79 protein-coding genes, 4 tRNA genes and 2 pseudogenes (2 of these 85 cut by a window edge) are annotated in these 115,343 nt (G+C 62.8%); 37 read left to right on the top strand and 48 right to left on the bottom strand.

Annotation, left to right across the window (positions count from 1 at the left end):
• The 3 genes in view from dgoD to SLW75_RS00655 are tightly spaced (at most 54 nt apart) and all read right to left on the bottom strand, a layout consistent with a single transcriptional unit that may run on beyond the window.
• Window positions 1-909 carry the 5' portion of a galactonate dehydratase gene (gene dgoD / locus SLW75_RS00665; RefSeq protein WP_065986272.1) on the bottom strand. Its footprint begins 240 nt before the window's first position, so only the first 909 of its 1,149 coding nucleotides appear in the window; it begins with the start codon at window positions 907-909; the stop codon falls past the left edge of the window.
• Between the two features lie 54 nt (window positions 910-963).
• The gene (locus SLW75_RS00660) at window positions 964-1,599 is read right to left on the bottom strand and encodes a 2-dehydro-3-deoxy-6-phosphogalactonate aldolase (protein ID WP_065986271.1); all 636 of its coding nucleotides are present in this window, start codon (window positions 1,597-1,599) and stop codon (window positions 964-966) included.
• A 1-nt stretch (window position 1,600) separates the two neighbouring features.
• Entirely contained in the window at window positions 1,601-2,617 is a 1,017-nt protein-coding gene (locus tag SLW75_RS00655) for a 2-dehydro-3-deoxygalactonokinase (RefSeq protein ID WP_410933238.1), read from the bottom strand.
• Window positions 2,618-3,008: 391 nt separating this feature from the next.
• On the opposite strand from SLW75_RS00655, the gene SLW75_RS00650 reads away from it, so the two are divergent.
• Window positions 3,009-4,148, top strand: a complete 1,140-nt coding sequence (locus tag SLW75_RS00650) for an acyltransferase family protein (protein WP_410933237.1) — start codon at window positions 3,009-3,011, stop codon at window positions 4,146-4,148.
• Between the two features lie 348 nt (window positions 4,149-4,496).
• Here the strand turns inward: SLW75_RS00650 and asd are convergent, their stop codons facing one another.
• The 4 genes from asd to leuC all read right to left on the bottom strand — a co-directional run bounded on the left by asd (window position 4,497) and on the right by leuC (window position 8,995).
• Window positions 4,497-5,609, bottom strand: a complete 1,113-nt coding sequence (gene asd / locus SLW75_RS00645) for an aspartate-semialdehyde dehydrogenase (protein WP_065986059.1) — start codon at window positions 5,607-5,609, stop codon at window positions 4,497-4,499.
• A gap of 81 nt (window positions 5,610-5,690) precedes the next feature.
• Window positions 5,691-6,773, bottom strand: coding sequence for a 3-isopropylmalate dehydrogenase (leuB, locus tag SLW75_RS00640; RefSeq protein ID WP_065986058.1), 1,083 nt, complete (start codon window positions 6,771-6,773; stop codon window positions 5,691-5,693).
• A 148-nt stretch (window positions 6,774-6,921) separates the two neighbouring features.
• The gene (gene leuD, locus SLW75_RS00635) at window positions 6,922-7,560 is read right to left on the bottom strand and encodes a 3-isopropylmalate dehydratase small subunit (protein WP_065986057.1); all 639 of its coding nucleotides are present in this window, start codon (window positions 7,558-7,560) and stop codon (window positions 6,922-6,924) included.
• A 10-nt stretch (window positions 7,561-7,570) separates the two neighbouring features.
• The gene (leuC, locus tag SLW75_RS00630; RefSeq protein WP_410933236.1) at window positions 7,571-8,995 is read right to left on the bottom strand and encodes a 3-isopropylmalate dehydratase large subunit; all 1,425 of its coding nucleotides are present in this window, start codon (window positions 8,993-8,995) and stop codon (window positions 7,571-7,573) included.
• Between the two features lie 155 nt (window positions 8,996-9,150).
• Between leuC and SLW75_RS00625 the strand changes: the two genes are divergently transcribed.
• A complete protein-coding gene (locus SLW75_RS00625) occupies window positions 9,151-10,047 on the top strand; it encodes a LysR family transcriptional regulator (RefSeq protein ID WP_192134175.1) in 897 nt (298 codons plus the stop codon).
• 51 nt (window positions 10,048-10,098) lie between these two features.
• On the opposite strand, the gene SLW75_RS00620 is transcribed toward SLW75_RS00625, so the two are convergent.
• The 9 genes from SLW75_RS00620 to gltX form a co-directional block, all read right to left on the bottom strand.
• Window positions 10,099-10,542 carry an Hsp20 family protein gene (locus SLW75_RS00620; RefSeq protein WP_410929422.1) on the bottom strand — a complete coding sequence of 148 codons (444 nt, stop codon included), beginning with the start codon at window positions 10,540-10,542 and terminating at the stop codon, window positions 10,099-10,101.
• 114 nt (window positions 10,543-10,656) lie between these two features.
• The gene (locus SLW75_RS00615; protein ID WP_065986053.1) at window positions 10,657-11,616 is read right to left on the bottom strand and encodes a tRNA dihydrouridine synthase; all 960 of its coding nucleotides are present in this window, start codon (window positions 11,614-11,616) and stop codon (window positions 10,657-10,659) included.
• Between the two features lie 76 nt (window positions 11,617-11,692).
• The gene (locus tag SLW75_RS00610; protein WP_410933235.1) at window positions 11,693-12,133 is read right to left on the bottom strand and encodes an acyl-CoA thioesterase; all 441 of its coding nucleotides are present in this window, start codon (window positions 12,131-12,133) and stop codon (window positions 11,693-11,695) included.
• A 317-nt stretch (window positions 12,134-12,450) separates the two neighbouring features.
• Window positions 12,451-12,990 carry a TetR/AcrR family transcriptional regulator gene (locus SLW75_RS00605; protein WP_065986051.1) on the bottom strand — a complete coding sequence of 180 codons (540 nt, stop codon included), beginning with the start codon at window positions 12,988-12,990 and terminating at the stop codon, window positions 12,451-12,453.
• A gap of 197 nt (window positions 12,991-13,187) precedes the next feature.
• Window positions 13,188-13,263 (bottom strand) — tRNA-Glu (locus SLW75_RS00600).
• Between the two features lie 53 nt (window positions 13,264-13,316).
• A tRNA-Ala gene (locus tag SLW75_RS00595) sits at window positions 13,317-13,392 on the bottom strand.
• A 51-nt stretch (window positions 13,393-13,443) separates the two neighbouring features.
• Window positions 13,444-13,519, bottom strand: a tRNA-Glu gene (locus SLW75_RS00590).
• Between the two features lie 83 nt (window positions 13,520-13,602).
• Window positions 13,603-13,678, bottom strand: a tRNA-Ala gene (locus tag SLW75_RS00585).
• Between the two features lie 217 nt (window positions 13,679-13,895).
• The gene (gene gltX, locus SLW75_RS00580; RefSeq protein ID WP_410933234.1) at window positions 13,896-15,377 is read right to left on the bottom strand and encodes a glutamate--tRNA ligase; all 1,482 of its coding nucleotides are present in this window, start codon (window positions 15,375-15,377) and stop codon (window positions 13,896-13,898) included.
• A 257-nt stretch (window positions 15,378-15,634) separates the two neighbouring features.
• On the opposite strand from gltX, the gene SLW75_RS00575 reads away from it, so the two are divergent.
• Both SLW75_RS00575 and SLW75_RS00570 read left to right on the top strand, forming a co-directional pair.
• Entirely contained in the window at window positions 15,635-16,690 is a 1,056-nt protein-coding gene (locus tag SLW75_RS00575; protein ID WP_410933233.1) for an HlyD family secretion protein, read from the top strand.
• A 49-nt stretch (window positions 16,691-16,739) separates the two neighbouring features.
• Window positions 16,740-18,230, top strand: a complete 1,491-nt coding sequence (locus tag SLW75_RS00570; RefSeq protein ID WP_410933777.1) for an MDR family MFS transporter — start codon at window positions 16,740-16,742, stop codon at window positions 18,228-18,230.
• A 126-nt stretch (window positions 18,231-18,356) separates the two neighbouring features.
• Here SLW75_RS00570 and uvrB read toward each other — a convergent pair whose 3' ends face one another.
• A complete protein-coding gene (gene uvrB, locus SLW75_RS00565; RefSeq protein WP_065986047.1) occupies window positions 18,357-20,372 on the bottom strand; it encodes an excinuclease ABC subunit UvrB in 2,016 nt (671 codons plus the stop codon).
• Window positions 20,373-20,705: 333 nt separating this feature from the next.
• Between uvrB and SLW75_RS00560 the strand changes: the two genes are divergently transcribed.
• The gene (locus tag SLW75_RS00560) at window positions 20,706-21,902 is read left to right on the top strand and encodes an amino acid aminotransferase (RefSeq protein ID WP_369319394.1); all 1,197 of its coding nucleotides are present in this window, start codon (window positions 20,706-20,708) and stop codon (window positions 21,900-21,902) included.
• Between the two features lie 698 nt (window positions 21,903-22,600).
• Here the strand turns inward: SLW75_RS00560 and SLW75_RS00555 are convergent.
• Window positions 22,601-23,563, bottom strand: a complete 963-nt coding sequence (locus SLW75_RS00555) for an isopenicillin N synthase family dioxygenase (RefSeq protein WP_410933232.1) — start codon at window positions 23,561-23,563, stop codon at window positions 22,601-22,603.
• A 307-nt stretch (window positions 23,564-23,870) separates the two neighbouring features.
• On the opposite strand from SLW75_RS00555, the gene SLW75_RS00550 reads away from it, so the two are divergent.
• The 9 genes from SLW75_RS00550 to SLW75_RS00510 all read left to right on the top strand — a co-directional run bounded on the left by SLW75_RS00550 (window position 23,871) and on the right by SLW75_RS00510 (window position 32,546).
• Window positions 23,871-25,262 (top strand): FAD-binding oxidoreductase, encoded by a 1,392-nt coding sequence (locus SLW75_RS00550; protein ID WP_410933231.1) that lies wholly within the window; start codon window positions 23,871-23,873, stop codon window positions 25,260-25,262.
• 134 nt (window positions 25,263-25,396) lie between these two features.
• Window positions 25,397-26,248 carry a transporter substrate-binding domain-containing protein gene (locus SLW75_RS00545; protein WP_410933230.1) on the top strand — a complete coding sequence of 284 codons (852 nt, stop codon included), beginning with the start codon at window positions 25,397-25,399 and terminating at the stop codon, window positions 26,246-26,248.
• A 212-nt stretch (window positions 26,249-26,460) separates the two neighbouring features.
• A complete protein-coding gene (locus tag SLW75_RS00540) occupies window positions 26,461-27,120 on the top strand; it encodes an amino acid ABC transporter permease (protein ID WP_410933229.1) in 660 nt (219 codons plus the stop codon).
• Entirely contained in the window at window positions 27,117-27,788 is a 672-nt protein-coding gene (locus SLW75_RS00535) for an amino acid ABC transporter permease (protein WP_410933228.1), read from the top strand. The genes SLW75_RS00540 and SLW75_RS00535 overlap by 4 nt, the downstream gene beginning before the upstream one ends.
• 86 nt (window positions 27,789-27,874) lie before the next feature.
• Complete coding sequence (locus tag SLW75_RS00530; protein ID WP_410933776.1) at window positions 27,875-28,687, top strand: amino acid ABC transporter ATP-binding protein; 813 nt, start codon at window positions 27,875-27,877, stop codon at window positions 28,685-28,687.
• A gap of 44 nt (window positions 28,688-28,731) precedes the next feature.
• Complete coding sequence (gene hutC, locus SLW75_RS00525) at window positions 28,732-29,472, top strand: histidine utilization repressor (protein ID WP_410933227.1); 741 nt, start codon at window positions 28,732-28,734, stop codon at window positions 29,470-29,472.
• 93 nt (window positions 29,473-29,565) lie between these two features.
• Window positions 29,566-29,850, top strand: a complete 285-nt coding sequence (locus SLW75_RS00520; RefSeq protein WP_410933226.1) for a hypothetical protein — start codon at window positions 29,566-29,568, stop codon at window positions 29,848-29,850.
• 395 nt (window positions 29,851-30,245) lie between these two features.
• On the top strand, window positions 30,246-31,571 hold the full coding sequence (locus tag SLW75_RS00515; RefSeq protein WP_410933775.1) for an MFS transporter: 1,326 nt from the start codon (window positions 30,246-30,248) through the stop codon (window positions 31,569-31,571).
• Window positions 31,572-31,712: 141 nt separating this feature from the next.
• Window positions 31,713-32,546, top strand: coding sequence for an oxidoreductase (locus tag SLW75_RS00510; RefSeq protein ID WP_410933225.1), 834 nt, complete (start codon window positions 31,713-31,715; stop codon window positions 32,544-32,546).
• A gap of 296 nt (window positions 32,547-32,842) precedes the next feature.
• On the opposite strand, the gene SLW75_RS00505 is transcribed toward SLW75_RS00510, so the two are convergent.
• The gene (locus SLW75_RS00505) at window positions 32,843-33,604 is read right to left on the bottom strand and encodes a FadR/GntR family transcriptional regulator (RefSeq protein WP_410933224.1); all 762 of its coding nucleotides are present in this window, start codon (window positions 33,602-33,604) and stop codon (window positions 32,843-32,845) included.
• Between the two features lie 247 nt (window positions 33,605-33,851).
• Here SLW75_RS00505 and SLW75_RS00500 point away from each other — a divergent pair, with 247 nt between their 5' ends.
• From SLW75_RS00500 to SLW75_RS00470, 7 genes are all read left to right on the top strand, one after another.
• A complete protein-coding gene (locus tag SLW75_RS00500) occupies window positions 33,852-34,592 on the top strand; it encodes an SDR family oxidoreductase (protein ID WP_065986099.1) in 741 nt (246 codons plus the stop codon).
• Window positions 34,593-34,658: 66 nt separating this feature from the next.
• On the top strand, window positions 34,659-35,504 hold the full coding sequence (locus tag SLW75_RS00495) for a fumarylacetoacetate hydrolase family protein (RefSeq protein WP_410933223.1): 846 nt from the start codon (window positions 34,659-34,661) through the stop codon (window positions 35,502-35,504).
• Window positions 35,505-35,695: 191 nt separating this feature from the next.
• Window positions 35,696-36,973, top strand: coding sequence for an L-fuconate dehydratase (locus SLW75_RS00490; RefSeq protein ID WP_410933222.1), 1,278 nt, complete (start codon window positions 35,696-35,698; stop codon window positions 36,971-36,973).
• A gap of 51 nt (window positions 36,974-37,024) precedes the next feature.
• On the top strand, window positions 37,025-37,918 hold the full coding sequence (locus tag SLW75_RS00485; protein ID WP_410933221.1) for an amidohydrolase family protein: 894 nt from the start codon (window positions 37,025-37,027) through the stop codon (window positions 37,916-37,918).
• Entirely contained in the window at window positions 37,915-38,691 is a 777-nt protein-coding gene (locus SLW75_RS00480; RefSeq protein ID WP_410933220.1) for an SDR family oxidoreductase, read from the top strand. Before SLW75_RS00485 ends, SLW75_RS00480 begins: the two co-directional genes overlap by 4 nt.
• Before the next feature lie 10 nt (window positions 38,692-38,701).
• Complete coding sequence (locus SLW75_RS00475; protein WP_410933219.1) at window positions 38,702-39,079, top strand: L-rhamnose mutarotase; 378 nt, start codon at window positions 38,702-38,704, stop codon at window positions 39,077-39,079.
• 160 nt (window positions 39,080-39,239) lie between these two features.
• On the top strand, window positions 39,240-40,472 hold the full coding sequence (locus SLW75_RS00470; protein WP_410933218.1) for a sugar MFS transporter: 1,233 nt from the start codon (window positions 39,240-39,242) through the stop codon (window positions 40,470-40,472).
• Window positions 40,473-40,849: 377 nt separating this feature from the next.
• Here SLW75_RS00470 and SLW75_RS00465 read toward each other — a convergent pair whose 3' ends face one another.
• The 19 genes and pseudogenes from SLW75_RS00465 to SLW75_RS00375 all read right to left on the bottom strand — a co-directional run bounded on the left by SLW75_RS00465 (window position 40,850) and on the right by SLW75_RS00375 (window position 87,755).
• A complete protein-coding gene (locus SLW75_RS00465) occupies window positions 40,850-42,211 on the bottom strand; it encodes a cytochrome c (RefSeq protein WP_410933217.1) in 1,362 nt (453 codons plus the stop codon).
• Window positions 42,212-42,223: 12 nt separating this feature from the next.
• A complete protein-coding gene (locus tag SLW75_RS00460; RefSeq protein WP_065986091.1) occupies window positions 42,224-43,999 on the bottom strand; it encodes a GMC family oxidoreductase in 1,776 nt (591 codons plus the stop codon).
• A 2-nt stretch (window positions 44,000-44,001) separates the two neighbouring features.
• Window positions 44,002-44,763: a gluconate 2-dehydrogenase subunit 3 family protein gene (locus SLW75_RS00455; protein ID WP_410933216.1), complete on the bottom strand. Its 762-nt coding sequence runs from the start codon at window positions 44,761-44,763 to the stop codon at window positions 44,002-44,004.
• 194 nt (window positions 44,764-44,957) lie between these two features.
• Window positions 44,958-45,452 (bottom strand): annotated as a pseudogene (locus SLW75_RS00450) (methyl-accepting chemotaxis protein); the annotation flags it as partial.
• Window positions 45,453-45,815: 363 nt separating this feature from the next.
• Window positions 45,816-46,640 (bottom strand): annotated as a pseudogene (locus SLW75_RS00445) (cache domain-containing protein); the annotation flags it as partial.
• Window positions 46,641-46,791: 151 nt separating this feature from the next.
• Complete coding sequence (gene fhuF / locus SLW75_RS00440; RefSeq protein WP_410933215.1) at window positions 46,792-47,538, bottom strand: siderophore-iron reductase FhuF; 747 nt, start codon at window positions 47,536-47,538, stop codon at window positions 46,792-46,794.
• A 42-nt stretch (window positions 47,539-47,580) separates the two neighbouring features.
• Complete coding sequence (locus tag SLW75_RS00435; RefSeq protein ID WP_410933214.1) at window positions 47,581-48,414, bottom strand: N(5)-hydroxyornithine transformylase PvdF; 834 nt, start codon at window positions 48,412-48,414, stop codon at window positions 47,581-47,583.
• Between the two features lie 11 nt (window positions 48,415-48,425).
• Entirely contained in the window at window positions 48,426-49,418 is a 993-nt protein-coding gene (locus tag SLW75_RS00430; RefSeq protein WP_410929410.1) for a TauD/TfdA family dioxygenase, read from the bottom strand.
• Between the two features lie 37 nt (window positions 49,419-49,455).
• The gene (locus SLW75_RS00425) at window positions 49,456-49,656 is read right to left on the bottom strand and encodes an MbtH family protein (RefSeq protein ID WP_065986085.1); all 201 of its coding nucleotides are present in this window, start codon (window positions 49,654-49,656) and stop codon (window positions 49,456-49,458) included.
• 1,035 nt (window positions 49,657-50,691) lie between these two features.
• A complete protein-coding gene (locus SLW75_RS00420) occupies window positions 50,692-52,890 on the bottom strand; it encodes a TonB-dependent siderophore receptor (protein ID WP_410933213.1) in 2,199 nt (732 codons plus the stop codon).
• 176 nt (window positions 52,891-53,066) lie between these two features.
• On the bottom strand, window positions 53,067-54,497 hold the full coding sequence (locus SLW75_RS00415; RefSeq protein ID WP_410933212.1) for an aspartate aminotransferase family protein: 1,431 nt from the start codon (window positions 54,495-54,497) through the stop codon (window positions 53,067-53,069).
• On the bottom strand, window positions 54,490-70,686 hold the full coding sequence (locus SLW75_RS00410) for a non-ribosomal peptide synthase/polyketide synthase (protein ID WP_410933211.1): 16,197 nt from the start codon (window positions 70,684-70,686) through the stop codon (window positions 54,490-54,492). The genes SLW75_RS00415 and SLW75_RS00410 overlap by 8 nt, the downstream gene beginning before the upstream one ends.
• Window positions 70,686-80,420 carry an amino acid adenylation domain-containing protein gene (locus tag SLW75_RS00405; RefSeq protein ID WP_410933210.1) on the bottom strand — a complete coding sequence of 3,245 codons (9,735 nt, stop codon included), beginning with the start codon at window positions 80,418-80,420 and terminating at the stop codon, window positions 70,686-70,688. The genes SLW75_RS00410 and SLW75_RS00405 overlap by 1 nt, the downstream gene beginning before the upstream one ends.
• A 129-nt stretch (window positions 80,421-80,549) precedes the next feature.
• Complete coding sequence (locus tag SLW75_RS00400; RefSeq protein WP_410933209.1) at window positions 80,550-81,896, bottom strand: lysine N(6)-hydroxylase/L-ornithine N(5)-oxygenase family protein; 1,347 nt, start codon at window positions 81,894-81,896, stop codon at window positions 80,550-80,552.
• Window positions 81,897-82,060: 164 nt separating this feature from the next.
• Window positions 82,061-83,755: a multidrug ABC transporter permease/ATP-binding protein gene (locus SLW75_RS00395; RefSeq protein WP_410933208.1), complete on the bottom strand. Its 1,695-nt coding sequence runs from the start codon at window positions 83,753-83,755 to the stop codon at window positions 82,061-82,063.
• Window positions 83,756-83,800: 45 nt separating this feature from the next.
• A complete protein-coding gene (locus tag SLW75_RS00390; protein ID WP_410933207.1) occupies window positions 83,801-84,352 on the bottom strand; it encodes a sigma-70 family RNA polymerase sigma factor in 552 nt (183 codons plus the stop codon).
• A 147-nt stretch (window positions 84,353-84,499) separates the two neighbouring features.
• Window positions 84,500-85,078: a GDP-mannose pyrophosphatase NudK gene (gene nudK, locus SLW75_RS00385; protein ID WP_065989657.1), complete on the bottom strand. Its 579-nt coding sequence runs from the start codon at window positions 85,076-85,078 to the stop codon at window positions 84,500-84,502.
• Window positions 85,079-85,574: 496 nt separating this feature from the next.
• Window positions 85,575-86,501, bottom strand: coding sequence for a Gfo/Idh/MocA family protein (locus SLW75_RS00380; RefSeq protein WP_410933206.1), 927 nt, complete (start codon window positions 86,499-86,501; stop codon window positions 85,575-85,577).
• A 66-nt stretch (window positions 86,502-86,567) separates the two neighbouring features.
• Window positions 86,568-87,755, bottom strand: coding sequence for a XylR family transcriptional regulator (locus SLW75_RS00375; protein ID WP_410933205.1), 1,188 nt, complete (start codon window positions 87,753-87,755; stop codon window positions 86,568-86,570).
• Window positions 87,756-87,943: 188 nt separating this feature from the next.
• Here SLW75_RS00375 and xylA point away from each other — a divergent pair, with 188 nt between their 5' ends.
• The 4 genes from xylA (at window position 87,944) to SLW75_RS00355 (ending at window position 93,500) form a co-directional block, all read left to right on the top strand.
• The gene (xylA, locus tag SLW75_RS00370) at window positions 87,944-89,260 is read left to right on the top strand and encodes a xylose isomerase (RefSeq protein ID WP_410933204.1); all 1,317 of its coding nucleotides are present in this window, start codon (window positions 87,944-87,946) and stop codon (window positions 89,258-89,260) included.
• A 300-nt stretch (window positions 89,261-89,560) separates the two neighbouring features.
• The gene (xylF, locus tag SLW75_RS00365) at window positions 89,561-90,562 is read left to right on the top strand and encodes a D-xylose ABC transporter substrate-binding protein (RefSeq protein ID WP_065989643.1); all 1,002 of its coding nucleotides are present in this window, start codon (window positions 89,561-89,563) and stop codon (window positions 90,560-90,562) included.
• A 218-nt stretch (window positions 90,563-90,780) separates the two neighbouring features.
• Window positions 90,781-92,367 carry a D-xylose ABC transporter ATP-binding protein gene (xylG, locus tag SLW75_RS00360; protein WP_410933203.1) on the top strand — a complete coding sequence of 529 codons (1,587 nt, stop codon included), beginning with the start codon at window positions 90,781-90,783 and terminating at the stop codon, window positions 92,365-92,367.
• Window positions 92,364-93,500: a sugar ABC transporter permease gene (locus tag SLW75_RS00355; RefSeq protein ID WP_065989639.1), complete on the top strand. Its 1,137-nt coding sequence runs from the start codon at window positions 92,364-92,366 to the stop codon at window positions 93,498-93,500. The genes xylG and SLW75_RS00355 overlap by 4 nt, the downstream gene beginning before the upstream one ends.
• A gap of 273 nt (window positions 93,501-93,773) precedes the next feature.
• On the opposite strand, the gene dusA is transcribed toward SLW75_RS00355, so the two are convergent.
• Window positions 93,774-94,784, bottom strand: a complete 1,011-nt coding sequence (dusA, locus tag SLW75_RS00350) for a tRNA dihydrouridine(20/20a) synthase DusA (RefSeq protein ID WP_065989637.1) — start codon at window positions 94,782-94,784, stop codon at window positions 93,774-93,776.
• Window positions 94,785-95,236: 452 nt separating this feature from the next.
• On the opposite strand from dusA, the gene SLW75_RS00345 reads away from it, so the two are divergent.
• The 7 genes from SLW75_RS00345 to tal all read left to right on the top strand — a co-directional run bounded on the left by SLW75_RS00345 (window position 95,237) and on the right by tal (window position 100,195).
• Complete coding sequence (locus SLW75_RS00345) at window positions 95,237-95,680, top strand: CsgE family curli-type amyloid fiber assembly protein (RefSeq protein ID WP_192134234.1); 444 nt, start codon at window positions 95,237-95,239, stop codon at window positions 95,678-95,680.
• Window positions 95,677-96,123: a curli assembly protein CsgF gene (locus tag SLW75_RS00340; RefSeq protein WP_410933202.1), complete on the top strand. Its 447-nt coding sequence runs from the start codon at window positions 95,677-95,679 to the stop codon at window positions 96,121-96,123. The genes SLW75_RS00345 and SLW75_RS00340 overlap by 4 nt, the downstream gene beginning before the upstream one ends.
• Window positions 96,124-96,183: 60 nt before the next feature.
• On the top strand, window positions 96,184-97,167 hold the full coding sequence (locus SLW75_RS00335) for a hypothetical protein (RefSeq protein WP_065989631.1): 984 nt from the start codon (window positions 96,184-96,186) through the stop codon (window positions 97,165-97,167).
• Between the two features lie 52 nt (window positions 97,168-97,219).
• Window positions 97,220-98,122: a CsgG/HfaB family protein gene (locus tag SLW75_RS00330; RefSeq protein ID WP_065989627.1), complete on the top strand. Its 903-nt coding sequence runs from the start codon at window positions 97,220-97,222 to the stop codon at window positions 98,120-98,122.
• The gene (locus SLW75_RS00325; RefSeq protein WP_410933201.1) at window positions 98,106-98,615 is read left to right on the top strand and encodes a curlin-associated protein; all 510 of its coding nucleotides are present in this window, start codon (window positions 98,106-98,108) and stop codon (window positions 98,613-98,615) included. Before SLW75_RS00330 ends, SLW75_RS00325 begins: the two co-directional genes overlap by 17 nt.
• Before the next feature lie 5 nt (window positions 98,616-98,620).
• Window positions 98,621-98,929, top strand: coding sequence for a curli-like amyloid fiber formation chaperone CsgH (gene csgH / locus SLW75_RS00320; RefSeq protein WP_065989708.1), 309 nt, complete (start codon window positions 98,621-98,623; stop codon window positions 98,927-98,929).
• 339 nt (window positions 98,930-99,268) lie between these two features.
• Complete coding sequence (tal, locus tag SLW75_RS00315; protein WP_065989621.1) at window positions 99,269-100,195, top strand: transaldolase; 927 nt, start codon at window positions 99,269-99,271, stop codon at window positions 100,193-100,195.
• Window positions 100,196-100,273: 78 nt separating this feature from the next.
• On the opposite strand, the gene rssC is transcribed toward tal, so the two are convergent.
• Complete coding sequence (gene rssC, locus SLW75_RS00310) at window positions 100,274-100,756, bottom strand: anti-sigma factor antagonist RssC (RefSeq protein WP_037009276.1); 483 nt, start codon at window positions 100,754-100,756, stop codon at window positions 100,274-100,276.
• Window positions 100,756-101,937: a two-component system response regulator RssB gene (rssB, locus tag SLW75_RS00305; RefSeq protein ID WP_065989620.1), complete on the bottom strand. Its 1,182-nt coding sequence runs from the start codon at window positions 101,935-101,937 to the stop codon at window positions 100,756-100,758. The genes rssC and rssB overlap by 1 nt, the downstream gene beginning before the upstream one ends.
• Window positions 101,938-102,202: 265 nt before the next feature.
• On the opposite strand from rssB, the gene SLW75_RS00300 reads away from it, so the two are divergent.
• Entirely contained in the window at window positions 102,203-102,502 is a 300-nt protein-coding gene (locus SLW75_RS00300; RefSeq protein ID WP_065989616.1) for a PilZ domain-containing protein, read from the top strand.
• A 98-nt stretch (window positions 102,503-102,600) separates the two neighbouring features.
• Here SLW75_RS00300 and SLW75_RS00295 read toward each other — a convergent pair whose 3' ends face one another.
• Window positions 102,601-103,302: a VacJ family lipoprotein gene (locus SLW75_RS00295; RefSeq protein ID WP_192134241.1), complete on the bottom strand. Its 702-nt coding sequence runs from the start codon at window positions 103,300-103,302 to the stop codon at window positions 102,601-102,603.
• A 201-nt stretch (window positions 103,303-103,503) separates the two neighbouring features.
• On the opposite strand from SLW75_RS00295, the gene SLW75_RS00290 reads away from it, so the two are divergent.
• The gene (locus SLW75_RS00290) at window positions 103,504-104,139 is read left to right on the top strand and encodes a phosphatase (protein WP_065989614.1); all 636 of its coding nucleotides are present in this window, start codon (window positions 103,504-103,506) and stop codon (window positions 104,137-104,139) included.
• Between the two features lie 110 nt (window positions 104,140-104,249).
• On the top strand, window positions 104,250-104,513 hold the full coding sequence (locus SLW75_RS00285) for a DUF4404 family protein (protein ID WP_410933200.1): 264 nt from the start codon (window positions 104,250-104,252) through the stop codon (window positions 104,511-104,513).
• Window positions 104,514-104,606: 93 nt separating this feature from the next.
• Here the strand turns inward: SLW75_RS00285 and queF are convergent, their stop codons facing one another.
• The 4 genes from queF to SLW75_RS00265 form a co-directional block, all read right to left on the bottom strand.
• Window positions 104,607-105,437, bottom strand: a complete 831-nt coding sequence (gene queF / locus SLW75_RS00280) for an NADPH-dependent 7-cyano-7-deazaguanine reductase QueF (RefSeq protein WP_065989609.1) — start codon at window positions 105,435-105,437, stop codon at window positions 104,607-104,609.
• A 200-nt stretch (window positions 105,438-105,637) separates the two neighbouring features.
• Window positions 105,638-106,882: a lipoprotein-releasing ABC transporter permease subunit gene (locus SLW75_RS00275; RefSeq protein WP_065989608.1), complete on the bottom strand. Its 1,245-nt coding sequence runs from the start codon at window positions 106,880-106,882 to the stop codon at window positions 105,638-105,640.
• A 68-nt stretch (window positions 106,883-106,950) separates the two neighbouring features.
• On the bottom strand, window positions 106,951-107,634 hold the full coding sequence (gene lolD / locus SLW75_RS00270) for a lipoprotein-releasing ABC transporter ATP-binding protein LolD (RefSeq protein WP_167355799.1): 684 nt from the start codon (window positions 107,632-107,634) through the stop codon (window positions 106,951-106,953).
• Window positions 107,635-107,641: 7 nt separating this feature from the next.
• On the bottom strand, window positions 107,642-108,892 hold the full coding sequence (locus tag SLW75_RS00265) for a lipoprotein-releasing ABC transporter permease subunit (RefSeq protein WP_065989603.1): 1,251 nt from the start codon (window positions 108,890-108,892) through the stop codon (window positions 107,642-107,644).
• A 148-nt stretch (window positions 108,893-109,040) separates the two neighbouring features.
• Between SLW75_RS00265 and SLW75_RS00260 the strand changes: the two genes are divergently transcribed.
• The gene (locus SLW75_RS00260) at window positions 109,041-109,634 is read left to right on the top strand and encodes a PilZ domain-containing protein (RefSeq protein WP_410933199.1); all 594 of its coding nucleotides are present in this window, start codon (window positions 109,041-109,043) and stop codon (window positions 109,632-109,634) included.
• Window positions 109,635-109,679: 45 nt separating this feature from the next.
• A complete protein-coding gene (locus tag SLW75_RS00255) occupies window positions 109,680-110,402 on the top strand; it encodes a glycerophosphodiester phosphodiesterase (RefSeq protein WP_065989601.1) in 723 nt (240 codons plus the stop codon).
• A gap of 42 nt (window positions 110,403-110,444) precedes the next feature.
• On the opposite strand, the gene sthA is transcribed toward SLW75_RS00255, so the two are convergent.
• Both sthA and SLW75_RS00245 read right to left on the bottom strand, forming a co-directional pair.
• Window positions 110,445-111,839, bottom strand: coding sequence for a Si-specific NAD(P)(+) transhydrogenase (gene sthA / locus SLW75_RS00250; protein ID WP_065989599.1), 1,395 nt, complete (start codon window positions 111,837-111,839; stop codon window positions 110,445-110,447).
• Window positions 111,840-112,125: 286 nt separating this feature from the next.
• Window positions 112,126-115,343, bottom strand: the 3' portion of a protein-coding gene (locus SLW75_RS00245) for a dermonecrotic toxin domain-containing protein (protein WP_410933198.1). The gene runs 1,369 nt beyond the window's last position; only the last 3,218 of its 4,587 coding nucleotides appear in the window; its start codon lies beyond the right edge, outside the window; it ends in the stop codon at window positions 112,126-112,128.

The raw sequence follows: 115,343 nt of genomic DNA, 5'->3' as shown, positions 1-115,343 counted from the left end.
GCAAACGGCGTCCAGTTGCAGGCACGCGGCCAGCGCGATCGGGCCCAGGGGGCAATGCAGCGCCAGCGCCACGTCATAGGCTTCGGCCATGTTGGCGATCTTGCGGGTTTCGGTGATGCCGCCCGCGTGGGAAGCATCCGGCTGGATGATGTCGACATAGCCTTCGCTTAACACGCGCTTGAAATCCCAGCGGGAGAACAAACGCTCGCCCAGGGCAATCGGCGTGCTGGTCAACGGCGCCAGTTCCTTCAGCGCTTCGTAGTTCTCGCTGAGCACCGGCTCTTCGATGAACATCAGCTTGTACGGGTCCAGCTCTTTCATCAGCACCTTGGCCATCGGCTTGTGCACACGACCGTGGAAGTCGACGCCGATGCCGACATTGGGGCCCACTGCATCGCGCACGGCGGCGACGTTGGCCAGGGCCAGATCAACCTTGTCGAAGGTGTCGAGGAACTGCAGCTCCTCGGTGCCGTTCATTTTCACCGCAGTGAACCCACGCTCCACCGCTTCTTTTGCCGCACGCGCGGTGTCCGCCGGACGGTCGCCGCCGATCCACGAGTACACCCGAATCTTGTCGCGCACCTGGCCGCCAAGCAGGTCGCTGACCGACACGCCCAGCGCCTTGCCCTTGATGTCCCACAGCGCCTGATCGATGCCCGCCAGCGCGCTCATGTGGATGGCGCCGCCCCGGTAGAAGCCGCCGCGATACAGCACGGTCCAGATGTCTTCGATGTTGCGGGGGTCTTTGCCGATCAAATAGTCGGACAGTTCCTCAACCGCTGCAGCCACGGTGTGGGCGCGGCCCTCGACCACAGGCTCCCCCCAACCGGTGACGCCCTGGTCGGTTTCGACTTTCAGGAAGCACCAGCGCGGCGGAACGATGTACGTCGTGAGTTTGGTGATTTTCATGTCTTGTCTCTCTTATTCAAAAACACATGCTCGATGGCGCAACGAGCGGGTGGGTCACTGGTTGTTTGCTGGCTTGTGCTGGTTCCAGGCGTCCACGTAGGCCTTGGCGCTCTTGGCAACGTCCTCGGCGCTCATGCCCGGCTTGAACAGCCCCGAACCCAGGCCGAAACCGGAAACACCGGCATCGAGGAACACTTTCATGTTGTCCGGGGTGATGCCACCGACCGGAATCAGCGCCGTGCCGGCCGGCAACACCGCCAGCCAGGCCTTGACCACCGCCGGGCCCATTTGCTCGGCAGGGAACATCTTCAGCACGTCGGCGCCTTCGGCCAGCGCGGCGAAGGCTTCGGTCGGCGTCGCCACGCCCGGAGAAAGGAACAGGCCTTCGGCTTTTGCCGCGCGCAGCACCTTCGGATCGCTGTGGGGCATGACGATGACCTGGCCGCCGGCTTCCTTGACCTGGCGCACTTGCTCCGGCGTCAGCACCGTGCCCGCCCCGATCAGGCAATCGGCCGGCAGGCTCTGACGCAGCAAGCGGATGCTGTCGTACGGCTGCGGGGAATTGAGCGGCACTTCGATGACGCGGAAACCGGCGGTGTACAGGACATCACCGATGGCCGGCGCTTCTTCGGGGCGCAGGCCGCGCAGAATTGCGACCAGACCGTTTTGCACGAGGGCTTGCTTGAGCATGTCAGTTCTCTACATGAAGGGGCCGGGCAGCGGCCGAAGAGGAGGATTGAATCAGACCGGCCTGCACCGCCACCTGCCAGAGGCCACGTTCGGTGGCCTGCTCGGCCAGGGTCACTTGGGCGAAACCGTTGGCATCGAGGGCGCGCTGGTAGCGGGCGATCAGGGCGTCGCTGCCGATCAGGATCACGGCAGGCAACTGCGCGTCGGTCAGGCGCAACAGTTGGGCGAGCGCGACGATTTCATGGCCGACCAACAGGCCGGACAAGTAATCGGATTGCGCGGTGCCGGACAACACACCCGTCAAACCGAGGGTGCGGCAACTGAAGATGGTCGACAGCGGACCCGCCGCGCCATTGGCCGACCGCGACACCGCCACGCCTCGGTCAAACGCTTCGGCGTCGAAGCTGTCGCTGCGCTGCATCGTGCGGCCAAGAATGGTGTGGCTGGACAGCGCGGCGTAGACCTCGCCGGTCATGAAGGTGTCGAAATGCTCGATCCGGCCGTCCACCGCCCTCACCCACTTCGAGTGGCTGCCGGGCAGGCCGATCAACAGGGGCTTTGCGGTTTCGCTGGCGGGCAGCGAGTCAAGAATGCCCAGGACTTGGGTTTCTTCGCCGCGCATCACGTTGGGCAGATCGGAGCGCTGCAGGATGCCGGGAATGATGTGAACGTCGACGCCGCGCACGCTGCGCGCCGTGACCAACGCAGAGCTAAGCGCTGCGACGCTGGCGGGCGTCTGCTGATAGACCGCCTCGCGCCAGCCCTGAGCACTGCCGACCATCCCGCAGGCGATCACCGGCAGCGTCGGTTCGGCGTCGAGCCAGTCGCCGCAGGCTTCGTCGAAAGCGAGTTCGAATCCGTCGGAAACCTGCTGCCCGCCGATCAAGCGAGGCGTCGATGGCAACTGCATGATGCCCGCGCTGAGCGAACGTTGTTCCAGTACCCGGCCGTGTTCGCCGAGTCGATATGCGCGAAGGGAGGTCGTCCCCCAATCGAGCGCGATCAATTGCGCCTGCATGGCTTCACCTGATTGTTATTAATGAGTGAATGCGGAGCGGACTATAAACCGGTTGCGCCGGAAATCTCAATATATAACGAGTTATCCCATATATAGGGATTCTCCCGTCTTGGGTGGTCAGATCTTGATGAATGCCTGTTCCGAAGGAGGTTGCGGTTCGGGCATACTGCTGCCCCTCTGGCAAAACTTTCACGAAACCAGTGTTAGCTTCTGCCTCCAGCCTGCGGTGCGCCACCTTCTGTTTTTCACACTGCTTGCGCCACTCATCAGCCCCAGCGCCGAAGGTGGTAACTTTCCTGCTCGCCCAGCCTTACGTTCTCTGCCCTGCACGCCTGCCGGCGCCTGTTCGCGTGCCCGCGCGCTTAACTCATCTGAAACAAGGACCCTCAAGATGAAGCGATTCCTCGTGCTCGACAGCCTGCGCGGTCTCTGCGCCCTGACGCTGATTGTTCATCACTCGCACATCGAGCGAAGCATCACGGAGTTGTCGTTTTTCCGTAACGCCAGTCAGTTCGCCGGCCTGTTCTTCGCCCTGAGCGGGTTTCTGATTTACCGGCGCTACGTTGGCACGCTGAACACCCCGCGGCAGTTGGGCGACTTCATGATTGCCCGCGCCGGGCGGGTCATGCCGCTGCATATCGCGGTGCTGGTGTTCTTCATCGGTTTCGAGTGTTTGAAACTGGTGCTGGAGCGCTACGGGCTGTTGTTGAACTTCCCGGCGTTCAGTGGTGACCGGGCGCCTGGGGAAATCCTTCCAAACCTTTTGCTGATTCAAGCCTGGTGGCCGGGCTTTAATGCGCTGTCGTTCAACTATCCGTCGTGGTGGGTCAGCGTCGCGTTTTACCTGTGGCTGATCTTCGGGCTGGTCTGCTACGCGCTGCCGGGGATGGCGCGGGCGATTTTCACGCTGCTGGGGGGGTTGGCGTTTGTCGGGTTGTTCGCGGATTCCGTCCTGCTGACGCGCTATGTGTTGTGGGGCGCGGCCTGTTTCTTTGCGGGCACGGTGACGTATCGGCTGTACGCGAGGCTGCGGAATTTCGCGCCGGGGGTGGTGCTGGGCAGTGTGCTTGAGGTGGGGGTTTTGGCGACTATCGGCTGGCTGATGGTGGACGGCCAAGCCCCGATGACGATTGAGCTGGCGCTGCTGTTTTGCCTGGCGATTCTGGTGTTCGCCTGGGAGGCTGGTGCGGTGTCGCGGCTGTTGCAGGTGCGGGTGTTTCCGGCGCTGGGCCGGTTGTGGCTGTCGATTTACCTGACCCATGCGGCGGTGATTTTCGTCGTCGCGACGGGATTGACGGTGGCTGCGAAGTTCGGCGGTTATCCGCTGTTGGTGGACAAACCGGGGGAGATTCCGGGGTCGCTGGTGCGGTATCTGAGTACGGGCAGTGCGCTGAACGACAACCTGTTGATGTTGCTGGTGGTGGTGGCGGTTGTGGTGGTTTCGATGTTGGTTCATCGCTTCATCGAGGTGCCGGGTATGCGGTTTGCTGCAGTCTTGAGATCAGGATCAAGATCAAGGGCGTCGGCCTAACGGCCTCGGGTTTCGCCTTCGGCGAGTTATTTTTGAAAAGCACCAAAAGTAACCAAAAGTGCTTGCTCTCGGTTGGGCCCGACTTCGTCGGGTTCCCTCACTCCGACGACGCTCCGTGGGCCCGGAGTGAGGGGATTCCGACGAAGGAGGAACCAAGGCAGGAGAAAGCACCCTTGGTTACTTGGGGATGGTGCGACTTTCGACTTTTCCAAGTAACTCGCCGAAGGCGAAACGTCTGCCCTTAGGCAGACGCGCTTGATCCTGGCGTACTAACTCACGCCGCAGATCCGGGGACAGATTAATTTACGGTGAAGCTATGTAAATAAATCAGTCCCCTACGAACAGTGATTACCGCTCGAGCAGAATACGAAGCATCCGACGCAACGGCTCCGCCGCGCCCCACAACAACTGGTCGCCCACGGTAAACGCGCCCAGATACTGCGAACCCATATTCAACTTACGCAAACGCCCCACCGGAATATTCAACGTCCCGGTCACCGACGTCGGGCTCAGCTCCTGAATGCTCGCTTCGCGATTATTCGGCACCAGCTTCACCCACGGATTGTGCTGACTGATCATCCCCTCGATGTCAGCGATCGGCACATCCTTGTTCAGCTTGATAGTCAGCGCCTGACTGTGGCAACGCATCGCACCGATGCGCACGCAAATACCATCGACCGGAATCGGGCTCTTGAAACGACCCAGAATCTTGTTCGTCTCCGCCTGCCCTTTCCACTCCTCGCGGCTCTGACCGTTCGGCAGCTCCTTGTCGATCCACGGGATCAGACTGCCCGCCAGCGGCACCCCGAAATTCTCGGTCGGGAAACCCTCGCCGCGCATCGCGTCAGCCACTTTGCGATCGATGTCCAGAATCGCGCTGGCAGGGTTCGCCAGCTCATCGGCCACCGACGCATTGATCGCACCCATCTGCTTGATCAACTCACGCATGTTCTGCGCACCGGCGCCGGAAGCGGCCTGATACGTCATGACGTTCATCCACTCCACCAGACCGGCCTCGAACAGCCCGCCCAGGCCCATCAGCATCAGGCTGACGGTGCAGTTGCCGCCGATGTAATTCTTGGTGCCGGCATCCAGCTGCTGGTCGATGACCTTGCGGTTGACCGGATCAAGGATGATCACCGCATCGTCCTGCATGCGCAGGGACGACGCTGCGTCGATCCAGTAACCCTGCCAGCCCGCTTCACGCAACTTGGGGAAGACTTCGTTGGTGTAGTCGCCGCCCTGGCAGGTCAGCACCACGTCCAGGGTCTTGAGCTCGTCGATGCTGTAGGCATCTTTCAGCGGCGCGACGTCCTTGCCCACCGACGGGCCTTGGCCGCCGACGTTGGAGGTGGTGAAAAAAACCGGCTCAATGAGATCGAAATCCTGCTCTTCCAGCATGCGCTGCATGAGCACGGAACCGACCATCCCGCGCCAACCGACCAGACCTACACGTTTCATCGCAACTACACCTTAATTAAAAGTGGGGCCCCGACCGCAGAGAGCCACTGGGCTCAACCTGACAGTCGTGGGCCCGAGATATTACAGATTGCGCAGCGCGGCGACTACGGCGTCGCCCATTTCCTGCGTACCGATCCGGGCATTGCCCTCAGACCAGATGTCGCCGGTGCGCAAGCCCTGATCCAGCACCAGGCTCACGGCTTTCTCGATGGCGTCGGCAGCGGTGTGCTCGTTGAAGCTGTAACGCAGCATCATCGACACCGACAGAATCGTCGCCAGCGGGTTGGCCACGCCTTTGCCGGCGATGTCCGGGGCCGAACCGTGGCAAGGCTCGTACATGCCCTTGTTGTTCGAATCCAGCGACGCCGACGGCAGCATGCCGATGGAACCGGTGAGCATCGACGCTTCGTCGGAGAGGATGTCGCCGAACATGTTGTCGGTGACGATCACGTCGAACTGCTTCGGTGCGCGGACCAGCTGCATGGCAGCGTTGTCGACGTACATGTGGCTGAGCTCGACGTCCGGGTAATCTTTGGCCACCTGCTCGACGATCTCACGCCACAACTGGCTGGACGCAAGCACATTGGCCTTGTCCACCGAGCAGAGCTTCTTGCCGCGCACACGGGCCATGTCGAAGCCGACGCGGGCGATGCGGCGGATCTCGCTTTCGCTGTAGGGCAACGTATCGTAGGACTGACGCTCGCCGTTTTCCAGCTCGCGGGTGCCACGCGGTGCGCCGAAGTAGATACCGCCGGTCAACTCACGGACGATGAGGATGTCCAGGCCGGCGACGATTTCAGGCTTCAGACTGGACGCATCGGCCAGTTGCGGATACAGAATCGCCGGACGCAGGTTGGCGAACAGGCCCAGTTGCGAGCGGATCTTCAGCAGGCCGCGCTCCGGACGGATGTCGCGGTCGATGGCGTCCCATTTCGGGCCGCCCACGGCGCCGAGCAGCACGGCATCAACGGCGCGAGCGCGCTCAAGGGTCTCATCTGCCAGCGGCACGCCGTGCTTATCGATGGCCGCGCCGCCGATAACGTCGTGGCTCAGTTCGAAACCCAGCTGATATTTCTCGCTGGTCAGTTCCAGCACCTTGACCGCCTCGGCCATGATCTCCGGACCGATACCATCACCTGGGAGAATCAGAATCTGCTTGCTCATAAAACCCTCGTTTCAGAATACGTGTCGAGCCGGTGATCGGTGCCGACTCGGGAGCGGCAAGCTCCAAGCGGTGAGCTGCAAGAATCAGCAGTCACACCGCGGTCAACTTGCCGCTTGCAGCTTGAAGCTTGAAGCTAATAACTGCCCATCAGCGAAACAGCCACGGCTGCGAAGCGCGATGCTTGCTCTCGAACGCGGCAATCGCCTCGCCGTCCATCAGGGTCAGGCCGATATCGTCCAGGCCGTTGAGCAGGCAGTGCTTGCGGAAGGCGTCGATTTCAAAGTGGTAGACCTTGCCATCTTCACGGGTCACGGTCTGGGCTTGCAGGTCCACGTTCAACTGGTAGCCCGGCGTCGCCTCGACCACTTTGAACAGCTCATCGACTTCGCTTTCGCTCAGGATGATCGGCAGCAGGCCGTTCTTGAAGCTGTTGTTGAAGAAGATGTCAGCGTAGCTCGGCGCAATGATGCTGCGAAAACCGTACTCTTCCAGCGCCCATGGGGCGTGCTCACGGCTCGAGCCGCAGCCGAAGTTTTCCCGGGCCAGCAGGACGCTGGCGCCCTGGTAACGCTCGGCGTTGAGCACGAAATCCGGGTTCAGCGGACGCTTGCTGTTGTCCTGGTACGGCTGACCCACATCAAGGTAGCGCCACTCGTCAAACAGGTTCGGGCCAAAGCCGGTCCGGCGGATCGACTTGAGGAACTGCTTGGGGATGATCTGATCGGTGTCGACGTTGGCGCGATCCAGCGGAGCGACCAGACCGGTGTGTTGGGTAAAAGGCTTCATACGGGGCTCCTTATGCCTGGCTCATGGTGCGAACGTCGACGAAACGGCCGTTGACCGCAGCCGCTGCTGCCATCGCCGGGCTGACCAGGTGAGTACGCCCACCGGCGCCCTGACGGCCTTCGAAGTTGCGGTTGGAGGTGGATGCGCAGTGCTCGCCGCTCTCCAGGCGGTCCGGGTTCATCGCCAGGCACATCGAGCAGCCCGGCTCACGCCATTCGAAACCGGCTTCGATGAAGACCTTGTCCAGCCCTTCCCGCTCGGCCTGTTCTTTCACCAGACCCGAACCCGGCACAACGATTGCCTGCTTGATGGTCGACGCCACTTTGCGGCCTTTGGCGATGTCCGCTGCGGCGCGCAGGTCCTCGATCCGCGAGTTGGTGCACGAACCGATGAACACGCGATCCAGCTGAATGTCGGTGATCGCCTGATTGGCTTTCAGGCCCATGTACTTCAAGGCGCGCTCGATCGAGCCACGCTTGACCAGATCGGCTTCCTGCGCCGGATCGGGCACATGCTGATCCACGGCCACGACCATTTCCGGCGACGTACCCCAGCTGACTTGCGGCTTGATCAGGGTCGCGTCGAGCTCAACCACGGTGTCGAACACCGCGTCGTCGTCGGACACCAGGTCTTTCCAGGCCTCGACGGCTGCGTCCCACTGCTCGGCAGTCGGTGCGAAAGGACGACCCTTCACGTAGGCAATGGTCTTTTCATCGGTCGCCACCAGCCCGACACGGGCGCCGGCTTCGATGGACATGTTGCAGATGGTCATGCGGCCTTCGACGGACAGGTCGCGAATGGCGCTGCCGGCGAATTCGATGGCATGGCCGTTGCCGCCGGCGGTGCCGATCTTGCCGATGATGGCGAGGACGATGTCCTTGGCCGTGACGCCGAACGGCAGCTTGCCTTCGACCTTCACTTGCATGTTCTTCATTTTCTTCGCGACCAAACACTGAGTCGCGAGGACGTGCTCGACCTCGGAAGTGCCGATGCCGTGGGCCAGCGCGCCGAATGCGCCGTGGGTGGACGTGTGCGAGTCGCCGCAGACCACGGTCATGCCCGGCAAGGTCGCGCCCTGCTCCGGACCGATCACGTGAACGATGCCCTGACGGATGTCGTTCATCTTGAATTCGGTGATGCCGTACTCGTCGCAGTTGTCATCCAGGGTCTTGACCTGCAAGCGCGACACTTGATCGACGATGGCGTCGACGCCGTCCTTGCGGTCGGGGGTGGTCGGCACGTTATGGTCGACGGTGGCGACGTTGGCGTCGATGCGCCATGGGGTGCGTCCGGCCAGGCGCAAGCCTTCGAAAGCCTGAGGCGACGTCACTTCGTGGATGATGTGACGGTCGATGTAGAGCAGCGCAGAGCCATCGTCGCGCTGCTTGACCAAATGCGAATCCCAGAGCTTGTCGTAGAGCGTTTTGCCGGCCATCAGACGGTTCCTCATCAGCGTATTTCTATGCCCCGGCCGCCGATGTCGAGATGACACCGTAAAGACCCTTGGCTTGTGGGGGTGATGCTATGGAATATGCTTAAATAACTCAAATTCATATTTTTCATGCTTTGCATAACCAACAGGAATCCGAGATGGATCTGGCTAATCTCAATGCCTTCATTGCCATCGCCGAGATGGGCAGCTTCTCGGCCGCTGGCGAGCGCCTGCACCTGACTCAGCCAGCGGTCAGCAAGCGCATCGCCGGTCTGGAGCAGCAGCTGGACGTGCGGCTTTTTGATCGGCTGGGCCGTGAGGTCAGCCTGACCGAAGCCGGACGCGCCCTGCTCCCCCGCGCTTATCAGATCCTCAATGTGCTGGACGACACCCGTCGCGCGCTGACCAACCTGACCGGCGAGGTCACCGGGCGTCTGACCCTGGCGACCAGTCACCACATCGGTTTGCACCGGTTGCCTACGCTGTTAAGGGCGTTTACCAAGACCTACCCGGACGTCGCGCTGGACATTCAGTTTCTCGATTCGGAAGTGGCCTACGAAGAAATCCTCCACGGCCGTGCGGAGCTGGCGGTGATCACCTTGGCACCCGAGCCCCACGCGCTGGTGAAAGCCGTCAAGGTCTGGGACGACCCGCTGGATTTCGTCGCCGCGCCCGAGCACCCGCTGGCGACCCGGAAAAACGTCAGCCTGGCCGACCTCGCCCGCTACCCGGCGGTGTTTCCGGGCGAGAACACCTTCACCCACCACATCGTCAGCGAGCTCTGTGAGTCGCAGGGGCTGAAGCCGAATATCGCCATGAGCACCAACTATATGGAGACGATCAAGATGATGGTGTCCATCGGACTGGCCTGGAGCGTGCTGCCACGGACCATGCTCGACGAGCAAGTCACCCCCATCCCGTTGCCGGGTGTCCAGTTACGGCGGCAGTTGGGGTATATCGTCCACACCGAACGCACGCTGTCTAACGCGGCGCGGGCGTTCATGGCGCTGCTGGATGCGCAAGCTGCAGGGCTGGAGCAATCGCCCGCGCGCTGAGCGCGCACAAAAAAGGCGCCCCGCAGGGCGCCTTCTCACGCTGACTCTGGATCAGTGAGTCAGGGTTTTCCGGGCATTGATCTGGATGCGTTTTGGCTTGGCCTCTTCAGGCACCAGACGCAGCAGGTCAATGTTCAACAGGCCATTGGCCAAAGCAGCGTTCTTGACCTCAATGTGGTCAGCCAGGCGGAACGACAGCTTGAAGGCACGCTGGGCGATGCCCTGGTGCAGGAAGGTCACGCCTTCCGCCGTATTCTCGCGCTTGTTGCCGGTGACGGTCAGTACGCCCTTCTCGACTTGCAGCTCCAGATCTTCCTCCTGGAAACCCGCTGCCGCGATGACAATGCGGTATTGGTCATCAGCGTGTTTCTCGACGTTGTAGGGAGGGTAGCTGCTGGCCGACTCGTTGCGCGCCGCCGACTCGAACAGGTCATTGAAGCGGTCAAAGCCAACGGAGTGACGGAACAGTGGAGCCAGGGAAAATGCAGTAGTCATCTGAAAATCTCCTGATAAATCAGCAAGTGGTTATCGCCGCGACCCGACTTCGGCATCGCGTAATCCCAAAATAGGGACGGCCATTTGCGTTTCAAGAGTCGTGCAAAAAAATTTTCAGGCGGCTTCCGGCACGCTCACACCGAGCATCTGGCTGATCCGCTCGCAGTCGGTTTCGCGGCGCAGGGCATCGAACAGGACGGTCGCTTCGGGGTAGCTTTTGGTGAGCAGGACCACCCACTGCTTGAGGCGGCCCGGCGCTTGAACGCGGGTCATCTTGGCCATGGCCTGCAACCAGAAATCCCGCAGCAGGGGCTGCAATTCGGCCCAAGTCATGGGGATGACCTCACGCCCGGCTTGCGCCGCGGCGATCTGCCGGCCCAGGTCCGGACGCGCCACCAGACCGCGACCGATCATGATGTCGCGGGCGCCACAGATCTCCCGGCAGCGGCGCCAGTCGTCGACGGTCCAGATCTCGCCGTTGGCGATGATCGGAATCTTCACCACGTCCTGAATCTTGCCAATCCACTCCCAGTGCGCCGGCGGCTTGTAGCCGTCGACCTTGGTCCGGGCGTGGACGACGATGTGCTCCGCGCCGCCCGCTTCCAGGGCCCGGGCGCAATCCAGCGCCGGTTCAGTGCTGTCGTAGCCCAGGCGCATCTTGGCGGTGACCGGAATGTGCGCCGGCACGGCGCGGCGTACGTGACTGAGGATGGTGTGCAGCAGCTCCGGCTCTTTGAGCAACACTGCCCCACCTCGGGACTTGTTGACGGTCTTGGCCGGGCAGCCAAAATTCAGGTCGATGACCGGTGCCCCCAGTTCGGCCGCGAAGGCTGCGTTCTCGGCCAGACATACCGGGTCCGATCCCAGTAGCTGCACACGCAAGGGCACGCCGGCGCGGGTTTTCGAACCCTGCAGCAGTTCGGACGCGAGCTTGTGGAAGTAATGCTCCGGCAGTACGCGCTCGGTCACCCGGATGAATTCGGTCACGCACCAGTCGATGCCGCCGACTTGCGTCAGCACGTCACGCAGGATGTCGTCGACCAGGCCTTCCATGGGTGCCAGGGCAATTTGCATGGGGTCACACTCGAAAAAAAGTCCGGCAGTTTACGCAGAGGCCGGCGGATTGGATACGGTTTACGCGCGCCGAGCGTCAGGAGACCGCGCTGTGGAGGCCGGCGGCGTAGCCGTCGATGAACTCGCTCGGCATGCGCTTGGGTTTACCCGACGACAGTTCGATGCAGACGAAGGTGGTCTGCGCGCGCAGCAAGGTCACGCCATCACTGGGCCGCTTGAGCTGGAAGCGCCGGGTCATTTTCAGGCGTTGATCCCAGTCGACGATCCAGGTCGCCAGTTGCAGTTCGTCATCCTGATAGGCGCTGGCCAAGTAGTCGATCTCATGCCGCACCACGGCCATGGCCCGGTCGAGTCGACGGTACTCGGTCAGGTCCAGGCCCAGTAGCTGGGAATGCCGCCATGCGCAGCGTTCGAGCCAGGTGACATACACCGCGTTGTTGGCGTGACCCAGGCCGTCGATGTCCTCCTCGCCCACCTGCAGATCGATGACGAACGGCGTTGCCAGATCCCAGACCATTTCTTAATGCCCTATCAAATTCATCACCCGGGCAGTGTAACCAAAAGCATCGGACAAGAAATGGTCCAGCCGGGGACAGATTAATTTACGGTGAAGCGTTGTAAATAAATCAGTCCCCTCAGCCGCCGAGTCCCCTCAGCCGCCGCGGTGAAGCGTTGTAAATAAATCAGTCCCCTCAGCCGCCGGAAGCCAGTCCAACGGGGTGCGTGGGAGTTTTGTAGGACTGGCTTTAGCCGGGAAGGCGTCGGATGTCACGCTGCAAAATTGAGGGTGCCCACTCTGGCCTCTTCCCGGCTGAAGCCAGTCCTACAATGGCATCACAGCACCGCGGACTTCGCCGCCCGGAGCACGCGATCTGACAGTTCACCGGGCCCCAGGGCTCGGGCGAGGGCCAGGCCGCCGACCATCAATGCGATATCGGCCAGGGTCTTGTCGGATTCTTCAGGGCTGGCAGCGAGCTGTGCCACCATCAGTTCGACGTGTTCCGCCAGGGCGTTGCGAAAATCCTCGGACAGACGCGCCATCTCCCCGATCGCTGTCGGCAACGGGCACGCGTGCTCTTCGGCGTCGCGATGCCTGCGCGACAGGTAAAACGCGGCCAGCAGCGCGCGACGCTCCTCACCCGGCAATTGACCGTCGATGCCGGCGACCATCTCACGGCGTTCCACCAGCAACTGGCGGAACGCTTCAAGCATCAGCGCTTCCTTGCTGTCGAAATGCGCGTAGAAGCCGCCTACCGTCAGCCCGGCTGCGCCCATGATCTCGTTGACGCTGGGTTCGATCGGGCCGCGGGCGATCAACGCGGTGCTGGCAGCTGTGAGAATGCGTTCGCGGGTCTGTGCTTTTTTATCGTTCATGACCGCCTCCGGGATGATGGCGATAATATTATTCTCATCATGTGCATTGGCAAGGACGACACCGGTGCTTGGGATGAACGATGGGCAGATGAACGAAGAGAGAGGCAAAGAAAGGCAGGGTCTGGAACCAAACCCCGGAAAAACAAAAGGGCCATTCAATAATCGAATGACCCTTGGTCTCGCAGAGCGAGAAATCGTGGCGTCCCCTAGGGGACTCGAACCCCTGTTACCGCCGTGAAAGGGCGGTGTCCTAGGCCACTAGACGAAGGGGACGCAAAACCTTCGAGCAGATTCGCCGATGACAACTGACGAACCCTGGCAGAAATTGGTGGAGCTAAGCGGGATCGAACCGCTGACCTCCTGCATGCCATGCAGGCGCTCTCCCAGCTGAGCTATAGCCCCGGATTTACGCCTCTCGGCGGAGATCAGCTCTAAGGCCTCACTCGGTAAAACTGGCGTCCCCTAGGGGACTCGAACCCCTGTTACCGCCGTGAAAGGGCGGTGTCCTAGGCCACTAGACGAAGGGGACGTAACCCTTGCGTACCGCCTCGGTGCTGGTTCCGGAGCGGGACAAACTTCAAGGCAGTAACGCAAACCTTGAAGCTTCTAATTTGGTGGAGCTTAGCGGGATCGAACCGCTGACCTCCTGCATGCCATGCAGGCGCTCTCCCAGCTGAGCTAAAGCCCCACAATACACTTACGTAGAACGCCGCGTTACCGCGTATTTCTGCGTTGCCGTGTGGACGGGGCGCATATTAAGTGCGACCCACAAAGCTGTCAAACTCTTTTTCAAACAATTCCAAAAGAATTTTCCGGGATAACAATCACTTACCGCCTCCCGGAAAACCGGCCCACGCCGGCCAATGGGCCATCGCTCAATGGCCCTGGCTAGTTCAGGTGGTCACTCAGCCGATGGCGCCGAGCAGCTTCTCCCATTCTTTGTTCTCTTTCTTCGACACCCCGCCCAGCATGTCCAGCGCCTGGCGCAGACGGAAACGGGTCAGGTCCGGGCCCAGAATCTCCATGGCGTCGGTGACCGATACCGAATTCGCCTGACCGGTGATGGCGGCGAACATCAGTGGCATGGCGTCCCGCAGCTTCAGTTCCAGGTGCTCGACCACTGCCTGAATGCAACCGGTGATCTTGTCCTTCTCCCACTGACGCAGGGACTCCAGCTTCCACAGAATCAGCTGGATGACCTGACGCACCTGTTCCGGCGACAGCTTCTTGTGTTCGAACAGCTTCGCGTCCGGCGTCACGCCACCGGCGAAGAAGAAGCCGCCCAGCGGTGCGATCTGGCTGAACGTCTCGACGCGGCCCTGAACGTGGGGGGCGATCTTCATCATGTAGTCGCTGTTGAACGCCCACTTCTGCACGCGGGTGGCGAACTCTTCCACCGGCAGTTCACGCAGCCATTGGCCGTTGAGCCACGACAGCTTCTCGATGTCGAAAATCGGCCCGCCCAGGGACACGCGGGTCAGATCGAAGTGTTCGACCATTTCGTCCAGCGAGAACTTTTCGCGCTCGTCGGGCATCGACCAGCCCATGCGACCGAGGTAGTTGAGCATCGCTTCCGGCATGAAGCCCATGCGCTCGTAGAACGTCACCGAGGTCGGATTCTTGCGCTTGGAGAGTTTGCTCTTGTCCGGGTTACGCAGCAGCGGCATGTAGCACAGCGCCGGCTTTTCCCAGCCGAAGTACTCGTAGAGCAGAATCAGCTTCGGTGCCGACGGCAGCCACTCTTCGCCGCGCAGCACGTGGGTGATGCCCATCAGGTGGTCGTCGACGACGTTGGCCAGGAAGTAGGTCGGCAGGCCGTCGGTCTTCATCAGGACCTGCATGTCCATGCGGTCCCACGGGATTTCGACTTCGCCACGGAGGATGTCCGGTACCACGCAGACGCCTTCGCTCGGCACCTTCATGCGGATCACATGGGGTTCGCCGGCGGCCAGGCGGCGCTCGACTTCTTCTTTCGACAGCAGCAGCGCGCGGCCGTCGTAGCGCGGGGTTTCGCCCCGGGCGGTCTGCTCGGCGCGCATCTGGTCCAGCTCTTCAGCGGTGCAGAAGCACGGGAAGGCATGACCGGCGTCGACCAGTTCCTGCACGTACATCTTGTAGATGTCGCCGCGCTCGCTCTGGCGATACGGGCCATGGGGACCGCCGACGTCGGGGCCTTCGCTCCACTCGATGCCGAGCCAGCGCAGGGCGTCGAAAATCTGTTGTTCGGACTCGCGGGTCGAGCGCAGTTGATCGGTGTCTTCAATGCGCAGGATGAATTCGCCGCCATGCTGCTTGGCGAAGCAATAGTTGAACAGCGCGATGTAGGCCGTGCCAACGTGGGGGTCGCCGGTGGGCGATGGCGCGATGCGGGTGCGAACGGTGGTCATGGAAAATCCCGGATAGGTCGAACAAGCCGCGAATGTTAACAGGCGCGGGCTGCGCGGCTCCAGCGCGGACGCTTGATGGAGCGCAGAATCGTGGTAATGGCGGGACAGGCGGCCCCGCCCTCGCCGCACGGCACGCGTCGCCACGGGTGTTGCAACGAATGCCGCGCCATCAGTGGCGGTCATGATCGCGACGATGGCTAGGTGCCAGACCGCCAACCCTGATAAATTTGCGTACATTCTAATAATCCAGAAAGCCCATGCCCGCCCAACTCAAGCGCCGCCTGTTCATCTTCTTCGTGGTGGTCCTGCTGATCGCCCTCGCCTTCTTCGTCCAGTGGTACCTGAAGGGACGCTTTCACGAGTCCACCGAAAACGCCTACGTGCAGGGTGAAATCACCCGGGTGTCCAGCCAGCTCGGCGCGCGGATCAACGAGGTGTTGGTGCAGGACAACCAGCACGTGGAAAAAGGCCAGTTGCTGGTGCGGCTTGAGCCGGATGATTTCCGCCTGGCCATCGACCGGGCCCAGGCGACCCTGGCAACCCGCGAAGCGGAGCGCCTGCAGGCACAGAGCCGCTTGACCCAGCAGTCGAGCCTGATCGCCGCCAGCGATGCGCAGGTGCAAGCGAATCAGGCGACCCTCGGGCGCACGCAACTGGACTTGGCGCGACTGCAAAAGCTGCGCACCCCGGGCTTCGTCTCGGAAGCCCAGGTGACCACCATGACCGCCGACAGCAACGTTGCCCGCTCCCAGGTCACCAAGGCCCAGGCCGATGCCCAGAGTCAGCGCCAGCAGGTCAACGCGCTGAACGCCGAGATCAAGCGCCTCGACGCGCAGATCGCCACCGCCCGTGCCGACCTGGCCCAGGCGCAGATCAATGTGCAGCGCACCGAGATCCACTCGCCCCTCAGCGGGCTGGTCGGCCAGAGGGCGGCGCGCAATGGCCAGTTCGTTCAGGCCGGCGCGTATCTGCTGTCGATCGTGCCGGACCAGGACATCTGGGTGCAGGCCAATTTCAAGGAAACCCAGATCGAGCACATGGAGATCGGTCAGGTCGCCCAGCTGACCTTCGACAGCTTTCCCGGCACGCCCATCGAGGGCCGCGTCGACAGCCTGTTTGCCGCCTCCGGTGCGCAGTTCAGCCTGCTGCCGCCGGACAACGCCACCGGCAACTTCACCAAGGTCGTGCAGCGCATCCCGGTCAAGCTGACTTTCGCGCCGGACAACCCACTGCACGGCAAGATTCGCCCGGGCATGTCGGTGACCGTTTCAGTCGATATCCGGCCGCCGAACGACGCCCGACATGGCCAGTGACGAGCTGATCCGCCCGGTTGGCGAACCGACCCGGCGCGACTGGATTGCCGTGATGAGCGTCATGCTAGGTGCGTTCATGGCGGTCCTCGATATCCAGATCACCAACTCGTCGCTCAAGGACATTCAGGGCGCGCTGTCGGCGACACTGGAAGAAGGCTCGTGGATTTCCACCTCGTACCTCGTCGCGGAAATCATCATGATTCCGCTGACAGCGTGGCTGGTGCAGCTGCTCTCGGCGCGACGTCTGGCGGTCTGGGTGTCGGTGGGGTTTCTGCTGTCGTCCCTGCTCTGCTCGATGGCCTGGAGCCTGGAAAGCATGATCGTCTTTCGCGCCCTGCAGGGTTTCACCGGCGGCGCGCTGATCCCGCTGGCGTTCACCCTGACCTTGATCAAACTGCCGGAGCATCACCGGGCCAAAGGCATGGCGCTGTTCGCCATGACCGCCACCTTCGCCCCGTCCATAGGCCCGACCCTGGGCGGCTGGCTGACGGAGAACTTCGGCTGGGAGTACATCTTTTACATCAACATCCCGCCAGGGCTGGTGATGATCGGCGGCCTGCTCTACGGGCTGGAGAAAAAGGCGCCCCACTGGGAATTGCTCAAGAGCACCGACTACGCCGGCATTGTCACCCTGGGGGTCGGGCTGGGCTGCTTGCAGGTGTTTCTTGAAGAGGGGCATCGCAAGGACTGGCTGGAATCGAACCTGATCGTCGGCCTGGGCAGCATTGCGCTGGTGAGCCTGATCAGCTTTGTGATCATTCAGTTTTCCAAAGACAAACCGCTGATCAACCTGGGCATTCTCGGCAACCGCAATTTTGGGCTGTCGAGTATTTCCAGCGTGGGCATGGGCGTCGGGCTGTATGGCTCGATCTATCTGCTGCCGCTGTACCTGGCACAGATCCAGGGCTACAACGCCCAGCAGATCGGTGAGGTGATCATGTGGATGGGCGTGCCCCAGCTGTTTCTGATTCCGCTGGTGCCGCAACTGATGAAGGTCATCTCGCCGAAGCTGCTGTGTACACTGGGGTTTGGCTTGTTCGGGCTGGCGAGCTTTTCGTCCGGCGTGCTCAATCCGGATTTCGCCGGGCCGCAGTTCAATCAGATTCAGCTCGTGCGGGCGCTGGGTCAGCCGCTGATCATGGTGACTATTTCGCTGATCGCCACAGCGTTCATTCAGCCCCAGGACGCGGGGTCGGCGTCGAGCCTGTTCAACATTCTGCGGAATCTGGGCGGCGCCATCGGCATTGCGCTGCTGGCGACGTTGCTGGATGCGCGGACCAAGACCTACTTCGACTACTTGCGCGAATCGATCTCCCCCGCCAACCCGCAAGTCGCCGAACGCATGGCGATGCTCACCGACCGGTTGGGCAGTGAAACGGCGGCGTTGGGCAAGCTCAGCGAGATCGCCCATCAACAGGCGGCGATCATGGCCTACAACGACGCGTTTCATTTTGTCGGGATTGCGCTGGGGATCAGCATGCTGGCGGTGCTGTTGACGCGGAAGTTGCCTTCGGGGGTCGAGAGTGGCGCGGCGCATTAAGCCGCCCTGAAACGCCGAGAACGCCTTCGTGAGCAAGCTCACTCCCACAAGGTTCAGCGGCGTGACCGAGATGCCGAGTCAACCCGGATCGTGTGGAAGCGCCACCCCGGTCACTCCCGCGAGTCCTCAAACTGCCAGCAGGCGCTCGCGCAGTTTGCCGATCTCGTCGCGCATTTGTGCCGCGGCTTCGAACTCCAGGTCGCGGGCCAGTTGGTACATCTTCTCTTCCAGCTGACGAATGCGTTTGGTGATTTCGCTCGGCGAGCGCAGTTCGGCCTCGTACTTGGCGTTCTCTTCGGCGGCTTTGGCCATGCCTTTGCGCTTCTTGCTGCGCGAGCCGGGCACGGTGGCGCCTTCCATGATGTCGGCGACGTCCTTGATCACGCTTTTCGGCGTGATGCCGTTGGCCAGGTTGAACGCGATCTGCTTTTCGCGACGACGATCGGTTTCTTCGATCGCACGCTCCATGGAACCCGTGATGCGATCGGCGTACAGGATCGCGCGGCCGTTGAGGTTACGCGCGGCCCGGCCGATGGTCTGGATCAGCGAGCGCTCGGAACGCAGGAAGCCTTCCTTGTCGGCATCCAGAATCGCCACCAGCGACACCTCCGGCATGTCCAGGCCTTCGCGCAGCAAGTTGATCCCCACCAGCACGTCGAAGGTGCCCAGGCGCAGGTCGCGGATGATCTCGACGCGCTCGACGGTGTCGATGTCCGAGTGCAGGTAACGCACGCGCACGCCGTGGTCGGCCAGGTAATCGGTGAGGTCTTCGGACATGCGCTTGGTCAGCGTGGTCACCAGCACCCGCTCCTCGATCGCGACGCGCTTGTGGATCTCCGAGAGCAGGTCGTCGACCTGAGTCAGCGCCGGACGGATCTCGATCTGCGGGTCGACCAGACCGGTCGGCCGCACCACTTGCTCGACGATGCGGCCCGCGTGCTCGGCTTCGTAGTTACCCGGCGTCGCTGAGACGAAAATGGTCTGCGGGCTGACGTTTTCCCACTCATCGAAACGCATCGGCCGGTTATCCAGAGCCGACGGCAGGCGGAAACCGTATTCCACCAGCGTCTCTTTGCGCGAACGGTCGCCCTTATACATGGCCCCGACCTGGGGCACGCTGACGTGGGATTCGTCGATCACCAGCAGCGCGTCAGCGGGCAGGTAGTCGTAGAGCGTCGGCGGCGGCGCGCCAGACGGACGCCCGGACAGGTAGCGCGAGTAGTTTTCGATGCCGTTGCAGTAACCCAGCTCGAGGATCATCTCCAGGTCGAAACGGGTGCGCTGCTCCAGACGCTGGGCTTCCACCAGCTTGTTGGCGCCGCGCAGGTATTCCAGACGCTCGTTCAGCTCGACCTTGATGCCTTCCATCGCCTCCAGCAGCGTTTCCCGCGGGGTCACGTAGTGGCTCTTCGGGTAGAAGGTGAAGCGCGGCAGTTTGCGAATCACCTCCCCGGTCAGCGGATCGAAGGCAGAAAGGCTCTCGACCTCGTCATCGAACAGCTCGATGCGGATGGCTTCCAGGTCCGATTCCGCCGGGAACACGTCGATCACGTCGCCGCGCACCCGGAAGGTCGCCCGAGCGAAATCCATGTCGTTGCGGGTGTATTGCAGGTCGGCCAGGCGACGCAGCAAAGCGCGCTGGTCGAGCTTGTCGCCGCGATCCACATGCAGAACCATGCGCAGGTAGGTTTCCGGACTGCCCAGACCATAAATGCACGACACCGTGGTGACGATGATCGAGTCTTTGCGCTCCAGCAGCGCTTTGGTCGCGGACAGGCGCATCTGCTCAATGTGGTCGTTGATCGACGCGTCCTTCTCGATGAAGGTGTCCGACGACGGCACGTAGGCTTCCGGCTGGTAGTAGTCGTAGTAGGAAACGAAGTACTCGACCGAGTTGTTCGGGAAAAACGCCTTGAACTCGCCGTACAGCTGGGCGGCCAGGGTCTTGTTCGGCGCCAGCACCAGGGTCGGGCGCTGCACTTGCTGAATGACGTTGGCGATGCTGAAGGTCTTGCCCGAACCGGTTACACCGAGCAGGGTCTGGTGCGACAGGCCGGCGTCGATGCCTTCAACCAACTGACGAATCGCCTCCGGTTGATCGCCGGCCGGCTCAAAACGGGTAACGAGCTGAAACTCGGACATAACGTACCTCTGGAGGGGCCACTGCCGGATGAATCCTGCAGCAACGCAATTGAGCACGGACGGCTGATCCCGTCAGGGAAAAGACGTACATAAAAGAAGTGATGGGACTACAAGTGGAGTCGACGGCGCCACCTTTCAAGCCACCCTCCGCAGATTAGTCCGCGGCACGGGACTAACGGTCGAAAAATTTCGCGAAAAACCCTGAAAAACCTGCGCGGGACTGTCGCCCGCACTGGCGCAGGCCTTTATACTTGCTCCCCGTTTGTGCACCGCTCTAGTGCAATCGGCTGGAGCGACGCGACCCATTCACTCCCCACTCAGAGCCCCCGCACAATGAGCCTGTTCTCCGCTGTCGAAATGGCACCACGCGATCCAATCCTGGGCCTCAACGAAGCATTCAACGCCGATACCCGCACGACCAAGGTCAATCTGGGTGTCGGCGTTTACAGCAACGAAGAAGGGAAAATTCCGCTGCTGCGCGCCGTTGTCGAAGCGGAAGAAAACCGGGTGGCCCAACACCTGCCCCGCGGCTACCTGCCCATCGACGGCATCGCTGCCTACGACAAGGCCGTGCAAACCCTGCTGTTCGGCGCTGAGTCGCCGCTGCTGGCTTCGGGCCAAGTGATGACGGTCCAGGCGGTCGGCGGCACGGGCGCTCTGAAAATCGGCGCGGACTTCCTCAAGCAGCTCTCCCCTGACGCCGTTGTGGCGATCAGCGACCCAAGCTGGGAAAACCACCGCGCGCTGTTCGAAACCGCCGGTTTCCCGGTGCAGAACTACCGTTACTACGACGCCGCCACCCATGACGTGAACCGCACGGGCATGCTGGAGGATCTGCAGAACCTGCCGTCCGGCTCGATCGTCGTGCTGCACGCCTGCTGCCATAACCCCACTGGCGTTGACCTGACCCTGGAAGACTGGAAGAAGGTGCTCGAGGTGCTGAAGGCCAAGGGTCATGTGCCGTTTCTGGACATGGCGTACCAGGGCTTCGGTGACGGGATTGACGAGGACGCAGCGGCGGTGCGTTTGTTCGCTGACAGCGGCATGACGTTCTTTGCTTCCAGTTCGTTTTCGAAGTCGTTTTCGCTGTATGGCGAGCGGGTCGGTGCGTTGTCGATCGTGACGGATTCGAAGGAAGAGACGGCGCGGGTGTTGTCTCAGGTGAAGCGTGTGATCCGCACGAACTATTCGAACCCGCCGACCCATGGCGCGTCGATTGTGGCGACGGTGTTGAACAGCCCTGAGTTGCGTGCCAAGTGGGAGGAGGAACTGGGCGAGATGCGCCTGCGGATTCGCGGGATGCGTGAGGAGATGACGCAGCGTCTGGCGAATAATGCGGCGGGGCAGGATTTCAGTTTTGTCGCGCGTCAGCGGGGGATGTTTTCGTATTCGGGTCTGACGACGGCGCAGGTTCATCGGTTGCGCAACGAGTTCGGGATTTATGCGTTGGATACCGGGCGGATTTGTGTGGCGGCGTTGAATCAGGGGAATATCGGGGCTGTTACCGAGGCGATCCTGGCGGTTATCTAAACCGCCAAGATTTTAAGGTCAAGATCAGGAGCGTCTGCCTGGGGGCAGACTGTTTCGCCTTCGGCGAGTTACTTGGAAAAGCACCCCAAGTAACCAAGGGTGCTTGCTCCTGGCTAGGTTCCTCCTTCGTCGGAATACCCTCACTTCGACGACGCTCCGTGGGCCCGCGCCGAACGGACATCCATGTCCTGACGGCGCTCTCGCCGCATCCATGCGGCTCGGCCCACTCCGCGTCGCCTGCGTTCAGCCTGCACCCAAGTCGCGATGGGTGTCGTCTGAACTTTTTGTGTAGGAAGATCAAAAGCAAATCAAAAGCTTCCCGGCTGAAGCCGGTCCTACAGTCATCGCCAGTCCTACAGGTGCGCACGGTCTGTTAGTGGGACCGGCTTTAGCCGGGAAGAGGCCGGTGTGGGCGCAGGCAGCTTTGCTGATCAAACACCGTCCCTGTGGAAGCAAACTTGCTCGCGAATGCCGCTGCCGTTGCCGTTGCTGTGCTCTTGATCTTCGTACGCAAAAAGCCCAAACACCGCTAATCGCGACTTGGGTGCAGGCTGAACGTAGACGACGCGCAGTGGGCCGGCAATCCGGGCTCTTGGAAAAAAGTGCCCCGCCGTAAGGGCGGAACCCTAACAACAGCACACCGAGATAATGGATACGCGTAAATCTCTGCGCGTTTATCCGCTTTTCGGAGCCTGCGACTACGCCTTCTTCCGATACGCCATCGAATCATCAATCCGCTTGAGTATGTAATCCCCCGCCGCCACCGCCGGATAAAGGCTTGCAGACGCCTCAACCCCCAAATCGCACGGATCAACAACCGCCCCATACGTCGGGTCATAAAACGTCGCGATCGAATAGCGCTCATGCCCTGACTGACTGATCACCCGATGCAACGTCGACCGGAACCGATCATTCGACCAGCGTGCCAACAAATCCCCCACGTTCACCACCAGACTGCCCTCGATCGGCGTTGCATCGATCCACGCCCCGCTGGCCAACTCACGCACCTGCAAACCCCCACTGCTGTCCTGATGCAACAGCGTGATACAGCCATAATCCGTGTGCGGCGCAACGCCGAACTGATCAGCCTCGGCCCGGGGTGGATGCGGCGGGTAATACACCATCTGCGTACGCTGCAAACGCTTGCCGTATTTCGGCGCAAAGAAACCCGGCTCGATACCCAGGCCCACCGCCACCGCCCTCAACAGATCAGCGCCCGCCTTGCCGATCTCCTCGTAATACGCGTCCAGCGCCACCCGCAATTCCGGCATAAAATCCGGCCACTGGTTCGGCCCGCGCAACGCCTCCCCCGCCAGCACGCTCGGGTCATCCTCCGGCAGCTCCAGGCCGATGCTGAAAAACTCCTTGAAATCCGGCTTGGTCGCTTCATACATCAACGCCCCGCCCAACGCATGCCAGCCGCGATGACGTTTGTTCACCGCCACCTGGCGCTTCACCTCCGGCGCAAAGGCGAAGAAGGTTTTTGCGGCCGCCATGGTGCGGTCGATCACCTGACGGGGCACGCCATGGTTGATGATGTAGAAGAAGCCGCTTTCGCTGCAGGCGCTGCGGATGGCTTCGCCGACGCGGCGGAGCGCAGCATCGTCGCCCTCGCGGACGCCGGCCATGTCGATGATCGGGAGGTTGGCGGTGACGGTCATGGCTGGCTCCGGGCGCAGGAATCGGACTGGGCGGTATAGACCGGATCAAGCATTTACTGTGCCGCGCCGCCCACCGCGTTATTCGTAGGACCGGCTTTAGCCGGGAATGAGGGAGTGCGTCCACACTCAATTCTGCGGTGTGACATACGACGCTTTCCCGGCTAAAGCCAGTCCTACAGCGAAGCCGTTAGCGCCCTCAGTCTAATGGCGTCGATCAACTGGCCTGCATCTTGCCTCAGCTGTCTATACAGCCTTCCCCGCTTTCAGGCACGCCCCACCCCTGACGCGGATTGACCGAGTGGATTCCATGAGCGACCTGCAACAGACCATCCGCCAGTTGCGCCAGGCCCTGGGCGATGCTCAGGTGCTGACCGGCGAAGCCATCAGCCCGCGTCATTACAGTGACTGGACCCGCCACGCGCCGGCCTGCCCCGCTGCGCTTCTCCTCCCGACCAGCACCGAACAGGTCTCCCTCGCCCTGCGCATCTGTAACGCGGCGGGGCAAAGCGTGGTGCCCCAGGGCGGCATGACCGGCCTGGCGGGCGGCGCGGTTCCGCGCACCACCGACATCGCGTTGTCGCTGGATCGCCTGCGCGGCATCGAGGAGATCGACACGGCCGCCGCGACCGTCAGCGTGCGCGCGGGCACGACGCTGGAAGACATCCAGCACGCGGTGGCCGACGCCGGCTTCCTGTTTCCGCTGGATCTGGGCGCGCGAGGCTCGTGCCAGATCGGCGGCAATATCGCTACCAATGCCGGTGGCAATGCGGTGATTCGTTACGGGATGACCCGCGATCTGGTGCTCGGTCTGGAGGTGGTGCTGGCGGACGGGCGTGTGCTCGATCTGATGAACAAGATGATCAAGAACAACTGCGGTTATGACCTAAAACAGTGCTTCATCGGCAGCGAAGGCACCCTTGGGGTGATTACCCGAGCAGTATTGAAGATGGCGCCGCCACCCGGTCCGACCACCACGCTGCTCTGCGCCCTGCCTGATTACCCGAGCGCAGTTGCCCTGCTGCGGCGCATTCAGTCAAGCGTCGGGACGCCCCAGGCGTATGAACTGATGTGGCAGGATTTCTTCCGCCTCGGTGTGTCGTGGCTTGCCACCTCAACCCAAGAGAAGCCCGTCGCGCCGATGCCCGATCATCATCCGCTCTACGTGCTACTGGAATCGTCCGCCCCCGGCGATGCGCTGGAGCAGATCCTTGCAGCCGCCATTAAGGCCGGCGAAGTCGTCGATGCCATTCTCGCGACCTCCCAGACCCAGGCCCGCGGGCTGTGGAAGATTCGCGAGGCCACCGGCGAGTTTCCCCAGCGCATGGCGCCGCTGAATTTCGACATCAGCCTGCCCATCGGCCGCATCGGTGAGTTCGCCGAGCGCTGCCGTGAGCGCATCGACGCGCGCTGGCCGGGTAACCGAAGCGTGTATTTCGGCCACATCGGCGACAGCAATCTGCATTTGACCGTGGACTGCAACTCGCTGCCGCAGCCCGCTCCGGTGCTGGAAATCGAGGGGTTGGTCTACAGCGCCGTCGGCGAGCTGGGCGGCGCGGTGTCGGCCGAACATGGCATTGGCCTGCTCAAGCGCGAGTTTCTCCACCACTCGGTGAGCGTGGAAGCGTTGCAGGTCATGGCCGAGCTCAAGCGCAGTTTCGACCCCAACGGCATTCTCAACCCGGGGAAGATCCTCGGCTGATCGCGCCCCGCAGGTTGTCTATACCGGTATGGCACGCTAACTGCAGTGGCAGAATCTAAAGCAAACCCCGCACCCGCTCACCGAACATCCCGCAGCATCGACGCAACACGCCGCATCCACCCAGGAGCCATCCCATGCCACTCGACTCTGTGTTCCGCAGGACGTTTAACCGCTTGAGTATCGCTACCGCCCTGGCGCTGTTGCCATTGGCGGTGCTGCCCTTGTCGGCCCACGCCGATCAGTTGGCCGATGTGAAGAAAGCCGGTGAGCTGGTGGTCGGCACCGAAATGCAGTTCGCGCCGTTCGATTTTCTCGAAGCGGGCAAACAGAAAGGTTTGAACGCTGAGCTGTTCGAGGCGCTGGGCCAGGAGCTGGGGGTCAAGATCAAGTTCCTCGACCTGCCGTGGCCGAGCGTGCTGCCCGGCCTTGAGGCGAAGAAATTCGACGTGGTGGCCGGCCCGATCATCGTGACCAAGGCGCGCAAGGAGCGTTACCACTTCGTCTCGCCGATTGCCGAAGCGACCGTGGCCCTGCTCGCGGGCGCCAAGGACGACAGCCTCAGCAAGCCTGAAGACATCGCCGGTAAAACCGTCGGTGCCGGCAAGGGCTCGGCGCAGCTGGAGGAGCTGAAAGCCTTCGCCGCCACCCTGCCGCAGAAGGTCACCATTCGTGAATACGTCGACAACAATCAGGCCTACGCCGACCTGGCCGCCAAGCGCATCGTCGCCGTGGCCAACTCGCTGCCGAACATCTCCTTCGTCGCCGCGCAGAAGAGCAATCTGTACAAAGTGGTGCAGCCGCCGTTCGGCAAGAAGTCCTATTTTGCTTATCTGGGCCGCAAGGACGCCGATGCCGACAGCCTGATCGCTGCGCTGGACGCTGCCTTGAACAAGATGCACGACGATGGCCGGCTGGCCGCACTGCAGAAGAAATGGCTCGGCGCGGAAATGGACGTGCCGAAAGGTGATTTCGAGCCGACGTGGTGAGGCGGAGCTGAGTCAACTGCATCGTCCCGAAACGATGCACGACCTGTAGGAGCGTGGCTTGTCCCGCGATCTGCCAAGAAGTGGCAGCAAAAGAAACGACGATGCACATCTGGCGCAGCGTGGTCGAATCGACAGGCGTCTGCTTCGCAGACGATCGCGGGACAAGCCACGCTCCTACAAGATTTGCGTCAGGCATACGCTGGAGAAACGCCGTGTTCGATTGGCCCTTGCTGCAGCAAAACGCGCCGCTCTTGCTGGGCGCCCTGTGGGTGACGTTGCAGGTGTCGATGGCCGCGCTGGTGTTCGGCTTTGTCATCGGCATTGTCGTCGGCAGCCTGCGCCTGTCGCCGATCCCTCTTTTGCGCCGCCTGGGTGGCGCCTACATTTTCGTGTTCCGCGGCATTCCGCTGCTGGTGCAACTGCTGTTCATCTATTACTTCCTGCCCCGGGTCGGCCTGCCCAACGTCTCGCCCACGGTGGCGGCAATCATCGGCTTGTCCCTGGCCGCCGGCGCGTACATCGCCGAGATCATGCGCGGCGGTTTTCTTGCCATTCCCGGCGGTCAGCTGGAGGCCGCCGGGCTGTTGGGCCTGAGCGACGCGCAAATGCTCATGCGCATCCGCGTGCCCCAGGCCGTGCGCCTGACGCTGCCGGCGCTGGTCAATGAAATGATCCTGCTGATCAAGGCCTCGTCGCTGGTCTCGGTGGTCGGGCTGGCCGATCTGACCCGCACGGCACAGAACCTTGCTGCCAGCGACTACATGTTCGTCCAGGACTACCTGATGCTCGCCGGCTTCTACTGCCTGATCAACGTGCCGCTGGCGTATGCCGCGAGCCTGCTCGAAAGACGAATGAAGGAGCGCACGGCATGACCTTCGACCCGAGCATTTTCACCGACCACCTGAGCGACATCGGCTCCGGGTTTCTGGTCACCCTCGGCACCTGGAGCAGCGGCGTCGTGCTGGGCCTGGCGCTGGGCATGCTGATCGCCGTCGCCCAGGTGTTCGGCAACCACTTTGTGCGGGCGCCGCTGCGGGCGTTCATCGAGCTGATCCGCAGCACGCCGTTTCTGGTGCAGCTGTTTCTGGTGTATTACGGCGGGCCGTCGTTCGGCATCAGCCTCGACCCGATTCCCGCCGGCATCCTCGGCCTGGGGGTTTACGGCGGCGTGTACTTCGCCGAGATCTTCCGCACCGGTTTCCAATCGGTCGCCCGGGGTCAGCTGGAAGCCGCCGATTGCCTGGGCATCACCCGCCTGCAATGCGTCTGGCGCATCCAGGTGCCGCAGATGCTGGTGATGATTCTTCCGGCGCTGGTGAACATGGTCACGGTGTTGTGCAAGGAAACCGCCGTGCTGTCGATCATCACCATTCCCGAGCTGACGATGGTCCTCACCGGCATCGGCTCGGAAACCTTCGCCTTCGTCGAAACCCTGCTGATGCTGTGCATCGGCTACCTGATTCTGGTGGAGCTGTGCTCGCGGCTGGGCATGCTGCTGGAAACCCGCGTCGGCCGGTTCATGAGCAGGCAACCCCGATGAACAGTCTTCTGATCCCCGGCGGCAACGCGCCCGCCCCGCCTTACGAAACAACCCGCGAAACGACCCGCAAATCCCTGGATGAACCTATGAAAACCAACGACGAGCAGTCGACCGTCCTGACCCTAAGCCAGGTGGGCAAAAGCTTCGGCAATCTGCGCGTGCTCAAGGGCATCGACTTCCAGGTGCAGCGCTCGGAAGTGGTGTGCCTGATCGGCCCGTCGGGCTCGGGCAAAAGCACCTTGCTGCGCAGCATGGCGTTTCTGGAGGAGTACGACGAAGGCGAGATTCGCATTGAAGGCCAGTTGCTCGGCTGGCAGGACACCGACAAGGGCCGTCGCCGCGCGCCGCAATCGCACATTAATCAGGTGCGGCGCAACGTCGGCATGGTCTTTCAGCAGTTCAACCTGTGGCCGCACATGACCGCCCTCGGCAACGTCTGCGAAGCCTTGCGACGGGTGCGTAAGCTCTCGGCGGACGAAGCAAAAAAGCGCGGCATGGCGATGCTCGACAAGGTCGGGCTGGCGCACAAGGCCGAGGCCTATCCTGCGCAATTGTCCGGCGGTCAGCAGCAGCGGGTGGCGATTGCACGGGCGCTGGCGATGGAGCCGCACATCATGCTGTTCGACGAACCCACCTCGGCCCTCGACCCGGAGTTGGTGGGTGAAGTGCTGCAGGTGATGAAGACCCTGGCGAAGGAAGGCATGACCATGGTCGTGGTCACCCATGAGATGGGCTTTGCCGCTCAGGTGGCCGACTCGGTGATTTTTCTCGATCAGGGCGAAATCGTCGCGCACGGCACGCCCCGGCAGATTTTCCACAACCCCGAGCAACCCCGGCTGCAGCAGTTCTTGCAGAACTACCTGGACCGCAACGCGTTCTGGCAGGACGCCAAACCATGATGCGCTGTTTTTAAGGCCGTCAACCTGTTCGGCAAGGGAGAAACATGATGGACAAGCCGGCACCCCAGGCCCTGTATCGGCGGGCGAAATCCTTCGTTCACGGCAAGCTGTCGTCAGGGGAGTGGCAGCCCGGCGACTTGATTCCGTCGGAGAACCGCCTGGTGGTCGAACTGGGCATGTCGCGGATGACCGTCAACCGGGCGTTGCGCGAGCTGACCGAAGAAGGCCGCCTGCTGCGGGTGTCCGGGGTCGGCACCTTCGTCGCCGCCAGCAAGCCGCAATCCAACCTGCTGCGCATCACCAACATCGCCGACGAAATCCTCGCCCGGGGCCATCGCTACCGTTGCCAGGTGCTGCACCTGGCACGGGAATCGGCGTCGATGCCCATCGCCTCGGCCCTCTCGCTCGCCACCGGCGCGTCGGTGTTTCACCTGTTGTGCGTGCACTACGAGGACGATGTGGCGGTGCAGCTGGAAGACCGTTACGTCAATCCGCACGCCGCGCCGGACTTTCTGCAGCAGCCTTTTGGCGACGCGTTGCAGTCGGCGCGCTATCTGTTGCAGATCATTCAGCCCGATGAAATCGAGCACATCGTCGAGGCCAGCCACCCGAGCGCCGAGGAGCTCAAGCATTTGCAGATCGAACCGGGCGAGCCGTGTCTGGTATTGATGCGCCGCACCTGGAACAGCGGCAACGTGGTGACCTACGTGCGGCTGGTGCACCCTTCGTCGCGTTATCGACTGGGCAGTCGCATGCCGGCGACCGGCGCCTATCGCGACACCTGAGCGCTGCCGGTCAGCACATGGATCGAACCCTTGCGCGCCGTTGCCCTCGATATCTGTAAGTCCTGTGAACGGGATATGACAGAAGAGGTGCATATGGCTACCCAGAACAATGATCAAACCGTCAACCGTAACGACCCGGCGATCAGCCCGGCCGCGCAACCGGAAGCCCCGGACAGCAGCGTGGCGCAGAAGGACACGGTCAAGCCGCAGGGCGAGTCGAAAGACGGCGCGCAGGGTCATGAGAACGCCGGGGTCGATGCGGGGGATAACAGCTTTACCCCGGATTTCGAGCCGGAAGAGCATAAATCGCCGGACACCACCAAAGAGGAGCTGCAGACGGGTGAGCTGGACAAGGACATTGATACCGCCGGGGGTTGAGGGCGGCCTTCGGTCCGGGGTCCAGCTCAGGCTTTTAAGTCTGATTGCGGCGGCTGACTGACCGGGGCACTGGTGGGAGTGAGCTTGCTCACGAAGTGGTCGGTACAGCCGGTGGAGCTTCAGGGGCTTGGCTTAGGTCTTCGCGAGCAAGCTCGCTCCCACGGGATTCTCAACGCCGCCTCTGACCTGGTTCGGATCTAACAGCTCCGCCACCCGCTCGGTCTGGCGGATACTCCATTGCATGGCAACCTAACAAAACGGCACCATCACGCCTTGGTCTGCGCCCGCAGACTTGCCTGAAGTTCATCCCCGGAGCGTTGTCGATAATGGTCCAGCCCGCCACTCAGGATGCCCCGCGCGTCGGTAATAAACTCACACCCCGCGAGTTTCGCGGCATGGCGGCGATTCTGATGTCCATCGCCCTGGCCACCCTCGACACCGCCATCGCCAACACCGCCCTCCCCGCCATCGCGGCTGATTTGAACGCCTCACCGGCGGCGTCGGTGTGGATCATCAACGCCTACCAGCTCGCCGCCGTCGCCACGCTGTTGCCGTTCGCGGCGCTGGGCGGCGTGCTTGGCCATCGCAAGGTGTATCTGGGCGGGCTGATTCTGTTCGTGGTGTCGTCGGCGCTGTGTGCGCTGTCCTGGTCATTGCCGACGCTGACCGTCGCCCGCGTGCTGCAGGGCATCGGCGCCAGCGCGATCATGAGTGTCAACGCCGCGCTGATCGGTTCGATCTTCCCCCACGAACGGCTCGGCCGCGGACTGGGCATGAACGCGCAGGTGGTCGGCACCTCGTTCTCCATCGGCCCGACCGTGGCGTCGCTGGTGTTGTCGGTGGCGAGTTGGCCGTGGCTGTTCGCGATCAACCTGCCCATCGGCCTGTTTGCCCTGGTGTTCGCCTGGAATTCGCTGCCCGCCACCCGCCTCGGCAGTCTGACCTTCGACCGTTTCACTGCGGTGCTCAACGTCATGACCTTCGGGGCGCTGATCTTTGCCCTGAGTCAGGCGGCGCAACTGGGCTCCGTGGTCAGCGTGCTGATCGCCCTGGCGGTGTTTTTGGTGGGCGGCGCGCTGATGCTCAAGCGCGAGGCCGGGCACCCTGCGCCGATGTTCCCCCTGGATTTGCTCAAACGGCCGCTGTTTGCGTTGTCGGCGCTGACGGCGTTCTGTTCGTTCGCCACCCAGGGGCTGGCGTTTGTCTCACTGCCGTTCTTTTTTGAAAGCACCCTGGGCCGCGACCCGATTCAGACCGGGTTTCTGATGACGCCGTGGTCGGTGGTGGTGGCAATGATCGCGCCGTTCGCCGGGCGCCTGTCAGACCGTTATGCGCCGGGGCTGCTGGGCGGGATCGGGCTGGCGATGCTCTGTATGGGGATGATTTCCCTGGCGACTATGCCCGCCGACGCCAGCGTCATGTCGATCATCGCGCGGATGATCCTGTGCGGCATCGGCTTCGGTTTCTTCCAGGCGCCGAACCAGAAAGCGCTGATGACCAGCGCACCGAAGGAGCGCTCCAGCGGCGCCAGCGGCACGATTGCGACGGCACGCCTGATTGGCCAGGCCACGGGCGCGGCGTTGGTGGCCTTGAGTTTCGGCATTTCCAGCACCCACGGCCCGGTGCTGGCGTTGAGCATCGGCGCCGGCTTTGCGGCGGTGGGCAGTGTGGCGAGCGGCTTGCGGTTGGTGACCAAGAACACCGCCAATCCGCGGCCTTAAGCGTCGTCAATCCAGCCAGCGCAGGATCAGGCAATCATCACGCAGGACTGGGTCATCGGTTTGGCGCGCAGGGTTCCTACCATGGGGGACTTCGAGCATCGACCATCGATCAACGGCTTCGGCCCCGAGAGGAAACCCACAATGAGCACATCAAAAACCCTGTTCATCACCGGTGTCAGCAGCGGCTTCGGTCAAGCGCTGGCGCAACAGGCGCTGGCGGCGGGTCATACGGTGATCGGCACCCTGCGCAATGAAGACGCCGTTCAGGCATTCGAAGCCCAGGCGCCCGGTCGCGCCCACGGCGTGTTGCTGGACGTCACCGACTTCGACGCCATCGACCGCGTGGTCGCCGAGGCCGACACCGCATTCGGGCCCATCGACGTGCTGGTCAACAACGCCGGCTATGGTCACGAAGGGATTCTGGAAGAGTCGCCGCTGGAGGATTTGCGTCGGCAGTTCGACGTCAACGTGTTCGGCGCGGTGGCGATCATCAAGGCCTTCGTGCCGCTGTTCCGCCAGCGCCGCAGCGGGCACATCCTCAACGTCACCTCCATGGGCGGTTTCATCACGATGCCGGGGATCTCCTACTACCACGGCAGCAAGTTTGCGCTGGAAGGGATTTCCGAATCCCTGAGCAAGGAGTTGAAGCCCTTCAATGTGTTTGTCACGGCCGTGGCGCCGGGTTCCTTCCGCACGGACTGGGCCGGGCGTTCGATGCAGCGTACTGCGCGGCAGATTGCCGACTACGACGCCAGCTTCGACCCGATCCGCGAGGCCCGCGAAGAACGCAGCGGCAAGCAGCCGGGGGATCCGGTCAAGGCGGCGGACGCGATGCTCAAGCTGATTGATAGCCCCACCCCGCCCGCGCACTTGTTGCTGGGCAGCGATGCGTTGAAGCTGGTGCGGGAAAAGCTCGCGCAGCTGGAAGCCGAGTTTGCGGAATGGGAAGAGGTGTCGCGTTCGACGGATGGGTGAAGTTCGATGAAAGTGCGTCGGCCTAACGGCCACTCCGGTCCCGCTCCGTGGGCCCTGCGTTCAGCCTGCACCCAAGTCGCGTTTGGCGGTGACTGGACTTTTTGCGTATGAAGGTCAAAAGCAGATCAACATCAACGTCAAAAGCTTCCCGGCTGAAGCCGGTCCTACAGACCTGCTGCGTACCCACTGCAGGACTGGCTTTAGCCGGGAAGAGGCCGGCATGACCACCATCATTTTTTCTGGGAAACGCCCTCCTTGTGGGAGCCGTCAACCGGGAACTCGTGGCGTAACTTAACCTACACCCCGCCCCGGCTGAAGATGCGGATCACTTCATCCAGATGCCCCGCCATCGCCTGCCTCGCAGCTTCTGCATCGCGGTGTTGCAAGGCGTCGAGGATCAGGCGGTGTTCGTGCTCGGAGCGGAACGGCATGTCGTCGGAGGTGTAGTGGGCCTGCAAACGCTGGAACATGCTGCCGTACTGATGCCCGAGCAGGTGCTTAATCATCAGCGCATAGGCCGGGTTGCCCGAGGCCTGGGCGATGCGGATGTGGAACAGGCGATCGCCGGGGTGGGTGTGGGAATGCTCGCGGTTGTCCCGGGCGTTGCGTTCGAAGGCCTCGCGGATCGCGTCGAGTTCTTCATCGCTGGCGTTCTGCGCGGCCAGCGCCGCCGCTTCCGGTTCGATCAGCCGGCGCGCCTGAAGCAGGGCAAACGGCGGGATCTCTGCGCTGAAATCCACCTCGATGCCCAGCTCCGGGTCAACGTCCTTCCACTGATCGCGGGTGACCTGAGTCATCACCGGTTCATCGGACAGCTTCTGCCCCGGCGGTTCGCAGACCAGCACGCCATTACCGACGCGCACATCCACCAGCCCGATTACCTCAAGGGCAATCATTGCCTCACGCACCGACGCCCTGCTCACCCCCAGCATCTTCGCCAGTTCACGTTCGGCCGGCAGGCGGCTGCCCGGTGGAAACTCGCCGCTGTCGATCAACGCGCGGAGCTGATCGGCGATCTGGCGATAAAGTCTCCGATTATCAATTACTTGGATTGGCATGGGGAATCGGCTCGGAAATTTTCAGCGCACTGGATCGACAAATGGCCTTGTTGCGGCCCATGACAAGTGCTAAAAACAGGACCAATGGCCTGACCATTGGAGCGCTGCAGTGAGCGGAGCATAGCAAAACCCGATGGGGTTAGCGTGCGTCGTCTTCGCCTGAATGCGGCCTCCGTGGCCCGGTCAGCACACCTGAACCGCTTGATAGCCAGGCAGGTCGTCTCAACAATAAAAACAAGGGATCAACATGGACCTCACCGGTAAGCGAGTGCTCATCACGGCCGCCGCCCAGGGCATCGGTCAAGCCAGCGTCGAGGCCTACCTGAAGGCCGGCGCAGAAGTCTTCGCCATCGACATCAACGGTGCAGCGCTGGACCACCTCCAAGGCGTGCACAAGCGCGTGCTCGACGTCACCGACCACGCCGCCATCGAACGGCTGGCCGCCGAAGTGGGCGCGCTGGACGTACTGTTCAACTGCGCAGGCGTGGTGCACAGCGGCAACATCCTCGAATGCTCCGAAGACGACTGGCGCTTCGCCTTCGACCTCAACGTCACCGCGATGTACAAGATGATCCGCGCGTTTCTGCCGGCAATGCTGGCCAACGGTGGCGGCTCGATCATCAATATGTCGTCGGTCGCCTCGGCCATCAAGGGCGTGCCCAACCGCTTCGCCTACTGTGCGAGCAAGGCCGCCGTGATCGGCATCACCCGTTCGGTCGCTGCTGATTTCGTCGGGCAGAACATCCGCTGCAACTGCATTTGCCCCGGCACCGTGGAATCCCCTTCCCTGCGTCAGCGCGTGGCCGATCAGGCGGCGCGGGAGCATCGTGACGAGTCCGAGGTGTACGCCGCGTTCGAAGCCCGCCAACCCATGGGACGCCTGGGTACGCCCGAGGAAATTGCCCAACTGGCGCTGTACCTCGGGTCGTCCGCCAGCGGCTTTACCACCGGCACTGCGCAAATCATCGACGGCGGCTGGAGCAATTGAGCCCGCCGCCAATCCCGCGTATTCGTTAAACCGATTTCTGATCAATCACCATTTAGAGGACTCCCCATGAAATTGCTGCGTTACGGCGAACCCGGTCAAGAACGCCCTGGCCTGCTGGACAGCAACGGCCGCATTCGCGATCTGACCGATCTCATCGGCGACCTGTCGGGCACCGCCCTGAGCCCGGAAAGCATCGCGCACTTGCAGTCCCAGGACGTCAACAGCCTGCCGCTGGTGGAAGGCAGTCCGCGTATCGGCCCCTGCGTCGCCCAGATCGGCAAGTTCATCTGCATCGGCCTGAACTACGCCGACCACGCCGCTGAAACCGGCGCCGACATTCCGAAAGAACCGATTATTTTCAACAAGTGGACCAGCGCCATCGTCGGCCCCAACGACAACGTGGAAATCCCGCGCAACTCGAAGAAGACCGACTGGGAGGTCGAGCTGGGCGTGGTCATCGGCAAGGGTGGTCGCTACATCGACGAGGCCGATGCGCTGGAACACGTGGCGGGTTATTGCGTGATCAACGACGTGTCCGAGCGTGAATACCAGCTCGAGCGCGGCGGCACCTGGGACAAGGGCAAGGGTTGCGACACCTTCGGCCCGATCGGCCCATGGCTGGTGACCCGCGATGAAATCGCCGACCCCCATCAGCTCAACCTGTGGCTGGAAGTCGACGGCAAGCGCTACCAGAACGGCAATACGCGCACGATGATTTTCCAGATTCCCAAGCTGGTGAGCTACCTGAGCCAGTTCATGAGCCTGCAACCGGGCGACGTGATTTCAACCGGCACACCGCCGGGCGTGGGCCTGGGCATCAAGCCGGAACCGGTGTTCCTGCGCGCCGGCCAGACCATGCGTCTGGGGATTGAAGGGTTGGGTGAGCAGCAGCAGCTGACGGTCGACGCCTGAGGCAGCAAACACCATTCCTGTGGGAGCGAGCTTGCTCGCGAAGAGGCCAGTGCATTCCCTGCCTACTCATCAGGAGTAAAGGCTTCGCGAGCAAGCTCGCTCCCACAGGTTCTGCATGCACTTGAGATCAGTGGTTTCCTCAGTTTTCCCAATACGCCGCGCTGCCCACAACAATGCCAAAGGGACCCGCCATGACCACCATCACCGCCTTGCGCGTTGAAGACATTCGTTTCCCCACGTCGCAATTGCTCGACGGCTCCGACGCGATGAACCCGGACCCCGATTACTCGGCGGCCTACGTCATTCTCGAAACCGATCACCCCACCCTGCAGGGCCACGGCCTGACCTTCACCATCGGCCGTGGCAACGAGATTTGCTGCATAGCGATCAACGCACTGGCCGGCGTGATGGTCGGCTTGACGCTGGAATGGATCACCGAAGACATGGGCCGTTTCTGGCGCCAAGTCACCAGCGACAGCCAGTTGCGCTGGATCGGCCCGGACAAGGGCGCTATTCACCTGGCGACGGGCGCCGTGGTCAACGCCACCTGGGACCTGTGGGCCAAATCCGAGGGCAAGCCGGTGTGGCAACTGGTGGCGGAAATGACCCCGGCGCAACTGGTGCGCTGCATCGATTTTCGCTACATCACCGACTGCCTCACCCCGGACGAAGCCCTGACCCTGCTGACCGAGCGCGCCGAGGGCAAGGCGCAACGGCTGCGAACGCTGCTGGCCGACGGTTACCCCTGCTACACCACGTCGGCGGGCTGGCTGGGCTACCCCGACGACAAGCTGCGCCGGCTGTGTCAGGAAGCGGTCGATGGCGGCTTTTCTCACATCAAGCTGAAAGTGGGCCGCGACCTGCAGGACGACATTCGTCGGGTGCGCATCGCCCGGGAAGTGCTGGGGCCGGATCGCCATCTGATGATCGACGCCAATCAGGTCTGGGAGGTCAAAGAGGCCATCGACTGGGTCCGCGAGCTGGCGTTCGCCAAGCCCTGGTTCATCGAAGAACCGACCAGCCCCGACGACGTCGAGGGCCATCGCACGATTCGTCTTGGCGTCCACCCGGTGAAGGTGGCGACCGGCGAGATGTGCCAGAACCGCATCGTCTTCAAGCAACTGATCATGCGCGGCGCCATCGACGTGGTGCAGATCGACGCCTGCCGGCTCGGCGGGGTCAACGAGGTGCTGGCGGTGATGTTGATGGCCGCCAAATACCAGCTGCCAGTCTGCCCCCATGCCGGCGGCGTCGGCCTGTGCGAGTACGTGCAGCACCTGTCAATGATCGATTTCCTGTGCATCGCCGGGACCCATGAAGGTCGGGTGGTGGAGTATGTCGATCACCTGCATGAGCACTTTGAAGATCCGTGTGTGATTCGCGATGCGGCGTATCTGCCGCCGGCCGCACCGGGTTTCTCGATTCAGATGAAGGCCGCTTCGCGGGAGCAGTACGCGTACAAAGGCTGAGGACCCCGCCAGAGCTTTGCCCAGGCATGAAACGGACGGAGTACAACAACAATGTCGTCCCGACACTCAAGCGTTCCGGCAGCGCCCTTGCGGGTGGATGCCCATCAGCATTTCTGGACCTACGACGCCCGGGATTACCCCTGGATCGACCAGCGCCATGCTGCGTTGCAACGGGATTTCCTGCCGGGGGATTTGAAACCTCTGCTCGATGAGCACGGTATCGACGGCTGCATCGCGGTGCAGGCGCGGCACAGCGTCAGCGAGACCGACGCGCTGCTCAGCCACGCCGCCACTTACCCGTGGATCTTTGGCGTGGTCGGCTGGGCGGATCTGCGGGCGGATGACCTAGAGGCGCAACTCTCACGCTGGGGCGACGCTCATAAAGGCGCGCAAAAACTGGTCGGCCTCCGTCATCTGATCCAGGACGAACCGGCGCCGTCGCTGTTCCTCCAGGACCCTGCGTTCGCCCGTGGCATTCAGCTGTTGCAACGCCACGGGCTGGCGTACGACGTGCTGATAAAAGACAAAGACCTGCACGCCGCTACCGCATTCTGCCAACGCCACGACCGGCATCACCTGATCCTCGATCACCTCGGCAAACCGGACCTGTCCCGGGAAGACCCCATTGCCTGGGCCGATCGGCTCGCCCCGCTGGCCGCCCTGCCCCACGTCGCCTGCAAGCTCTCCGGGCTGATTACCGAGGCCGACTGGCAGCACTGGCGACCGGGGGAGCTGCTGCCGTACTTCTATCTGGCGCTGGAGCTGTTCGGGCCGCAACGGTTGATGTTCGGTTCCGACTGGCCGGTCTGCCAGCTCGCCGGCCGTTACAGCGACGTCCACCAGCTGTTCGAAACCGCCATCAGTACGCTCTCTGCCGATGAGCAACATGCGCTGCGCGGCGGCACCGCCATTTCCCTTTATGGCCTGCAAGGAAACTGCCCATGAATCTGCACCTGCACGACAAAGTGATCATCGTCACCGGCGGCGGCTCGGGGATTGGCGCAGCCATCTCGCTGGGGCTGGCCGAAGAAGGCGCGATCCCGGTGATCTTCGCCAATCAACCGCTGCCCGCCGAACTCGCGGCAGAACTGGACAGACGCCAGCCGCAAACCCTGTTCGTCCAGGTCGAGCTGCGCGATGAGGCCGAATGTGCGGCGGCGGTGAGCCAGGTGCTGGGACGCTTTGGTCGCATCGACGGGCTGGTCAACAACGCCGGGGTCAATGACAACGTCGGGCTGGAGGCCGGTCGCAGCGCGTTCATCGAGTCGCTGGAGAAGAACCTCATTCACTACTACGTCATGGCGCATTTGTGCGTTGACGCGCTGAAGGCGAGCAAGGGCGCCATCGTCAACATCGGCTCGAAAACCGCCCTCACCGGCCAGGGCGGCACCAGCGGTTATACCGCCTCGAAAGGCGCGCAACTGTCCCTGACACGGGAATGGGCGGCGTCGTTGCTGAGCGATGGCGTGAGGGTGAACGCGGTGATCCCGGCCGAAGTGATGACGCCGCTGTACGAGCGCTGGATTGCCAGCTTTGACGACCCTGACGGGAAGCTGGCGAAGATCGTCGAGAAAATCCCCTTGGGCCAGCGCATGACCACGCCGACCGAGATCGCCGACAGCGTGCTGTTTCTGCTGTCCCCGCGAGCGTCACACACCACCGGGCAATGGCTGGTGGTGGACGGCGGCTATACGCACCTTGACCGGGCACTGACATGAGCGCGCTGACATGAATACTGGGCTGGTTGCGCAGCGTTTTTGTCTGGCCCTGGACCTTGCCGATGACGAGGCGTTGATTGCCGAGTATGAGCAGTTGCATCGGCGCATCTGGCCGGAAATCGCCGGGCACCTGCGCAGTCAGGGCGTGCTGGACATGCAGATCTGGCGACTGGGCACGCGGCTGTTCATGGTCATGGACACGGCGCCGGGCTTCAGCGCCGACGCGATGGACCAAGCGTCGGCGGCCCATCCCAAGGTACAGGAATGGGAGGCGCTGATGTGGCGGTTTCAGAAGCCGACGCCGTGGACCGAGCCGGGGAATAAATGGCAGCCGATGGCGCAGATTTTCAGTCTGGATGAGCAATTGAAAAGACTTCATGAGCCCTGACACCCCTCTGCGCCGGCTGCTGAATGGGTCTCTGGTGGGAGCGAGCTTGCTCGCGAAAGCTGAGTTTCAAACGCTGGAAAACTCGTGGATGTACCGGCCTCTTCGTGAGCAAGCTCACTTCCACAGGCACGCTTGAACAACAACAAAAAAGGAGAGCGTTATGTTGACCAAACACGGCAAAGTACAGACTGGGGTGTATCGGCACGCTGAGCCATCGGTGCGGATGGCGTTGATGCTGGTGACCAGCCTGTTTTTTCTCTGGGGCCTGTCGTATGGCCTGCTTGATGTGCTGAACAAGCATTTTCAGGAAACGCTGCACGTCAGCAAGGCCCAGTCCGGGCTGCTGCAGGCGGCCTACTTCGGCGCGTATTTCATCATCGCCCTGCCCGCCGGCTTTTTGATGGACCGCTTCGGCTACAAGGCCGGGATCCTGCTGGGTCTGTGCCTGTACGCTGCGGGCGCGTTGTTGTTCATGCCGGCGGCCAATGCGGCGAGCTTCCCGTTCTTCCTGTTCGCGCTGTTCGTCATCGCCCTGGGCCTGGGTTGTCTGGAGACGGCGGCCAATCCCTATGCGACGGTGCTGGGCGATGCGAAAGGTGCTGAACGTCGGCTCAATCTGGCGCAATCGTTCAACGGCCTTGGCCAGTTCGTCGGGCCGCTGCTGGGTGGCGCGCTGTTCTTCGGCGGCAGCAACGCCGGCAGTGACAACAGTTCGCTGCAAACCACGTATGTGGTCATCGCGGTGATCGTCCTGCTGGTGGCGGCGCTGTTCGCCCGAACGCCGATGCCCGATCTGCGCGAACAGGAATCGAGCATCCAGCGTCAGGACAGCAAAACCCTCTGGCAGCACCGCGAATTCGTCGGTGGCGTGGTCACGCAGTTCTTCTACGTGGCGGCGCAAGTCGGCGTCGGCGCGTTCTTCATCAATTACGTCACCGAGCACTGGGCGAGCATGACCAGCCAGAGCGCCGCCTATTTGCTGTCGGTGGCGATGATCTGCTTCATGTGCGGGCGCTTCTTCAGCACCTGGCTGATGGGGCGCATCCCGGCGCAAAGGCTGCTGATGGTCTACGCGTGGATCAACGTCGCGCTGTGCGCGGTGGTGGTCAGCGGCGTGGAAAGCGTGTCCGTGGTGGCGCTGGTGGCGGTGTTCTTCTTCATGTCGATCATGTTCCCGACCATCTTCGCCATGGGCGTGAAAAACCTCGGCCCCCACACCAAACGCGGCAGCTCGTTCCTGATCATGGCCATCGTCGGCGGCGCCCTGATGCCGTACTTCATGGGGCTGGTGGCGGATCATTTCTCCACGGCGCTGGCGTACCTGCTGCCGCTGGGGTGTTTTGTGGTGGTGGCGTTTTACGGGCGTAGCGGGTTACGCGGGCGGGAGGCGTGATCTCGGGTTTGTGGTGTGAGGACTGACGCCTTCCCGGCTGAAGCCGGTCCTACTATCAGGTTTAAGCCAGTCCCAATCGGCGTGCGCGACGCTTTTGTGGGACCGGCTTTAGCCGGGAAGAGGCCAGTTGCGACACCCTCACTTTTGCGGTGTGAAGACTTGCGTTTTCCCGGCTGAAGCCGGTCCTACTATCAGGTTTCAGCCAGCCCCAATCGTGATCGTGCCCACGCTCTGCGTGGGCATGCATCCCGTGACGCTCCGCGTCGCCTCGCACAACACCTGAAATGTGCATCGTCTCAGGGACGCAGAGCGTCCGACCGGGCATTCCCACGCGAAGCGTGGGAACTATCAGAAAGTCACCCGCTCAGCGCTAACCCTCAGGGCTTGGCAATGTCCGTACGGCTCACCGCCGGGGATTCTTTCGGCAGTGTCGCGCGCATCTGCGCCACTTGGCCGGCGTTGACGGCCGGTGCCTGGTTGCCCCAGCTGCTGCGGATGAAGGTCAGCAGTTGCGCCACTTCTTCATCGGACATGCGCCAGGCGAACCCGGGCATGCCCAGTTGCGAAGGCGCCGTTTCGGTGGCGGGGAGTTTGCTGCCGGCCAGCACCAGACGAATCATCGACACCGGGTCTTCCGACAGCACCGACGAGTTGCCGGCGATCTTCGGAAAAACCCGCTCCTCACCCTGTCCGTTGGTGCGGTGGCAGGCCGCGCAGTTGTCGACATACAACTCGGCACCGCGACTGCCCTCCTGCCCCGCCGCCAGAGCCTTGGCGGTTGCCGGATCCGCCTTGAAGCTGGACACCTGAGGCTCGCTCGCCGGCAGGGTTTTCAAGTACGCGGCCACCGCCTGCAAGTCGGCATCGTTGAGATGCTGGGTGCTGTGCACCACCACATCGCCCATCGCGCCGCCCAATACCGCATGGGTCGCACTGCGCGCGCTGCGCAGGGTGGCGACGATGTCGTCCTTGCTCCAGCTGCCCAGTCCGTCAGCAGGATTGCCGCGCAGGTTCACCGCCAGCCAGCCGTCGATCACCGGGCCGCCGGAAAGGAATTCCGCGCCCGATTCATCCAGGGCTTTTTCCTGCAGGGTGATTGCACGCGGCGTGTGGCAGCTGCCGCAATGCCCCAGTCCCTGAACCAAATACGCCCCGCGAGCGACTTGCGCGTCCGGGTAGCGCGCCCTATTGAACGCCACGGCCTCGGGCGATGGCGCGAAGACCTTGCGCCAGATCGCCAGCGGCCAGCGCATCGACAACGGCCACGGCACATCGTTGGCGCGGTTCTCGGCCTGCACCGGAGCCACGCCGTGCATAAAGTACGCGTACAGCGCGCGCACGTCGTCATCCGTGGTTCGCCCATAGGCCGGATACGGCATGGCCGGGTACAGGCTGTTGCCGTTGGCCGCGATGCCATGACGCAGCGCACGGTCGAAGTCGTCCAGCGAGTAAAGGCCAATCCCGGACGCCGTGTCCGGGGTGATGTTGCTGCTGTACAGCGTGCCGATCGGCGATGCAATCGGCAGTCCTCCGGCGAACGGCTTGCCACCAGTGGTGGTGTGGCACGCCGTGCAGTCTCCGGCGTCGGCCAGGTAGCGGCCCTTTTCAATCAGCGCGGCCTGATCGGTGTCGGGCGCGGGGGCGAGTTTGGGCGTCGAGGTCGGCCAGAGCGCGAACACCAGCAGCGCAACGAACACCAGCACCGCCAGTGAAATCAGGCTCAAGAGAAACTTCTTCATGGTCATTTCTCCTTAGGCCTGAACCAGCGGGCCGGGGTTTTTCAGGTACTGCTCGCGAATGGCCTTGGCGGACCAGTACGCCAGCGCACCCACCATCCCGGTCGGGTTGTAGCCGTTGTTCTGCGGGAACGCGTTGGCGCCGATGGCGAAAACGTTGTGCACGTCCCAGGACTGCAGATAACGGTTCAGCGCCGAGGTCTTCGGATCGCTGCCCATGATGGCGCCGCCACAGGTGTGGGTGCTCTGGTACTTGGTGATGTTGTAATGCTCGCCGGGTTTCTTGGCATCGCCGGCCAGCGCCACCGGGTTGAGGATCTTCGACATCTCCAGCGCCTTGCCCACCAGGAACTGCGAGGCCTTGATCTCGTTGTCGTGCCAGTCGAAGTTGATGCGCAGCAGCGGTCGACCGAAGCCGTCCTTGTAGGTCGGGTCCAGGCTCAGGTAATGCTGCTTGTAGGACATGCAGGCGCCTTGGACCTCGAAATAGAACGAGTGACGGAACGCGTCGCTGGCGGCCTGTTTCCAGGCGGTGCCCCAGTTCGGCGTGCCCGGTGGCACGTTGATCCCGCGCACCGGCCCGCCCCCGGGTTGCCGCGCCCAAATGATGCCGCCGCCGACGAAACCGGCCTTGGCGTTATCCAGCTGGTTGCCGTTGAGGTTGTCCATCGTGGTGCCGGCGCCACCGATACCGATGAACTGATTGGCCTGCACTTCCTTGTTGAAAAACAGCACCACGCGGTTGAGGTTCTGGTAGGAATAATTGCGCCCGACCGTGCCTTCGCCAGTCTGCGGATCGTAGGGTTTGCCGATCCCCGAGAGCAGCATCAGGTGGACGTTGTACAGCGAGAACGCGCACAGCAAGACCAGATCGGCCTGCTGCTCGACTTCCCGGCCCTGAGCATCGAGGTAGGTGACGCCAGTAGCTTTTTTGCCGTCGCTGTCGAGGTTGACCTTGAGCACCTGAGCGTGGGTGCGCAGCTCGAAATTCTTGCGCTGACGCAGCACCGGCAGAATGCTGATGTTGGGGCTCGCCTTGGAGTAGTTCAGGCAGCCGTAGTCGCTGCAGAACCCGCAGGCGTTGCACGGGCCCATCTGACAACCGTACGGGTTGACGTAGGGCGCCGACGCATTGGACGCCGGAATCGGATACGGGTCCCAACCCATCTCCCGCGCGGCCCCGTAGAACATTTCGGCGCCGAGGTAATTGGGGTTCGGGCCCAGGGGAAACTCACGGGAGCGCGAGCCTTCGAAAGGGTTGCCGCCGGGCTGCTTGACCCCGCTGATGATCCCCGCCTTGCCCGACGTGCCGCAGACGTATTCGAAGTGATCGAAGTGCGGTTCGAGGTCTTCGTAGCTGACCGGGAAATCCTGGATGCTCATGTCCGACGGGATGAAGCTTGCGCCGTAGCGCTGCTCGACGTTGGTGCGCAGCTTGAAGTCTTCGGGCAATGCGCGGAAGTGGCAGCCGGACCAGTGACTGCCCGCACCACCGACGCCTGTGCCGGGTTTGAACGAGCCCATCTGCCGATAGGGCACGGCGGTGGACGTCAGGTTGTGGCGCACTGTGACGGTTTCCTGGGCCAGGCTTTGCAGGTAACGGCGATGCACCGACCCTTCCAGTTCGTCGACGACTTTCGGGTAGGCGAAATCCGGCTGCGTGTCGCGGTCTGCACCGCGCTCCAGGACCACCACATTCAGCCCGGCATCGGTCAATTCCTTGGCCATGATCGCGCCCGTCCAGCCCATTCCGACAATGACGGCGTCTACTTTCGGTTTTACGTTTGCCATGTTCAGCCCCTCCGCCCGGACAGATCGACCGGTGCCAGCGGATAGGGCTTGTCGCGTACCGTGATCCAGTCCGTGTAATCGGCACGCATGCCGGGGTAGCCGATCATTTTCCACGCGCCCATGTTTTTGTTGCCGCCATGGGACGGGTCGGCGAAATAGCCGTTGCGCACTTCGTTGAGCAGGTTGCTGAAGAACAGCTTTGAAGCGATGTCCTCCAGCGCCAGCTTGCCGCTCTCGGCGGCCTTGAGCAGGTCTTCCTGTTGGGCCGAGGACAGCTCGGCGAAGACTTTGCCGTCGTAGGTCTTCTTGCAGTGCGCGTCCATGGCCTTGATGCCGACGCGCAGGGTTTCACGCAGGTTCAGCCGGCCTTGATAGCCGAACTCGGGCGCGGCTTCGAGGAACGGGCCCTGCATGTACCAGATGCCACCGTTGGCGTACGGCGTCTGCATGTGTCGATCGAGAAATTCGGGCACGCCCAGTTCGACGGCGCCGGGGCCGACGTGGTCGGACGGGATAAGGCGATCACAGGCCGCGATGAGGAAGGCCCACTCTTGCGGCGTGAAGAACGTCGGCGTGTAGTCGCCCGGTGCCGCTGCCGCTGCCGCCACCGGCCCGGCAGGCAGGCTTTGCTGTACGTCGCTGGCGGGCGTTTGCGCGAAGGCACCGGAAGGAAGGCCGGCGCTGGCCAGGGTTACAACGGGGATGAGTGTCAGCGACTTGCGTAGAAAATCGCGACGCGCCGCGGAGGTGTTGTCATCGAACATCGTTCACTTCTCCTGAGACCAAACACGGGTGTGCTTCGTTTTTCTTGTGTTTTCTTCTTAGGAACTCGCCCGACGCTGCGGCGACTGATCCGCAGACGCGAGGCGAATGGATCGCGCACTAATCGTTGCCAGGCTAAGTATCTGGGTGCCATCAAACCAGCTAACGCCTTAGCGCGCCCGGGTTAAACGATTCATCAGATCTTGAATTGGCGGACCAAGGCGCTGAGGTTGCTGCCCAGGGTCGAGACGTCACGCATGGTGCGCGAGCTCTGCTCGGTTTCCTCCGCGAGGTTTTCCACGGCACCGGCGATCTGGTGGACGCTGCGGTTGATTTCCTCGGCCACCGAGGTCTGCTCTTCGGCGGCGCTGGCAATCTGCGCGTTCATCGCGTTAATGGTGCCGATCAGCTGCGAGATGGAATCCAGCGACTGGCCCACTTCGTTGGTCTGCTGGTTGGCGCCCTCGCCTGCCTGAGTGGAACGGCGCATGGCTTCGACGGAGGCATGAGTGCCCGTTTCCAGACGGGTGATCATGCCCTGGATTTCCTGGGTGCTTTGCTGGGTACGGCTGGCCAGCGCGCGGACTTCATCGGCGACCACGGCAAAACCGCGCCCGGCCTCCCCGGCACGCGCCGCTTCGATCGCGGCGTTGAGGGCCAGCAGGTTGGTCTGATCGGCAATCGAGCGGATCACCGCCAGCACCGAGACGATAGAGCGCACGTCCTGTTGCAGGCTGTCCAGGCTGGTGCCGCTCATGCGGATGTCGTTCACCAGCGAGTTCATCCCGGTGATGCTGGTGCCCACCACTTTGCGCGCGTTATGACCTTGCAGATCGGTTTCGGAAGCGGCCTCGGCGGCCCGTTGCGCGCTGTGTGCCACTTCTTGCGCGGCGGCGGACATCTCGTGAATGGCGGTGGCGACCTGATCGGTCTCCTCACGCTGACGCTGCATGGCCTTCTCGGAACGCAGGGTCTGCTGGGTTGCCTGATTGACCAGCCCGTCCAGGTCGGTGGTCATTTGCGCAACCTGCCGGACCATGGCGTGGATCTTGTCGACGAACTGGTTGAACGAGGCCGCCAAATCACCCAGCTCATCGCGACCGGTCACCACCAGGCGGTGGGTCAAGTCGCCGTCGCCGGCGGCGATGTCGTCCAGGTTGCTTTTGAGAATGCGCAGCGGGCGGACGATGCCGTTGGCGGTCCAGAGGCCCGCCGTCGCCGTGAGCAGCAGCAGAACCAGGGTCACCACGAAGACGCTGCCGAGAATGCTGCGCGTGCGGCTGGCGACGGCGGCCTGCTCCAGGACCATGGCGGCGTCGATGTCGTCCATGTTGATCGCGCTGCCCAGCACCATGTCCCACTTGTCCAGGTACACCGTGTAACCGAGCTTGGGCACTTGCACCGCTTCATCGCCGGGCTTGGGCGCCGCGTAATCGACGTAGTGTTTACCGTTCTTCGCCACTTCCACGAAGGTCTGGTAATGGTAGGTGCCGTCGGGGTCGCGGGTGTCCCAGAAGCTTTTGCCGACGCCCGCCGCGCTGTCACCACGGAAAACCCGGACGCCTTTGGTGTCGTAACCGAAGAAGTAACCGTCTTCGCCGTACTTCATCGGCTTGAGCAGTTCCAGCGCCTTGTCCCGTGCGGCCATGTCACCGGGGGCGGAGGCATCGTGCAGCGGCTTGATGGTGGTCAACGCCACGTCCACGTAATTTTTAAGCACCTGGCGGTTACGTTTCACCAGTTGCTCGCGGGTTTCCTGCATCTGCTGATCGGCACTGCGCTGCAACACCCACGAGGCGACGCCACTGAGAATCAGCGCGAACAACAGGGCGGGAATGATGGCAAGACAGAGCAGCTTGCGCTTGACGGTAAGCTTCATGGGACGGGTCACCTCCTGGTCGTTAGTCCCCCACTATCGGCCAGAGATCGTACAACTTCAAAGCTTTTGCTGGCAATTTGACGCCAATGTATTGGCTAGCCCGTATCCATATGAATGGGGCCAGAGCCACAGGCCAGGGCCTGCGCAGCGATCAGCGTGGATGGATTTTCACTGGCGGCTTTGGTTTAGATAACGGGCAGTTGTCACACAACTCAAGCGCGGTCACTCGATAACGAATGCAGCACACCCGGCGTTGTCGCTTTGGTTCGCTTTGCCCGTCAATCTTGAGGTAACGCACCGGCTGGTAAAGCGGATTGCGGCGTCCATTGGGGAGATGTCGGGCGTTGAGCAACTGGTGACCATGGGTCAGATCGGCGTGAGGCACCGCATTGGCCAGCACACCCAACAACCACTCGAAATAGTTGCCGGCGTTGCTCCACAGGACCTTGGGGGACAGGCGGACGTGGCCGGCCAAGGCTTGAATGAACGGCCTGAGGTTATGGTCGAGCAACTCATCGAAACGCTCGAAAGCATCGGCCGGACCGGGCGTCCATTGCTGGCCCGCGTCAGGCAGTTTGAACGCGACAGGCAGGCAATCATCGTCGAGAATCAGCTGCAGATGATCGAGGTGCAGCGGCAGACGATGGTCGAGAATCAGCGAAGCCGCCACCACCGGCGGAATCATCTTCACGAAGTAGTACTTGCTCCAGATCGACGCCAGCCCGCGCGGGTCGCTCTCGGGATAGGCAGTACCGAATCGCGTCAGGACATCGTTCAGGTAATCGCCGCCGAGAAAGGTGCGTAAAGGCACGCCGACGCGGGGGTCGTCCGGCAGCACGAGGACGTCGCGATAGTGCTCGAAGTCAGCGATAAACAGCGGCGCCAGCGCAGGAATCATGGGGCGATTCGCTGTGCTGGCCGCCTGTTCATCGTGAAGCGGTCAATGGGACTGCTGCCGCGCCAGCACCCACAACCCCTGCTCCAGCGCGGGAAACAGGCTGTTGTTGAAGTTGTTCCAGCGCAGTTCGAGGATGGTGTCGTCGGGCGCGATCGGCGTGTCGAGCACGTCGAACACCACCTCACCGGAATCGATGCCGGTGTCGACGTAATGGAACGACGCGCCGGTCATGTTCACCACCGGCGTGTCCACCATCTCCCGCGTGGTCCAGTCGACCACTTTCTTGCCCCGGGCGCCGTACAGCGCGTCGAGGGTGGCATAGGCGCCGCGCCGTTCGTAAGGCGATTCCAGGCGGGTGATGCCCGGGTGCACGTTGAAGATGCGCCGATGGAAATCAGCCCCTTCCCGCACCAGTTCGTCGAGGATCACCAACAGCCCGTCGAGCACCACAATGTCGGCGCCCAACGCGTGCAGCCGCTCGCCGAGACGTCGCTCGAAATCCGATTTGCCGGCCGGCCGCGCGCTGTGGTCCAGGGGCAAGGCGCGGTAGCTCGACGGCACGTTTTCCAGCAGGTCATCGACCTTGCGCCCCTGCACCGTCAGGCCCGCCGGGTAGAACCAGTGGGCGCCCTGCCCCGGCTTGAACCCGTAGTCCTTGATGCTCTCGCGGTCCCGCGCGGACTCGGGGTTTTCGTCGTAGATGATCGCTTCCAGCGAGTAGTGATCGCCGAGGGCGGTGTCGTTGAGCGCCTTGACCAGGTACTCCAGCGGCGAGGTCATGTAACGCTGCTCGCCGTGGTAATCGACGTATTGACCGGCCTTGTCCGCCGCGGCGTTACGCAACGACCAGACGTAAACAAGCTTGGTTTTCTGCATGAATATCGGACTCAGGAAAGGGTGTGCAGGGTGTTGCCGCTGACGCCTTCGGCCATGGCGACCACGACTTTGCGTTCGCCGCTGAACGGCTTGCGCGAGTGCGCCGTGAGCATGTTGTCGAGCATCAGCACGTCGCCGGTCTGCCAGGGGAAGACCACTTCGCATTCGCTCAGCACGCCACGAATTTCTGCCAGGGCGTCGGCCTCCAGCGGGCTGCCGTCGCCGTAGTAGACGTTGCGCGGCAGGCCTTCTTCGCCGACGGTGTCGAGGAGGATCTCCTGCATCTCCTCGTCCAGGTTCGACAGGTGGAACAGGTGCGCCTGGTTGAACCAGACCCAGTCTTTGGTGCGCGGATGCTGGGCGACGCCTTGCACCAGCTGCCGGGTGCGCAGGTCGCCGTCCTCGTTCCAGTCGCACTGGATGCCCCGGGGGCGGCAGTAGTCTTCGACGTCGCTGTGGCGCTCGGTGTTGAAGACCTGTTGCCAGGTCAGGTCGAGACCGTTGCCGTAGTTGCGCACGTACATCAGGCGCTTTTCTTCAAAGCGTTTGCGCAGCGCCGGACTGATGCGCTGGAACACCCGGCGGCTGTCGGCAATCGGCGTCTCGCCTCCGCTGACCGCGGCTTTGGCGCAGTAGAAGAAGATGCGCATGGGCCATTCGGTGGTGTAGGCCTGTTCGTTGTGCAGGGGGATCGAGCGGTGGGCCGGGTATTCGGTGGAGGTGTAGACGCCTTTGCCATCGACCTGGCTGCGCGGGGTGGAGCCGAATTCGTAGTTGAGCAGCGGGTGGCCGAAGGAGGCGGCGAACTGCTGGAAGCCTTCGACGCCTTCGGGGGTGAAGCCGCTGAAGAGGATGGCGCCGTCGCGCTCAAGCGAGTGGTCAACGACGCTGCGCAGGGCGTCGATTTCGGCGGCCAGGGAGACGCCGGTCTGGCCGGGCTGGACGCGCAGGGGGAAGCCGGCTTCAAGGCGCAGGCGTTCGGGGGTGAGCATGCGCATGTTCATGGGCGGGACGCTCCTGATGTGGCTGAAGGGGGTGGGTTCAGGCCATGGCCTTGCGCAGGCTGAGGGGGCGCATGTCGGTCCAGACGCTTTCGATGTGGTTGAGGCAGGTCTGTTTGTCGCCTTCGACGCCGACGCTTTTCCAGCCGTCCGGGATGGCTTTGTAGTCGGGCCAGATGGAGTACTGTTCTTCGTGGTTGATGACGACCCGGAACTGTGTGTTTTCGCTGTCGAAGCTCATGTGTTATCCCTCGTGGTGTTGGAACGGCGCAGGTAAGCGCGCCTTACCTGAAAGACGAACGAGGGGGCTGGATGGTTAGTGGTTTTTCGCGAAAAACTTAAAAGCGGATCAAGGGCGTCTGCCTGGGGGCAGACTGTTTCGCCTTCGGCGAGTTACTTGGAAAAGCACCCCAAGTAACCAAGGGTACCTGCTCCTGGTTGGGCCCCTCGTACCTCGGGGTTCCTTCACTCCGACGACGCTCCGTGGGCCCGCGCCGAACGGACATCCATGTCCTGACGGCGCTCTCGCCGCATCCATGCGGCTCGACCCACTGCGCGTCGTCTGCGTTCAGCCTGCACCCAAGTCGCGTTTGGCGGTGACTGGCCGTTTTGTGTATGAAGATCAAAAGCACGGCAACAGCAACAGCAACAGCAACAGCAACAGCAACAGCAACAGCAACAGCAACAGCAACAGCAACAGCAACAGCAACAGCATTCGCGAGCAAGCTCGCTCCCACAGGAAAGGGGTGCTATCAGCGAAATTGTTGGGGAGTGGGCTGGCCTCTTCCCGGCTGAAGCCGGTCCTACAAAGGGATCGCAGGCGTCCAGTGGAATTGGCGGTGCCTCGACTGTAGGACCGGCTTTAGCCGGGAAGCCGTTGCCGTTGCCGTTGCCGTTACTTTTGATCTTCATACACATGAAGCTCAGACGACACCCATCGCGACTTGGGTGCAGGCTGAACGGAAGTCTCGCGCAGTGGGCCGAGCCGCATGGATGCGGCGAGAGCTGCCCCCCGCCATGGATGGCGGATGGCAGCGGGCCCACGGAGCGGGACCGGAGTGAAGGAACCCCGAGGAACGAGGGGCCTAGCCAGGAGCAAGCACCCTTGGTTACTTGGGGTGCTTTTCCAAGTAACTCGCCGAAGGCGAAACGTCTGCCCCTAGGCAGACGCTTTTGATCCTGGCGCAATAAGCCGCACCGCGCACCTCGGGGACAGATTAATTTACGATGAAGCACTGTAAATAAATCGGTTCCCTAACGGCGGTCCCCTAACGGATTACCAGCGGAACGCCACAGTCCCCAGGACCGTACGCTCTTCGCCCCAATAACACCGACCCGCGTTATTGCAGCCGCTCACATACTCCTTGTCGAACAGATTCTTCGCATTCACATCCACCGACCAATGCTTATCGATGTCATACCCCACCAACGCATCCACCAGCGTCACATCGCCCGTCTTCAACTTCCCGTACAGCGTCGGCGCGGTATACGCGAACGTATTGTCGAAATAACGCACCCCGCCACCCACACGGAAACCGCTCATCGGACCATCCAGGAAGCGATACGTCGCCCACGTACTCGCCTGATTACGCGGTATGCCGGTCAACTGATGATCCTCGTACAACGACCCCGGACTGTCCTTCGTCACCCGCGCATCGGTGTAGGTGTACGACGCCGTCAGGCTCAGGTTCTTGGTCACATCACTGTTGACCTCCAGCTCCACGCCCTTCGACTCGCTCTTGCCGATCTGACGGCTGAACCCGTTCGAACCGGCAATCACGTCGTGGGTCTTGGTCAGGTCAAACACCGCCGCGCTGAACGTCGTGTTCCAGCCAGCCGGCTCGTACTTCAGACCCACCTCGTACTGCTCGCTGAGAATCGGGTCGAGCAACTCGCCGTTCGGTTGCGACGACTGCTGCACCGGCGTGAACGCCGTCGAGTAACTCACGTACGGCGAAATACCGTTCTCGAACTGGTACATCAAGCCGGTCTGCCAGCTGAAACGATGGTCCCAGCCGTCCAGGTCCGATACGCCACTGATGGTGCCGGCGCGGTTGCGGTACTGGCTGTTGACGAAGTCCTGACGCCCGCCCAGCAGGTAGATCCAGTTGTCGTACTTGCTCTGCAGCTGGCCGTAAACGCCGTACATCTGTTGATCCAGCTGCGAGTTCTGAACCGTCGCGAGCATGCGCGGCTTGGCCGACGGGAACACCGGGTTGAAGGCGTTGTAGGTACCGCCGTTGCCGGCCGCCCAGTCCTGGTTGTACGAAGTGCGGTCGTAGCTCGCGCCCAGCAGCACAGTGTTTTCCAGTGCACCGGAGGTGAAGTGCCCTTCGAACTGGTTGTCCAGCGAGTAAGTGATCGACTTGTTGTCGCGATCGTACGCGGTGCTGGTCAGGGTGCTGCCAAAACCGGCGTTATTCAGGTTGTTCGGCCAGGTCTCATGACGGTCCAGACGCGATTCCATGAAGCGCGAGTTCTGGCGGAACTGCCAGGTGTCGTTGAGCTGGTGCTTGAACTCGTAACCCAGGGTCCAGGTTTCGCGCTCGAAGTCGTCCCAGTTCGGGTTGCCGTTGAACTGGTCCTTGCCGATCTTGCCGTTGACGTTGTTCAGCAAGGTGCCCGCTGCGGGGTAGCCGAGCAGCAGCTTGGTGCGGTCGCGCTGGTAGGAGGAGAGCAGGGTCAGCGCGGTGTCTTCGTCGAAGTTGAAGGTCATCGACGGCGCGATGTAGATGCGGTCGTCCGGTACCGAATCCACCTGGGTGTCGGCGTTGCGGCCGAGCATGACCACGCGGCCGAGGATGCGGTTGTCGTCGGTCAGCGGACCGGACACGTCGAGGGACAGCTGGCGGCGGTTGTTGCTGCCGTAGGTGAATTTGACTTCGCCCTGGGGCGTTTCGGTCGGGCGCTTGCTGACCAGGTTGACCAGCCCGCCCGGCGCGTTTTCACCGTAGAGGATCGAGCTCGGGCCGCGGAACACTTCAGTGCGTTCCAGGCCATAGGGTTCGGTGGTGGTGTCGTAACGGTTGCCTTGCAGACGCAGGCCGTCCTTGAGCAGGCCGTAACCGTAGTCCGTGGCGTTGTAGCCGCGAATGGAGAACAGGTCGCCCGCAAGGCCGTCGCCGACGGCGAATGGCGGGGCGAAGATGCCGGGGACGTAACCGAGGATGTCGGTCAGGGATTGCGAGCCCTGATCCTGAATGCGCTGGCGTGTGACCACCGACACCGAGCGCGGGGTTTCCGACAGCGGTGTGCTGGTCTTGGTGCCGGCCGTGCTGTTTTTCACCTGATAGCCTACGGTTTGCTCCCCTTCGGGTGCTTCGCCGGTGACCACCGAATTCTGCAGCTCGATGGTGGCGCCCTGCTCGGCCTTGGCCGGGGCATCCGCCGCCCAGGCCGCGCCGTGGCAGGCGACCGTTGCGACCAGTGCGGCCAAGGCATTGACCTTGAATTGACCCTTGTTATTGCTCGCCATCCGAACTCCCCCTCCCTTTGATATCACACGGGGCAAGGCCCCAAAATTGACCACATATGTCAAAAAAGCGTGAAAATGTAACAAAGAACGTTTCTCATTACCATTCTTATCGTAAAAAAAGGGCGAAGGGCCACTGCTGGTCCTACGCCCTGGTTCAACGCTGTTACAACAAGGGTTTAACGCTGTTTGACGGCCGCTGAAACGGCGGCGGCGAAGATGTCGGCGATCTGGTCGATCTGCGCGGCGGTGACGATCAGCGGCGGCAGGAAGCGAATGACCGACGAGTGCCGCCCGCCCACTTCGATGATCAGGCCGCGTTGCAAGCACTCACGCTGAACATTCGAGGCCAGCGCGCCGCTGTGGGGGAAGTGACCGAGGGCGTCCGGGCGGCCGTCGAGATCGACCATTTCCACCCCGAGCATCAAGCCCATGCCGCGCACATCGCCCATCTGCGGGAAGTCCTTCTGCAGCGAGCGCAGGTGGCCGATAAGGCGTTCGCCCATGGCGGCGGCGTGCAGGTCCAGTTGCTGTTCGCGGACGAGGCGCAGCGTGGTGGAACCGGCGACCATCGCCAGTTGATTGCCGCGGAAAGTGCCGGCGTGGGAGCCCGGTTTCCACACGTCCAGGGACTTGTTGTAGACGACCACCGCCATCGGCTGGCTGCCGCCGATGGCTTTGGACAGCACCAGCACGTCCGGCACGATACCCGCGTGTTCGAAGGCAAACGGTTTGCCGGTGCGACCGACGCCACACTGGATTTCGTCGAGAATCAGCGGCACGCCAGCGTCGCGGGTGATGCGGCGGATTTCCCGCAGCCAGTTGGCCGAGGTCGGCACCACGCCGCCCTCCCCCTGCAGGGTTTCCAGAATCATCCCGGCCGGCGGCAGGACGCCGCTTTCCGGGTCGGTCAGTTGGTTCTCGATGTAGTGCAGGCCGATGCGCTCGCCTGCCTCGCCACCGACGCCAAACGGGCAGCGATAGTCGTAGGGAAACGGCAGGAACTGCGCGCCACCGGCCATCCCGTCCAGGTAGGTCTTCGGCCCGAGGTTGCCCATCAGCGCAAGCGCGCCCTGGGTCATGCCGTGATAGGCGCCGTGGTAAGCCATGAGATTGCTGCGCCCGGTGGCGGTGCGCACCAGTTTCAGCGCCGCTTCCACCGCATCGGTGCCGGCCGGCCCGCAAAACTGAATGCGCGCGTCCTTGGCGAACTCCGCCGGCAGCAGGGCGAACAGCTCGTTGATGAAATCGTCCTTGGCTTCGGTCATCAGGTCCAGGGTGTGCAGCGGACGCTGGCCGTCGAGGGTGGCGCGCATGGCCTGGATCACCTCGGGGTGGTTATGCCCCAGCGCCAGGGTGCCGGCGCCGGCCAGGCAATCAATGAACCAGCGCCCTTCGCTGTCCTGCACGTGAATGCCCTGGGCGCGCTTGAGTTCCAGGGGGATGCGCCGTGGGTAGCTGCGCGCATTGGATTCCACGGCGGCCTGCCGCTCCAGTCGCGGGGTTGGCGCAAAGCGGTAGTCGGCGTTGGCCACGGCGGCGTCCGGGCTGCTCGACAGCGCCTCGCTGTGGCGGGCGGCAATCGGCGTCACGTTGTGTTGGCTATGCATGTTCGTGCTCCTGGGAATCGTAGGAATGAGGGCGTTCGTTGACCTGCGCGAGGGCCTCGGCAAGCTGAGTGATGAACGGCTGATCACGGACGATCGAAAGGTGGTCGGCGTCGATCCAGGCAGAAACCTGCAAGCGAACACCCATGCCCTGCTCCAGAAGAGCCGGTGCGTTATCGTTATTTTCCGGCGAGCGCTCGGCCCACCAGGCGTAGACCGGCACGCTGAGGGCGTGGATCTGGCGGCATTGATTGGCCAGCTGGCGCATGTGCCGCTCGACGCCGAGCAACTGTTGCCAGTGCGCGTCGGCTTCAAGGCCCTCGTCATGAGCGTCGAGAACCGGGGTTTCTGGCACGGCAGGACGCGGCTGGCCGGCGCCCGGTACGTAGCCGTCGATCAGGCCGACGAACTCGACGCGCTTGCCGAGTCGGGTCAGCAGCCGGGCCATTTCCAGGACCATGGTCCCGCCCATGGACCAGCCGATCAGCCGGTAGGGGCCGGACGGCTGCTGTTCAAGCAGCGCCTTGACGTAGTCCCGGGCCATTTGCTCGATAGAACTGTCGCGCCACTGACCGTCCAGCACCTGACGGTTCTGAATGCCCCACACGTCCCACTGCGCAGACAGCCGACGGGCCAGTGCGTAGTAACCCACCACCGTGCCGCTGACCGGGTGCACGCAGAACACCGGCGGCTTGTCACTGGCGCCGCTGCTCAGGCGGATCAGCGGATTCGGCGCGCCGTCGCGGCTGACCGACAGGCTTTGCGGTGCAGTCGATTGCGGCGCGGCCGGTTGCGCCGACGGCAGGCTTTCCAGCAACGCCACCAGCCCGTCGCGATAGGCGGTTTGCAGGCGTTCGATGGTCTGGCGCTGATAGCGCTGACCGCTGAAACGGAAAGTCAGCCCCAGTTGCCCGGCGAACACCTGACCGTTGATTTCCAGCTCGCGATTGAGCGGCGTGGACGGATCCACCAGCGCCCCGGCCGACAGCTTCGACGGCGAGAAGCGGCCATCGCCCAGGTCCTGATCGAACTGACCGAGGTAGTTGAACACCACCTTGGGTTCCGCCAGCGCGGCCAATGACTGACGCGCCGAATCGTTGCCCAGATAGCGCAGCAGGCCGAAGCCGACGCCCTTGTCCGGCAAGCCCCGCAGGTTGTCGCGCACGCTGGCGAGGGTCTGGCGGATGTCGTTCGCAGCACGCACCCGCAGCGGGAACAGACTGGTGAACCAGCCCACTGTGCGGCCCACATCCAGGCCGTCGGCGAGGGCTTCGCGGCCATGGCCTTCCAGCGCGATGAGGGTGTCGGGCTGGCCACTCCAGCCTTTCAGCGCTTCGGCGAGCACCGCCAGCAGGATTTCATCGGTGCGTGCCGCCAGTGCCGCCGGGGCTTCGCGCAGCAGACGACGGGTCAGCCCGACGTCCAGCAGCAGTTCGCACTGTTCGAGGTCCTGTTGCGTGGCGCGGCCTTCGGGGTGGTCCACCGGCCACACCGGCTCGGTGCTGCCGACCTGCTCCCGCCACTGGCCCACTTCGGTTTGACGCTCAGGCGCTTGTGCCGCATCGACCAGATGCCGGGCCCAGCGCTGAAAGCTGCTGGATTTCGGTCCGAGATCAGCCGCACTGCCCGAAGCGACCTGGGCGTAAGCCCGCGCCAGATCCTCCAGCAGCACCCGCCACGACACGCCGTCGACCACCAGGTGATGAGCGACCAGCAACAGCTTTTGCCCTTCAGGTATCTGCGCCAGCACCACGCGCAACAGCGGGCCGTTATGCAGGTCAAGGCTGCGCTGGGCCTGTTCGCACAGCGCAGTCATGGCGCGCTCGTCGGCCACGTCACGCAGCCAGAGGCTGTCGACAGCCGGTGTCGCTCGATAGCGCTGCTGCCAGCGACCGTCGGCGTGCTGATGGAAACTCAGGTTCAGGGCATCGTGATGACCCAGCAGCGCGTCCAGCGCCTTGCTCAGCAATGCCGCTTCCAGCGGGCGCTGCACGTCCAGCAACAGCGCCTGGTTGAAGTGCGCGCGGTTGCTCATCGGCTGCTCGAAGAAATGCGCCTGAATCGGCGTCAACGGCAACTCGCCCTTCGGCGCGTCTTCAATCAACGGCGCTGCGCCGGCCTCGATGACCGTGAGGCGCAGGGCCAGATCCTTGAGCCGCGGATGGCTGAACACGTCTTTGGGCAGCAGCTTGAAACCGACCTGACGCAGACGGGTGATGACCGCCAACGACTGGATCGAATCGCCGCCCAGCTCGAAGAAGCTGTCCTGACGGCTGATGGTTTCGACGCCCAGCAATTGTTGCCAGACCTTTGCCAGCTCGACTTCGCGCTCACCTTCCGGCGCTTCGACGGCCTGACTGCCGAGCTGCGGATCAGGCAGCGCGTTGCGATCGAGCTTGCCGTTGGGCAACTGCGGCAGACGTTCCATGACCACAATGTGCGCCGGCACCATGTATTCCGGCAGGGTGGTTTTCAGCTGGTCCTTGAGGCTGTCTTCAGACAGGTCATTACCACCGACGTAGCCGAGCAACTGCTTGCCGTTGCCTTTGTCGCGGACGATCACCAGCGCTTCACGCACGCCCTCGCAGGCCTTGAGCGCCGCTTCGATTTCACCGGCCTCGATGCGGAAGCCACGGATCTTGATCTGATGGTCGATACGGCCGAGGTATTCCAGCAGCCCCTTGCTGTTCAGGCGCACGCGGTCGCCACTGCGATAAATCCGCTCGCCGGCCCGGAACGGGTGCGGCAGAAAGCGCTCGGCCGTTGCGCCCGGACGGTCCAGATAACCCCGCGCCACCGCGCCCCCCAGGTACAACTCCCCAGCGATCCCTTGAGGAAGCGGGTTCAAATCCGCGTCCATCACATAGCCCTGACGATCCCCCACCAGATCACCAATCGGCGCGTAGGCCGTGGTGAAATCAGCGGTCTCGGCAGACGCCAGCCACAAGGTCGGTGTGACCACGGTTTCCGTCGGGCCGTAGCCGTTGATGATCCACAGCGGTTGCAGATTGCGAATGACGTCGTGGAGCATTTCGCGGCTGAAGGCTTCACCGGCGAAGCAGTAGGTTTTCACCCCGGGGCCCTTCCCCTGCACGCCGGCCCAGTCGGACAGCTGACGCAGGTAGCTCGGCGGGAAGGAGGCCACGGTGATGCCTTCGCGGATCAGCGTGTCGTAGGTCTGCTCGACGCTCCACAGTTCCTGATCGCGCAGTACAACGCGAGCGCCGTAACACAGCGGCATCATCCAGCCTTCGTGGGCGCCGTCGAAGCTGATCGACAGGAAGTGGAACTTGCGGTCTTCCGGGGTGAAGCGATAACGCTCGCCGATGGTCTGGATGTGCATCGAGATGTCGGCGTGGGCGATGGCCGCGCCCTTTGGCTTGCCGGTCGAACCCGAGGTGTAGATCAGGTACGCCAGTTGCTGAGGGTGAATCACCACATCCGGCGCCGTCACCGGTTCGGACGAGCAATCCAGCTCATCGATATTTAACAGCGGCACATCACCGACCGGCACACGACCCAGCGCAGCGTCGTGGCTGATCAGCAGCTTCACGCCGCCGTCTTCCAGCATGTAACGCAGGCGCTCTGTCGGGTAATCCGGGTCCAGCGGGATGTACGCGCCCCCGGACTTGAGCACCGCATAAAACGCCAGCCACAAATCAATCCCCCGCTCCATGGCAATCGCCACCCGAACTTCGGTGCCGATGCCCCGGGCGCGCAAGGCATGAGCCAGTTGATTGGCGCGACGGTCGAACTCGGCGAAGGTCAGGCGTTCCTCGCCGTGGACCAATGCAATGGCGTCGGGCCGAAGGCGTGCGTGGTCGGCGATCAGCGCGTGAATCGGCCGATCCACATAAGGCGAAAACGGCGGCGTGTTCCATTGATCCAGCGCGGCCAGGTCCGTCTCGCCCAGCAGCGGCAGGTCACCGATGGCAGCATCTGGCTGGGCGCAAATCGCCCGCAGCAGCGTGACCAATTGCTCGAACAGACGCGCCACGGTTGAGGCGTCGAACAGGTCAATGGCGTAATCGAGGTAGCCGCTGATACTGCCGTCGCGGTGCTCGAAGGTGCCCAGCACCAGATCGAACTGCGCGCCCTTGATGTCCCACTGGCGGGCTTCGCAGCTCAGGTCGTCGAACTGCAGCAGCGACATATCCGGCTGTTGCTGATGGTTGTAACTGACCTGGAACAGCGGGTTGACGCTCAGGCTGCGCGCCGGTTGCAGCGCCTCCACCAGTTGTTCGAACGGCAGGTCCTGATGGGCGTGGGCGCCGAGCAGGTTGTCCTTGACCTGGGCGAGCAGCGCGGTGAAGGGCTGGTCGCCGCTGAGCTGGGCACGCAGCACCAGGGTGTTGACGAAGAAGCCGATCAAGCCCTGGGTCTGCACCTCGGCACGCCCCGCCACCGGCACGCCGATGCGCAGGTCGCGCTGGCCGCTGAGGCGATACAGCAGCGTGTCGAACGAGGCCAGAAACAGCATGAACAGCGTGGCGTCGTGGGTTTTAGCGGTCTGGCGCAGCGTGTCGGCCAGGTCCTGGGGCAGCACGAAGGCATGGCGCCCGCCTTTGCCGTCGCGTTCGGCCGGACGCGAACGGTCCGCCGGCAGTTCCAGCACCGGCTGCTCGTCACCCAACGCTTCACGCCACCAGCTCAACTGGCGCTCGCGTTCGGCGCCGCTCAGGTGCTCGCGCTGCCAGCGGGCGTAGTCGGCGTAGTGCACGCTTAGCTCCGTAAGTTGCGGCCCAGACAGTTGCACGTCGCTGCCCTGGGCGAACCGGCGATACAACGCGGCGAAGTCCTCCAGCATGACCTGCACCGACCAGCCGTCGGAGATGATGTGGTGCATGCACAGCAGCAGGCGCCACTGATCGTCCGCCACCCGCGCCAGGGCCACCCGCCACGGCGCACGCTCGGCGTCGAGGTCGAACGGCTGATTCATGAAACCCTCTGCCAGCGCGTCGAATGCGGCTTCCGGCGCCGCGTTGTCGCGCAGGTCGTGACGGGCAATGTGCACAATGCTGACCGGCAGAATCCGTTGCTGCGGCACCGCCTCCCGGTGTTGAGTCGGGGATGGACGGAAGCAAGTGCGCAGGGTTTCGTGACGGGCCGCCAGGGCATCGAAGGTCTGCTGCAGGGCATCAAGTTTCAGCGCGCCGCTGAGGTTGAGCACGCACGGCAGGTTGTACGCGACGCTTTCGGGCTCCAGTTGCGCGAGGAACCACAGGCGCTGCTGGGCAAAGGACTGCGGCGCGAACTCGCGGTCGGCACGGGGCTGCAGAACCGGCATCGCCGTCGCAACGGCCTGTGTGTTCAGGTAGTGAGCGAGGTCAGCCAGCACCGGCGACTCGAACAGCGCACGCAGGGGCAGCTCAAGCTTCAAGTCGCGGCGGATCTGCGCCACCAGTTGAATGCCCAGCAGCGAATGACCGCCGAGGGCGAAGAAGTTGTCCTGACGGCCGATCTGCGCCACGCCAAGCAGGTCTTGCCACAGCGCGGCCAGCTGGGTTTCGACCCCCGCCAGTGGCGCTTCGAAGGCCCGTTGCTGGATGTGTGGGTCGGGCAACGTCTTGCGGTCGAGCTTGCCGTTGGCCGACAGCGGCAGGCTGTCCAGCGTGACGAAGTGGGCCGGGACCATGTAGTCCGGCAGGCGTTGTTTCAGTTGAGTGCGCAGGTGTTCTTCGTCGAAATCGTCGGCGACCAGATAGCCCACCAGCTGCATCCCAGTGCTGAGTTCACGGGCGATAACCACCGCTTCGTTGACGGCGGGGTGATCCAGCAGCGCCGCTTCGATCTCGCCGATTTCCACGCGCAAGCCGCGCAGTTTGATCTGGTGATCGAGACGCCCGAGGTATTCCACCACGCCGTCGGCACGCCAGCGGGCCAGGTCACCGGTGCGATACAGCCGCTCGCCGGTGCCGAACGGGCTGGCAACGAAGCGCTCGGCGGTCAGGCCGGGACGCAGATGGTAACCGCGAGCCAAACCGTCGCCGCCGATGTACAGCTCGCCGGGCACGCCGATGGGTTGCGGATTCAGGCGGCTGTCGAGGATGTGGATCTGCAGGTTGGCGATGGGGGCGCCGATGGGCACGGAAACGCCCGGCTCATCAACGCAGGTCCAATGGGTGACATCGATGGCCGCTTCCGTCGGGCCGTACAGGTTGAACAGGCCGGCGTTTGGCAGGCGCTGCAAGGTCTCTCGCGCCAGGTCGGCGGGTAACGCTTCGCCGCTGCAGACGATGCGTTTCAGGGAAGCGCAGCCAGTGAGATCGTCCTGAGCCATGAAGGCGCCGAGCATCGACGGGACGAAATGCAGCGTGGTGACCTGCTGGTGTTCGATCAGCTTGTTGAGGGCAACAGGATCGCGGTGATCACCCGGCTGGGCGACCACCAAGCGCGCGCCCACCATCAGCGGCCAGAAAAACTCCCACACCGACACGTCAAAACTGAACGGCGTTTTTTGCAGCACGGCGTCGGATGCGTCGAGGGCATAAGCCTCTTGCATCCAGGCCAGACGGTTGAACAGCGCGGCGTGGGTGTTGCCCGCGCCCTTGGGTTTGCCGGTCGAACCGGAGGTGTAAATCATGTAGGCCAATTGTTCGGGGTGCAGCTCTACAACTGGCGCTGTGACGGGATAATCCGCCAGTGCCAGATGATCGAGGTTCACCACCCGCAGGCCTTCCACAAACGGGAGTTCATTGATCACGGCATCGTGGCTCAGCAGCAACCCGATCCCGGCGTCTTCGAGCATGTAGCGCAGACGGTCCGCCGGGTACTCCGGATCGAGCGGCACATACGCCCCGCCCGCCTTCAGTACGGCATACAGCGCAACCACCATCTCCACCGAGCGCAACGCCGCCACGCCCATCAGCGATTCCCGGTCGACGCCCTGCTCGCGAAGGTAATGGGCCAACTGATTGGCCCGCTGATCCAGCTCGCGATAACTCAACACCTCATCGCCAAAGCACACCGCTTCCCGCTCGGGATGCGCCTGGGCAAGCCGCTCGTAATGACGATGCACAAACGGTTCGGTGTTAGCCCACTCCCGCGCAGTGTCATTGACCACCGCCAACCGCGCACGGTCTTCAGCATCCAGCCACTCGAAGTCGCCAATCGCCGCGTCCGGCTGCTCGATCAACTCGGCGAACAGCTGCTCAAAACGCCCATGCAAACGCTCAATGCTGCCGTGATCAAACAGATCCGTGGCGTAATTCCACGACCCACCCAGCCCGCCATCGGCGTCTTCGTGGGTGTTCAGCGCCAGGTCGAACTGGCTGCTGCCATCGTCCAGCGGCAGCACGTCGGCGCGCAGGCCCGGCAGCCCGGCGAGTGATTCGAAGTTCTGCTGCTGATGGTCGTAGGCCACCTGGAACAGCGGGTTGTGGCTCAGGCTGCGCGCAGGTTGCAGCGCTTCGACCAATTGCTCGAACGGCAGGTCCTGATGGGCCTGGGCGCCGAGGGTTCGTGCCTTGGCCTGCTCCAGCACCTGGCGATAGCTCAGCTCGGCAGACACCTCGGCGCGCAGCACCTGGGTGCTGACGAAAAAGCCGATCAGCCCTTCGACTTCCAGCCGCGAACGACCGGCAATCGGCACGCCGATGCGCAGGTCGTTCTGCCCGCTCAGGCGGTGCAGCAACACTTGGTACGCCGACAGGATCGCCATGAACGGCGTGACGCCCTGCTGTTTCGCGAACCCGCGCACGCGCTGACTGAACGCGGTATCGAAGGCGAACAGCACCCGGTCACCGCGATAACTCTGCTGGGGCGGGCGGGGCCGGTCGGTCGGCAGTTCCAGCACCGGATGCTCGTCACCCAGTTGCTCGCGCCAGTGGTTCAGTTGCCGCTCGCCCTCGCCCGCCGCCAGCCATTCGCGCTGCCAGGCGGCAAAGTCGGCGTATTGCACCGGCAATGGCGCGAGTTGCGGCGCGCGGTTTTCCACGGCCGCGCGGTACAGCTCGCAGAATTCCTGCAGCAGCACGCGCACTGACCAGCCGTCCGAGATCATGTGGTGCAGGCACAGCAGCAGACGCTGTTCGTCGGCCGCGACACGCACCAGCGCCAGTCGCCAGACGGGGCTGCGGGACAGGTCGAACGGGCGCTTGACGAAGGCCTGGGCCAGGGCGTTGAAAGCAGTGTCGAGATTCGGCTCGGCGGTGATGTCTATCCGCTCAATCTGCACCGACTGGGCAGGCTCAATCTGCTGCATCGGCACGCCATCCACCGCCAGGAACCGTGTGCGCAGTACTTCATGGCGCGCGGTCAGGCCGTCGAAGGCCGCCTGCAACGCAGCCTCGTTCAGCTCGCCGCACAAGCGCACGGCGCCCGGCAGGTTGTAGGCATGGCCGCCGGGTTGCAGCTGATCGAGGAACCACAGGCGCTGCTGGGAAAAGGACTGTACGGCGCGTTCTTGCTGGCGTGGGGACAGCTCTAGCTGGGGCGAATCAATGCCTGTCAGGCCGGTGATGCGCTGGGCGAAATCACTGAGGCGCGGCGCGTCGAACAGCGCCCGTAACGGCACGCTCAATTGATGCTCATGGCGCAGCCGGGAGATCAGCTGCATCGCCAGCAGCGAGTGGCCGCCGAGTTCGAAAAAGTGATCGTTGCGGCCGACGGCGTCGATGCCCAGCAACGGCTGCCACAGCGCCGCCAATTGCTGTTCAAGGAGCGTTTGCGGCGCCTGATAATCGCTGGAGATCACCTGCGGGTCAGGCAGCGCGTTGCGGTCCAGTTTGCCATTGGGCAACTGCGGCAGGCGCTCCATGACCACGATGTGCGCCGGGACCATGTATTCCGGCAGGGTGTTTTTCAGCTGCTGCTTGAGGCTGTCCTCGGCCAGACCGTTGCCCCCGACATAACCCAGCAGAAGCTTTCCGTTCGCGCTGTCACGGACAACGACCAAGGCCTCACGCACGCCGTCGCAGGCTTTCAGCGCCGCTTCGATCTCGCCGGCCTCGATGCGGAAGCCACGGATTTTGATCTGATGGTCGATACGGCCGAGGTATTCCAGCAGCCCCTTGCTGTTCAGGCGCACGCGGTCGCCACTGCGATAGAGGCGCTCACCGGCCTTGAAAGGATGCGGCAAGAAGCGCTCGGCGGTTGCGCCGGGACGGTCCAGATAACCCCGGGCCACGGCGCCACCCAGATAAAGCTCCCCGGCGATACCCTGGGGCAGCGGGTTCAAATCCGCGTCCATCACGTAGCCCTGACGATCCCCCACCAGATCACCAATCGGCGCATACGCCGTGGTGAAATCAGCGGTCTCGGCAGACGCCAGCCACAGCGTCGGCGTAACCACGGTCTCCGTTGGGCCATAGCCGTTGATGATCCACAGCGGTTGCAGATTGCGGATCACGTCGTGGAGCATTTCGCGGCTGAAAGCTTCGCCGGCGAAGCAGTAAGTCTTCACGCCAGGGTCTTTGCCCTGCACGCCGGCCCAGTCGGACAGCTGGCGCAGATAGCTCGGCGGGAACGAGGCGACGGTGATGCCTTCGCGGGTCAGGGTGTCGTAGGTCTGCTCGACGCTCCACAGCTCTTGATCGCGCAGTACAACGCGAGCGCCGTAACACAGCGGCATCATCCAGCCTTCGTGGGCGCCGTCGAAGCTGATCGACAGGAAGTGGAACTTGCGGTCTTCCGGGGTAAAGCGATAACGCTCGCCGATGGTCTGGATGTGCATCGAGATGTCGGCGTGGGCGATGGCCGCGCCCTTTGGCTTGCCGGTCGAACCCGAGGTGTAAATCAGATAGGCCAGTTGCTGCGGGTGAATGACCACATCCGGTGCCGTAGTTGGCTCGGATGAGCAATCCAGTTCATCGATATTCAGCAGCGGCACATCACCGACCGGCACACGACCCAACGCAGCGTCGTGGCTGATCAGCAGCTTCACGCCACCGTCCTCCAGCATGTAACGCAGGCGCTCGGTCGGGTAATCCGGGTCCAGCGGGATGTAGGCGCCGCCGGATTTCAGCACGGCGTAAAACGCCAGCCACAGATCAATCCCCCGCTCCATGGCAATCGCCACTCGAACTTCAGTGCCGATGCCTCGCGCCCGCAGCGCATGAGCCAGTTGGTTGGCACGACGGTCGAACTCGGCGAAGGTCAGGCGCTGTTCGCCATGAACCAACGCAATGGCGTCAGGGCGAATACGCGCGTGGTCGGCGATCAGCTCGTGAATCGGCCGATCCACATACGGCGAAAACGGCGGCGTGTTCCACGCGTGCATCTGCTGGATGTCGCCTTCGGTGAGCATCGACAGCTCGCCGATGCGCGCCTCGGGGAAGCGGCAGAGGCCGTCCAGCAGTGTCTGAAAATGCCCGCACAGACGCGTGATCTGTTCGGCGCTGAACACGTTGCTGTGGTAGTTGACGTGAACGTGGGCCTGCTCGCCCGCCACCACCGCCAGGCTCAATGGGTAGTGGGTCTTGTCGCTGAGTTCGACGGAACCCAGGTTGACGCCGTTGGCCTGCTTGTCCCGCAGCACCGCGTCCACCGGGTAGTTCTCGAACACCAGCAGGCTGTCGAACAGGTCACGACCGGCATGACCCGCATAGCGCTGGGCCTCAAACAGTGGCGTGTGTTCGTGCTCGCGCAGCTCCAGATTGTGGGCTTGCAGGTCATTGAGCCAGTCGCCGACCTTCTGCTGCGCTTGCGGCGCCTGCACCAGCGGCAGGGTGTTGATGAACAGCCCGAGCATGCGTTCGATGCCCGGCACTTGCGCGGAACGACCGGACACGGTGGCGCCGAACGCCACCCGTTGCTGGCCGGTGTAGCGCTGCAACAGCAACACCCACACCGCCTGAATCAGCGTGTTGACGGTCACGCGCTGGCGGCGGGCGGCGCTGTTGAGCAGTTCGCTGTTCAGATTCATGGACGTGACCTGCACCTGGTTCGGCAACGGCTCGCCCGTGCTGGAGGTCGGTGCGGTCAGCGCCGCCGCCATCATCGTTGGCTGGTCGAAACCGGCCAGATGGCTCTGCCAGAAGGTCTTGCTGCCCTCGGCGTCGCGGCTCAGCAGCCATTCGACGTAGTCGCCGTAATGCCCGGCGGGCTGCGGGGTGGCGTCGGACATCGCCGCCTGAATCACTTCGCCCAGCACCGCCGCGCTGCTCCAGCCGTCCAGCAGGATGTGGTGGAAGGTCCAGACCAGTTTCCACAGCGTCTCGCTTTGGCGAACCAGCAGCACGCGCATCAGCGGCGCGGCGTGCAGGTCGAACGGGGTTTCGCGCTCGTTCGCCAGTACGTCGGCCAGTGCCTGATGGCTGCTACGCAGGTCCAGTTCGCGCACCACTAACGCCGCATCGCGACGAATCAGTTGCACCGGCTGTTCGCTGCCGGAGACGCGCAGGAACGCCGCACGCAGGATCGGATGACGCTGCACCGCCGCCGCCCACGCCGATTTAAAACGGGCCACCGGCAAGTGTTCGATGTCCAGAGCCACCTGGTTGATGTACAGATCGCGGGCGCTGTCGGGATCGACAACCTCGCTACCGCTCAGCTCGGTGTGGAACAGCAGGCCTTGCTGCATCGGCGTCAACGGGTAGAGCTGTTCGATGTCCCACGCGGCGACCGGCAGTGCGTCGAGTTGTGCCTGAGTCAACGCCAGCGCCGGGAAGTCCGACGGGGTGACCGCAGCGTGGCGGCGGCAGTGTTCGATCACCTCGTTCAGCGCTTCGCCGTAGGCGTCTAGCAAGCGTTGGATCGACGCCGATTCATGGCGCTCGCTGCTGAAACTGCAGGTCAGGCTGAACTGGCCGTCACGGATTTGCGCATCGATAGACAGCTCGCCATTGAGCGGCGCATCGGCGGCGCGCTGGGCACCGCTGCCCTCCTCGGCCAGGCTGAAAAGCCCGCTGCTGTTTTGCAGCCGGCCCATGTAATTGAACAGCACGCAGCCGTCCAGCGCCGGCAAGGCTTCGCCGCGCAGATGGCGCAGCAGGCCATAACCCAGGCCGCCGTTGGGCACGGCGCGCAGGGTTTCCTTGGTGTGTTTGAGTGCCGCATCGAGGTCGTCGTCGGCGTGCAGGCTGACCGGGTACAGGCTGGTGAACCAGCCGACGGTGCGCGCCGGGTCAACGCCGTCGAACAGGTCTTCGCGGCCGTGGCCTTCCAGGGCGATCATCGCCTGGGACTCGCCGCTCCAGCGCTTCATCGCGCGGACCAGCGCGGTCAGCAGCAGGTCGTTGATCTGCGTGCGATACGCCGCCGGCGCCTCGCTGATCAGCTTTTCGGTGCAAGCAGCGTCCAGTTGCAAATGCAGCTGGCGCACGTTGTTTTGTCGCGCCTCTCCCTTTGGATTGGCGCAGGGCAATGCAGGTGCTGACGGCAGATTGCGCCAGTATTCGGCTTCGGCCAGCACGGCGTCGCTGTAGGCGAAATCGAGCAGGCGGTTGGCCCAGCGCTGGAACGACGCGGCCTTGTCGCCGAGATCGATGGCGAGGCCGGCTTGGGCCTGGGTGTAAGCGTTTTGCAGGTCCTCCAGGAGGATGCGCCACGACATGCCATCCACCACCAAATGATGCACCACCAGCAACAGACGCTCGCCGCCTTCGGCCAGGGTGAAATGCACGGCGCGCAGCAACGGGCCGTCCCTCAGATCGAGGCTGGCCTGGGCTTCGTCGCAGTCTGGGGTCAGCTCGTTCAGGCTGGTTGTACGCTGCCAGATCAGGCCGTCATGAGCCTGCTCGTCCGTAGAAAGCTCTGCACGATAGCGTTGCTGCCACTGGCCGTTGTCCTGCTGGACAAAGCGCATGCGCAGGGCATCGTGATGGTTGATCACCGCCGCCAGGGCCTGAGTCAGCGCCGGCAGGTCCAAGGCTTCGCTCGGGTTCAACAACAGCGACTGGTTCCAGTGGCTGCGGTTGCGCATTGGCTGCTGGAAGAACCAGTGCTGAATCGGGGTCAGCGGGATGTCGCGGTTCAGCTCGATGCGCTCGACCGCAGGCGCATCCTGACTGACCACCTGGGCGACCTGGGCCAGTTCGGCGATGGTCTGGCGTTCGAACATCTGCCGGGGCGACAGCACGATGCCGGCCTTGCGGGCGCGGGAGATGATTTGCAGGCTGAGGATCGAGTCGCCGCCGAGGGCAAAGAAGTTGTCCTGGCGACCGATTTGCGCGACGCCGAGCAGGTCTTGCCACAGGGCCGCCAGCTGGGTTTCGACCCCGGCCAGTGGCGCTTCGAAGGCCCGTTGCTGGATGTGTGGGTCGGGCAGCGCCTTGCGGTCGAGTTTGCCGTTGGCGGACAGCGGCAGCTGGTCCAACGTGACGAAGTGGGCCGGAACCATGTAGTCCGGCAGGCGTTGTTTCAACTGAGTGCGCAGGTGATCTTCGTCGAAATCCTCGGCGACCAGATAGCCCACCAGTTGCATCCCAGTGCTGAGTTCACGGGCGATAACCACCGCTTCGTTGACGGCGGGGTGATCCAGCAGCGCCGCTTCGATCTCGCCGATTTCCACGCGCAAGCCGCGCAGTTTGATCTGGTGATCGAGACGGCCGAGGTATTCCACCACGCCGTCGGCACGCCAGCGGGCCAGGTCGCCGGTGCGGTACAAACGCTCTCCACTGCCGAACGGACTGGCAACAAAACGCTCGGCGGTCAGCCCCGGACGCAGGTGGTAACCACGCGCCAGGCCGGCGCCGCCGATGTACAGCTCGCCGGGCACGCCGACGGGTTGCGGGTTGAGGCGGCTGTCGAGGATGTGGATCTGCAGGTTGGCGATGGGGGCGCCGATGGGCACGGAAACGCCCGGCTCATCAGCGCAGGTCCAGTGAGTCACGTCGATGGCCGCTTCGGTCGGGCCATACAGGTTGAACAGGCCGGCGTTTGGCAGGCGCTGCAGGGTTTCCCGCGCCAGATCGGCAGGCAAGGCTTCGCCGCTGCAGACGATGCGTTTCAGGGAAGCGCAGCCGGTGAGATCGTCCTGAGCCATGAAGGCACCGAGCATCGACGGGACGAAGTGCAGCGTGGTGATGTGCTGTTGTTCGATCAGCGTCTTCAACAGCAGCGGATCGCGATGATCCCCGGGCTGAGCGACCACCAGACGCGCACCGACCATCAACGGCCAGAAGAACTCCCAGACCGACACGTCGAAACTGAACGGCGTTTTTTGCAATACCGCGTCTGATGCGTCGAGTGCGTAAGCCTCTTGCATCCAGGCCAGACGGTTGAACAGTGCGGCATGGGTATTGCCGGCGCCCTTGGGTTTGCCGGTCGAACCGGAGGTGTAAATCATGTAGGCCAGCTGCTCGGGGTGCAGCTCAATCACGGGCGCCGTGACGGGCTGGCCGGAGAGTTCAAGCTGATCCAGATTCAGCACACGCAGACCTTCCACGACCGGCAAATCAGCGATCACCCCATCGTGGCTCAGCAGCAACCCGATCCCGGCGTCTTCCAGCATGTAGCGCAGACGATCTGCCGGGTACTCAGGGTCCAGTGGCACATAGGCAGCGCCGGCTTTGAGCACCGCATACAGCGCAACCACCATTTCCACCGAACGCAACGCCGCCACGCCCACCAGAGATTCCCTCCCCACGCCCTGTTCGCGCAGGTAATGGGCCAGCTGATTCGCACGCTGATCCAGCTCGCGATAACTCAGCGTCTCATCGCCGAAGCGCACAGCCTCCCGCTCGGGATGTACCTGCGCCAGCCGCTCAAAATGCCGATGCACAAACGGCTCGGAATCCCAATCCCGCGCCGTGTCATTGACCACCGCCAACTGCGCGCGATCCTCAACATCCAGCAGCTCGAAATCGCCAATCGCCGCATCCGGCCGCTCCAGCAACTCGGCAAACAGCTGCTCAAAACGCCCATGCAAGCGCTCGATGCTGCCGTGATCAAACAGATCCGTGGCGTAATTCCAGTTCCCCGCCAGTTCCCCCGCCGCGTTTTCCCAGGTGTGCAGCGCCAGGTCGAACTGCGCGCTGCCGTTGTCGAGCGGCATCAGCGTGGCGTTGAGGCCGGGCATCAATTGCAGCGCTTCGTCCTGGCGTTGCTGATGGTTGTAGAGCACTTGAAACAGCGGGTTGTGGCTGAGGCTGCGTTCCGGCGCCAGGGCGTCCACCAGTTGCTCGAACGGCAGGTCCTGATGGGCTTGTGCGCCCTGGGAGGCCAGACGAACGTTGTCGATGATCTGGTTGAAACTGGCGTCGGCCTGCACGTCGCCGCGCAGAATCTGGGTGTTGACGAAGAAGCCGATCAGGCCCTCGGTTTCGGCGCGCTGACGGCCGGCAATGGGCACGCCGATGCGCAGATCGGTCTGGCCGCTCATCCGCTGCAACAGCACTTGATAGGCAGCCAGCAGGACAGTGAACAAAGTCACGCCGCGCTGCCGGGCCAGTTCACGCATACGCCCGGACAGTGCCGCGTCGAAGGTGAACGGCAGGCGCGCGCCACGGAAACTCTGGCGCGCCGGGCGTGGACGGTCCGCCGGCAGTTCCAGCACCGGCGGCTCGTCGCCCAGTTGTTGCTGCCAGTAGGCGAGTTGCCGATCACCCTCGCCCGCGTCCAGGCAGGCGCGCTGCCACAGGGCGACGTCGGCGTAGCTCAGCGGCAGCGCTGGCAGTGAGGCAGTATCGTTTTGAAGGGCGGCGCGATAGGCCTCGACGAAATCCAGCAGCAGCACTTGAATCGACCAACCGTCGGCGATGATGTGGTGCAGACAGACCAGCAGCACGTGATCGTCTGCGGCGCGTTCGATCAACGCCACGCGCCACAGCGGGCCCTGGGCCAGGTCGAACGGGCGTCGGGCGAAGGCATCGGCCAGCGCCTGCATTTCGGCTTCGTCAGCTGCGTGCAGACGTTCGAATGGCAGCGGTTGACCAGGTTGAATCACCTGCTCCGGCGTGCCGTCTTCAGCGGTGGCGAACACCGTGCGCAGGCTGGCATGTCGCTCGGCCACGCGCTCGAACGCCGTTTCCACAGCCCCAACATTCAGCTCGCCCTTCAGGCGCAACGCACCCGGCAGGTGATACGTGCTATTGCCCGGTTCCAGTTGCTCCAGAAACCACAAACGCTGCTGGGAAAACGACGCCGGGCTGCGCTCGCCCGCCACACCCGGTGGCACCGGCAACGACGACGCATCCAGGCCCTGCTCGCGCAGCTTGTTCAAAAACACCCGACGCTGAGCGCTGCCAAGGCTGAGGAAACGCGTGGCCAGCGCCAGCAGCTTGCTCTGTGAAGTCATGCTCGGTTGCGACATCAGTTGCTTTCCTCCAGCTCATTCATTAACTCGTCCAGGGCATCGAGCCGGTCGAGTGTCAGGGTCTGCCCCTGCAAGGTGTCGATCAGCGCCGCCTGGGCGGCGACGGTGGTGGCTTCGAAGGCCTGGGCCAGCGGGATGCTCACCCCGAGGCGCTCGCGAATGCGCGACAGCAGCCGCGTCGCCAGCAAAGAATGGCCACCGAGTTCAAAGAAGTTGTCGTGACGACCGACCTGCTCGACCTTCAGCAGGCTCTGCCAGAGTTCGGCGAGGACTTCCTCACGCTCGCCCTGTGGCGCTTCGAACACGCGCTCTTCCAGGCTCGGCGCCGGCAGTGCCTTGCGGTCGAGCTTGCCGTTGGCGTTGCGCGGCATCTGTGCCAGCACGACGACGTGGGCCGGCACCATGAACGGCGGCAAGGTCTGCGCCAGCGCGCTTTTCAGCACGTCGCTGGACAATGCCTGCTGGGCCTCGGGCACCACGTACGCCACCAGTTGCGGGCCGTGGGGCGTCGGTTGCGCGCTGACCACGGCGTCGTGCACCGAGGGTTGCGCCAACAGCAGGTTTTCGATTTCGCCCAACTCGATGCGCTGGCCGCGGATCTTCACCTGGAAGTCCGCCCGGCCGACGTATTCCAGCGCGCCGTCGGCGTTCCAGCGGGCCAGGTCGCCGCTGCGATACAGCCGCGCACCGGTTTCGCCGAACGGATCGGGCAGGAAGCGCTCGGCGGTCAGCCCTGGCCGCGCGGCATAGCCACGGCCGACGCCAACGCCGCCGATGTACAGCTCGCCCACCACACCGGGCGCGGCCAGTTGCAGATTGGAATCCAGCACGTACAGGCCGTTGTTGTCGGTGGGCCGGCCAATCGGCATGTTGGCGTTGAGGGCGGGCGCGGCGGTCAGGGTGTGCAGCGCGACATCGTCGGCGCACTCCGCCGGACCGTAGGCGTTCACCAGCGGCACCTCGGGGTAGCGGGCAAACCAGCGCGCGGCGAGGTCGGTGGTCAGCGCTTCGCCGGTCGGCAGCAGCCAGCGCAGGGCATCGAGTCGCTGGGGTGCGACCGCGAGCATGGCGTCGATCACCGCCGGCACGCATTCCAGCACGCTGACCTGATTGGCCGCGACTTCTTCCAGCAGGCGCTGCGGGTCCTGCACCACGGCGTCCGGCAGAATCTCCACGCGCCCGCCAAACAGCGGTGCAGTGAGGAATTGCCAGACGGAAATGTCGAAGCCGGTGGCGGCGGTCTGGGCAATGACATCGCCCTCACCCAGACGCAGATACGGCAGCTTGGACATCTGGTTGTTGAGCATGCCGCGCTGATTGACCATCACCCCTTTCGGCTCGCCGGTGGAACCCGAGGTGTAGATGACGTAGGCCAGTTGCTCGGCCGTCGCGTAGCGGCCCGGGTTCTCGTCGGCGGACTCATCGGCGCGAGCCAGCACGTCCTCAAGCACCCGCACACGGGGCTTGCGTTCAGCCAGCGCGACGATCGCCTCGACCTGGGGCAGACACTCCCGCGGCGTCAGCAATACCGGCGCGGCGCTGCTGACCAGCATGCGCGCGCTGCGCCCGGCCGGGTGACGATCATCCAGCGCCAGATAGGCCGCACCGGCCTTGAACGCGCCGACGATCATGCTCAACAACGGCAGACCGCGGGGTGCGAACAGCGCCACCACGTCGTCGCCCTGCACGCCCGACGCGATCAGACCGCGACCGATGCGGTTGGCCTGACGATTGAGTTCGCGGTAGCTCAGGCTTTGACCCTGACAACGGGCCACTTCCTGGGCCGGATGGGCCAGCACCCGCGCCTCGAAACGCTCCAGGTAGCTGATGTCGTACCAGTGTTTTTGCACCGGGCCGAGCCCTTGGGCCAGCAGCTGCTCGCGCTCCGTTTGCTCAAGGATCTGCAACTGGCTCAGGGTCTGCTGCGGGTTGTCGATCAACTGCGTGAGTAGACGACGGAAATGGCTGACCAGCGCCCCCATGTCGGCGTCGTTGAAGTGCCGGGTGTCGTAGGTCAACTGCAGTTGCAGGGATTCACCCGGCAGCAGCACCACGGTCAACGGGTAGTTGGTGTGAGTACGGTTGGCCAGCGGGTTGATGCGGTATTCGTTCACGGCCTGCTGCACCTCGGCGCCCAACGGAACGTTCTCGAAAACAAACAGGCTGTCGAACAGCGGCTGGCCGCGGGGGGTGTCGGCGAGCAGCTGAATGTCGGCCAGGGACAGGTGTTCGTGCTGGCGCATGTCGGCGTTCTGCCCCTGCAAGGCATTGAGCAGGTCCAGCGCCGACGCGCCCATGCCCGGCCGGCGGATGCGCAGCGGCAAGGTGTTGATGAACAACCCCAGCGCGCCTTCGATGCCTTCCAGCTCGGTCGGACGACCGGCCACGGTGACACCGAACAGCACTTCGTCGCGGTCGGCATGGCGCATCAACAATAAGGCCCAGGCGGCCTGCACGAAGGTGTTCGCCGTCAGACGATGCTGACGGGCTTGTTCGGCCAGTTTCGTCGTCTGCTCGACACCCAGGGCTAAGGTCACGTCGCGCATTTGCGAATCACCCTGAGGACTGTGGCGGTACGGCAGTGGCGTGACTTCGGTGAAGCCCGCCAATGCGTTGCGCCAGTAATCGCGACTCACCGCTTCGTCCTGCTCGGCGAGCCAGGCGAGGAAATCGCGGTACGGCCGCGCCGGCGGCAGGCTGACCTGACGCCCATCCAGGAACGCGCGGTAATGGGCGAAGAATTCGGTGAGCATCAGGCCCCGGCACCAGGCGTCGATCAAGGCGTGGTGGTGGCTCTGGACGATCCGGAAATCCGCCTCGCCGAACTTGATCAGGCGCAGGCGCAGCAACGGCGCCCGGGCGAAATCGAAGCCCTGCTCGCGCTCGCTTTTCAGCAGGTCTTCAAGCTCGGCCTCGGCGGCGTCGCGGGACAGATGACTGAGGTCGATCAGTTGCACCGGCGACGGCACGCGGCGCATCACAATCTGACGCTGCACGCCGCTTTCCAGCCCATGAAACGCCGTGCGCAACGCCGGGTGACGCTGCACCACTTGCTGCCAGGCGAATTTGAACGCCTCAAAATCCACGTGACTGCCGACGTCGTACTGATCCTGCATCAGGTAGATGCCGTTGCCCTGCTCCAGCAGGCTGTGCAGCAAAATGCCTTGCTGCATCGGCGCCAGGGGCAGGATGTCTTCGATCTCCCGCGCGGGGATGCCCAGCCCGTCGAGTTGCGTTTGATTCAACGCCGCCAGGGGGAAGTCCGACGGCGTCAGGCCGGCATTGGTTTCATCGCTGCAATGGGCGATCAGCTGCAACAACTGCGCTTCATAGAGCGCCACCAGTTGCTCGATGATGTCGCGGCTGAAACGCTTGCGGCTGAAGGTCCAGTCCAGCTGCAACTCGCCGTCGCGGACTTGGCCGTCCACCGCCAAAGCATTGGCCAGCGGCCCTTGGGGGTCACGCAGATTGTTCGGCGTGCGGCTCGACAGGGCGAACAGCGCGCCCTCGCTGTCGTCGAAGCGGCCGAGGTAGTTAAAGGTCACGCCCTGCCCGATCAGCTCTGGCAAATCGGCGTCGGCCAGGTGCTTCAGTATTCCGTAGCCGAGGCCTTTTTCCGGCACGGCACGTACAGCTTCCTTGGCCGCCTTGAGTGTGGCGACTGGGTCATGCGCGGCGTCCAGCGCCAGCGGGTACAGGCTGGTGAACCAGCCGACGCTGCGGCTCAGGTCCAGGGTGCCGGTGGCGTCTTCGCGGCCATGGCCTTCGAGGCTGATGACCTGGCGACGACGGCCGCTCCACTGCCACAACGCCTGGGACAATGCCGCCAGCAGCAGGTCGTCGATGCGGGTGCGATACGCCGCCGGGGCTTCGCTGAGCAGGCGACGGGTGTTGGCCACGTCGATTTTCAGCTGCAGGGTTTCGCTGTCGCCGACAAGGCTCTCTACCGAAGCATCGCCGGGCAGAGTGGCATCGGCGGCGTTCAGCCCTTGCCAGTGCGGCAGTTGTTGTTGCAGCTCAGCGCTGCCCGCCAGGGTGTTCACCGACTGCGACCAGGCCTGGAAGCTGGCGGTTTTGTCGGCCAGGGCCACATTTTTGCCGGCGGCCAGTTGGCTGTACGCCAGTTGCAGGTCTTCCAGCAGCACCCGCCATGACACACCGTCCACTGCCAAGTGATGGATCGCCAACAGCAACCGCGCTTCGCCCGACGGCAGACGCGCATGCACCACCCGCAGCAGCGGACCGGTGTCGATGTTCAGGCTGCGCTGGGCTTCGTCGTTGAGCGAATCGAGGTCGTCTTCGCGGCTCAGTTCGCAGGTCCACAGCACGCGCTCGGCACTTTCGCTGTCGCGGTAACGCTGCTGCCACTGGCCTGCATCGTTCTGATGGAAGCTCAGGCGCAGGCTGTCGTGGTGGGCCAGCACAGCGGCGAGGGCCTGCTGCAACAGCGCGGTGTCCAGCGCCTGGGGCACGTCGAGCAACAGCGACTGGTTCCAGTGCTGACGCTGGGCGATGGGCAGGCTGAAGAAGCGCGCCTGAATCGGCGTCAGGGCAAACTCGCGGGGCGCAACGGCGGCCGTGACGGGCGCAGCGGCAGGCTTGGCTTCGGCCACCGTGGCGACCTGGGCGAGTTCGGCGATGGTCTGTTTTTCGAACAGCTGCTTGGGCGTCAGGCGAATGCCCTGACGCCGCGCCCGGGCAATGATCTGCAGGCTGAGAATCGAGTCGCCGCCGAGGGTGAAGAAGTTGTCGTGACGGCCCACCGCTTCGACGTTCAACGCCGCTTGCCAGAGCGCGGCGAGTGCGGCCTCGACCCCTTCACGGGGCGCTTCGAAATCTTCCGATGTTGTGGTCGGCGACGGCAGCGCGCTGGCGTCGAGCTTGCCGTTGGCGGTCAACGGGAAAGCATCAAGGGTCAGGATGTGGCTCGGCACCATGTAGTCCGGCAGGCTGTGGGCCAGTTGCGCGCGCAGCGTCTCGCCGTCCACCGTTGCACCACTCGCCACCAGCGCATAAGCGATTAATTGGCCGCGATCATCGACGCGGACATGGGCGTCACGCAGGCCGTCCAGCTGGCGCAGCCGCTGGGCGATTTCACCCAGGGCCAAGCGGTAGCCGCGCACCTTGACCTGGTCGTCGGCACGGCCGAGGAACTGAATCTGCCCGTTGGCCAGCAAGCGCGCGCGGTCACCGCTGCGGTAGAGGCGCGCGCCGCTGCCCCTCGGGTCCGGAATAAACGCCGCAGCGGTCATCGCCGGACGCTGGTGATACCCGCGCGCCAGCCCGGGCCCGCCGATGTACAACTCACCCACGTCGCCCTGCACCACCGGTTGCAGATGGTCGTTGAGAATCAGCGCCACGGCGTTCGGCAGGGGACGGCCAACGGGCACGCTTTCACCCAATGCTGCTCCAAGAGCCTCATTGCTCAGCACGCCCACGGTGGTTTCGGTCGGCCCATAGTGATTGATGACCCGGCAGCCGGGCTTCAAGCGGTTGACATGGGCCACCAGCTCCCACGGCAGCGCATCGCCGCCGAGGATCAGCGCGTGTTCGGGCAGCACATCGGCGGCATTCGTCGCCTGCAACAGGCCGTTCAAATGGGTCGGCACGATCTTCAGCACGCCCACCCTGTGCTCGGCCATGTAAGCGGCGAAACGGTCGGCGTCGTTGGTGCGGTCGGGGCCGATCAGGTGCAGCGAGCGCGCCGAGCACAGCGCGCCGAACAGCACGGTGTGGCCCAGGTCGGCGCCGACGGTAGAGACCATCGCCATGCTTGCTTCGGGCGCCAGATCGAGACGGGCGAGCAAGCCCTGGACGTAATCGGCCAGTGCGCCGTGGCTGATGACAACGCCTTTCGGCGTGCCGCTGGTGCCGGAGGTGTAGATCAGGTACGCGGCCTGATCGGCGTTTACGGGCACATCCAGTGTTGTCGCCGGTAGCGAACGCCACGCAGCGTCGGCACCCACGCTGATGACGTCGCCATGGAAGTCACCCGGCGCCGCCACGTCACTGATCAACGCGCTTGCGCCACTGTCGGCCAGCACAAACGCCTGACGTTCGGCGGGCCATTTCGGGTCCATCGGCACGAACGCGGCGCCGCTCTTGAGCACCGCCAGCAGGCCGACGACGAACTCCACCGAGCGTTCCAGCAGAATACCCACGCGGCTTTCCGCGCCCACCCCGGCCTGGCGCAAATGCTGCGCCAGTTGATTGGCCTGGGCGTCGACCTCGGCAAAACCGGCGCTGCGCTGTTCGTCTTGCAGGGCCAGACGATTCGGTTGTGCGCGCACGCTGGCGTCCCACAGGCTCAGGACATCGGTGGCTGGGAACGTCACGAATTCGGCAGCGAGGCATGAAGGTTCGGCGCCGATCTGCAAATCAGCCAGACGCACCTGCGGTTGCGCCACCACTTGCGCGCAGATCCGCAGCAGGTCACCGGCGAGACCGGCGATACGCGGTTCGTCGAACAGGTCGCACGCATAGGTGAACACCGCCTGAATGCCGTCGGCGTCGTCGGTGATGTCCAGACCTAAATCGAAGTGCGCGGAGTAGTCGTCGAGCTGATTGACGTCCATGCGCACGCCGGCCATTTCGACGTTCTGCGGCAGCGGGAACTGCTGGGTGAATTTCACCTGACACAGCGGGTTGTGGCTGAGGTTGCGCGACACGCCGAGGGCTTCGACCAGTTGCTCGAACGGCAGATCCTGATGGTGTTGCGCACCGAGCGCGGTGTGGCGAACCGCCTCGATCAGCGTGCTGAACGACTGCTGCGGCGACACCTCGCTGCGCAGCACCAGGGTGTTGACGAACAGCCCGATCAGGCCTTCGGATTCGGTGCAGCTCCGCCCCGCCACCGGCACGCCGACGCGAAGATCAGTCTGGCTGCTGTAGCGCTGCAACAGGGTTTTGTAGGCGGCGAGCATGACCATGAACAAGGTCGCGCCGTGACGGCTGGCAAGGTCGCGCAGGCCCTGGCTCAAGTCGCGGTCGAGGGCGATGGCGTAACGGGCGCCGCGATGGCTCTGCTGGGACGGACGCGGGCGGTCTGCAGGCAGATTCAAAACGGTCTGGGCCTCACCCAATTGCTCACGCCAGTAGGCCAGTTGGCGCTGGCCTTCCCCACCGGCCAGACGCGCGCGCTGCCAGACAGCGAAGTCGGCGTATTGAATCGGCAGCGGCGGCAACGCCGGAGCCTGTCCTTGCGCATGGGCGCTGTACAGCGCCGCGAATTCCTTGAGCATGACCTGCACCGACCAGCCATCGGCAATGATGTGGTGCAGCACCAGCACCAGTTGCTGCCGGTCCGGCGCCAACCGCACATTGAGCACGCGCCACAGCGGACCTTTCTGCAAATCCATTGGCTGCTCGACGGCCGCTCTGGCCAGTTCGCTCAAGGCGGCTGCCGGGTCGGTGTCCTCGCTCAGGTAATGGCGTTCGATCAGCACCGGGCCTGGCGCGTGGATGCGCTGCACCAGCTTTTCGTTGGCGTCGATGGCGAAGGTGGTGCGCAGGCTTTCATGGCGGGCGGCCAGGTCGTCAAGGCTGCGTTGCAGCGCGGCATCATCCAGCGCGCCGTTGAGACTCAGCTGACCGCACAGGTGATAGGCGCTGCTGTCCGGCTCCAGTTGCGCGAGGAACCACAGGCGCTGCTGGGCAAAAGACTGCTCGGGATCGGTGTCACGGGAAATGCGCGGCACGCCCGCAGAGGCTTCGGCACTGCGGCCATGGGTGGAGAGGTGCGCGGCGACGTGGGCGTTGAAGGCGCCAAGGGTCGGATGTTCGAACAGGTGGGCGGGCTCAAGTTTCAGGCCCAACTCGCTGTTCAGACGCGACAGCACTTGCACCACGCCCACCGAATCACCGCCACGGGCAAAGAAGTGATCGGCGGCATTCAGGTCGCTTTTGCCGAGGACTTCCTGCCACGCGGCCCACACTTCCGGCAGCAAAGGCGAAGCCTCAACCGAGACGTCCGCGCTGTCAGCATCGAGCAAACGCCCGTCCTGCCAGATCGCGAAGCTGTCGAGGCTGCCGTTCTGCCAGCCACTGCGGCAGGCGGAACGCTGCAGCTTGCCACTGGTGGTGCGCGGCAGTGCGCCCGGCTCCAGCAGCACGATGACCTTTGGCGCCACCAGAAACAGCTCGGACACGGCGTCGCGCACCGCTTCGCAGATCATCGGCGGCTTCATCAGGCGGCGCACGTTGCGGCTGATTTCCAGGGCCAGGCCGACGCCTTCGACGCCCTGCTCGTCCGTGACCGGGAACGCCGCGATGCGCCCGCGACGCAGCAGCTCGACGCTCTTCTCCAGCGCCTGCTCGATGTCCTGGGGGTAGAGGTTCTGGCCGTTGAGGATGATCAAATCCTTCAAGCGACCGGTGATGAACAGCTCGTTGTCGCTGGCGATACCCAGATCGCCGCTGCGCAACCAGCGCTGGCCGTCTTCCTCGACGAAGGTCTGCGCGGTGGCTTCGGCGTTCTGCCAGTAGCCCTGGGCGACACTCGGCCCGGTAATCCAGATTTCGCCGACGTGACCCGGCGCGAGGCGCTGCAGCGTGGCCGGATCGACAATGCGCAGGTCGTGATCGGGCCGGCACCAACCGCATCCCGGCAGACGACTTTTCGCGTTCTGGTTGGCGAACACCGCCTCTGCGGCCTCCCCGGCGGCCAGTTGGCTGCCGTCGAAATGCTTGATGCCGAACGGCCTGTCGCGCTCGGCGGCGCTCACATACAGGGTCGCTTCGGCCAGCCCGTAGCTCGGCGTCAGGGCGCGGCGGTTGAAACCGGCTGGCTCAAAATGTTCGCTGAAGGCATCCAACGTGGCGATGCGGATCGGCTCGGAGCCGGAAAACGCCAGGCTCCAGCGATCCAGCACCAGGCCTTTCACGGCGGCGGGCTTGATGCGCTCGACGCACAGGCGATAGGCGAAGTCCGGGCCGCCGGAGAAAGTCCCGCCGTACTGACTCATTGCTTCCAGCCAGCGCGCCGGCCGGCCGAGGAAATAGTTAGGCGACATCATTGTCAGGGTGCCGCCGTAGTACAGCGGCAACAGCAGGCCGCACATCAGCCCCATGTCGTGGTAAAGCGGCAGCCAGCTGACCCAGCTTTCCGACGCCGGGTCCGAAATGAAGTGCCGGGCCATGGCGATTTCGTTGGCCATGAGATTGTCGTGGGAGACCATCACGCCTTTCGGTGCGCTGGTGGAGCCCGAGGTGTATTGCAGGAAGGCCAGCGAGGCGGTGTCGATCAGCGGCGCCTGAAACCCTGCGTGGCCGTCGGCGATTTCTTCCACTGCAGCGAAGCGCCCGCCAGCGGGCATAAAGGGTTGCAACAGGTGTTGGAACTTGTCCAGGTCTTCCCGGCGCCCGAGGACCATCTGCGGCGCGGCGTCGTGAAGGATGCCGGTGAGACGGTCGAGGTGGGTCTGGCGGTTGTACTCCGGAGCGAAGGCCGGCACCGCGATGACCCGGGCGTACAAACAGCCGAGGAACGCCGCCGCGTAATCCGCGCCGGTCGGCAGGATCAGCACGCACCGCTCGCCGTCCTGCACGCCGAGATGCTGCTGAAGGCAGGCGGCAATCGAACGCGCCCTGGCATCCAGCTCGGCGTAGGTGGTCAGCAGCGGCGCCTGGTCCTCGTGGACGATGTGTCGAAGGGCAATCCGGTCCGGCTGGGTCTGCGCATAAAAGCCCACCAGTTCGGGAAAATGCGCGGCCTGATCTCGTATGGATTTCATTCTTTCACCTGTTTGTATCGGCAAGGCTCAACCCGCAGGCAGCGCAACGGCGGCCCACAACGTTGTGAGAAAAGAGTGGGTGGCCGCTGACGACCACCGTTGTGACGGGCTTTGTTTGAAGGCCCGGGCTCAGCGCGCCAGCTTGAGTGCCACGCGCGGCTCGGCGTGGGCCTGCAACGACCCATGGGCAGAGCGCGCCGAACACGGTTGCGCCTGGTCGCCGAAGATCGATTCGACGACTTCCTGGGAGCGGATCGCCAGCACCGACAACAGCGTGTCGCTCAAGCCGTGGCTGTCTTCGCAGCAACCCTGCAGGAAGATGCCCGCTTCGCTGCCGGGGGTCAGGGGCAAACGGTAGTGCCGGTCGACGTTGGCGCCCTCGATGTATTGCTGAATGCCCGAGAGCAGCTCCAGGTGATAGTCGCGGCGGTAGCCGGTGGCGAGCACGACAACGTCGAAGGACTCGCTGTGCATCTGGTCATGGGGCGCATCGCGCAGGAACAGCTCAATGCCGTCGGCGGCCACTTCGGCGTGGACCACTTCACGGTTGGTGAGCATGCGGTGACGCTCTTCGCCGCGCACCTTCTGCTGGTACATGCGCTGGAAAATCGTCTCGATCAGGTCGGTGTCGACCACCGAATAGTTGGTGTTGCGGAACTCGTCGAACAGCGCGACGCGACGCTCCTGGCTGTGGTTGAAAATGGTGTCGGTGAATGACGGGTTGAAGATCTGATTGACGAAGGGGCTGTCATCGGAGGGCTTCAGCGCGCTGCCGCGAATCACCAGGGTGGCCTCGACATTGTCGAAACGCGAGGCCAGGTCTTCGAAGATTTCCGCCGCGCTCTGACCGCCGCCGACCACCGCCACGCGCACCGGGCCGGGGCGATTGGCGAGGAGTTTTTCGATGCCGCCGCGGTAGCCGGCAGAGTGCAGCACGCGGGCATCTTCCAGACCGTCGAAGGCCACTGGCGCCTGGGGAATGCCGCCGATGCCGAACACCAGATTGCGCGCGCGACGGCGGGAGATTTCGCCGTGCTCATCGCGGGACAACACGTCCATGGCGACGAAGCGGCCGTCTTCGAAATGCGGTTCCACCGACATCACTTCGGCACCGTAATGGGCCTGTTCGTTGAAATGCGAGGCGGCCCAAGTCAGGTAATCGGTGTATTCCTCGCGGGTCGGGAAGAAGGTCTTCAGGTTGATGAAGTCCTGCAGGCGGCCGCGCTCGTTGAGGTAGTTGACGAAGGTGAAACGGCTGGCCGGATTGCGCAGGGTCACCAGGTCCTTGAGAAAGGAAATCTGCATGGTGGAACCGTCGATCAGCATGCCTTCGTGCCAGTTGAACGCCGGCTTTTTCTCGAGGAAACACACGTGGGGCGCCAGACCGCTGCGCTGGGCATGCTCCTGGGTGGCAATGGCCAAAGCCAGGTTCGACGGGCCGAAACCGATGCCGATGAAGTCGTAGACGAGTTCCATGCTTCCCTCTCGTAAGGCGCGACGCGCGATCGACTCCGGCAAGCCGCGCGACAAAATCGCTGGCGCCGGATGGCAGTTCACGCGCATCAAAAATGTTTAAGACTGATTCTCATTAACATGACGACTGAGGCTGACGGCTGTTTAGTCGCAGTCGCCGAAAATTCTTACAACGCCTCTACTGTCTTCATCTGGTAGGCAGCGCCAATCTCTTCAACCGCGTCGCGGCTGGCGTTTTCCCGGCGATCACCCTGCAGTTCGCTGAGCTGCCCGGACTCCATCTTCACCAGGCGGTCGGCCAGGTCGAAGTACTGGTCGTCGTGGCTGATGGCGAACACCGTGACGCCGGCTTTTTTGAACATCGGCAGCAGCTCGCGGTAGAAGAAGCGGCGGAACAGCGGGTCCTGATCGGCGGCCCATTCGTCCAGCAGCAGGATGTCGCGCTTCTCCAGCAGCGCCAGCATCAGCGCCAGGCGCTTGCGCTGCCCCTGGGAAAAACGCGTGTCGAGCAAGTGCCCGTCGGCGAGCTGCACCTTGTGCTTCATGTGCAGTTTTTCCAGCCAGTGCTCGACGTCAGCGGCTTCAGCGTTCTGCCCATCGGGCCCGAGCAGTTGAGCGAACAGGTGGAAGTCGGTGAACACGCTGGCGAACAGCTGACGGTAGGCCAGCCAGTCGTCCGAACCGATGACCTGGCCATCGATCAGAATCGCTCCTGCCGACGGTCGATACAGGCCGCTGAGCAAGCGCGCCAGGCTGGATTTGCCGCTGCCGTTGCCACCCATGAGGAACACCGTTTCGCCCCGGCGCAGGGTCAGGTTGACCGGGCCGACATCGAAGCCGGGCTCGTCGCCCTGGGGCGCATAGTGGTATTCGACGTCACGCAGTTCGAGGGTCTGCCAGTGGCCGGCGATGTGGCTCGGGGCGACGTCAAAGCTTTCGTGGTGCTCGGCCAGGGCCAGGGACTCGACTTTATCCAGCGCCACGCGCCCGGAGATCTGCGCCGGAATCGCTGCCACCGCCAGCACCAGCGGCGTGCGCATGAACAGCACGGTCAGCGCGTAGGTCGCCGCCACTTCCGTCGGCGCCCAGCCCAGGCCGTTGGCCAGGTAAAACGCCAGGCCAATGGTGCCGAGGACCATGATGTTGGCCCAGTTGCTGGCCAGGCCGTGATACCGATCGGCCAGGGTGAAATGCTCGCGGTAGCGCTGGGCGGCGATGTCGAAGGTTTCTTCGTACAGACGGCGCGCGCGGTCGCGGTTGAGGGTCAGCTCCTTGCGGCCATCAATCACGCCTTGATAGCTCTGATAGAGCTTGTCTTCGGACTCACGCAGCGCGCGGATGTGGGCGTTGAGCTTGCCTACCAGCAGCCAGCCCACGCCGAGGGTGAAGGCCATCCAGCACAGGGTGGTGATGAACAACGACGGCGACAGCCAGGCCAGGTAACTGAACGACGCGACGCTGAGCACCGAGCCGTAGATCAGGTCCGGCAGCTGCACGAAGGCCATGGTCACCGCGCGAATGTCGCTGGACAGGCTGGCAAAAATCTTCGCCCCGCCGATGGATTCGATGCGCTCGATGTTGGTGTCCAGCAGGCGCTTGACCATGACCCGGCGCAGGCCGTAAACGAACCGGTGACCCAGGGCGGTCAGCGACAACGACGCCCCGGACGCCAGCGCCAGCAGCACGGCGAGCATCAGGCCAAACTGCCACAACGCGGTGCCGAGGCCGTCGTGACTGCTGATCATGCGTTGGTTGACGAAGGCAATCACGCCAACGCTCAACAACCCGCTGCTGACGCTCAGCAGCAGCACCATCGCAAGCGGCCAGCGGTATTGCTGGAAGACCAGACGAACTAATTTCATGGATGACTCCGGGCAGTGAATACGAAAGACATGACGCGGCGGTGCCTAGATATCGCCGAGCCGCGCGCGGCAGTGAGAGAGGGTGTCGCGCAGGAGGAAGTTGACCATGGTCGGCGAGGTGCCGATGACCTTGGCCACGTCGCGCTGGGTGTAGCCCTGGATCTGGCTGAGGTCGAAGACGATGCGCATGCGCTTGGGCAGTTCGTTGAGCGCCCCGACCAGCTGATCCAGTGACTCGCGACCGGCCAGCACACGTTCGGGGGACACCTCGAAACGTATCTGCTCTTCATGCTCGGCTTCGGCGCCGTGGTTGCGTTCAAGACGCTGGCGGCGAAGACGGTCGATGGACAGATTGCGCACGACGCGAAACATGTAGCGCGCCGGTTCCGCAGACGCCAGGTCGCTTTCGAGCATCTTCACGAAAGCGTCTTGGACCACGTCCTCGGCGCGGGCGCGACAGCCAAGGAATTTTGCCGCCAGGCGCATCAGCGCCTCGCGGTGGGTGTTGTAGGTGCCCATCAGCGCCTCGAGGCGCGGGTCTCTCGCGCCACGGGTGGCGCCAACACAAGGTGAGCCGAGCCGGGTGGGCTGGCTCATTGCAGGGCGAAAATCCATCTTGTTCGACATCCCTGGTAACAAAGGAACGCGAAGGATAACGCAAACGATTCTCATTGCAACGTAAGAAAGTTTACCGATTGGTGAAACTTTCTCGCCGCACCCTGAGTCGTTTCGGCCCTGCAATCCTTATTTCATCAGGCGCAGCTCCAGGTATTGCAGGAGCATGATGGTCTTGCCGTCATTGATTTCACCGCTTTCCACCATGGCGATGGCCCGCTCGAAGTTCAGCTCCAGCACCTCGATGTCCTCGCCCTCCTCTTCCAGTCCGCCGCCGTCGCTGACTCGATCGTCGGGCTGGTATTCGCCGATGAAAAAGTGAATACGCTCGGTCACTGAACCGGGGCTCATGAAGGCATCGAAGATTTTCTTCACCGAGCGCACGACGTAGCCGGTCTCTTCCTCGGCTTCCAGGCGAATGCGCTCTTCGGGGCTGGCGTTGTCCAGCAACCCTGCTGCCGCTTCAATCAAATAACCGCTGTGACCGTTGACGAAGGCAGGCATGCGGAACTGGCGGGTCAGCACGACGGTGCGGCGTTCGAGGTTGTACAACAGAATCGTCGCGCCATTGCCCCGGTCGTACACCTCGCGGGTCTGCGACTGCCAACTGCCGTCGCGGCGTTGCAGCTCGAAGCTGTATTTCTTGAGCACGTACCAGTTGTCAGAGAGGAGTTGTTCATCGGTGATGCGGATGGGGGTGGAAGGCATGGTGGTCCTTATGGGTAGGGAGTGGTTGGATTCGGCTGATTGAGTTGGCGCAGCTACAGAGATTTAAGCAACGACACGGAATTGTGAAAGTGACACGGATTTTGTGGGGGCGAGCTTGCTCGCGAAGAGGCCGAGGCATCCGCTACATTTCTGGCGTCTGAAATGCCGTCTTCGCGAGCAAGCTCACTCCCACGTTGCCTGCATGTGCCACTTCATCTGCGTTCCTGGCAAAACCCCGAACTATTGTTTCCATCGATTGCCAACATAGTCACGAACGCCGTTCAGTTTGCCTGTGCAAATCCGGATGATGGCGACACTGATTAACCAGACAAGGATTTGCCCGCAATGTCCATCAACATGACCATTCTGTTGGCCCTCATCGTTTCGTTTTCCATCGCCCTGGTTGGCGTGGTGCATATCTGACACTGGCTGCAGATACGCATTAGGCGCCGAAGCCCGGTCCGGCACACCAGATCAGGCCATCGGTCGTCACTTTTTACTCGTGAAACGCCGCTACCGTCTCCTTACTGCCGACAAAAAAACTGTCGGCGACGATGCGCAGTGGCTGCAGATCCAGGTCGCTCTTGCCCCCGTCGATCAGGCGCGCGAAGTGCCCGTACATCGCCGGGTACTCGCCCTCCTCCGATACGGCCTGGGTCACGCCGTCGATGCTGACCTGCGCGCCGCCCGCGTCCAGACGCATCACGCCCTCGTCGCACTGCAACTCGATACTCCACTGCTCGTTGACGCTGTGATCGAAATCCAGTTCGGCAATCACCTGCACGTTCTCACCGGAGCGCATCTGCAACGACGCCGCAATCGGCGACTGGCAGTTGCTCGGCACGCTGAGGTTCGCCGATTCGACGAACAGTGCGCGGGGCAGCAATTCGGTGACGATCGACAACGCGTTGATCCCCGGATCGAACACCCCCAGCCCGCCGGCCTGCCAGATCCACGCCTGGCCCGGGTGCCATTTGCGCACCTGCTCTTTCCAGTCAATCCGCACCTGTTTGAGGGTCTTGCCTTCAAGCCATTGCACCGCGTTGCCCACGCCCGGGGCGAAACGTGAATGCCAGGCGAACAGCCCGCTGACGCCCGCTGCATTGACTTCGTCGATCAGGGCGAGCGCTTCGCCCAGGGTCGAACACGGCGGTTTTTCCACCAGCACGTGTTTGCCAGCCTTCAGTGCCTGTTCAACCAGCGCAAAACGCCCCTGGGGCGGCGTGCAAAAGGCGATGGCGTCCACCGCCGGTCCTTGGGCCAGCAGCTCAGCCAGGGAGCTGAAATTGGGCACGCCCGGACAGTGCTGACCCAGCGTCGCCACGGCCACCAGCTCAAAGCGGTCACTGGCGTGGATCGCCGGCACGTGCTGGTCCTGGGCAATCTTGCCGTAACCCACCAGCCCTAAACGAATCGGATGCATCGATGACTCCTGTGATGTTGTCGTTGTTATGACAGACGCGCCCCAAACGAGACGCGCTAAAGCAATTCAATGAAGCGGTGCTGCCTCGCCCTGCCGGTATTCGCGAGGGGTGCAGCCGAACTCCCGGCGGAACACGGTGTGCAGGTATTGCGCGGACTTGAAGCCGCAGTTTTGCGCGATGTCGGCGATGGCCGAGTCACCGTGTTTCAGCCCTGAAGCGGCGGCGGTCAGTTTGAAGCTCAGAATCTCGTCGTGCACGCTACAACCGCGCTCCTTGCGAAAGTGCGATTCCAGCGAAGAACGGGAAATGCCGACGTAGCCCGCGACCTGGGCGGTTTTGATGCCCTGGCAGGCGTACTGGCGAATGAAGTGCAGCGCCTGCATGACGTAGGGGTTGCCCAACGGCTGATGCAGGCTGGAGGCCTGAACGTTGATGGCCTCGGGCGGCACCAGAATCTGGCGGGCGGTCGAGGGCATACCGTGCAGCATCTGATGCAGCAACTGCGCCGCCGTGCGCCCCATGCTTTGCGTGCCCTGGGTCACCGAACTCAGCGGCACCCGCGTCAGGGTGCGGGTCAGCGGGTCGTTGTCGATGCCGATCAGCGCCACCTGCTCGGGCACCGCAATGCCGGCCGTCAGACACGCTTGCAGCAACTGCCGGGCGCGGGCGTCGCTGACGGCGATGATGCCGATGGGTTTGGGCAGGCTTTGCAGCCAGGTGATCTGCTGTTCGACGGCGCTGTCCCACAACGGCGCGCTGGTGCTCAGACCGCGATAGACCTCGCCGTACAGACCGTCACGCTGCAACAGCCGGCGAAAGGCTTTCTCACGCTCCTGGGCCCAGCGATTGCTCTGGGCTTCCGGCAGGCTGAAACAGGCGAAGCGGGTCAGACCGGCCTCGATCAGGTGCTCGTAGGCCAGCTTGATCAGGGCGAAGTTGTCGGTGGCGACGTAGGGAATGTGCTTCGGGTAGGCCCGCTCGTCCTCGTAGGAACCGCCCACGGCCACCACCGGCAAGGTGCTGCCGGCCAGCGCCTCGCCGATCAGCGGATCGTCGAAGTCGGCAATGATGCCGTCGCCCTGCCAGCGCTCGATGCCCTTCAGGCGGCAGAGAAAGTCCTCTTCCAGGAACAGATCCCAGGTCGCGCGGGTGCTGCTCAGGTAATTGCCGATGCCGGTGATGATGCCGCGGTCGTAGATCTTGCCGCCGTTGAACAACAGCGCGATGCGGTGAGCGGGCGGGACGGTTTTCATTATTGTTCCCCGGGCCTGTGAAGCGAGTCGGCACAGACTAGGCCTGCGCCGGGGGAATCTCAATACTCAAAATCGAACACCGAGTTGGTGATTTTCGCAATCGGCGCGGACGGGGCCGTTGCTAGTATCGGCACACAGGCAATCACACATCGCCCGTCAACGCTGGCAAGAATAATAAGGAAACCCCGATGCCCTGCTTCCCCGATGTCGACACCATTCGCTACGAAGGCCCCGGCAGCGAGTCGCCCCTCGCCTTCCGCCATTACGACGCCAACAAGATCATCCTCGGCAAGCCCATGCGCGAACACCTGCGCATGGCCGCCTGCTACTGGCACACCTTCGTCTGGCCCGGCGCTGATATGTTCGGCGTCGGCACCTTCAAGCGGCCATGGGTCAAACCGGGGGACGCCATGGAGCTGGCGCGCTTGAAGGCCGATGCAGCATTCGAATTCTTCTCCAAGCTGGGCATCGACTACTACAGTTTCCACGACACCGACGTCGCCCCCGAAGGCGCCAGTCTGAAAGAGTACAGCCGCAACTTCGCGCAGATGGTCGACGAACTCGAACGCCATCAGGAACAGAGCGGCATTCAGCTGCTGTGGGGCACCGCCAATTGCTTCAGCAACCCGCGCTTCGCCGCCGGCGCTGCGAGTAATCCGGACCCGGAAGTGTTCGCCTTTGCCGCCGCTCAGGTGTTCAGCGCGATGAACGCGACCCATCGGCTCAAGGGGTCGAACTACGTGCTGTGGGGTGGCCGCGAGGGTTACGAGACGCTGCTCAATACCGACCTTGCGCGCGAGCGCGAGCAACTGGGCCGCTTCATGGCCATGGTGGTCGAGCACAAACACAAGATCGGTTTTACCGGCGACCTGCTGATCGAGCCCAAACCCCAGGAGCCGACCAAGCACCAGTACGATTACGACACGGCCACGGTGTTCGGCTTTCTGCAACAGTTCGGCCTGGAGAAAGAGATCAAGGTCAATATCGAGGCCAACCACGCCACCCTCGCCGGCCACAGTTTTCACCATGAAATCGCCACGGCGGCGTCCCTCGGCATCTTCGGCAGCATCGACGCCAACCGCGGTGATCCGCAGAACGGCTGGGACACCGATCAGTTTCCCAACAGCGTGGAAGAGCTGACCCTGGCCACCTACGAAATCCTCAAGGCCGGCGGTTTCAAGAACGGCGGCTACAATTTCGATTCTAAAGTGCGCCGGCAGAGCCTGGACGAAATCGACCTGTTCTACGGCCACGTCGCGGCCATGGACGTCCTCGCGCTGTCGCTGGAACGGGCTGCTGCGATGATTCAGGACGATAAGCTGCAAGCGTTCAAGGACCAGCGCTACGCCGGCTGGGACCAACCGTTCGGGCGCGCTGTGCTGTCGGGGGACTTCAGCCTGGATTCTCTGGCGCAGCACGCCATGGACAACGAACTTAACCCGCACGCCGTGAGCGGCCGCCAGGAAATGCTCGAAGGCGTGGTGAACCGGTTTATCTATCCCTGACAGCAGGCGCCCGCGATTCACATGCAGGACCGGCGAGGTCATCAGCAAATCCGCTGGATGGACGCGATGCTTTTCGTAGGACCGGCTTTAGCCGGGAAGAGGCCAATGCGTGCAACATTCATCTTGCGGTGTGACGCCAACAGCTTCCCGGCTAAAGCCGGTCCTACTAAGGGAATTGCGTTGGTTACATTCTCACGACAATTCCCTGCTCGCGGCGCGCGGCCAGTATCTACAGTTCCACCGGCAAACCCATACATGCTCAAAAAGTGTCTTTAAACAAAAATAACAGGACGCAACCCCATGAAGAGTTTCAAGACCACCCTGCTTGCCAGTGCTCTGGCCCTGCTCAGCCTGCCCGTCATGGCCGATTCGGCCCATCCGAAAATCGGCTTTTCCATCGATGACCTGCGCCTCGAACGCTGGGCCCGGGACCGCGATTACTTCGTCGCGGCAGCGGAGAAAATGGACGCCAAGGTCTACGTCCAGTCCGCCGATGCCAACGAAGGCAAACAGATCTCCCAGATCGAAAACCTGATCTCCCGCGGCGTCGACGTCATTGTCATCGTGCCGTTCAACGCCACCGTGCTGACCAACGCCGTCGCCGAAGCCAAGAAGGCCGGCATCAAAGTGGTGTCCTACGACCGGCTGATCCTCAACGCCGACATCGACGCCTATATCTCCTTCGATAACGAAAAAGTCGGCGAAATGCAGGCGGCGGGCGTGCTCAAGGCAGCCCCGAAAGGCAACTACTTCCTGCTCGGCGGGGCACCCACCGACAACAACGCCAAGGTCCTGCGCGAAGGCCAGATGAAAGTGCTGCAGCCAGCCATCGACAAGGGCGACATCAAAATTGTCGGCCAGCAGTGGGTCAAGGAATGGAACCCGACCGAAGCCCTGAGCATCGTCGAAAACGCCCTGACCAAAAACAACAACAAGATCGACGGCATCGTCGCCTCAAACGACGCCACCGCCGGCGGCGCGATTCAGGCCCTCGCCGCGCAGAAGCTGGCCGGCAAGGTGCCCATCTCCGGGCAAGACGCCGACCTGGCAGCGGTCAAGCGCGTGATCGACGGCACCCAGACCATGACCGTCTACAAACCGCTGAAACTGATCGCCTCGGAAGCGGCAAAACTGTCCGTGCAACTGGCGCGCAATGAAAAGCCTACGTACAGCTCGCAGTACGACAACGGCACGAAGAAGGTCGACACCATCCTCCTGACCCCGACGCCGCTGACCAAGGACAACATCGATCTGCTGGAGAAGGACGGGTTTTACACCAAGGATCAGATCGCCGGGAAGTGATCACTTTTTGCAGATTGCCATAGCTGCAGTGTGACCCCTGCACCGACACCTGTAGGAGCGTGGCTTGTCCCGCGAGCGGCGGGGAACCCGTCGTAAAACCTGACACTGTGGTTTGCCTGACACAACGCGTCTGCTGAATTTACGACTGATTCGAAGCCGGTCGCGGGACACGCCGCGCTCCTGCACAAGAACTCCGGCCTGTCCTGGAATACCGCGCCATGTCCGACTATCTGCTGCAAATGAACGGCATCGTCAAATCCTTCGGCGGCGTCAAGGCGCTCAATGGCATCGACATCAAGGTGCGGGCCGGCGAATGCGTCGGCCTGTGCGGCGAGAACGGCGCCGGCAAATCGACCCTGATGAAAGTCCTCTCGGCGGTCTATCCCCACGGCACCTGGGAAGGTGAAATCCTCTGGGACGGCCAGCCGCTGAAGGCGCAATCCATCAGCGAAACCGAGGCCGCCGGGATCGTCATCATTCACCAGGAACTCACCCTCGTCCCCGACCTGTCGGTGGCGGAAAACATCTTCATGGGCCATGAACTGACCCTGCCGGGCGGGCGGATGAATTACCCGGCGATGATTCACCGCGCTGAAGCCCTGATGCGCGAACTGAAAGTGCCGGACATGAACGTCGCCCTGCCGGTCTCGCAATACGGCGGCGGCTATCAGCAACTCGTGGAGATCGCCAAGGCGCTGAACAAGCAGGCGCGACTGCTGATCCTCGACGAACCCTCTTCGGCCCTGACCCGCTCGGAAATCGACGTCCTGCTCGACATCATTCGCGAGCTCAAAGCCAAAGGGGTCGCCTGCGTCTACATTTCCCACAAGCTCGATGAAGTCGCTGCCGTCTGCGACACCATCTCGGTGATCCGCGACGGCAAACACATCGCGACCACGGCCATGGCCGACATGGACATTCCCAGCATCATCACGCAGATGGTCGGCCGCGAGATGAGCAATCTCTACCCCACCGAACCCCACAGCGTCGGTGAGGTGATTTTCGAGGCGCGCCACGTCACCTGCTACGACGTCGACAACCCGAAGCGCAAACGCGTGGACGACATCTCCTTCGTGCTCAGGCGCGGTGAAATCCTCGGCATCGCCGGGCTGGTCGGGGCCGGCCGCACCGAACTGGTCTCGGCGCTGTTCGGTGCCTATCCGGGGCGCTACGCCGGCGAAGTGTGGCTGGACGGTAAAGCCATCGACACGCGCACACCGCTCAAATCCATCCGCGCGGGGCTGTGCATGGTGCCTGAGGACCGCAAGCGCCAGGGCATCATTCCCGACCTTGGCGTGGGCCAGAACATCACCCTCGCCGTGCTCGACAGCTTCGCCCACCTGACGCGCATCGACGCCGAAGCCGAGCTGGGCAGCATCGACAAGGAAATCGCGCGCATGCACCTGAAGACCGCGAGCCCGTTCCTGCCGATCACCAGCCTCTCTGGCGGCAATCAGCAAAAAGCCGTGCTGGCGAAGATGCTGCTGACGAAGCCACGGGTGCTGATACTCGACGAGCCCACTCGCGGTGTGGACGTTGGCGCCAAGTACGAGATCTACAAACTGATGGGTGCGCTGGCGGCCAGGGGCGTGTCGATCATCATGGTGTCGTCGGAGCTGGCCGAAGTGCTCGGCGTCTCCGACCGGGTGCTGGTGATCGGCGACGGCCAGCTGCGCGGGGACTTCATCAACGAAGGGCTGACCCAGGAACAGGTGCTCGCGGCCGCACTCAGTCAGTCCGGCGACACTGCGCACAACAAAAACAATAACGACCGGCCCGGTGCTGTGGGAGACGCGCGTCAATGAATCAACTCAAGCAACTGTTCACCCGCTACAAAATGCTCGCGCTGGTGATCGCCATCGCGGTCATCTGGCTGTTCTTCAGTTGGGAAACCGACGGGGGCTTTCTGACGCCGCGCAATCTGTCCAATCTGCTGCGGCAGATGTCGATCACCGGGATTCTGGCCTGCGGCATGGTGCTTGTAATCATCAGCGGTGAGATCGATCTGTCGGTGGGGTCGTTGCTCGGCCTGCTCGGCGGCGTGGCGGCGATTCTCGACGTGGTCTACCACCTGCCGCTGCCGCTGAACCTGTGCATCGTCGCCGGCTGCGGGCTGTTGATCGGTCTGGCCAACGGCTGCATGACCGCGTACCTGCGCATCCCGTCATTCATCGTCGGCCTGGGCGGCATGCTCGCGTTTCGCGGCATTCTGCTGGGAATCACCGGCGGAACCACCATTGCGCCGGTGTCGCCGGAGCTGGTCTACATCGGCCAGGGGTATCTGCCGCCGCTGGTGGGGATCGTGCTTGGCGTGCTGCTCTTCGCGCTGACGCTGTTCCTGACCTGGCGTCAGCGCAGCAACCGCGCTTTGCACGGGCTCGCGGCCCATTCACTGGTTCGGGATGTGGTGCGGGTCGTGGCGATTGGCGCCGTCCTGGCAGGCTTCGTCTACACGCTGAACAGCTACGACGGGATTCCGGTCCCGGTCCTGCTGCTGTTGGTCCTGCTTGGCGTCTTCAGCTATATCACCACCCAGACCGTGTTCGGCCGGCGCATCTACTCGGTGGGCAGCAACATGGAAGCCACGCGGCTTTCCGGCATCAATGTGCAGGCGGTGAAATTGTGGATCTTCGGCATCATGGGCGTCATGTGCGCCCTCGCCGGCCTGGTCAACACCGCGCGCCTGGCTGCGGGTTCGCCGTCGGCGGGCAACATGGGTGAACTCGACGCCATCGCCGCCTGCTTCATCGGCGGCACCTCCATGCGCGGCGGCTCGGGCACCGTCTACGGCGCCCTGCTCGGCGCCCTCGTCATCACCAGCCTCGACAACGGCATGTCCATGCTCGACGTCGACAGCTACTGGCAGATGATCGTCAAGGGCAGCATTCTGGTGCTGGCGGTGTGGGTGGATGTGAGCACGCGGGCGGGCCGGCGATGATTGTCAATGGGCTTGAGCCACGGCATTTTCAGCGCCTGTAATAGAGCCTTCGCGAGCAAGCTCCCACAGGATGGTGGTCAGGCTAGGGATTTTCGGTTGTTGCAAAACCTGTGGGAGTGAGCTTGCTCACGAAGAGGCCCGGACATTCAGCCACATTCTCTGGGGCTGAAAGTAAGCCTTCGCGAACAAGGTGGAGCGCCACCCCGGTCGCTCCCACACAAGGATTCCGCTTCAAGCCAATATGCGCGCCCGGCGCTGGAAGCAGTAGGCCACTCACCGCCCCTCCAGCAACTCCCCCGCCCGATCCAGCAACCCCAGCGGATCGTCCGTCTTGTGAATGTCCACCGAGAGCATCTGCCGAAATTTGCGCGCGCCGGGGAAGCCGGTGCCCAGGCCCAGCACGTGGCGGGTGATGTGGTGCATGGAGCCGCCGTCGCGTAGGTGCGCTTCCACATAGGGGCGCATCAGCGCCAGGGCTTCGGCGCGGGTGATCTGCGGGGCGTCGCTGCCGAACAGTTCGCGGTCCACGCCGGCCAGCAGGTAGGGATTGTGATACGCCTCGCGGCCAAGCATCACGCCGTCGAAGGTGTTCAGGTGCGCCTGGCACTGCTCCAGAGTCTTGATGCCGCCGTTGAGGATGATCTCCAGTTCGGGGAAGTCCTGCTTCAACTGCGCGGCGATGTCATAACGCAGCGGCGGAATGTCACGGTTTTCCTTGGGCGAGAGGCCCTCAAGAATGGCGATACGTGCATGTACAGTGAAGCTCGTGCAGCCGGCGTCGCGAACGGTGCCAACGAACTCGCACAGCTGCTCGTAACTGTCGCGGCCGTTGATGCCGATGCGGTGCTTGACGGTCACCGGAATCGTCACGGCGTCGCGCATGGCCTTGACGCAATCGGCCACCAACTGCGGATGCCCCATCAACACCGCGCCGATCATGTTGTTCTGCACGCGATCGCTCGGGCAACCGACGTTGAGGTTGACCTCATCGTACCCCGCCGCCTGCGCCAGACGCGCGCTGGCAGCAAGGTCGGCCGGGTTGCTGCCACCCAATTGCAAGGCCAGCGGATGCTCCGTTTCGTCATGGCGCAAAAAGCGCTCGGTATCGCCGTGCAGCAACGCGCCGGTGGTCACCATTTCGGTGTACAGCAGCGCATTTTTCGACAGCAGACGCAGGAAGAAACGGCAGTGACGGTCCGTCCAGTCCATCATCGGGGCCACGGAAAAACGCCGTGAGGGCTCGGACGGAAGGCGGTCGGTACGGGGTTCTGTGATAGGCAACATGGGCGCAATTAGCAGGTCAGGCGAAGGAGGACGCGCATTCTAACAGCTCGCCCGCCAGGCTGAAGCCGATCCGGCTGAAAAGACACCCTCTGCAGAACCGGTTCCATCCTGACATTAATGACCCAAGTGTTCAGAACTTATAACAAATTAAGCGATACCGCACAGTCCTACACTTAGCGACCCTCCTAAACATTAGCACGCTAACAACCGCCTTTTAAAACACGCTTTTTACACGCCCATAGACGCTGGCGTTATTAACGCCATCGCCCGTTGGATTCTTTGACGCCATTAATTCGCAACGTGGTTAATCCACTACTCTTTAAACAGGGTTATTTAAATAAGAAAGGAAGTTGACGCCAACAAAATAAATGAACTTTATTTTAACTCACCACTGGCAAAGTATTTTTATTGATATATAACAAGTAACAACCTGCACACACGAACGTACAAACATGACAACCCTTAAGTTCATCGGCCTATGGCTGCTGCCTCTGTGCGCCGCCACCACGGCGCTTGCTCAGCCCAGCGTGAATACTTCCGCGACGGTTGAACAACACCGGACGCTTAACCATCGTGACGTCGGCGGTATTGTGATCGGGCAGACCATGACGCTGGCAGGCCGAACGTTTTATGACAGTTTCGCAAACACCTGGCGTGAGAAAGATGAAGCGGAAACATTCACCGTCACTATTACCGAGCGGCCCACGGCGCGTTTAGGCAGCCAGGTATTCGTGGATTACGGCAATCGCCGGTTATTTCAAATGTTCCTGCCACCCAATCGAACGCTTATTCCGGCCATTGCCGCCGACGCGGCCGGTCAGGTGTATCAGGGCATCCTTGATTATCAATTGGCACAATTCTTTGGCGACCCGGACATGGGACGAGACGAGCTATGAAAGCACTCACTATTAACCGCAGTTTGGTGGTTGTTGCCAGCCTCGCCTTGATGGCCGGCATGGGGTCAGGCGTCCAGGCCAGCGAACTGGCGTATGTCCCGAACAACCCGTCATTTGGCGGCAATCCGTTGAACGGCCCGGTGCTGCTCAATCAGGCGCAGGCGCAAAACCATTACGTCGAAAAGTCTTCATCGTCCGGCGCCTACGCCGGGCAGACCGCGCTGACCCAGTTCAACAGCATGTTGCAGAGCGCCATCCTCAGCCGGGTGTCGTCGGCGGTAACGTCCAGCATCGTCGGTACCAACGGCCAACTGGTGCCGGGCACCGTCGAAACCACTGACTTCCGCATCGCAATCACCAACCTGCAACGCGGCCTGCTGCAGATCGTCACCACCGACAAGAACACCGGCCAGACCACCCAGTTTCAAGTGAATCAACCGTAACACCCGTCGCACCCGCTACCCCGCACCACCCCACTACCCTACTGAATAAGGAAGATCACCATGCAAGCACGCAAATCCTTACTGTCTCTGGCCATCCTGTTTGCTGTCTCCGGTGCGGCCATGGCCGACTCCAGCACCGTCAACACCACCCAGGCAGGTTCTGACAACGGACTGAACGTCGAGCAACGCGGCGCCACCCAGTCCACTGTCACCGTTAATCAGAACGGCGGCCGTAACACCGCAGGCGCTATCAACCAGACGGCCACTTACAGCAACCTGACGATCAATCAGACCGGCTACTACAACCTCAGCAGCGCCAAACAGGCCGGTAACAACAATACCGGCTCCATCACTCAGAACGGCGGCGGCCCTCAGCCGCAGATCGCCAGCCTGGATCAGTCCGGCGGCTACAGCAAAGCCAGCATTGATCAACAGAGCAACCACAGCACCAGCGCCTCCATCACCCAGGGCGGCGGTAACAACAACACCGCCAGCACTTCGCAGATCGGCAATAGCACGCGCGTCGGCACGACTGTCTCCCAAGCCGGCAGCTACAACCTGGCGACTGTTTCGCAAGAGAGAAATAACAACACCGTCACCAGCAGCGTCACCCAGGCGGGCAACAGCAATACCGGGATTGTTTCGCAACAGCATAACGCCCAGCAGGTGTCCGCCACTCTGCAACAGAACGGCAACTACAACGTCGGCTCGATCCAGCAGAACGACACCCTCGTCACCACCGCCAAGGCTCAACAGCGCGGCGATTTCAACACGCTTTCCGTTTCGCAGAACGGCTCTCTGCTGAACGCCGACGTCCAGCAGAACGGCAACAACAACTACGCGTCCAGCACCCAGACCGGCCTTAACAACGAAGATACGCTGCTGCAGACCGGCAACAACAACCGCGCGGCTGTGAGCCAGACCGGCACCGGGACTTACCTCTCCACCAACGCCGTTCGCCTGACTCAGTCCGGCAACAACATGGTCGCCAACGTCAGCCAGACCGGCGGCAGCGGCAACGTGGCAACGATCTACCAACACTAAGATGGTGTACCCCGCCAGGTTCTGGCGGGGTTTTCTTGCGGGAAGAAAAAGAATGCGCGTCCGCCCCCTCATGTTGATCGTCACCGCCGTCATGCTGATTGCCGGCTGCACCACGTCCCGCCCTGCCGCGACCATTTCCCCGGCCACGCTGTCGCCTGCGACCCAGAGCCTGCGTGACCTGACTCACCTGCCGCCGCCCGCTGGCCCCATCAGCGTTGCGGTGTACGGCCTGCGCGACCAGACCGGGCAATACAAACCGTCCCCCGACAGCTCGTTTTCCACCTCGGTGACCCAGGGCGCCGCGTCGCTGCTGATCAGCGCCCTGCGGGACTCACGCTGGTTCAAGCCGGTGGAACGCGAAAACCTTCAGGACCTGCTGACCGAGCGCAAAATCATCCGCGCCCTGGAGCAGCCCCAGGACCAGGCCCAGGTGCAACTGCCTGCGCTGCGACCGGCGAACATGATCATCGAAGGCGCCATCGTCGCCTACGAAAGCAATGTGCGCACCGGCGGCATCGGCGTTCGCTATCTGGGTGTCGGGCCCTCGGAGCTTTACCGTCAGGATCAGGTGACCGTTAACCTGAGGGCGGTGGACATCCGCACCGGTGACATCATCCAGAGCATCACCACCACCAAGACCATATTCTCGATCCAGGTCGATTTCGGCATCTTCCGTTTCGTCTCCCTCAAGCACCTGCTGGAGGTGGAGACCGGCGTGTCACGCAACGAGCCCGTGCAGCAATGCGTGCGTGAAGCCATCGAGACGGCGTTGATCCACATGATTGCCCAAGGTGCGCGGGACGGTAGCTGGAACCTGAAAAATCCCACTGACTTGAACAAACCGCTGCTGCAGAGTTACCTGCAGAGCTACGACGAACAGATGACCACCTTGCCGCTGGCTGACGCGGACAAGGACATCGTTGCCACAGGAGAGAAAAATGGAACGCAACGCTAAAGGATTCGGCTGGGTCGCAGCGGCACTGCTGCTCACCGGCACGCTCGCCCAGGCGCAGGATCTGGTGCGCGAAGCACGCTACGCGGACATCACCGTCGGCAACAGCGTCGCCACCATCTTGCAGATCGGCGCCTATAACACTGCGCGCGTCGATCAAAGCGGGGCCCGACAGAATCAGGCCGTGAGCCAGACCGGCAGTCGCAACCAGGCGGTGATCAACCAGAGCGGCGTCAATAACGCGCTCACCGCCCAGCAGTACGGCACGGCGAACACCGCGCAGGTCAGCCAGTCGGGCAACAACAACCAGACCGGCGTGATGCAAAACGGCACCGACAACGCCGCGAGCGTGGTACAGACCGGCGCCTACAATCAGGCCTTCGTCGGGCAGTACGGTCAGGCCAACCAGGCCAGCGTTACCCAGGCCGGATCGGGCGGCGCCGTCTCCATCAAGCAGTTCGGCGACAACATGAACGCCAGCGCGACCCAACGGTGACCTTGATGATGGATTTCACGCAGCTGGTGGTGACGGTTGACGCCCAGCGCAGCGGCTCGACGGTGGTGATCCGCCCGCACCTCGAGAATCCTGCCCCGCTGACGCTGCAATACCGAATGACCGTCAGGCAGAACAGCGCCCAAGGCACCTCGGCCATCAACCAGCAGGGCGACCTGCAGAACGGCGTCGCGGCAAACAGCGTGAGCCTGACGCTGCCGGCTGACGCCACGTGTCAGGTGCATCTGGAGGTCTTCGACCGCACCACGCTGATCAAATCGGTGGACAGCGACTGCGGCGACACGCCCGCCCGCTGATTCAGACGGTGCGGGTTCAGAAGCACAAGCCGCTTCAGCGCCCTCTCCCTCGCTCGGCCCCCGACCGTCAGCGGATAAGATGCCGGGCGCCGGGAACATCCCGGGCGGTCCGGGCTCCAACCAGTCTGGATCGAGTATCCGCCCTCCTCGGGAACCGACAGACCATGACCCCGCGCTGCTCTTTTAAAAAGCTCGCGCCGCCCGGATCATGGCTGACGCGCAGGCACGACGTTTGCGCAAACGCAGGCGTCTAAACCGGCGTGTCCGTCGCGGTTTACGCCCTTGAGTGACCGGCGGCGCTCGGGTAATGTCAGCACAACCACAGGACAGAGCACGCTCATGACTTCCAAGCTGGAACAACTCAAGCAATTCACCACCGTCGTTGCCGACACCGGCGACTTCGCTGCCATCGAAAAACTCAAACCCGTCGACGCCACCACCAACCCTTCCCTTTTGCTCAAGGCCGCTTCCAGCGACAGCAACAGCGATCGGTTGAAAGAGGCGTTCACCGGCAGCAACAACGACATCAACGTCGCCAGCGACCGTTTCGCCGTCGCCATTGGCCGCGAGATCCTGAAAGTGGTCCCGGGCCGCGTCTCCACCGAAGTGGACGCACGCCTGTCGTTCGACACCCAGGCCTGCATCGAACGCGCCGACCGCATCGTCGGTCTGTACGAAGATTTCGGCATCGGTCGCGACCGCATCCTGATCAAGCTGGCGTCAACCTGGGAAGGCATCAAGGCCGCTGAAGTGCTGGAAAAGAAAGGCATCCAGTGCAACCTGACCCTGCTGTTCTCCTTCGCCCAGGCCCAGGCCTGTGCCGACGCCGGCGTGTTCCTGATCTCGCCATTCGTAGGTCGCATCTACGACTGGTACAAAAAAGCCGAAGGCAAAGACTACGTCGGTGCAGAAGACCCGGGCGTGCAGTCGGTGACCCGCATCTACAACTACTACAAGGCCAATGACTACAAGACCGTGGTCATGGGCGCCAGCTTCCGCAACCTCAGCCAGATCGAAGAACTGGCCGGCTGCGACCGTCTGACCATCAGCCCTGACCTGCTGCAGAAACTGGCAGAAGACAACGGCACGCTGGCGCAGAAACTCAAGCCGGGCAATGGTGGCGAGCCGCGCGTGACCCTCAACGAAAGCCAGTTCCGCTGGGCTTCCAACGAAGACGCCATGGCCACCGAGAAACTGGCCGAAGGCATCCGTCAGTTCGCCCGTGACCAAGTGGCACTGGAAAAAATGCTGTCGGCCAAAGCGTAAAGCGTCAGGCATGTAAAAAGGGCGGCACCCTCACAGGTGCCGCCCTTTTTTAATGCCTCGGTTCAGGACCGAGGCGTGTTACTGGTGTTCGAGTGCGTTGACCAGATCGCGGAAGGCTTCGCGGTTCGAATCGTTCAAGCCCATCAGGATCTTATGGGCCTCCAGCACCTTCGCCTTGACCACGTCTTCGCACTGATCCTGGCTCGGCAGATCGCTCAGCGCTTCAGGACGCGGAATAGGCCGACCGACGATGTTGAACACCTGATCGAAGCCCATCGACTGCAACAGGCGCGTGATGTCTTCGTGGGTGGTGACGACCGTCGGCAACAACCCGGCTTTCTGGCGCGAGAGGATCGACAGCTTGGCCAGCAGACCGAGGGTCGTGCTGTCGATGCTGCGGGTTTCGGTCAGATCGATGACCACCGTCGAGAAGTTCATCGAGGTGAAGATCCGTTCAATTGTCGCATCCAACGCCGAGCACAGTGTCAGACGCACTTCACCCACAAACTTGAGGACGAATGTGCCGTCTTGCTCGGCGAACTGGATTCTACCGGTACTCATTAAAGGTTCCTGCTCAACACTAACAAGGCGATATCATCCGGCATCTCCCCTAGCGTGGCCAATCCAAACGTTTGGCGCAGACCATCCAGGCTGCCCCCCGCCGCCTTGACCAGTTCGGGCAAGTTGGCTTCTTTCTCTTTGAGTGTATCACCTGGCAGAAGGTCCAGAATGCCGTCGGACAGCAGCGTCAGACTAAAGGACTCCGGCAGATCGATGACGTGATCCGTGTAAGTCGCTTCGTTGAACAGCCCGACGGGCAGACCACGGCCTTCCAGGTAATGCGTGTCACCCGGGGTGTAGAACACCGGCAGCGGCAAATGGCCGCCGACGCTGTAGGTCAACTGCCCGGTGTCTTCGTCGATCACGCCGCCCACCATCGTCACGTGCTTGCCCAGCTTGCAGCTGATCAGCCCGCGATTGATATGGCCCAGCACGTCTGACGGTTTGAATTCCGGCAGACTGCCGCCGCGCTTTGATTCGAACAGCAGACGCGTGGTCATGAATTTCAACAGCACGGTGATGAACGCAGACGACGCGCCATGGCCGGACACGTCCGCCAGGTAGAACGCAACACGGCGCTCATCGACCCGGAAATAGTCAACGAAATCGCCCGACAGGTACAGCGACGGGATGATCTCATGTTCGAATTCGAACGCATCAATGGCCCAGGGGCTGGTAGGCAGCATGTTCATCTGCACCTGACGCCCCGCGTCCTGGTCTTCCTGCAGCAAATGCAGGCTGGCCTCGAGCTCGCGGTTGGCGGTCTCCAGCTTCTGGCGGTATTCCTGGTTTTCGTGGAGCAGGCGTGCGCGATCCAGCGCGCGTCGGACCGAGTGCTCAAGCACTGCGAGGTCTTCGAGGGGTTTGATCAGGTAGTCGGCCGCGCCAAGGCGCAGGGCTTCGACGGCATCGCTCATCACGCCTGCGCCGGACACCACGATGACCGGGGTTTCCGGCGCAAGGCTGGTGACCTGACGAATCAGCTCGAGACCGCCCACCTGCGGCATGCGCAGATCGCAGATCAGCAGATCGGGCTTTTCCTGCTCGAAGGTCTGGAGACCCTGCAGGCCATTACCGGCTTGCAGAACGCTGAAACCGCTGTCTTCCAAATAGGCCGCGAGACTCGCGCGCACTACTTCGTCGTCATCGATGATCAGCAGCGTGGCACTGGTTTTTTGCATGTGGGCAAACGGCGCCAGATTAGGTTGGCGTAGGCGGCTGGTTGCAGTCAGCCCGCGTACTGGATTCGCTTCTAGCCTCTCTGGCTCAGGTAGCGGACTTTTGGTCAAACGCTTCAAATGACAGAGCTGCCCTTCAAGGCGCAGACGGTACTCCCATCCGCCTGGCGTTTCAAGCGTGGCCCGGCTGCCGAGCGGCGTCTTTACATCGCAAATCACCCGGAGTTATAAGAACCGTTAAATCAGCAATCAAAACAAAGGATGTGCCATGGGTCAGCTCGATCGCGATTACGAAGAAAAACGGGATTACATTCGCATGCGGGTCGATGCGGACATCAGTCTGATCTACGCCGGCCAGATTATCCCGGCGGTGTGCGTGGATTTATCCAGCTCCGGCATGCAGATACAGGCGCCGCGCTCGTTTCAGGTGGGTGACAAGATCAGCGTGAGCATCGATTCCGAGCATGCCGCGCTCAAGGGCCTGGAGGCCGACACCGAGGTGGTGTGGATTGCCGACATCGACGGCGGCGATCAGAGACTGGGCCTGACGATCTTGAAGATCAAGTGACGGCAGCCCGGAACTCCGTCACATTTTCGAAAATTAGCGAAAATAAAAAGGCGACCCTAAGGTCGCCTTTTTTTGCGTCGTTTTGCGGACCGGCTGAATCAGAAGTCGTCGACGACCTTGCCGTCTTTGACCTTGAACTCACGGTTCTGTAGGTAAGCGTTGCGGATGAAGATGTACTTGTCGCCATTGATCAGCTTTTCAGCCGACAGCAGGCTGGCGCGGGTATCGACCAGACTCACGCCCAGCGCGGTGTTGCGCGTCGGCACGTGATCAATGTACCGCCAAGGCTGGGTGTAGGTGTCAGGGTATTTGGCGAATGCGTCACGCACGGTGCTGGGACCGAACAGCGGCAGCATCACGAACGGACCGCTGGCAACACCCCAGTGACCGAGGGTCTGACCGAAGTCTTCGTCGTTGCGCTGCAGGCCCATCTTGGTGCCGACGTCGAAGAAGCCGAGCAGACCGAACGTGGTGTTGAAGATCAGGCGCGCGGTGTCGACGCCAGCGGCCTCAGGCTTGGCCTGGAGCACGTCGTTGGCAAAGTTGGTCACTTCGCCGACGTTCTTGAACATGTTGTGAATGCCGTCTTCGAGGAACTGCGGCGTGATGAACTCATAGCCTTGGGCGATGGGTTTCAGCGCATAGGTGTCGACGGTGTCGTTGAAACGGAAAATCGCACGGTTGACGCCTTCCCACGGATCTTCGTCTGCCGCGTTTGCAGCCATCGGCGCCACGGCCAGGCTGGCCCAGACGCACGTTCGAACCAGACGATTAATAAAGCCAGCACCGTTCTCGGGCATAGCTGAGACTCCCAGTCAAAGTAATGAAGCGGGCGCTACGCCCCAAACCAAAGGCGAGAGTATAAAGCCTTCTGTGACTATTTACGTCGCTGAAATGGTCAGGGTTTTGTAGGGCAATAAACATCCCGAGTCACTGTCATCGTTCAGTCATCGATTTGTCATGGCAATCCCTTAGCGTCTACGGCTTTGAGAGGGAATGCCATGCTCGCCCCGGTTGCCGTCGCTGTTCCGTCGTTCACCGCTGTGTTGTTCGGACTCAGCGGATGCCTCGTCGACTTCGGCGCCCAGACACGCACGCTGCTTGCCGCCGATGGCAAGTCCCTCGCCTCCCATGACGTCCAATCCTTTGCAGCGCCGGCGCCCGGTGCAATCAACGCACTGAAGTACCTCAAGCAGCACGGCATTCCCTGCGCCTGGATCGATGAGTACCCCTCCCCGGTTACCGATCAACTGGCTGCGCCACTGAGCAACCTGATTTTGCCCACGCCCCCGCCGACCCACCGCTGGCCAGCACCTGATGCGTGTTGGCAGGCGCTGATGATCCTTGGCGTCATGCAACTGGACGGCTGCGTGCTGGTCAGCGGTGATCCGCGTCTGCTCATGGCCGGAATCAACGCAGGGCTGTGGACGGTCGGGCTCGCGTCCTGCGGGCCGCTGTGCGGTTTGTCACCCGAGCAATGGGAAGCGCTGAGCGACCTGGATCGCGAGCGCCGTCGCGGCCGCGCCACCCTTGAGCTGTATGCCGCCGGCGCGCATTCGGTCATCGATCACTTGGGGGAACTGGAGTCCTGCCTGGCGGATATCACGCTGCGCCGGCAGAAGTCGGAAAAGCCTTGAGCTGACAGCGGTCATGCACGGCGGCCGGGAGTGGATTAGTCTAGAGCGGTAAGGACCTTTGCCTTCGCATTGCGGTCCATCGTGAGACCCATCACATTAAGGAAGACCCCATGTCCGTCAGTGACTTGCAACTACAACTCAACACGTTGCGCGAGCAGCTTGAGCAAAATCCGCAGCTGACGCTGGAAGAGCGCGGGAACCTGACTGAGGTCATGGAGCAGATCCAGGCGCAGATCGAACTCGAAACAGTCTCCCAGGACCCGAGCATTGCCGGTGGCGTCAACCTGGCGGTCGAGCGGTTTGAAGTCGATCACCCGACCATCGCCGGCACGCTGCGCAATGTGTTGGTAACCCTGGGCAGCATGGGGATCTGAATCATCCCGTCCCCCTTCATGTGGGAATGACGGGGATGGCGTTCCACCCGGTCAATCCCACAGTGAGTTAACGTGCAGAAAGTGGTCGAGAAGTTACTGCCGCGCGAGACGCCCGTTCTCCAGCGTCAGTGTTTCCGTGCTGCGGTACGGATTGATGTCCAGCCCGCCGCGGCGCACGTAACGCGCATACACCGTCAGCTTCTCTGGCTTCAGCAAGCGCTTCAGGTCCATAAAGATGCGTTCCACACACTGCTCGTGGAAATCCGAATGCTGGCGGAAGCTGACGATGTACGCCAGAAAACTTGCGTGATCCAGCGCCGCGCCACGGTACTCCACCGCGACGCTGCCCCAGTCCGGCTGGCTCGTCACCGGGCAGTTGGATTTGAGCAGATGGCTGTGCAGCGCGTCGTCCACCACTTGCGACTCATCGCAGCGCAGCAGCTCGGGTTGAGGGCGGTCGTAGCTTGAAATGCTCACGTCCAGGTCATCGACACACACACCCGGCACCGCGACGATACCCTCGGCCTCGATGTCCTTCAGACTGCGAACGCGGACGCCAACCGGCTTGCCTGCGGCCGCCGAGAGGTCTTTCTCCAACGTGGCGATCAGCTCGGCTTCAGACGCGAACGCAGTCTGGTTGAGCGAGTTCAGGTACAGCTTGAACGACTTGGATTCGATGATATTGGCCGAGTCCGCCGGAATGCTGAACTCACCGATGGCCACCACCGGCTTGCCCGACGGCAGCAGCCAGGACAGCTCATAACAATTCCAGAAATCGACACCCTGATAAGGCAGCGTCTCGGCGGTCAGGCCCAGCTCCGCCCACTTGGCAGCGCGCGGAATCGGGAACAGCAGAGACGGGGTGTACGTGGCGATGTATTCGCTGGACTTGCCCAGCGGCGAGTGTTCGGCTGCGGGATGCATGGCGGGACCTGAACCTGAATAAAGCGGCTGTAAAAACCAAGGCCGCGAAGTTTATCGGGTTCGGCCCGGGTTTTCAGCGTTTACTGACTGATCGCCAACTTACCGACCGTGCCCCCTGGCCATGCCCGGGAATATTGCACGCGGACGCCAGACCCGTGGCGTCATTGCTCCCCGCCGCGGGTCAGCCCCTGATCCCTCTCCTACTCGTAGCGCAGGGCGTGGGCCGGCTGAATCTGCGCGGCGCGATAGGCCGGGTAGATCGTCGCCAGAAAGCTGAGGATGAAGCCGGCACTGCAGATCAGCGCCACATCGCTGCCTTCGAGCTTCGACGGAAGGTTGCTGATGAAGTACACGTCCGAGGTGAAGATGTGCTGGCCTGTCACCCGCTCGACCCAGCCGACGATCTGACTGACGTTGATCGCCGCGATCACGCCCAGCACACCGCCGATGACGGTGCCGACGATGCCGATGACGGTGCCCTGCACCATGAAGATGGCCATGATCTGCCCGGGAGTGGCGCCAATGGTGCGCAGAATCGCGATGTCGGCGCCCTTGTCGTTCACGACCATGATCAGCGTGGCGATGATGTTGAAGGCCGCCACGGCAACGATCATCAGCAGCAACAGGCCGATCATGGTCTTTTCCATCTTCATGGCGCTGAACAGGCTGCCCTGACTGTGGGTCCAGTCATCCGCCTTGTAGTCCGCACCAAGGCCGGCGGCAATGGCCGTGGACACCTGGGGCGCGGCGTACAGATCGGTCAGCGCCAGGCGCACGCCCTGCACCTGATTGGGCTGCCAGCGCTGGATCACCGCAGCATCCGCGACGTTCACCAGCGCCATGGAACCGTCCAGTTCAGCGCCGACCTTGAACACGCCCACCACCGTCAAACGCTGCAAACGCGGGGTGATGCCACCTGGGGCGCTGCTGATTTCCGGAACGATCAGCGTCAGTTTGTCGCCGACGTTCAGGCGAAAGCGCCGGGCGGTGATTTCGCCGATCACCACACCAAACTCGCCCGCCTTCAAGTCCTGCAACCGGCCCTGCACGATGTGCTGGGTCACGATGGAGACCTTGGATTCCAGCGCCGGATCGACGCCGTTGATTTGAATCGGCTGCATCGACCCCTTGTACGACAGCATGCCGTCCATTTCAGTGAACGGCACGGCGGCGGTGACTTGCGGATCCTTGAGCGATGCCTTGGCAGCCGGCTGCCAATCGTCCAGCGGCTTCACTCCGGAGATCACCGCATGGGGAACCATGCCGAGGATCCGCGAGCTCATTTCCTGCTGGAAACCGTTCATCACGGACAGCACCACGATCATCGCCAGCACGCCCAGCGCCAGCCCGATCATCGAGGTCATGGAAATGAACGAGATGAAGTGGTTGCGACGCTTGGCCCGCGTGTAGCGCGTACCGATAAAGATGGATAACGGTCTGAACATTCGTGGAGCACCGTAACTAAGCAGCTGAAAGTAAAAAGCCGATGCCCGAAAGGCACCGGTTGTGCGGGTCAGGCTTCGACCAGACGGCCTTCTTCAAGACGCCACACGCGGTCCATCTGCCGGGCCAGCGTCATGTCGTGGGTCACCACCAGAAAAGCGGTGCGCGACGACGTGCTGAGTTCCAGCATCAGGTCCTGAATCCCTTGGGCGGTATGCGAATCGAGGTTGCCGGTGGGCTCGTCGAGCATGACCAGACCCGGCTGGTTGACCAGCGCGCGGGCAATCGCCACCCGTTGGCGTTCGCCACCCGACAACTCCGATGGCTTGTGCGCCAGTCGATGTTTGAGCCCTACCCGCTCCAGCAGGGCGGTTGCGCGCTGACGCGCTTCCGGAATCGGCGTCTTGCCGATCAGCAGCGGCATGCAGACGTTTTCCAGCGCAGTGAACTCGGCCAGCAAGTGGTGGAACTGATAGACGAAGCCAAGGGCGCGATTGCGCAGCAGGCCGCGGGCCTTCTCGTTCAGCGCCGAGAGCTCTTCGCCCGCCAGCCAGACACTGCCTTCGGTCGGCGTGTCGAGGCCGCCGAGCAAGTTGAGCAAGGTACTTTTGCCCGACCCCGAACTGCCGACGATCGCCACGCGTTCGCCCGGGTGCAACTCCAGTTGCAGCCCCGACAGGACGACCACGGATTCCGGACCTTCCTCGTAGGACTTGCCCAGGTTGCGGCAGCTCAGTACAGCTTTATCACTCATGCCCGACTCACTCATAACGTAGCGCCTCCGCCGGCTGGGTGCGCGCAGCACGCCAGGCTGGATACAGGGTGGCGAGGAAACTCAGGACCAGCGCCGCGCCGCATACCAGCAGCACGTCCTGGGCCATCAATTGCGAAGGCAGATAGTCGATGAAGTAGACATCCGCATTGAGAAACTTGTGACCGATCAGGCCTTCCAGCGCCGAGATCGCCGAACTGACGTTGAGCGCCGCAAGAATGCCGACACCGGCGCCGATCAATGTTCCGACCACGCCGATAACCGTGCCCTGGACCATGAAGATCGCCATGATCTGGCCCGGGGTCGCGCCCAGGGTGCGCAAAATGGCGATGTCGCCGCGCTTGTCGTTGACCACCATGACCAGCGTGGAAATGATGTTGAACGCCGCCACGGCCACGATCAGCAACAGCAGCAGGCCGATAATGGATTTCTCCATGCCGATCGCCTGATACAGGTTGCCGTGGGTGCGGGTCCAGTCACGGGAGTAATACTGATGCTCGCCGAGATTCTGGGCGATGTCGTACGCCGTGCGCGGCGCCTTGAACAGGTCGGTGAACTTCAGGCGCAAGCCCTGCACCTGATCCGGCTTCCAGCGGTGCAGCCGCGCCAGATCCTGCAGGTTGGTAACGCCCAGGTAGCCGTCCAGCTCGCCGGCGCCGACATGAAAGATGCCGACCACGGTGAAGCGCTTCATGCGCGGGAACATGCCCGCCGGGGTCACGGTGACTTCGGGTGACACGAAGGTGACTTTGTCGCCCATGCCGACCCCGAGCTTGGTCGCGGCCTTGTCGCCGATCACCACGCCGAAGCCGCCCGCGACCAGATCGTCGAGGCTGCCCTGCTTCATGAAGCCGTCGATGATCGACACCTTGCGCTCCTGCGCCGGGTCGATGGCGTTGAGCAGGATCTTCTGCACGTTGCCGTTGTTGGTCAGCAGGCCTTGCATCTGGGTAAACGGCGCAACGGCTTCGACCTGTTTATTCTGTTTGACGCGGGCGGCCAGGGCCTGCCAGTCATTGATCGGCTCGCCGGACTCAATGGTCGCGTGGGGCACCATGCCCAGCACGCGGGTGCGCATCTCGTGGTCGAAGCCGTTCATGACCGAGAGCACGACGATCATCACCACCACGCCCAGGGCGAGGCCGATCATCGACGTCAGGGAAATGAAAGAGACAAAATGATTACGACGTTTGGCACGGGTGTAGCGCGTACCGATAAATACAAAAAGAGGTCTGAACATTTAGGGGCTTGTTCGAAGGAATGGGAACGTCCTTGTGGCGGGCCTGGGCCAGCGGCTTTACACTCGAATCACCGCCGAATCATGCTCGAAAAGCCGAGCCATGATTTTGAGCAATCACTCTGACAATCGCCGCTACCATGGGTTCGCCATGCCGACACTAGATGAAGAAGAACGCCGCGAATACTACCGTATCGAGGACAGCGTCGCACTGGAAATTAACCGCATCGCCGGCCCGGACACGGGAGATGAACCTGGCCATCACGACACTTCCACGCTGTTCGATCTGCTGAGCGAATTGCACGTCGCCGAGTTCGAATCCCAGCACCTGCTGCGTCAGCTGGATGATCGCGACCGCACCACCAACAGCTTCCTTCGGGCCATGAGCAAACGCATCGACCTGCTCGGTCAAGTGGTTGCGCACACCGCATTGGGCAAGCTGGGCGCCCCTCAGCGCGTGATCATGTCCGAGGGCGGTCTGCAATTCGTGACCCCTCAACCCTTCCCGCCCGGCACCTTGCTGTCGGTGAAAATGGTGCTGATGCCCCAGGCTTCGGGGATGATGCTGCGCGCCCGGGTGACACATTGCGATGCGTTGGCCATCGGCGATTTTGACGTCGGCAGCGAGTGGATCGACCTCACCGATGCCCAGCGCCAATTGCTTGCCCGACACATCCTGCAACGACAAGCCGCGCAGCGACGCCTGGCCCGTGAGCAAAGTGACCCAGACGTCAAGCCCAACTGATTCCAGCTCGACTTATTCCAGCGCTATGCGTACCAAGGAGTGATTGTGACCATTATTTACGGCCACCGCGGCGCCAAGGGCGAAGCACCGGAAAACACCCTCACCAGCTTTCAGGAATGCCTCAAACACGGCGTCAAACGCTGCGAACTGGACCTGCATCTGTCCCGCGACGGCGAGCTGATGGTGATCCACGACCCGACGCTCAAGCGCACCACCGACCGGCGCGGCAAGGTCGTCGAACACGATGCCGCCGATCTGGTCACCTACGACGCGCGCAAGGGCGGACCGGGCTGGGTGCAGCCCTGCCCCATTCCTCGTCTGGAAGAACTGTTCGAACAGTGCCCCTTCGACCACTGGCAGCTGGAAGTCAAAAGCGCGTCGCGCACCCGTGCGGCGACGACCGTGCTGGCCATCCGCGAAATGGCTCAGCGCCACGGGTTGCTGGACAAAGTAACCATCACGTCGAGTTCCCGGGAAGTGCTGCGCGCAGCTTTGGAGCTGACGCCGGACATCTCACGCGGGCTGGTGGCCGAATACGCCTGGCTCGACCCGCTGAAAGTGGCTCAGGGGTATGGCTGCGAAATCCTCGCGCTGAACTGGACGCTGTGCACGCCAGAGCGCCTGAAGAAAGCACAGAATCAGGGCCTGCACGTGTCTGTCTGGACAGTCAATGAGCCCGCGCTCATGCGCAGGCTCGCTGACTTCGGCGTTGACAGCCTGATTACAGACTTTCCCGGTTTGGCCAGCGCCACCCTTGGGAAGTACTGAAATCGGTCTCCCCGGCCGGCTCAGGCCACCGGCCGGAGCCGCTCAAAAAAGCCGGTTAAGGCCGTCGTACGCCGCTACCCGATAAGCCTCGGCCATGGTCGGGTAGTTGAACGTGGTGTTGACGAAGTACTTGAGGGTGTTCGCCTCGCCCGGCTGATTCATGATCGCCTGACCGATGTGCACAATCTCCGATGCCTGGTCGCCAAAGCAGTGCACGCCCAGGATCTGCAGGGTTTCCCGGTGGAACAGGATTTTCAACATGCCGACCGGCTCGTGGGAAATCTGCGCGCGGGCCATGCTCTTGAAAAACGCCTTGCCCACTTCGTACGGCACTTTTGCGATGGTGAGGTCGTGTTCGTTCTGACCGATGGAGCTGATCTCGGGAATGGTGTAGATCCCGGTCGGCACATCGTTGACGAAGCGCCACGCACCGTTGTCGACCGCGCTGCCCGACGCCGAACGACCCTGGTCATAAGCTGCGCTGGCCAGACTCGGCCAGCCAATCACGTCGCCGGCGCCATAAATGTTCGGCTGGCTGGTGCGGTAGGCTTCGTCGACATCGATCTGTCCACGACCGTTGGCCTTGATGCCGACGTTCTCCAGACCCAGCTTGTCGGTGTTGCCGGTACGGCCGTTACACCACAGCAAAGCGTCGGCCTTGACCTTCTTGCCGGACTTGAGGTGCAGAATCACGCCGTTGTCCAGCCCTTCAACGCGCTCGTATTCTTCGTTGTGGCGAACCATCACGTTGTTGTTGCTGAAGTGATAGCTCAGGCCCCGCGAGATTTCCGAGTCGAGGAAGCTCAGCAACTGGTCACGGTTGTCGATCAGTTCGATCTCGACGCCGAGACCGCTGAAAATCGACGCGTATTCGCAGCCGATGACGCCTGCGCCGTAGATGATCAGTTTGCGTGGTGTGTGACCGAGGCTGAGGATGGTGTCGCTGTCGTAGATGCGCTTGTGGGAAAAATCGATATCGGCCGGGCGATAAGGCCGCGAGCCGGTGGCGATGATGATCTGATTGGCGACCAGTTTTTCCACGATTCCGGTGTTGCAGACCACGTCGATGCTGCGCTCGTCGGCAAAGCTGCCGGTGCCGAAGAACACGTCGACACGGTTGCGGGCGTAGTAACCGGTGCGCGACGCCACTTGCTTGCTGATGACCCTCTCGGCGTTCTTCAGAACGTCCGGGAAGGAAAACCAGCGTGGCTCACCGATGGCGCGGAACATCGGGTTGGTGTTGAACTGGATGATCTGTTTGACCGAGTGACGCAGGGCCTTCGACGGGATCGTGCCCAGGTGGGTGCAGTTGCCGCCGACCTGCCGGCGGCTGTCGACCATTGCGACCTTGCGCCCGGCCTTGGCAGCGTTCATCGCCGCGCCTTCACCCGCCGGGCCCGAACCCAGCACTACCACGTCGTAGTTGTAGACAGCCATGCGTACTCCTCAGAACTGGCCGAGACACCACTCTGGTGCCTCTGGCTGAATCATGCCGCCGCGGGCGGCATGAAGGATCGAAACTCGCGGCGCAGTCTAGTCTCAACGAGGACAAACGACCATTAACCCTTGGTCGCGTCCCCCGGCAGACTTCTCTGCGCAGTCGCGGGTCGAGTGCTGGAAACCTCACTCGACCGCCGAATTGCTGCGGATGATAAATCCCTTGCGTGACGAATCCTAAAAAAATCGCACGCCCAGGCATCTGCCTTTGCCCTGGCCTGAGGAATTACTCGGCCAGATGCAGAAACAACCGCTGCGCCAGTTCCTTGCCGATGGCGCTGCGATAAATGCTCACCACTTCCTTGTTGTCCTTGGCGGCCTTGAGCATCGCGCTGTAACCCATAAGCCGCTGTTCCGGGAGTTTAAGGTGCGCGGCAGTGAAGGCATCCGCCGCCGCGTGCTCAGTGGCGTAGTGAAAATGCGCCCACCACAGGAGGTGGTCGTCCTTGTCGCGGATCGCATACTCCTGCACAAAATCGTTGCGACGGGCCCCCGACATGTTTTTCCTCCCCTCCACCCGGGCGATGTGCACCTCGTGCTGGCGATCCAGATAACTGATGCGACTGGCCGTCGGCGGCTGGCGCTTGATCATCTCGATACGCAGCTGGCGCCCCTGCTCGCGAAACCGCGACTGGCCCGCCTGCAAATCGTCGAGCACCGCCTGCAGCGACCGAGCGCCGTCCTCTCCCGCATCGGGGTCGTCCAGATGGATCTGCAGTTTTTCCACCAGCTCGCCAAGCTTGTCGGCCTTCTGCACCAGGATGTCTTCCATGTCCTCGGGCTCGTTGGCACGGCGTGACTGACGCACCGCGCTGGCAATCTCGGGCTCCACCCGTTCCAGCAGGGCGCGGCTTCGACGCATGAGCTCTGCCAGTGGAACGATGCTGTCGCGATTGACCGGCTTGCGTGGCTGCTCCTCAATTTCGACCCATTCCCCCTCCGCATGCTGGTGGTACGCGCCGACCACGCGATCACCGGTGGCCGCCTTGACCTCAACGACTTCACCCAGTGAGGGCTCTTCGCCTTCACGCAGTCGGCCGATCAATGTGCGCTGCCCTCGGGTCTTGATGACTCGCTTGCGAGTCTGCCTGACCCTCGGGACATATTCCGCAGGCGTATCGGCGGGTTCCTCGCTCTCGCGTATCAGGGCCGACAGCCGATGCTCGGCCCGATCGGAAATCGCCGACAGGTCTTCGAAAAACCGGTGAAAGTGCGTGGGATTGACCACCTCGGGCTCACTCTCGAAGGTGGCCAGGGCGACGATCGAGGCCCGGTCATACTCCCTGAGCGAGCTCTCCAGCACGCCGATCTGTTCAGCGATCGTGTAATCGTGAGGCCTTTCCAGCTCCGCCTGGGAGGTGAGTGCGGCGTGCAGCGAGTCGTCGTCGAGCAGACGCTTGAACCTGACAGCTCTTTGGGTATCGAGGACGCTCTCGGCACTGAAACACAACTCCAGGGACGACCACATGCGACTGGCGCGCCAATCAATCAGGGAGAACATGCGGTTGTTGTAGAACTCCAGCGCCTCCGTACGCCAGTAGGCCTCGCCCACCTTTGGCACCTCGCGCAACCTTTGCCACAGCCCCTCTCTGATCATCGCCCAGTGCACGCCGCTCTCTTGCAGCACCAGGGACTTTTCGAACAACCCCAGATAAAGCCCCACATTCTCCGGCGAAACGGTTCTGGACACCGCGCGCATCCGGGCCAGGTCTTCTTGGGCCACGACGAGCATGTCGCTGAGCAGCACGCCCTCCAGCAAACAAATCCGCCGGGCGATGCCTTGCAGGTCCGTGGCATAGGTTTTGTCCGGGGTGCGGTCGGCAGGACGCAGCGACTGGTCGAGCTCGTTTTTGCGGTCAATGATCTCCATCACGGCACGGACGTCTGTCTCGATCAGCGCAATGACCTCGTGGTGCTGTTCGAGGGGCGTGGCATCAATGCGGTTGTCGTTCGCCACAATGCGAATGTACAGATCGTTCTGACGCTTCAGCAGCTCGGACTTCTCGGCGTTGACGCGCTTGAGCCGGGCGGCATTTTCCAGGGCCAACTGCCGGGCGCTGCGCTTGGGCCCTCCGCCACGCAGTCGCAGCCCGAGGTCCAGACGCCACACATCACCCTCGCGCATCAGCCATGGCCCGGTGCGTTCAAGGTTGTGGGGATGAACAATCTGCACGTCACCATCATCGACCTGAACCCTGAAGACGGCGTTGTCGACGTGGGCATACCAGGCGCCGTCCTGCTCATACAGACCGTGGGTGCCAGGAGCGTCCGACGGCTGCGGCAGCTCGGGCGTCGGCAGAATTTCGAACGACCGCAGCGCGAGCTTCTGCACCGTAGTCAGGCTCTGATCGGGTCGAGACCAGGTGAAGTCGAGCCGGTTTTCAAGGTTGGCCGGCATGGCAACAGGATCAGGCGCGGGGGCCGGAATGATCGGGGTCGACGCGCTTGAAGCGCTTGAAGGCGTCGACGCCGCTGTGAGCAGATCCGCCAGCGTCGGTCGCACAACCCGGGCAACGCGCTGGCGACCGGGGATGGCGGCCTCGCCCAGCGAGCTGTGCAACAGCAGCATCGCCACCGTCAGCAGCACGTTGCCCATGGATTCCCTGCGTTCGCTGGCAGTGGCATTGCCGTCTTCAGCCAGGGCCCCTTGGGTTTCGCTCATCAGTTGAACCAGCCACAGCGCGTGGCCGACCGGCCCCGACATGAAAGGCATGAGCGATTCCAGCGCCAGCCAGCCGCCACGTTTGAGCAGCGCCCAGCGGCTTTCGGCGTTGGAGGTGGACTGCCTGTCCGCCAGCTGGATCAGTGCGGACGCATTGGCCTTGAACAGCGCGACCAGCGGATCACCGACGACTTCGTCGACCGCCAGCTGTGCAGGCGCCGGCGTCTCCAGGGGCGCGAACTCCGACCCCTGGCCGAAGCGCACGACATGGGGCTGATCAAAGCCGCCATTGGCGTAGATCTGCCGTGCGTGATCGTCCATCCACGTCAGTACGTCGTCCTGAAGTTCGCCCGGCTCGACAATCGCGGTACGCAGCGCAGCCCAGGACGTGAACTCAGTCAGCGACTGGCGGGAAAACGGCCGGTACAGCAACACCGGTCCTCGGGTCGTATCGCGATCACCGATCACGAACATGTTGGCGACCTCATCCGCCTGGGACCCCGCCGTTGCGTGGAAGGCCAGCGGACGCAGGGTCGTGTTGCGCAGCGCTGGAGGGCGCTGCTGCGGCGGCTGCACGAGGGCGATAACGTGCTGATAGGCGCTGTCGCAGAAATGCCCTTCTCCACGCATTTTCAGCTCCAGCGCCTGCAGAGGCAGTTGAGCGCGAAGCTGGGCAATATACGCCCCCTGTCGCTTGGCGGACTCAACGGGGTCAGTCACCAACACCCGTTTCAGCAGCGCCGGATAGTGGCGCCCGATGTCCACCTGACACACGAGCAACC

It is taken from the genome of Pseudomonas sp. W5-01 (genome assembly GCF_046540435.1).
GTDB lineage: Bacteria > Pseudomonadota > Gammaproteobacteria > Pseudomonadales > Pseudomonadaceae > Aquipseudomonas > Aquipseudomonas graminis_B.
This window is presented reverse-complemented; position numbering and strand designations above follow the sequence as displayed.

What these genes read in the sequence shown, in the direction of transcription:
- SLW75_RS00660 (WP_065986271.1), bottom strand. Translation starts at nt 1,599, where the DNA reads ATGCTCAAGCAAGCCCTCGTGCAAAACGGTCTGGTCGCAATTCTGCGC.
- SLW75_RS00655 (WP_410933238.1), bottom strand. Translation starts at nt 2,617, where the DNA reads ATGCAGGCGCAATTGATCGCGCTCGATTGGGGGACGACCTCCCTTCGC.
- SLW75_RS00650 (WP_410933237.1), top strand. Translation starts at nt 3,009, where the DNA reads ATGAAGCGATTCCTCGTGCTCGACAGCCTGCGCGGTCTCTGCGCCCTG.
- asd (WP_065986059.1), bottom strand. Translation starts at nt 5,609, where the DNA reads ATGAAACGTGTAGGTCTGGTCGGTTGGCGCGGGATGGTCGGTTCCGTG.
- leuB (WP_065986058.1), bottom strand. Translation starts at nt 6,773, where the DNA reads ATGAGCAAGCAGATTCTGATTCTCCCAGGTGATGGTATCGGTCCGGAG.
- leuD (WP_065986057.1), bottom strand. Translation starts at nt 7,560, where the DNA reads ATGAAGCCTTTTACCCAACACACCGGTCTGGTCGCTCCGCTGGATCGC.
- leuC (WP_410933236.1), bottom strand. Translation starts at nt 8,995, where the DNA reads ATGGCCGGCAAAACGCTCTACGACAAGCTCTGGGATTCGCATTTGGTC.
- SLW75_RS00625 (WP_192134175.1), top strand. Translation starts at nt 9,151, where the DNA reads ATGGATCTGGCTAATCTCAATGCCTTCATTGCCATCGCCGAGATGGGC.
- SLW75_RS00620 (WP_410929422.1), bottom strand. Translation starts at nt 10,542, where the DNA reads ATGACTACTGCATTTTCCCTGGCTCCACTGTTCCGTCACTCCGTTGGC.
- SLW75_RS00615 (WP_065986053.1), bottom strand. Translation starts at nt 11,616, where the DNA reads ATGCAAATTGCCCTGGCACCCATGGAAGGCCTGGTCGACGACATCCTG.
- SLW75_RS00610 (WP_410933235.1), bottom strand. Translation starts at nt 12,133, where the DNA reads ATGGTCTGGGATCTGGCAACGCCGTTCGTCATCGATCTGCAGGTGGGC.
- SLW75_RS00605 (WP_065986051.1), bottom strand. Translation starts at nt 12,990, where the DNA reads ATGAACGATAAAAAAGCACAGACCCGCGAACGCATTCTCACAGCTGCC.
- gltX (WP_410933234.1), bottom strand. Translation starts at nt 15,377, where the DNA reads ATGACCACCGTTCGCACCCGCATCGCGCCATCGCCCACCGGCGACCCC.
- SLW75_RS00575 (WP_410933233.1), top strand. Translation starts at nt 15,635, where the DNA reads ATGCCCGCCCAACTCAAGCGCCGCCTGTTCATCTTCTTCGTGGTGGTC.
- uvrB (WP_065986047.1), bottom strand. Translation starts at nt 20,372, where the DNA reads ATGTCCGAGTTTCAGCTCGTTACCCGTTTTGAGCCGGCCGGCGATCAA.
- SLW75_RS00560 (WP_369319394.1), top strand. Translation starts at nt 20,706, where the DNA reads ATGAGCCTGTTCTCCGCTGTCGAAATGGCACCACGCGATCCAATCCTG.
- SLW75_RS00555 (WP_410933232.1), bottom strand. Translation starts at nt 23,563, where the DNA reads ATGACCGTCACCGCCAACCTCCCGATCATCGACATGGCCGGCGTCCGC.
- SLW75_RS00550 (WP_410933231.1), top strand. Translation starts at nt 23,871, where the DNA reads ATGAGCGACCTGCAACAGACCATCCGCCAGTTGCGCCAGGCCCTGGGC.
- SLW75_RS00545 (WP_410933230.1), top strand. Translation starts at nt 25,397, where the DNA reads ATGCCACTCGACTCTGTGTTCCGCAGGACGTTTAACCGCTTGAGTATC.
- SLW75_RS00535 (WP_410933228.1), top strand. Translation starts at nt 27,117, where the DNA reads ATGACCTTCGACCCGAGCATTTTCACCGACCACCTGAGCGACATCGGC.
- SLW75_RS00530 (WP_410933776.1), top strand. Translation starts at nt 27,875, where the DNA reads ATGAAAACCAACGACGAGCAGTCGACCGTCCTGACCCTAAGCCAGGTG.
- hutC (WP_410933227.1), top strand. Translation starts at nt 28,732, where the DNA reads ATGATGGACAAGCCGGCACCCCAGGCCCTGTATCGGCGGGCGAAATCC.
- SLW75_RS00520 (WP_410933226.1), top strand. Translation starts at nt 29,566, where the DNA reads ATGGCTACCCAGAACAATGATCAAACCGTCAACCGTAACGACCCGGCG.
- SLW75_RS00515 (WP_410933775.1), top strand. Translation starts at nt 30,246, where the DNA reads ATGGCGGCGATTCTGATGTCCATCGCCCTGGCCACCCTCGACACCGCC.
- SLW75_RS00510 (WP_410933225.1), top strand. Translation starts at nt 31,713, where the DNA reads ATGAGCACATCAAAAACCCTGTTCATCACCGGTGTCAGCAGCGGCTTC.
- SLW75_RS00505 (WP_410933224.1), bottom strand. Translation starts at nt 33,604, where the DNA reads ATGCCAATCCAAGTAATTGATAATCGGAGACTTTATCGCCAGATCGCC.
- SLW75_RS00500 (WP_065986099.1), top strand. Translation starts at nt 33,852, where the DNA reads ATGGACCTCACCGGTAAGCGAGTGCTCATCACGGCCGCCGCCCAGGGC.
- SLW75_RS00495 (WP_410933223.1), top strand. Translation starts at nt 34,659, where the DNA reads ATGAAATTGCTGCGTTACGGCGAACCCGGTCAAGAACGCCCTGGCCTG.
- SLW75_RS00490 (WP_410933222.1), top strand. Translation starts at nt 35,696, where the DNA reads ATGACCACCATCACCGCCTTGCGCGTTGAAGACATTCGTTTCCCCACG.
- SLW75_RS00485 (WP_410933221.1), top strand. Translation starts at nt 37,025, where the DNA reads ATGTCGTCCCGACACTCAAGCGTTCCGGCAGCGCCCTTGCGGGTGGAT.
- SLW75_RS00480 (WP_410933220.1), top strand. Translation starts at nt 37,915, where the DNA reads ATGAATCTGCACCTGCACGACAAAGTGATCATCGTCACCGGCGGCGGC.
- SLW75_RS00475 (WP_410933219.1), top strand. Translation starts at nt 38,702, where the DNA reads ATGAATACTGGGCTGGTTGCGCAGCGTTTTTGTCTGGCCCTGGACCTT.
- SLW75_RS00470 (WP_410933218.1), top strand. Translation starts at nt 39,240, where the DNA reads ATGTTGACCAAACACGGCAAAGTACAGACTGGGGTGTATCGGCACGCT.
- SLW75_RS00465 (WP_410933217.1), bottom strand. Translation starts at nt 42,211, where the DNA reads ATGAAGAAGTTTCTCTTGAGCCTGATTTCACTGGCGGTGCTGGTGTTC.
- SLW75_RS00460 (WP_065986091.1), bottom strand. Translation starts at nt 43,999, where the DNA reads ATGGCAAACGTAAAACCGAAAGTAGACGCCGTCATTGTCGGAATGGGC.
- SLW75_RS00455 (WP_410933216.1), bottom strand. Translation starts at nt 44,763, where the DNA reads ATGTTCGATGACAACACCTCCGCGGCGCGTCGCGATTTTCTACGCAAG.
- fhuF (WP_410933215.1), bottom strand. Translation starts at nt 47,538, where the DNA reads ATGATTCCTGCGCTGGCGCCGCTGTTTATCGCTGACTTCGAGCACTAT.
- SLW75_RS00435 (WP_410933214.1), bottom strand. Translation starts at nt 48,414, where the DNA reads ATGCAGAAAACCAAGCTTGTTTACGTCTGGTCGTTGCGTAACGCCGCG.
- SLW75_RS00430 (WP_410929410.1), bottom strand. Translation starts at nt 49,418, where the DNA reads ATGAACATGCGCATGCTCACCCCCGAACGCCTGCGCCTTGAAGCCGGC.
- SLW75_RS00425 (WP_065986085.1), bottom strand. Translation starts at nt 49,656, where the DNA reads ATGAGCTTCGACAGCGAAAACACACAGTTCCGGGTCGTCATCAACCAC.
- SLW75_RS00420 (WP_410933213.1), bottom strand. Translation starts at nt 52,890, where the DNA reads ATGGCGAGCAATAACAAGGGTCAATTCAAGGTCAATGCCTTGGCCGCA.
- SLW75_RS00415 (WP_410933212.1), bottom strand. Translation starts at nt 54,497, where the DNA reads ATGCATAGCCAACACAACGTGACGCCGATTGCCGCCCGCCACAGCGAG.
- SLW75_RS00410 (WP_410933211.1), bottom strand. Translation starts at nt 70,686, where the DNA reads ATGTCGCAACCGAGCATGACTTCACAGAGCAAGCTGCTGGCGCTGGCC.
- SLW75_RS00405 (WP_410933210.1), bottom strand. Translation starts at nt 80,420, where the DNA reads ATGAAATCCATACGAGATCAGGCCGCGCATTTTCCCGAACTGGTGGGC.
- SLW75_RS00400 (WP_410933209.1), bottom strand. Translation starts at nt 81,896, where the DNA reads ATGGAACTCGTCTACGACTTCATCGGCATCGGTTTCGGCCCGTCGAAC.
- SLW75_RS00395 (WP_410933208.1), bottom strand. Translation starts at nt 83,755, where the DNA reads ATGAAATTAGTTCGTCTGGTCTTCCAGCAATACCGCTGGCCGCTTGCG.
- SLW75_RS00390 (WP_410933207.1), bottom strand. Translation starts at nt 84,352, where the DNA reads ATGAGCCAGCCCACCCGGCTCGGCTCACCTTGTGTTGGCGCCACCCGT.
- nudK (WP_065989657.1), bottom strand. Translation starts at nt 85,078, where the DNA reads ATGCCTTCCACCCCCATCCGCATCACCGATGAACAACTCCTCTCTGAC.
- SLW75_RS00380 (WP_410933206.1), bottom strand. Translation starts at nt 86,501, where the DNA reads ATGCATCCGATTCGTTTAGGGCTGGTGGGTTACGGCAAGATTGCCCAG.
- SLW75_RS00375 (WP_410933205.1), bottom strand. Translation starts at nt 87,755, where the DNA reads ATGAAAACCGTCCCGCCCGCTCACCGCATCGCGCTGTTGTTCAACGGC.
- xylA (WP_410933204.1), top strand. Translation starts at nt 87,944, where the DNA reads ATGCCCTGCTTCCCCGATGTCGACACCATTCGCTACGAAGGCCCCGGC.
- xylF (WP_065989643.1), top strand. Translation starts at nt 89,561, where the DNA reads ATGAAGAGTTTCAAGACCACCCTGCTTGCCAGTGCTCTGGCCCTGCTC.
- xylG (WP_410933203.1), top strand. Translation starts at nt 90,781, where the DNA reads ATGTCCGACTATCTGCTGCAAATGAACGGCATCGTCAAATCCTTCGGC.
- SLW75_RS00355 (WP_065989639.1), top strand. Translation starts at nt 92,364, where the DNA reads ATGAATCAACTCAAGCAACTGTTCACCCGCTACAAAATGCTCGCGCTG.
- dusA (WP_065989637.1), bottom strand. Translation starts at nt 94,784, where the DNA reads ATGTTGCCTATCACAGAACCCCGTACCGACCGCCTTCCGTCCGAGCCC.
- SLW75_RS00345 (WP_192134234.1), top strand. Translation starts at nt 95,237, where the DNA reads ATGACAACCCTTAAGTTCATCGGCCTATGGCTGCTGCCTCTGTGCGCC.
- SLW75_RS00340 (WP_410933202.1), top strand. Translation starts at nt 95,677, where the DNA reads ATGAAAGCACTCACTATTAACCGCAGTTTGGTGGTTGTTGCCAGCCTC.
- SLW75_RS00335 (WP_065989631.1), top strand. Translation starts at nt 96,184, where the DNA reads ATGCAAGCACGCAAATCCTTACTGTCTCTGGCCATCCTGTTTGCTGTC.
- SLW75_RS00330 (WP_065989627.1), top strand. Translation starts at nt 97,220, where the DNA reads ATGCGCGTCCGCCCCCTCATGTTGATCGTCACCGCCGTCATGCTGATT.
- SLW75_RS00325 (WP_410933201.1), top strand. Translation starts at nt 98,106, where the DNA reads ATGGAACGCAACGCTAAAGGATTCGGCTGGGTCGCAGCGGCACTGCTG.
- csgH (WP_065989708.1), top strand. Translation starts at nt 98,621, where the DNA reads ATGATGGATTTCACGCAGCTGGTGGTGACGGTTGACGCCCAGCGCAGC.
- tal (WP_065989621.1), top strand. Translation starts at nt 99,269, where the DNA reads ATGACTTCCAAGCTGGAACAACTCAAGCAATTCACCACCGTCGTTGCC.
- rssC (WP_037009276.1), bottom strand. Translation starts at nt 100,756, where the DNA reads ATGAGTACCGGTAGAATCCAGTTCGCCGAGCAAGACGGCACATTCGTC.
- rssB (WP_065989620.1), bottom strand. Translation starts at nt 101,937, where the DNA reads ATGCAAAAAACCAGTGCCACGCTGCTGATCATCGATGACGACGAAGTA.
- SLW75_RS00300 (WP_065989616.1), top strand. Translation starts at nt 102,203, where the DNA reads ATGGGTCAGCTCGATCGCGATTACGAAGAAAAACGGGATTACATTCGC.
- SLW75_RS00295 (WP_192134241.1), bottom strand. Translation starts at nt 103,302, where the DNA reads ATGCCCGAGAACGGTGCTGGCTTTATTAATCGTCTGGTTCGAACGTGC.
- SLW75_RS00290 (WP_065989614.1), top strand. Translation starts at nt 103,504, where the DNA reads ATGCTCGCCCCGGTTGCCGTCGCTGTTCCGTCGTTCACCGCTGTGTTG.
- SLW75_RS00285 (WP_410933200.1), top strand. Translation starts at nt 104,250, where the DNA reads ATGTCCGTCAGTGACTTGCAACTACAACTCAACACGTTGCGCGAGCAG.
- queF (WP_065989609.1), bottom strand. Translation starts at nt 105,437, where the DNA reads ATGCATCCCGCAGCCGAACACTCGCCGCTGGGCAAGTCCAGCGAATAC.
- SLW75_RS00275 (WP_065989608.1), bottom strand. Translation starts at nt 106,882, where the DNA reads ATGTTCAGACCGTTATCCATCTTTATCGGTACGCGCTACACGCGGGCC.
- lolD (WP_167355799.1), bottom strand. Translation starts at nt 107,634, where the DNA reads ATGAGTGATAAAGCTGTACTGAGCTGCCGCAACCTGGGCAAGTCCTAC.
- SLW75_RS00265 (WP_065989603.1), bottom strand. Translation starts at nt 108,892, where the DNA reads ATGTTCAGACCTCTTTTTGTATTTATCGGTACGCGCTACACCCGTGCC.
- SLW75_RS00260 (WP_410933199.1), top strand. Translation starts at nt 109,041, where the DNA reads ATGCCGACACTAGATGAAGAAGAACGCCGCGAATACTACCGTATCGAG.
- sthA (WP_065989599.1), bottom strand. Translation starts at nt 111,839, where the DNA reads ATGGCTGTCTACAACTACGACGTGGTAGTGCTGGGTTCGGGCCCGGCG.